Source organism: Nostoc sp. TCL26-01, assembly GCF_013393945.1.
Classification (GTDB): Bacteria; Cyanobacteriota; Cyanobacteriia; order Cyanobacteriales; family Nostocaceae; genus Trichormus.
This window is the reverse complement of the sequence record NZ_CP040297.1, coordinates 3,437,672-3,553,014: the sequence shown is the minus strand read 5'-3', so window position 1 is coordinate 3,553,014 and position 115,343 is coordinate 3,437,672. Positions and strand designations below refer to the sequence as shown.

At 41.1% G+C, this 115,343-nt stretch carries 106 protein-coding genes and 2 pseudogenes (1 of these 108 cut by a window edge); 38 read left to right on the top strand and 70 right to left on the bottom strand.

The annotated features are described in order from the left end of the window. The 4 genes in view from FD725_RS15355 to FD725_RS15340 are tightly spaced (at most 20 nt apart) and all read left to right on the top strand, a layout consistent with a single transcriptional unit that may run on beyond the window. Positions 1-72 carry the final stretch of an ATP-binding cassette domain-containing protein gene (locus tag FD725_RS15355; RefSeq protein WP_179048921.1) on the top strand. 669 nt of this gene lie to the left of the window's left edge, so only the last 72 of its 741 coding nucleotides appear in the window; its start codon lies off the left edge, out of view; it ends in the stop codon at positions 70-72. After that, on the top strand, positions 69-701 hold the full coding sequence (locus FD725_RS15350) for an ABC transporter permease (RefSeq protein WP_179048920.1): 633 nt from the start codon (positions 69-71) through the stop codon (positions 699-701). The genes FD725_RS15355 and FD725_RS15350 overlap by 4 nt, the downstream gene beginning before the upstream one ends. Further along, positions 698-1,606, top strand: coding sequence for a glycine betaine ABC transporter substrate-binding protein (locus FD725_RS15345; protein WP_179048919.1), 909 nt, complete (start codon positions 698-700; stop codon positions 1,604-1,606). The genes FD725_RS15350 and FD725_RS15345 overlap by 4 nt, the downstream gene beginning before the upstream one ends. 20 nt (positions 1,607-1,626) lie before the next feature. Then, the gene (locus FD725_RS15340) at positions 1,627-2,349 is read left to right on the top strand and encodes a phytochelatin synthase family protein (RefSeq protein ID WP_179048918.1); all 723 of its coding nucleotides are present in this window, start codon (positions 1,627-1,629) and stop codon (positions 2,347-2,349) included. Between the two features lie 422 nt (positions 2,350-2,771). Here FD725_RS15340 and FD725_RS15335 read toward each other — a convergent pair whose 3' ends face one another. Then, on the bottom strand, positions 2,772-3,557 hold the full coding sequence (locus tag FD725_RS15335) for a TMF family protein (protein WP_179048917.1): 786 nt from the start codon (positions 3,555-3,557) through the stop codon (positions 2,772-2,774). Positions 3,558-4,333: 776 nt separating this feature from the next. Here FD725_RS15335 and uvrA point away from each other — a divergent pair. Both uvrA and FD725_RS15325 read left to right on the top strand, forming a co-directional pair. After that, a complete protein-coding gene (gene uvrA / locus FD725_RS15330; protein WP_179048916.1) occupies positions 4,334-7,216 on the top strand; it encodes an excinuclease ABC subunit UvrA in 2,883 nt (960 codons plus the stop codon). Positions 7,217-7,422: 206 nt separating this feature from the next. Further along, entirely contained in the window at positions 7,423-7,980 is a 558-nt protein-coding gene (locus FD725_RS15325; RefSeq protein WP_179048915.1) for a hypothetical protein, read from the top strand. A gap of 203 nt (positions 7,981-8,183) precedes the next feature. On the opposite strand, the gene FD725_RS15320 is transcribed toward FD725_RS15325, so the two are convergent. Together FD725_RS15320 and FD725_RS32505 are read right to left on the bottom strand one after the other, a co-directional pair. Further along, positions 8,184-10,076 (bottom strand): transketolase, encoded by a 1,893-nt coding sequence (locus tag FD725_RS15320; protein WP_179048914.1) that lies wholly within the window; start codon positions 10,074-10,076, stop codon positions 8,184-8,186. Positions 10,077-10,693: 617 nt separating this feature from the next. Further along, positions 10,694-11,784, bottom strand: a pseudogene (locus FD725_RS32505) (ISAs1 family transposase). Positions 11,785-12,153: 369 nt separating this feature from the next. Here FD725_RS32505 and FD725_RS15305 point away from each other — a divergent pair. The 3 genes from FD725_RS15305 to FD725_RS15295 all read left to right on the top strand — a co-directional run bounded on the left by FD725_RS15305 (position 12,154) and on the right by FD725_RS15295 (position 14,247). Further along, positions 12,154-13,089: a bestrophin family protein gene (locus FD725_RS15305; protein ID WP_179048913.1), complete on the top strand. Its 936-nt coding sequence runs from the start codon at positions 12,154-12,156 to the stop codon at positions 13,087-13,089. 40 nt (positions 13,090-13,129) lie between these two features. Further along, positions 13,130-13,696 (top strand): Uma2 family endonuclease, encoded by a 567-nt coding sequence (locus FD725_RS15300; RefSeq protein ID WP_179048912.1) that lies wholly within the window; start codon positions 13,130-13,132, stop codon positions 13,694-13,696. 74 nt (positions 13,697-13,770) lie between these two features. Further along, positions 13,771-14,247: a hypothetical protein gene (locus FD725_RS15295; protein ID WP_179048911.1), complete on the top strand. Its 477-nt coding sequence runs from the start codon at positions 13,771-13,773 to the stop codon at positions 14,245-14,247. A 43-nt stretch (positions 14,248-14,290) separates the two neighbouring features. Here FD725_RS15295 and FD725_RS15290 read toward each other — a convergent pair whose 3' ends face one another. Both FD725_RS15290 and FD725_RS15285 read right to left on the bottom strand, forming a co-directional pair. After that, positions 14,291-15,031, bottom strand: coding sequence for a dienelactone hydrolase family protein (locus FD725_RS15290; protein ID WP_179048910.1), 741 nt, complete (start codon positions 15,029-15,031; stop codon positions 14,291-14,293). Positions 15,032-15,122: 91 nt separating this feature from the next. Next, the gene (locus FD725_RS15285) at positions 15,123-15,704 is read right to left on the bottom strand and encodes a Uma2 family endonuclease (RefSeq protein ID WP_179048909.1); all 582 of its coding nucleotides are present in this window, start codon (positions 15,702-15,704) and stop codon (positions 15,123-15,125) included. A 182-nt stretch (positions 15,705-15,886) separates the two neighbouring features. On the opposite strand from FD725_RS15285, the gene FD725_RS15280 reads away from it, so the two are divergent. Beyond that, on the top strand, positions 15,887-16,159 hold the full coding sequence (locus tag FD725_RS15280) for a hypothetical protein (protein WP_179048908.1): 273 nt from the start codon (positions 15,887-15,889) through the stop codon (positions 16,157-16,159). Positions 16,160-16,284: 125 nt separating this feature from the next. Here FD725_RS15280 and hpnH read toward each other — a convergent pair whose 3' ends face one another. The 3 genes from hpnH to FD725_RS15265 form a co-directional block, all read right to left on the bottom strand. Next, on the bottom strand, positions 16,285-17,301 hold the full coding sequence (gene hpnH, locus FD725_RS15275; RefSeq protein WP_179048907.1) for an adenosyl-hopene transferase HpnH: 1,017 nt from the start codon (positions 17,299-17,301) through the stop codon (positions 16,285-16,287). Between the two features lie 93 nt (positions 17,302-17,394). Next, positions 17,395-18,378 carry a hopanoid-associated sugar epimerase gene (hpnA, locus tag FD725_RS15270; protein ID WP_179048906.1) on the bottom strand — a complete coding sequence of 328 codons (984 nt, stop codon included), beginning with the start codon at positions 18,376-18,378 and terminating at the stop codon, positions 17,395-17,397. Further along, complete coding sequence (locus FD725_RS15265; RefSeq protein WP_179048905.1) at positions 18,378-21,110, bottom strand: efflux RND transporter permease subunit; 2,733 nt, start codon at positions 21,108-21,110, stop codon at positions 18,378-18,380. The genes hpnA and FD725_RS15265 overlap by 1 nt, the downstream gene beginning before the upstream one ends. A 216-nt stretch (positions 21,111-21,326) precedes the next feature. On the opposite strand from FD725_RS15265, the gene FD725_RS15260 reads away from it, so the two are divergent. Both FD725_RS15260 and FD725_RS15255 read left to right on the top strand, forming a co-directional pair. Further along, on the top strand, positions 21,327-22,016 hold the full coding sequence (locus FD725_RS15260; protein ID WP_179048904.1) for a phosphorylase: 690 nt from the start codon (positions 21,327-21,329) through the stop codon (positions 22,014-22,016). A 70-nt stretch (positions 22,017-22,086) separates the two neighbouring features. After that, entirely contained in the window at positions 22,087-22,542 is a 456-nt protein-coding gene (locus FD725_RS15255) for a DMT family transporter (protein ID WP_179048903.1), read from the top strand. An 18-nt stretch (positions 22,543-22,560) separates the two neighbouring features. Here FD725_RS15255 and FD725_RS15250 read toward each other — a convergent pair whose 3' ends face one another. The 7 genes and pseudogenes from FD725_RS15250 to FD725_RS15220 form a co-directional block, all read right to left on the bottom strand. Beyond that, positions 22,561-28,374 carry a DUF4347 domain-containing protein gene (locus FD725_RS15250; RefSeq protein ID WP_179048902.1) on the bottom strand — a complete coding sequence of 1,938 codons (5,814 nt, stop codon included), beginning with the start codon at positions 28,372-28,374 and terminating at the stop codon, positions 22,561-22,563. A gap of 1,138 nt (positions 28,375-29,512) precedes the next feature. After that, complete coding sequence (locus FD725_RS15245; protein ID WP_179048901.1) at positions 29,513-30,706, bottom strand: AbrB family transcriptional regulator; 1,194 nt, start codon at positions 30,704-30,706, stop codon at positions 29,513-29,515. Between the two features lie 487 nt (positions 30,707-31,193). Next, the gene (locus FD725_RS15240; protein ID WP_179048900.1) at positions 31,194-31,532 is read right to left on the bottom strand and encodes a hypothetical protein; all 339 of its coding nucleotides are present in this window, start codon (positions 31,530-31,532) and stop codon (positions 31,194-31,196) included. A gap of 775 nt (positions 31,533-32,307) precedes the next feature. Next, the gene (locus tag FD725_RS15235) at positions 32,308-33,339 is read right to left on the bottom strand and encodes a VOC family protein (RefSeq protein ID WP_179048899.1); all 1,032 of its coding nucleotides are present in this window, start codon (positions 33,337-33,339) and stop codon (positions 32,308-32,310) included. Positions 33,340-33,421: 82 nt separating this feature from the next. Further along, positions 33,422-34,287: pseudogene (locus FD725_RS15230) on the bottom strand (DUF4351 domain-containing protein). Between the two features lie 30 nt (positions 34,288-34,317). Beyond that, positions 34,318-36,582: a CHASE2 domain-containing serine/threonine-protein kinase gene (locus FD725_RS15225; protein WP_179048898.1), complete on the bottom strand. Its 2,265-nt coding sequence runs from the start codon at positions 36,580-36,582 to the stop codon at positions 34,318-34,320. Positions 36,583-36,759: 177 nt separating this feature from the next. Next, positions 36,760-37,035, bottom strand: a complete 276-nt coding sequence (locus tag FD725_RS15220; protein WP_179048897.1) for a hypothetical protein — start codon at positions 37,033-37,035, stop codon at positions 36,760-36,762. Positions 37,036-37,256: 221 nt separating this feature from the next. Between FD725_RS15220 and FD725_RS15215 the strand changes: the two genes are divergently transcribed. Then, a complete protein-coding gene (locus FD725_RS15215; protein ID WP_179048896.1) occupies positions 37,257-37,862 on the top strand; it encodes a YdcF family protein in 606 nt (201 codons plus the stop codon). On the opposite strand, the gene FD725_RS15210 is transcribed toward FD725_RS15215, so the two are convergent. The 7 genes from FD725_RS15210 to FD725_RS15180 form a co-directional block, all read right to left on the bottom strand. After that, on the bottom strand, positions 37,852-38,241 hold the full coding sequence (locus FD725_RS15210; RefSeq protein ID WP_256871624.1) for a hypothetical protein: 390 nt from the start codon (positions 38,239-38,241) through the stop codon (positions 37,852-37,854). The two genes, FD725_RS15215 and FD725_RS15210, sit on opposite strands and share 11 nt — an antisense overlap. Before the next feature lie 522 nt (positions 38,242-38,763). Further along, positions 38,764-39,567, bottom strand: coding sequence for an aminoglycoside N(3)-acetyltransferase (locus tag FD725_RS15205; RefSeq protein ID WP_179048895.1), 804 nt, complete (start codon positions 39,565-39,567; stop codon positions 38,764-38,766). An 85-nt stretch (positions 39,568-39,652) separates the two neighbouring features. Then, positions 39,653-39,982: a ribulose bisphosphate carboxylase small subunit gene (locus FD725_RS15200; RefSeq protein ID WP_179048894.1), complete on the bottom strand. Its 330-nt coding sequence runs from the start codon at positions 39,980-39,982 to the stop codon at positions 39,653-39,655. 55 nt (positions 39,983-40,037) lie between these two features. Next, positions 40,038-40,445: a chaperonin family protein RbcX gene (locus tag FD725_RS15195; protein WP_179048893.1), complete on the bottom strand. Its 408-nt coding sequence runs from the start codon at positions 40,443-40,445 to the stop codon at positions 40,038-40,040. Positions 40,446-40,542: 97 nt separating this feature from the next. Then, the gene (locus FD725_RS15190; RefSeq protein WP_179048892.1) at positions 40,543-41,973 is read right to left on the bottom strand and encodes a form I ribulose bisphosphate carboxylase large subunit; all 1,431 of its coding nucleotides are present in this window, start codon (positions 41,971-41,973) and stop codon (positions 40,543-40,545) included. 935 nt (positions 41,974-42,908) lie between these two features. Beyond that, a complete protein-coding gene (locus FD725_RS15185) occupies positions 42,909-43,928 on the bottom strand; it encodes a hypothetical protein (protein WP_179048891.1) in 1,020 nt (339 codons plus the stop codon). A 741-nt stretch (positions 43,929-44,669) separates the two neighbouring features. After that, the gene (locus tag FD725_RS15180) at positions 44,670-45,419 is read right to left on the bottom strand and encodes a hypothetical protein (RefSeq protein WP_179048890.1); all 750 of its coding nucleotides are present in this window, start codon (positions 45,417-45,419) and stop codon (positions 44,670-44,672) included. A 692-nt stretch (positions 45,420-46,111) separates the two neighbouring features. Here FD725_RS15180 and FD725_RS15175 point away from each other — a divergent pair. Beyond that, positions 46,112-46,441, top strand: a complete 330-nt coding sequence (locus FD725_RS15175; RefSeq protein WP_372726678.1) for a hypothetical protein — start codon at positions 46,112-46,114, stop codon at positions 46,439-46,441. 83 nt (positions 46,442-46,524) lie between these two features. Here FD725_RS15175 and FD725_RS15170 read toward each other — a convergent pair whose 3' ends face one another. From FD725_RS15170 to FD725_RS15125, 10 genes are all read right to left on the bottom strand, one after another. Continuing rightward, positions 46,525-46,848, bottom strand: a complete 324-nt coding sequence (locus FD725_RS15170) for a DUF2103 domain-containing protein (RefSeq protein ID WP_179048888.1) — start codon at positions 46,846-46,848, stop codon at positions 46,525-46,527. Between the two features lie 5 nt (positions 46,849-46,853). Next, a complete protein-coding gene (gene clpS, locus FD725_RS15165) occupies positions 46,854-47,180 on the bottom strand; it encodes an ATP-dependent Clp protease adapter ClpS (protein ID WP_179048887.1) in 327 nt (108 codons plus the stop codon). Positions 47,181-47,337: 157 nt separating this feature from the next. Beyond that, the gene (locus FD725_RS15160; protein ID WP_179048886.1) at positions 47,338-49,362 is read right to left on the bottom strand and encodes an FAD-dependent oxidoreductase; all 2,025 of its coding nucleotides are present in this window, start codon (positions 49,360-49,362) and stop codon (positions 47,338-47,340) included. Positions 49,363-49,796: 434 nt separating this feature from the next. Beyond that, positions 49,797-50,822: a glucokinase gene (locus tag FD725_RS15155; RefSeq protein ID WP_179051553.1), complete on the bottom strand. Its 1,026-nt coding sequence runs from the start codon at positions 50,820-50,822 to the stop codon at positions 49,797-49,799. Between the two features lie 178 nt (positions 50,823-51,000). Beyond that, positions 51,001-51,648, bottom strand: coding sequence for a histidine phosphatase family protein (locus FD725_RS15150; RefSeq protein WP_179048885.1), 648 nt, complete (start codon positions 51,646-51,648; stop codon positions 51,001-51,003). Positions 51,649-51,991: 343 nt separating this feature from the next. After that, entirely contained in the window at positions 51,992-53,050 is a 1,059-nt protein-coding gene (locus FD725_RS15145) for a sensor histidine kinase (protein WP_179048884.1), read from the bottom strand. A gap of 7 nt (positions 53,051-53,057) precedes the next feature. Continuing rightward, positions 53,058-54,215 carry an FIST signal transduction protein gene (locus FD725_RS15140; RefSeq protein WP_179048883.1) on the bottom strand — a complete coding sequence of 386 codons (1,158 nt, stop codon included), beginning with the start codon at positions 54,213-54,215 and terminating at the stop codon, positions 53,058-53,060. 202 nt (positions 54,216-54,417) lie between these two features. Then, complete coding sequence (msrB, locus tag FD725_RS15135; protein WP_179048882.1) at positions 54,418-54,912, bottom strand: peptide-methionine (R)-S-oxide reductase MsrB; 495 nt, start codon at positions 54,910-54,912, stop codon at positions 54,418-54,420. Between the two features lie 29 nt (positions 54,913-54,941). Beyond that, positions 54,942-55,127 (bottom strand): hypothetical protein, encoded by a 186-nt coding sequence (locus FD725_RS15130; RefSeq protein WP_179048881.1) that lies wholly within the window; start codon positions 55,125-55,127, stop codon positions 54,942-54,944. An 80-nt stretch (positions 55,128-55,207) separates the two neighbouring features. Continuing rightward, positions 55,208-55,846, bottom strand: coding sequence for a histidine phosphatase family protein (locus FD725_RS15125; RefSeq protein WP_179048880.1), 639 nt, complete (start codon positions 55,844-55,846; stop codon positions 55,208-55,210). A gap of 149 nt (positions 55,847-55,995) precedes the next feature. On the opposite strand from FD725_RS15125, the gene FD725_RS15120 reads away from it, so the two are divergent. Beyond that, on the top strand, positions 55,996-57,399 hold the full coding sequence (locus tag FD725_RS15120; RefSeq protein ID WP_179048879.1) for a carotenoid oxygenase family protein: 1,404 nt from the start codon (positions 55,996-55,998) through the stop codon (positions 57,397-57,399). Between the two features lie 38 nt (positions 57,400-57,437). Then, entirely contained in the window at positions 57,438-58,085 is a 648-nt protein-coding gene (locus FD725_RS15115; protein WP_179048878.1) for a Uma2 family endonuclease, read from the top strand. Between the two features lie 86 nt (positions 58,086-58,171). Here FD725_RS15115 and FD725_RS32500 read toward each other — a convergent pair whose 3' ends face one another. After that, entirely contained in the window at positions 58,172-58,384 is a 213-nt protein-coding gene (locus tag FD725_RS32500; protein WP_256871623.1) for a hypothetical protein, read from the bottom strand. Between FD725_RS32500 and FD725_RS15105 the strand changes: the two genes are divergently transcribed. Beyond that, the gene (locus FD725_RS15105) at positions 58,367-59,284 is read left to right on the top strand and encodes a DUF4351 domain-containing protein (protein WP_179048877.1); all 918 of its coding nucleotides are present in this window, start codon (positions 58,367-58,369) and stop codon (positions 59,282-59,284) included. The two genes, FD725_RS32500 and FD725_RS15105, sit on opposite strands and share 18 nt — an antisense overlap. On the opposite strand, the gene FD725_RS15100 is transcribed toward FD725_RS15105, so the two are convergent. The 12 genes from FD725_RS15100 to FD725_RS32495 form a co-directional block, all read right to left on the bottom strand. Further along, on the bottom strand, positions 59,256-59,441 hold the full coding sequence (locus FD725_RS15100) for a hypothetical protein (RefSeq protein WP_179048876.1): 186 nt from the start codon (positions 59,439-59,441) through the stop codon (positions 59,256-59,258). The two genes, FD725_RS15105 and FD725_RS15100, sit on opposite strands and share 29 nt — an antisense overlap. A 119-nt stretch (positions 59,442-59,560) precedes the next feature. Then, positions 59,561-59,956 (bottom strand): arsenate reductase, glutathione/glutaredoxin type, encoded by a 396-nt coding sequence (gene arsC, locus FD725_RS15095; RefSeq protein ID WP_179048875.1) that lies wholly within the window; start codon positions 59,954-59,956, stop codon positions 59,561-59,563. After that, positions 59,953-60,645: an arsenical resistance protein ArsH gene (gene arsH, locus FD725_RS15090; protein WP_179048874.1), complete on the bottom strand. Its 693-nt coding sequence runs from the start codon at positions 60,643-60,645 to the stop codon at positions 59,953-59,955. The genes arsC and arsH overlap by 4 nt, the downstream gene beginning before the upstream one ends. A 9-nt stretch (positions 60,646-60,654) precedes the next feature. Beyond that, on the bottom strand, positions 60,655-61,350 hold the full coding sequence (locus FD725_RS15085; protein ID WP_179048873.1) for an MIP/aquaporin family protein: 696 nt from the start codon (positions 61,348-61,350) through the stop codon (positions 60,655-60,657). Positions 61,351-61,354: 4 nt separating this feature from the next. Further along, a complete protein-coding gene (locus FD725_RS15080) occupies positions 61,355-62,413 on the bottom strand; it encodes a PstS family phosphate ABC transporter substrate-binding protein (protein WP_179048872.1) in 1,059 nt (352 codons plus the stop codon). A 117-nt stretch (positions 62,414-62,530) separates the two neighbouring features. Further along, positions 62,531-62,860 carry a helix-turn-helix transcriptional regulator gene (locus FD725_RS15075; RefSeq protein ID WP_179048871.1) on the bottom strand — a complete coding sequence of 110 codons (330 nt, stop codon included), beginning with the start codon at positions 62,858-62,860 and terminating at the stop codon, positions 62,531-62,533. Positions 62,861-62,960: 100 nt separating this feature from the next. After that, the gene (locus FD725_RS15070) at positions 62,961-63,323 is read right to left on the bottom strand and encodes an aspartyl protease (protein ID WP_179048870.1); all 363 of its coding nucleotides are present in this window, start codon (positions 63,321-63,323) and stop codon (positions 62,961-62,963) included. After that, positions 63,320-63,637, bottom strand: a complete 318-nt coding sequence (locus FD725_RS15065) for a hypothetical protein (RefSeq protein ID WP_179048869.1) — start codon at positions 63,635-63,637, stop codon at positions 63,320-63,322. Before FD725_RS15065 ends, FD725_RS15070 begins: the two co-directional genes overlap by 4 nt. Before the next feature lie 197 nt (positions 63,638-63,834). Further along, complete coding sequence (locus FD725_RS15060; RefSeq protein ID WP_179048868.1) at positions 63,835-64,620, bottom strand: DUF4058 family protein; 786 nt, start codon at positions 64,618-64,620, stop codon at positions 63,835-63,837. 3 nt (positions 64,621-64,623) lie between these two features. Further along, complete coding sequence (locus FD725_RS15055) at positions 64,624-65,844, bottom strand: aspartate aminotransferase (protein WP_179048867.1); 1,221 nt, start codon at positions 65,842-65,844, stop codon at positions 64,624-64,626. Then, positions 65,841-67,031 carry an iron-containing alcohol dehydrogenase family protein gene (locus tag FD725_RS15050; protein ID WP_179048866.1) on the bottom strand — a complete coding sequence of 397 codons (1,191 nt, stop codon included), beginning with the start codon at positions 67,029-67,031 and terminating at the stop codon, positions 65,841-65,843. The genes FD725_RS15055 and FD725_RS15050 overlap by 4 nt, the downstream gene beginning before the upstream one ends. 93 nt (positions 67,032-67,124) lie before the next feature. Continuing rightward, on the bottom strand, positions 67,125-67,256 hold the full coding sequence (locus FD725_RS32495) for a hypothetical protein (protein WP_256871622.1): 132 nt from the start codon (positions 67,254-67,256) through the stop codon (positions 67,125-67,127). A 511-nt stretch (positions 67,257-67,767) separates the two neighbouring features. Between FD725_RS32495 and FD725_RS32980 the strand changes: the two genes are divergently transcribed. From FD725_RS32980 to FD725_RS15040, 3 genes are all read left to right on the top strand, one after another. Beyond that, positions 67,768-67,893: a hypothetical protein gene (locus tag FD725_RS32980; protein ID WP_306296871.1), complete on the top strand. Its 126-nt coding sequence runs from the start codon at positions 67,768-67,770 to the stop codon at positions 67,891-67,893. A 131-nt stretch (positions 67,894-68,024) separates the two neighbouring features. After that, positions 68,025-68,192, top strand: coding sequence for a DUF4258 domain-containing protein (locus FD725_RS32485; protein ID WP_256871621.1), 168 nt, complete (start codon positions 68,025-68,027; stop codon positions 68,190-68,192). 89 nt (positions 68,193-68,281) lie between these two features. After that, positions 68,282-68,476 carry a DUF2283 domain-containing protein gene (locus FD725_RS15040; protein ID WP_179048865.1) on the top strand — a complete coding sequence of 65 codons (195 nt, stop codon included), beginning with the start codon at positions 68,282-68,284 and terminating at the stop codon, positions 68,474-68,476. A 248-nt stretch (positions 68,477-68,724) separates the two neighbouring features. Here the strand turns inward: FD725_RS15040 and FD725_RS15035 are convergent, their stop codons facing one another. Next, positions 68,725-69,246: a Ycf51 family protein gene (locus FD725_RS15035; RefSeq protein WP_179048864.1), complete on the bottom strand. Its 522-nt coding sequence runs from the start codon at positions 69,244-69,246 to the stop codon at positions 68,725-68,727. A gap of 192 nt (positions 69,247-69,438) precedes the next feature. Here FD725_RS15035 and FD725_RS15030 point away from each other — a divergent pair, with 192 nt between their 5' ends. Further along, positions 69,439-70,461 carry a 1-acyl-sn-glycerol-3-phosphate acyltransferase gene (locus FD725_RS15030; RefSeq protein ID WP_179048863.1) on the top strand — a complete coding sequence of 341 codons (1,023 nt, stop codon included), beginning with the start codon at positions 69,439-69,441 and terminating at the stop codon, positions 70,459-70,461. Position 70,462: 1 nt separating this feature from the next. Next, complete coding sequence (gene folB / locus FD725_RS15025; RefSeq protein ID WP_179048862.1) at positions 70,463-70,831, top strand: dihydroneopterin aldolase; 369 nt, start codon at positions 70,463-70,465, stop codon at positions 70,829-70,831. Between the two features lie 15 nt (positions 70,832-70,846). Here the strand turns inward: folB and FD725_RS15020 are convergent, their stop codons facing one another. Both FD725_RS15020 and FD725_RS15015 read right to left on the bottom strand, forming a co-directional pair. Beyond that, positions 70,847-71,338, bottom strand: coding sequence for a hypothetical protein (locus FD725_RS15020; RefSeq protein WP_179048861.1), 492 nt, complete (start codon positions 71,336-71,338; stop codon positions 70,847-70,849). Further along, positions 71,335-72,444, bottom strand: coding sequence for an AAA family ATPase (locus FD725_RS15015; RefSeq protein ID WP_179048860.1), 1,110 nt, complete (start codon positions 72,442-72,444; stop codon positions 71,335-71,337). The genes FD725_RS15020 and FD725_RS15015 overlap by 4 nt, the downstream gene beginning before the upstream one ends. Positions 72,445-72,732: 288 nt before the next feature. Here FD725_RS15015 and FD725_RS15010 point away from each other — a divergent pair, with 288 nt between their 5' ends. From FD725_RS15010 to FD725_RS15000, 3 genes are all read left to right on the top strand, one after another. Next, positions 72,733-73,062, top strand: coding sequence for a YnfA family protein (locus tag FD725_RS15010; RefSeq protein WP_179048859.1), 330 nt, complete (start codon positions 72,733-72,735; stop codon positions 73,060-73,062). A gap of 399 nt (positions 73,063-73,461) precedes the next feature. Next, positions 73,462-74,760: a diguanylate cyclase domain-containing protein gene (locus FD725_RS15005; protein ID WP_179048858.1), complete on the top strand. Its 1,299-nt coding sequence runs from the start codon at positions 73,462-73,464 to the stop codon at positions 74,758-74,760. A 169-nt stretch (positions 74,761-74,929) separates the two neighbouring features. After that, positions 74,930-75,496: a sugar O-acetyltransferase gene (locus FD725_RS15000; RefSeq protein WP_179048857.1), complete on the top strand. Its 567-nt coding sequence runs from the start codon at positions 74,930-74,932 to the stop codon at positions 75,494-75,496. Here FD725_RS15000 and FD725_RS14995 read toward each other — a convergent pair. Both FD725_RS14995 and FD725_RS14990 read right to left on the bottom strand, forming a co-directional pair. After that, the gene (locus FD725_RS14995) at positions 75,493-75,873 is read right to left on the bottom strand and encodes a calcium-binding protein (protein WP_179048856.1); all 381 of its coding nucleotides are present in this window, start codon (positions 75,871-75,873) and stop codon (positions 75,493-75,495) included. The genes FD725_RS15000 and FD725_RS14995 overlap by 4 nt on opposite strands. Positions 75,874-76,109: 236 nt before the next feature. Continuing rightward, positions 76,110-76,757: a Uma2 family endonuclease gene (locus FD725_RS14990; protein ID WP_179048855.1), complete on the bottom strand. Its 648-nt coding sequence runs from the start codon at positions 76,755-76,757 to the stop codon at positions 76,110-76,112. A 234-nt stretch (positions 76,758-76,991) separates the two neighbouring features. Here FD725_RS14990 and FD725_RS14985 point away from each other — a divergent pair, with 234 nt between their 5' ends. Next, positions 76,992-77,669 carry a bifunctional 2-polyprenyl-6-hydroxyphenol methylase/3-demethylubiquinol 3-O-methyltransferase UbiG gene (locus FD725_RS14985; RefSeq protein WP_179048854.1) on the top strand — a complete coding sequence of 226 codons (678 nt, stop codon included), beginning with the start codon at positions 76,992-76,994 and terminating at the stop codon, positions 77,667-77,669. Between the two features lie 347 nt (positions 77,670-78,016). On the opposite strand, the gene FD725_RS14980 is transcribed toward FD725_RS14985, so the two are convergent. The 3 genes from FD725_RS14980 to FD725_RS14970 form a co-directional block, all read right to left on the bottom strand. Next, positions 78,017-79,618 (bottom strand): NAD(P)/FAD-dependent oxidoreductase, encoded by a 1,602-nt coding sequence (locus FD725_RS14980; RefSeq protein ID WP_179048853.1) that lies wholly within the window; start codon positions 79,616-79,618, stop codon positions 78,017-78,019. 193 nt (positions 79,619-79,811) lie between these two features. After that, positions 79,812-81,026 (bottom strand): HetZ-related protein, encoded by a 1,215-nt coding sequence (locus tag FD725_RS14975; protein WP_179048852.1) that lies wholly within the window; start codon positions 81,024-81,026, stop codon positions 79,812-79,814. 371 nt (positions 81,027-81,397) lie between these two features. After that, a complete protein-coding gene (locus FD725_RS14970) occupies positions 81,398-82,057 on the bottom strand; it encodes an L-threonylcarbamoyladenylate synthase (protein ID WP_179048851.1) in 660 nt (219 codons plus the stop codon). A 243-nt stretch (positions 82,058-82,300) separates the two neighbouring features. Between FD725_RS14970 and larC the strand changes: the two genes are divergently transcribed. Next, positions 82,301-83,593 (top strand): nickel pincer cofactor biosynthesis protein LarC, encoded by a 1,293-nt coding sequence (larC, locus tag FD725_RS14965; protein WP_179048850.1) that lies wholly within the window; start codon positions 82,301-82,303, stop codon positions 83,591-83,593. Positions 83,594-83,650: 57 nt separating this feature from the next. On the opposite strand, the gene FD725_RS14960 is transcribed toward larC, so the two are convergent. Both FD725_RS14960 and FD725_RS14955 read right to left on the bottom strand, forming a co-directional pair. Further along, positions 83,651-84,247: a hypothetical protein gene (locus tag FD725_RS14960; protein ID WP_179048849.1), complete on the bottom strand. Its 597-nt coding sequence runs from the start codon at positions 84,245-84,247 to the stop codon at positions 83,651-83,653. 80 nt (positions 84,248-84,327) lie between these two features. Then, positions 84,328-84,735, bottom strand: coding sequence for a DUF6658 family protein (locus FD725_RS14955; RefSeq protein ID WP_179048848.1), 408 nt, complete (start codon positions 84,733-84,735; stop codon positions 84,328-84,330). A 313-nt stretch (positions 84,736-85,048) separates the two neighbouring features. On the opposite strand from FD725_RS14955, the gene FD725_RS14950 reads away from it, so the two are divergent. Then, a complete protein-coding gene (locus tag FD725_RS14950; protein ID WP_179048847.1) occupies positions 85,049-85,975 on the top strand; it encodes a YbhN family protein in 927 nt (308 codons plus the stop codon). 76 nt (positions 85,976-86,051) lie between these two features. Here FD725_RS14950 and FD725_RS14945 read toward each other — a convergent pair whose 3' ends face one another. Then, the gene (locus FD725_RS14945) at positions 86,052-87,455 is read right to left on the bottom strand and encodes a hypothetical protein (protein WP_179048846.1); all 1,404 of its coding nucleotides are present in this window, start codon (positions 87,453-87,455) and stop codon (positions 86,052-86,054) included. Positions 87,456-88,101: 646 nt separating this feature from the next. On the opposite strand from FD725_RS14945, the gene FD725_RS14940 reads away from it, so the two are divergent. From FD725_RS14940 to FD725_RS14930, 3 genes are all read left to right on the top strand, one after another. Continuing rightward, on the top strand, positions 88,102-90,687 hold the full coding sequence (locus tag FD725_RS14940; protein WP_179048845.1) for a GAF domain-containing protein: 2,586 nt from the start codon (positions 88,102-88,104) through the stop codon (positions 90,685-90,687). Positions 90,688-91,040: 353 nt separating this feature from the next. Beyond that, positions 91,041-91,451: a hypothetical protein gene (locus FD725_RS14935; RefSeq protein WP_179048844.1), complete on the top strand. Its 411-nt coding sequence runs from the start codon at positions 91,041-91,043 to the stop codon at positions 91,449-91,451. A 314-nt stretch (positions 91,452-91,765) separates the two neighbouring features. Next, the gene (locus tag FD725_RS14930; RefSeq protein WP_179048843.1) at positions 91,766-92,833 is read left to right on the top strand and encodes an aromatic ring-hydroxylating dioxygenase subunit alpha; all 1,068 of its coding nucleotides are present in this window, start codon (positions 91,766-91,768) and stop codon (positions 92,831-92,833) included. A 223-nt stretch (positions 92,834-93,056) separates the two neighbouring features. Here FD725_RS14930 and FD725_RS14925 read toward each other — a convergent pair whose 3' ends face one another. Continuing rightward, the gene (locus FD725_RS14925; protein WP_179048842.1) at positions 93,057-93,341 is read right to left on the bottom strand and encodes a type II toxin-antitoxin system RelE/ParE family toxin; all 285 of its coding nucleotides are present in this window, start codon (positions 93,339-93,341) and stop codon (positions 93,057-93,059) included. A gap of 4 nt (positions 93,342-93,345) precedes the next feature. Further along, positions 93,346-93,612, bottom strand: coding sequence for a type II toxin-antitoxin system ParD family antitoxin (locus FD725_RS14920; RefSeq protein ID WP_179048841.1), 267 nt, complete (start codon positions 93,610-93,612; stop codon positions 93,346-93,348). A 223-nt stretch (positions 93,613-93,835) separates the two neighbouring features. Between FD725_RS14920 and moaA the strand changes: the two genes are divergently transcribed. Next, the gene (moaA, locus tag FD725_RS14915) at positions 93,836-94,822 is read left to right on the top strand and encodes a GTP 3',8-cyclase MoaA (protein ID WP_179048840.1); all 987 of its coding nucleotides are present in this window, start codon (positions 93,836-93,838) and stop codon (positions 94,820-94,822) included. A 164-nt stretch (positions 94,823-94,986) separates the two neighbouring features. On the opposite strand, the gene rpsD is transcribed toward moaA, so the two are convergent. Next, positions 94,987-95,595 carry a 30S ribosomal protein S4 gene (rpsD, locus tag FD725_RS14910; protein ID WP_179048839.1) on the bottom strand — a complete coding sequence of 203 codons (609 nt, stop codon included), beginning with the start codon at positions 95,593-95,595 and terminating at the stop codon, positions 94,987-94,989. Between the two features lie 448 nt (positions 95,596-96,043). Next, positions 96,044-96,205 (bottom strand): hypothetical protein, encoded by a 162-nt coding sequence (locus tag FD725_RS14905; RefSeq protein ID WP_179048838.1) that lies wholly within the window; start codon positions 96,203-96,205, stop codon positions 96,044-96,046. Positions 96,206-96,455: 250 nt separating this feature from the next. Between FD725_RS14905 and FD725_RS14900 the strand changes: the two genes are divergently transcribed. Further along, positions 96,456-97,076, top strand: a complete 621-nt coding sequence (locus FD725_RS14900; protein WP_179048837.1) for a hypothetical protein — start codon at positions 96,456-96,458, stop codon at positions 97,074-97,076. Positions 97,077-97,578: 502 nt separating this feature from the next. On the opposite strand, the gene hetR is transcribed toward FD725_RS14900, so the two are convergent. The 6 genes from hetR to FD725_RS14870 all read right to left on the bottom strand — a co-directional run bounded on the left by hetR (position 97,579) and on the right by FD725_RS14870 (position 106,405). Then, positions 97,579-98,478: a heterocyst differentiation master regulator HetR gene (gene hetR, locus FD725_RS14895; protein WP_179048836.1), complete on the bottom strand. Its 900-nt coding sequence runs from the start codon at positions 98,476-98,478 to the stop codon at positions 97,579-97,581. Positions 98,479-99,627: 1,149 nt separating this feature from the next. Then, positions 99,628-101,937: a DMT family transporter gene (locus FD725_RS14890; protein WP_179048835.1), complete on the bottom strand. Its 2,310-nt coding sequence runs from the start codon at positions 101,935-101,937 to the stop codon at positions 99,628-99,630. Positions 101,938-102,717: 780 nt separating this feature from the next. Continuing rightward, entirely contained in the window at positions 102,718-104,037 is a 1,320-nt protein-coding gene (locus tag FD725_RS14885) for an inorganic phosphate transporter (RefSeq protein ID WP_179048834.1), read from the bottom strand. Positions 104,038-104,178: 141 nt separating this feature from the next. Further along, a complete protein-coding gene (locus FD725_RS14880) occupies positions 104,179-105,225 on the bottom strand; it encodes a zinc-dependent dehydrogenase (RefSeq protein WP_179048833.1) in 1,047 nt (348 codons plus the stop codon). A gap of 64 nt (positions 105,226-105,289) precedes the next feature. Then, positions 105,290-105,847, bottom strand: coding sequence for a PIN domain-containing protein (locus FD725_RS14875; protein ID WP_179048832.1), 558 nt, complete (start codon positions 105,845-105,847; stop codon positions 105,290-105,292). 102 nt (positions 105,848-105,949) lie between these two features. Beyond that, positions 105,950-106,405, bottom strand: coding sequence for a helix-turn-helix domain-containing protein (locus tag FD725_RS14870; protein ID WP_179048831.1), 456 nt, complete (start codon positions 106,403-106,405; stop codon positions 105,950-105,952). A gap of 259 nt (positions 106,406-106,664) precedes the next feature. Between FD725_RS14870 and FD725_RS14865 the strand changes: the two genes are divergently transcribed. Together FD725_RS14865 and FD725_RS14860 are read left to right on the top strand one after the other, a co-directional pair. Continuing rightward, positions 106,665-106,805 carry a hypothetical protein gene (locus FD725_RS14865; protein ID WP_179048830.1) on the top strand — a complete coding sequence of 47 codons (141 nt, stop codon included), beginning with the start codon at positions 106,665-106,667 and terminating at the stop codon, positions 106,803-106,805. A gap of 9 nt (positions 106,806-106,814) precedes the next feature. Then, on the top strand, positions 106,815-109,400 hold the full coding sequence (locus tag FD725_RS14860; protein WP_179048829.1) for a tetratricopeptide repeat protein: 2,586 nt from the start codon (positions 106,815-106,817) through the stop codon (positions 109,398-109,400). Positions 109,401-109,485: 85 nt separating this feature from the next. On the opposite strand, the gene FD725_RS14855 is transcribed toward FD725_RS14860, so the two are convergent. The 3 genes from FD725_RS14855 to FD725_RS14845 form a co-directional block, all read right to left on the bottom strand. Then, positions 109,486-109,845 carry a DUF5615 family PIN-like protein gene (locus tag FD725_RS14855; protein ID WP_179048828.1) on the bottom strand — a complete coding sequence of 120 codons (360 nt, stop codon included), beginning with the start codon at positions 109,843-109,845 and terminating at the stop codon, positions 109,486-109,488. A gap of 102 nt (positions 109,846-109,947) precedes the next feature. Further along, positions 109,948-110,241 carry a DUF433 domain-containing protein gene (locus tag FD725_RS14850; protein ID WP_179048827.1) on the bottom strand — a complete coding sequence of 98 codons (294 nt, stop codon included), beginning with the start codon at positions 110,239-110,241 and terminating at the stop codon, positions 109,948-109,950. 105 nt (positions 110,242-110,346) lie between these two features. Further along, a complete protein-coding gene (locus FD725_RS14845; RefSeq protein ID WP_179048826.1) occupies positions 110,347-110,790 on the bottom strand; it encodes a DUF29 domain-containing protein in 444 nt (147 codons plus the stop codon). 95 nt (positions 110,791-110,885) lie between these two features. On the opposite strand from FD725_RS14845, the gene FD725_RS14840 reads away from it, so the two are divergent. From FD725_RS14840 to patX, 3 genes are all read left to right on the top strand, one after another. Further along, complete coding sequence (locus FD725_RS14840) at positions 110,886-111,464, top strand: Uma2 family endonuclease (RefSeq protein WP_179048825.1); 579 nt, start codon at positions 110,886-110,888, stop codon at positions 111,462-111,464. Between the two features lie 314 nt (positions 111,465-111,778). After that, positions 111,779-113,551, top strand: a complete 1,773-nt coding sequence (locus FD725_RS14835) for an FAD-dependent oxidoreductase (protein WP_179048824.1) — start codon at positions 111,779-111,781, stop codon at positions 113,549-113,551. A 98-nt stretch (positions 113,552-113,649) separates the two neighbouring features. Continuing rightward, positions 113,650-113,883, top strand: a complete 234-nt coding sequence (gene patX / locus FD725_RS14830) for a heterocyst-inhibiting protein PatX (protein WP_179048823.1) — start codon at positions 113,650-113,652, stop codon at positions 113,881-113,883. A gap of 298 nt (positions 113,884-114,181) precedes the next feature. Here patX and FD725_RS14825 read toward each other — a convergent pair whose 3' ends face one another. Beyond that, the gene (locus FD725_RS14825; RefSeq protein ID WP_179048822.1) at positions 114,182-115,066 is read right to left on the bottom strand and encodes a ferritin-like domain-containing protein; all 885 of its coding nucleotides are present in this window, start codon (positions 115,064-115,066) and stop codon (positions 114,182-114,184) included. Positions 115,067-115,343: the final 277 nt, after the last annotated feature.

Genomic DNA, 115,343 nt, shown 5'->3' with positions numbered 1-115,343 from the left:
TTTATGAATTCTCAACATCCAGAAAGTCTTGCCTTTATGCAATGTCTGCGTTCATTGCCAGGCAATTTATGAAAAATTTCTTTTTGATTAAGTATGCACCAGAAATTCTCCAGCACACACTAGAACATTTATTTTTGGTAGGTGTAGCTATTGGTGTTGCCATCGTGATTGGTATTCCTTTAGGAATTTTGATCACCCGCCAAACACAATTACGTCAACCAATTTTGGGCATAGCAAATGTGTTGCAAACTATTCCTAGTTTGGCATTATTTGGTTTACTAATTCCTGTACCTGTGATTGGGGGAATTGGGGTTGTCCCGGCGATTGTGGCATTAACTTTGTATTCTTTGTTGCCGATAATTCGGAATACTTATACAGGGATTACAGGGGTAGATCCAGCAATTCGAGAAGCTGGGCGCGGTATGGGAATGACGGATAGAGAATTATTATTGCAAGTAGAAATCCCTTTGGCGATGGGAGTTATTTTAGCAGGGGTGAGAGTGGCAACAGTGATTGCCATTGGTATTGCCACTATTGCGGCTGCTATTGGGGCTGGGGGTTTGGGTGTGTTTATTTTTCGCGGGATTGCGGTAGTCAATAATCAATTAATATTAGCTGGGGCTGTACCGGCGGCAGTAATTGCTTTGTTGGCTGATTTATTCATTGGCTTATTAGAGAAAAGATTGAATGTGAAAACATGAAAAGATTTTTGCTCTTGTGTTTATTAGTTTGTAGTTTGGTGATGGCGATCGCTAGTTGCACAGCCAAGACAACTAGTAGTAATGGTGATGTGATTATCGCTTCTAAAGATTTTACTGAGCAAGATATTTTAGGCGAGTTTTTAGCGCAACAAATTGAAGAGACAACGAATTTAAAAGTAACTCGTCGTCCCCGTTTGGGGGGTTCTTTTGTTTGCCACAGTGCCATTACTGCTGGCAAGATTGATGCTTATATTGAATATACAGGTACAGCTTATACGGGGATTTTGAAGGAGAAAACAATTAACGATCCTCAAGTGCTTTATGAAAAACTCAAACAAGCATATGCGGAAAAATTTCAATTAGAAGTAATGCCTAGTTTGGGTTTTGAAAATACCTTCGCCATTATTGTGCGTGGGGATGATGCCCGGCGTTATAATATTCAGACTCTGACACAAGCAGCCCAATATACGCCCCAATGGCGTGGCGGTTTTGGCTATGAGTTTTTAGAACGAGATGATGGTTTTCCGGGATTAGCTAAGACTTATAATTTACAGTTTGTTAAACCACCGCAAATTATGGACTTGGGTTTAATCTATCGAGCCTTGCTCCAAAAACAAGTGGATATGGTAGCAGGTAATTCCACAGATGGACAAATTGCTCGTTTAGGTTTGGTGGTGCTAAAAGATGATAAACAATATTTTCCTCCCTATGAAGCTACACCAATTGTGAGGCAAGCAACTTTAAAAAAATACCCTGAATTAAAACAAGCGATCGCTCAAATTACTGGCAAGATTTCGGCTGACGAAATGCGCCAACTTAACTATTTAGTGGAAGGTGAATTACAAGATATTAAAGACGTAGTTAAAGAGTTTCGTAAATCTAAAGGTTTAGCATCTGTAAGATAATTTATCATTCCACGGAAACCATGAATAATATTTTTAAAAAATCTATCAAAACGGCAATTCTAGGATTCTTCCTTACTAGTAGTAGCGTTCTAGCTCAAACTCTCCCACTGACATCTAATTTGATTGGATTTAACTCTACAGAGGGAGAAAAATTACTACTCACAAGTCGTTCCAGAGAAGATTTTTTTCCCTTAAGTATGCAATTTGTCACCCAAAATAATCAAGCTTTTTGTGGCGTGGCTAGTATGATCATGGTGCTAAATAGCTTGGGCATTCCTGCACCAGAAACACCACAATATTCTCCTTATCGGGTGTTCACTCAAGACAACTTTTTTAGTAACGACAAAACTAAAGCTGTACTAACTGCTGATGAAGTTTCTCGGCAAGGAATGACTTTAGCAGAATTGGGCAGATTAACCGCTAGTTATGGTGTTAGCACAAAAGTTTATCATGCTGGTGATACCAATTTAGCAACGTTTCGCCAACAAGCAGCAGAGAATTTAAAACAAAAGGGAAATTTTGTCATCATTAATTATTTACGCAAAGAAATCGGGCAAGAAAAAGGCGGTCACATTTCACCGCTAGCCGCATACAATGAGCAGACAGATAGATTCTTAATTATGGATGTTTCCCGTTATAAATATCCACCCGTTTGGGTGAAGACAGCAGACTTATGGCAGGCTATGAATACAGTAGATTCTGTCTCTAGGAAGACTCGCGGTTTTGTATTTGTGAGTAAGTAGGGCTTGCTGAAAAAGTCCTTTCGTGGCAGTAGGGAACAGGTAACAGGTAACAGGTAACAGTTTTTTCCGATTGAGTCCAATTTTTTAGAACCCAAAAAAATTGACCATGCAAAGTTTTTCAGCCTGATAACTCTATGTTCTTGCACTTTTCTTTAACAAAAAAGGGTGAACAGTTTTTTATATAAGAGGATGTTTGAAAAGTGATTGGCTGTGATTTTAAGCACTGGATGATCCCCCCTATCCGCCCTTAAAAATGGGGGAAAACTATTAAAGTCCCCTTTTTAAGGAGAGCCAGTCGCTTGCCGGGGTTTCCCTCGTTGTGCGAACTGGCGTGGATTTAGGGGGATCTAAAAGTATTTGATACATTGCTAGAGACTTTTCAAACAACCTCTTACTCATCAATCAACAACGACGCGCTATCCTCAATTTTCGTCCTCATACCACAAGCTATGTACATTTATTCTTTCTGTCATATTTCCATCTTCTTCAACAAGAAACCCTTGTGGAAATTTACCCCTTTTCCTTAATACTATTCCTCTCTTTCCATCAATATGATTACCTTCCTTGTCTAGGTATGTCTCTAATATGAAATGATATCCATTCCCTCCTATTATTACTTTTTTGGCACTAAGCGTTGTTACATCTAAGTTTTTGAAGTCTATACTATTAAGCTTCGATTCGAGGTTATTAATCTTCGATTCGAGGTCATGATTCTTCGATTCGAGATTATTAATCTTCGCTTCGAGGTTATTAATCTTCGCTTCGAGGTTATTAATCTTATTATCGACATAAGTTGTCACTGCTTTTTGGGTTGGCACGTGAGTATCGCTGTAGCCAAGGTTTTCATTATTGGAAAACTCATTTACTGCCACACCGGATTTCAGCTTGAGATTAGCGTTGACTTCTACGTCGCTATCTAAAATGATTTTCCCACCAGTATTGGACTTAATTTGTAACCCGTTCTCATCCCCGTTAGACTGTATATGTCCGTGAGTTCCATCAGACCAAATCTGTATATTGTCCCAAGTAGCGTTTGAGGTATCTTTATTGTAAGTTCGGATAATCCCTTGAACATCTAGTTTCGCCTCTGGAGAAGTCGTGCCAATGCCTACGTTGCCATTGACACTCAAATTACCAGTAAGGCTCAAACTACCATTCAGTTCGGCTCCAACATTAGTTACGAGGGGTTCATTATTAGAAGTTGTCATAGTTGTTCGTTAGTGATGTAAAGGGTGAACAAACAGTGAACACAAACAGTCTACATTTACATTATCCAGTAACGAAGAAACTTCAGAAATATATACACTTACTTCGATCAAAAGACCAGCCTTTACCATCCAATCTATCTTTAGAGGTAGGGCTAATTCATGTTCCGCAGAGAAAAATCAGACTCTTATTTATGCGTTAGCTAATTAGAGAAAAAATAACCGAGGAACGAAATTATCAAGGTCTTGAATTTTCTCTTGCCACAAAGAATCAGCCCTACCTTTAGAGAGTCTAAGAACTGGCGGACTTGCTCTACATATCTAATAGTCTACCGAAGATGATAAGCTTGTTCATAATAAGGAAATCGGGGTGGTAAGTAGTTGAACACAATTAAATTCTTATGTAGAGATAGGGGACAGGTTACAGGTTACAGGTTACAGGAAATAACTTGTGTAATTAATTCTGTCTGATTACTTATCGTGGCAAAAAAGTACATTGTGGATTTCAAATCGGAGGAGCGATCGCATCTATAATCAGTAACAAAAACAGGTAAACACAAGGCTCTGGAAATTTGAAATTATTACTTGGGAGAAAAATCGTAACCAAGCAAGAGCAAGTGTAAATTGGTGCTGTAAAACTACTGATGTACGTAATAAAATGGGAATAAAGTTTCTCCTTGCTTGCCATAAAACAGTACTATTGTTCTAGTATAAAGACAATAAAGAGATAGTATTATTAAGGACTGTTTCGCGGGAAACTCCCCTTTTAGTCGGTCAATATGTCAGAAAAACAGCTCGTATCCCTGAATGGAAATCTGCCGCACTCCCACAACATCAGTCAGAACACGATTCGGATTCGGGGTGCAAGACAGCATAATCTGAAGAATATTGACTTGGAATTGCCACGCGATCGCCTGATCGTGTTTACTGGTGTGTCAGGTTCAGGTAAGTCTTCCCTGGCGTTCGATACCATCTTCGCTGAGGGACAACGGCGTTATGTCGAATCGCTGAGTGCCTACGCTAGGCAATTTTTAGGACAATTAAATAAACCGGATGTGGAAGCCATTGAAGGCTTAAGTCCAGCCATTTCCATTGATCAAAAATCCACCTCTCATAACCCCCGTTCTACGGTGGGGACGGTGACGGAAATTTACGACTATTTGCGGTTATTGTTTGGTCGAGCTGGTGAACCCCATTGTCCCATATGCGATCGCTGTATTGCACCGCAAACCATTGATGAAATGGTAGACAGGATTATGGAACTACCAGAACGTACCCGCTTCCAAATTCTCGCCCCTGTGGTGCGTGGGAAAAAGGGGACTCACCGCAAGTTATTATCAAGTTTGGCTGCTCAAGGTTTTGTCAGGGTGCGTGTGGATGGTGAAGTCCGTGAACTGTCAGATTCGATTGAATTAGATAAAAATTTTACTCACACTATTGAGGTAGTCATCGACCGACTAGTGAAAAAAGACGGTATCCAAGAGCGTTTGGTCGATTCTCTATCTACGTGCTTAAAACAATCTGGTGGTATAGCTAACATTCTGGTGAGTTTGCCTGATGACAACGCACCAGAAGAAGAATTAGTCTTTTCCGAAAACTTTGCCTGTCCTGAACATGGTGCGGTGATGGAAGAATTATCACCGCGCTTATTTTCCTTTAACTCTCCCTACGGCGCTTGTCCCCATTGTCATGGGATTGGCACTTTAAGAAGATTTGCCCCAGAGTTAGTTGTACCCGATCCTGAAGCACCAGTATACGCGGCGATCGCCCCCTGGTCAGAGAAGGAAAATTCTTATTACTTGGAATTGCTTTATAGTTTGGGACAAACTCACGGATTTGAATTACAAATCAATTGGCATCGGCTAACAGCAGAACAACAGGAAATTATTCTCTATGGTGAGAAAGCAGACAACAGTAAAGGTAATCAAAAAACACCCAACTATAAAGGGGTGATTCCCATTTTACAACGACAATATGAGGGGGGAACGGAATTAGTTAAACAAAAACTAGAGCAGTATTTAATTGATCAACCTTGTGAAGTTTGCCAGGGGAAAAGATTAAAACCAGAAGCCTTGTCTGTGAGGTTGGGACAATTTCAGATTTTAGATTTTACTGGAGTCGCAATTCGAGATTGTCAGCAGAGAATTGAGCAGTTAAAATTGAGCGATCGCCAACTCCAAATTGCTGATTTAGCCCTACGAGAAGTGAAAGCTAGATTACAATTTTTATTAGATGTTGGCTTAGATTATCTCACCCTTGATCGTGCAGCCATGACCCTTTCTGGTGGTGAAGCCCAACGCATTCGTCTAGCCACACAGATTGGTTCTGGTTTAACAGGAGTACTCTACGTTTTAGATGAACCCAGTATAGGTTTACATCAAAGAGATAACGGCAGATTACTCAAAACTTTAACCAAATTACGCGATTTAGGTAATACTTTAATCGTCGTTGAACATGACGAAGAAACCATCCGTACTGCCGATTACATAGTCGATATTGGCCCTGGTGCAGGCATTCATGGCGGTAGTATTATTGCCCAAGGTGATTTAGAAACTTTACTTACAGCCGAAACATCATTAACGGGTGCGTATCTATCAGGAAGACTGGTAATTAATACACCAGCCGAACGTCGAGAAGGGAATGGACGTAGCCTGATCATTAAAAATGCCCATCGCAACAACTTAAGAAATATTGATGTAGAGATTCCTTTAGGTAAACTAGTCGCTGTCACTGGTGTTTCTGGTTCAGGCAAATCTACCTTAATTAATGAACTACTCTACCCATCACTACAACATCATTTAACTAAGAAAGTTCCCTTACCCAAAGATTTAGAAAAAATCCAGGGCTTAAATGCGGTTGATAAAGCGATCGTTATCGACCAGTCTCCCATTGGCCGCACACCCCGTTCTAACCCCGCCACTTACACAGGGGTTTTTGATGTGATTCGGGATGTGTTTTCGCAAACAGTAGAAGCTAAAGCGAGAGGATATAAACCTGGGCAATTTTCTTTTAATGTCAAAGGTGGACGTTGCGAAGCTTGTAGCGGCCAAGGTGTCAATGTCATTGAAATGAACTTTCTTCCAGATGTTTATGTACAGTGTGAAATTTGCAAAGGTGCGCGATATAATCGGGAAACTTTGCAAGTGAAATATAAAGATAAATCTATTTCTGATGTTCTCAGCATGACTGTTGAGGAGAGTTTAGATTTCTTCCAAAACATTCCTAAAGCCTTTACAAGATTACAAACTTTAGTTGATGTGGGTTTAGGTTATATTCAACTAGGACAACCCGCCACAACTCTATCTGGTGGTGAAGCCCAACGAGTAAAATTAGCCACAGAATTATCGCGCCGTGCCACAGGAAAAACACTTTATTTAATCGATGAACCAACCACAGGTTTATCTTTTTATGATGTGCATAAATTGTTAGATGTGTTGCAAAGATTAGTAGATAAAGGTAATTCAATTTTAGTGATTGAACACAACTTAGATGTGATTCGTTGTGCCGACTGGGTAATAGATTTAGGGCCGGAAGGCGGCGATAAAGGGGGAGAAGTAATTGCTGTCGGCACACCGGAGGAAGTAGCAAAAAATGCTCAGTCTTACACTGGACAATATTTGCAGCAAGTTTTACAACAATATCCCGTGCTGAATCAAGTATGAGTAGAGACGTTGCAATGCAACGTCTCCACATAATTTATGTGTATCATGATTAACGTGAAATGGGATCAGATCAATGAGATACTGAAATAAAATACTTACTGCTAATTCATACTCCCAACTCTAGATTTTGCATCAAGCATCAGTCATACCGGAGAGAAGGAAAAATTAGCTGAATATGTACCAGTAACTGACCAAAAATTTTGCCAATGAGAATTTGGGCTGCGACAGTTGTCATCTCTTCTTCTTTGCTGATATCTGGGGTAGTTCATGCCCCGGCTCTAGCCGATAATATGAAAATCCTCTCCCAGTCTCAGCCAAATAACACTCAACAGATTAATGTCAGTAAAGCTGAGTTTGGGGTAGTAAATGTTGATGCTGAGGGAAAATTTACCTTTGCCCCGACAATTAAAGTGCCATTAGAACAGGGTAATAGATACGGTTGGCGGATTCAACTGCAAGACATCAAAGGTGAGGTGACATGGCGAGAAGTTTTACGCTTGCCAAAACCGCCAGAAACTTGGGCTACAGATAACGGTGAAAACTTCACCTTATCACCTGATGGGACGGAAGCTGTCACCAAACGGACACAGGTAGCTAAAGATGGTGTAATTGAAAACTTTTGGACGATCGCCCCCGGTGATCCTCCTGGCAAACACATAATATATGTATATGTTAATGACCGTCTCGTGGGCAATTTTGAGTTTGAACTCGTTCCCAAGGAGAGACAGCAGTCAGAAATTAGTGGAAAAAAGGCGAGAATATAAAGATTTTACCTGGCAATTGGGAAAAATCTTGAGTTGATGGTAGACAGTGTCTGTGTGGTTGAAAATTATTTATTTAACCACAAAGACACTAAGTCATACCATTTCACGTTAATCATGATACACATGAATTATGTAGAGACGTTGCAATGCAACGTCTCCACTGTTTCACATTTAAAGGAAATTGGTATCACAGAGGGAATGCTTTAGGTTTTTGCGCCAATGGGTTGTTTGACTTGGGATTTCACGGCTTCTACAATGGCATCAGCGTCAATTTTCGCCCAATGCAGCAATTCTTCTGGTGTCCCGGAACCAGGCATATCGGAGACGGCTAGCTTGATGATTTGCAGTTGTGAACCGTCGTAGGTGGGCAAATCGCCAATCCCGGCAAAGGCATCTAGGACGGCTGCACCCAATCCCCCTTCAGACCAGTGGTCTTCTACAACGACTAAATTGCCCTCTGTATCGTGAGCTGCTTGGTGTATAGTTTGGACATCAATGGGTTTAACTGAATAGGCATCGATAATTCGGACTGCGATCGCTTCGTTTTTCAGTCGCTCATATGCTTTTAGGGCTTCGTGTAATGTGATACCTGCACCAATCACAGTAGCTTGGTCTTGATCGGAACTACGAATGACTTTACTACCACCAATAGGAAACTCTTCGTCCGCACCGTAAATCACGGGTGTGCTTTCGCGTGTGGTGCGGAGGTAAACAACACCCTGGCGATCGCTCATTTGGGCTACTAGCTGCGCTGTTTGATTGGCATCGCAGGGATACAGAACTGTACTGTGCCACACTGCCCGGAATGCGGCTAAGTCTTCTAGTCCCATCTGTGAGGGGCCATCCTGACCAATGGATACACCAGCATGGGAACCAACTAATTTAATATTGGCACGAGATACAGCCGCCATTCGCACAAAATCGTAGGCGCGAGTCAAGAAGGCAGCGAAGGTGGAAGCAAAGGGTTTGTAATTTCGTACTTGTAAGCCAATAGCCGCCGCTACCATCTGCTGTTCGGCGATGTACATTTCAAAGTAACGTTCTGGATAGGCTTCGGCAAAGTCTTCGGTGTAAGTGGAATTGCTGACTTCGGCATCTAGAACTACAACATCAGGTTGAGCTGTTCCCAAGGCTATGAGGGCATCACCATAGGCGCGACGAGTTGCTACCTTTGTACCCTTCTCATAGGTAGGTAGTTGCAATGGTTGGGGATTGGCTATGATATTTAGCTGTTGTTCTTCAGGTTGACTAACTTGAATCTGGATGTGGCGTTCCCCACCCAATTCAGTGATCGCCTGTTTCTCTGCATCAGGTTTGAGGGCTTTACCATGCCAACCACCCAAATCTTCTAGAGAATTGACACCTTTACCTTTTTTAGTCCGGGCAATAATAACAGTGGGGCGATCGTTGATACTGACAGCAGCGCTAAAGGCTTGATCAATCTCTGTCAAATCGTGACCATCAATTTCCATCGCTTGCCAACCAAAAGCTTTAGCACGATGAGCATAAGCTTGAGTATTCCAACCCAATTCTGTTTGACCCCGTTGACCAAGGCGATTCACGTCAATAATGGCAATTAAATTGTCTAAAGTATAGTGTGCTGCATGATCGAAGGCTTCCCAAATCGAACCTTCCGCAGTTTCGCTATCACCCAGTAGTACCCAGACATTATAAGGTAATTGGTCTAAATATTTGCCAGCTAGAGCTAACCCTACACCAATGGGTAATCCTTGTCCTAATGAGCCTGTAGCCACATCAACCCAAGGTATAACTGGTGTGGGATGACCCTCTAGCCTACTTCCCTTGTGCCTGAGTGAGAGTAATTCCCCATCACTAATCACCCCCGCAGCTTTATACATGGCATAAAGTAACGGTGCTGCGTGTCCTTTGGAGAAAACAAGGCGATCGTTATTGGGATTGTGGGGATGAGTAAAATCGTAGCGGAGATATTTTGTGATTAAAACTGCCATCAAATCGGCAGGAGACATAGAAGAAGTGGGATGACCTGAACCAGCGACAGTTGTGGCGCGAATACTATCTATTCGCAGTTGTTGCGCTAGTTCATGCCATTGGTGTAGTTGCGCTTGGTTAGTCATAATTTATAATCCTGATTGAGAAATATGACAAGTTTTTGCTAATAAAATAATTTTGAAAAAATGCAGATTTTTGATCAGTCAAAATTACGATTTTTGGACTCTTAACTGTTGATAAATAGGATGAAAAATTTGTAATAACCTGTAAGAGGGTGTTGGAAAAGTTTCAGTAGGTATAAAAATGTCATTCTGACTGGAGCGGAGCGTAAGGAAGAATCTAGGTTTTGTGGCACATACCGAGATGTTTCATTCCGCTACGCTGCATTCAACATGACAAAGAAACATACTTTTCAAACGTCCTCTAAGTCCTAAAAACCATATTTTTTATACACCTAACTCTAGAGAGTTAGTCATAGAATTACTTCTTTCTCATGGCATAATCAGTATTTACCTCTTAAGGAATAGTCTTTTGCCATTGCACACATCCTGCACTAGCCCGAATTTCTCATGATGGAGGCTTTGGGTAACCCCATAACAATACTGGATTGATTTTAAGATTTATGTTGGGTGGTGCTGCTACACTACTCCTGCATTTCTTAGAGGTTGTTTTAAAAGTGGTTAGTTGTATTTTTAAGCAACGAGTGATCCCCCCTAACCCCCCTTAAAAAGGCAGGGCTGTTTCATTCCACAAGGTGAAGGAGTTTGTCAATATCATGAGAGATAAATCTTTGGGCAATTGTGATGGAAGTATGACCATTTCGGCGAAGTATATTGAGAGCGATTGCTCTCAATATGGAGAGATTTGCGGGAGCATTGCCCATACGGATCGTCGAATTATCTTCTTTGAAAACAACATCTTTCACCCAATGGAGGCAATTTTCGATACCCCAATGACCGCGAATACCGATGGCAAATTCCTTCGCTGTACAAATCAAGCTGCTAATATAACAAACAATCTCATGATATTTCTTATCCTTTCTTGTGCCAATTCTTTCGACCCTAATTAAAGATTGTATTCCCGTCCATTCTGGGTCAATTCCATTGACATCATGGAAAACTTCGACAGTACGAGTTGTTAATCTATCTCTAGTCTTTTCTGTCTCAATTATCCGAGAAGTTGGTTTTCTGGTAGCGGCAATCTGTTGAATATGTCGATGTAGTTTTGGTTGATTATCTTTCACAGCAATAACGTAATCGTTACCACCTTCAATAATTATTTTGCAAGTTTTTTTTGGCAATGTAAGGAATCAAAGCTCAAGATAACATCTTCTATATCCAATGCTGTGACTAGCTCCTGGACAACTTGTATTTCGCTTTTGAGTTGGTTATCAAATTTCTTCATCCCCACAACTAGCCCTTTCTTGCCAGCAAATACTGATACTATGCTCACAAAATTCTGATGAGATGAACTATAGTTCTCCACTGTACCCTTAATACTTTTACCATCTACTGCACACCATTCTGATACTTCTAAATCCACATAATTTTTCGCCCATTCATTAAATTTTTCTGTCAGTTTATCAAAATTCACTCCCATGACTACACGTCGAATTGTTGAATATGAGGGAACCCCATGTTTTTGAATGCCAAATTTTTCTATTAATACCCGTCTATGCCTTTTAACAAAATCTCCCCACTCACGATACCCAACATATCCATTCATTGTTCCCATTATGACAAACAGCAACACTAGCCACAGTGGATGTCTTCGTCCATCAGTCGTTCTAAAATCTTCCACTTGCTTTAATTGTTCTATCAGCTCTGCACCCATATTTTTTCCCCACAACTCTTGCTATTTTACCTGTTTTAGGGAATGAAACAGCCCTGCCTTAAAAAGGGGGGAACCGGAATTAAAGTCCCCCTTTTTAAGGGGGATTTAGGGGGATCGAAAAATATTTGATACATCATCAAGGACTTTTAAAACATCCTTTTACAAAACGGTAGGGGCGGGTTCACAAATATGCTTCAATCATTCACGAATATCTGGTTAACCCGCCCCTACAGTCTCTGGACTTCAGTTTGATAAATTTCGTGAGAAATTCGGGTACTACGTGTATTGGAAAAATTAAGTATAAATCCTACATCTAGAGTTATGATTTTTAAATCACCAGATACTTGCTGAAGTAATTAGGTTATGAAAATGACTTGGGAAAAAAAACAATGGTTTCGACAAGCTTTGCAACTTAAAGGTTCAGTTATTGTCTCAATTTATCAGCGCGTGATTTGTTGTGGCTTGTTTGGGGTGTTAATTTCTCTGTTGTATTATTTGAAAATACCTGTTTCTCAACCCATTTTAGGCACTGTCATCCCTAGTATTGTGTTGGGTTTATTATTAGTTTTTCGCACAAACACAGCTTATGAACGTTTTTGGGAAGGAAGAAAATGCTGGGGTTCCATCGTCAATCATACTCGTAATCTAGCTAGACAGATTTGGGTGTCTGTGGATGAAAATTCATCGACAGATAGAAATGACAAAATAGCTGTTTTAAAATTGCTAGTAGCCTTTGCTGTGGCGACAAAGTTACATTTGCGTTGTGAAAATGTCAACAGCGAGTTAGAAGAATTAATGTCATCTTCCAGATATTTTAAACTTCAGGGCATGAATAACCCACCCTTAGAAATAGCTTTTTGGATTGGGGATTATCTCCAACATCAGTATACTCGCAATCGCTTAAATAGCTATCAGTTAACATCTATACAAGAATTACTCAATAATTTAGTAGATAATTTAGGGGCTTGCGAAAGAATTTTAAAAACACCGATGCCTCTGGCATATTCTATTCACCTCAAACAATTGTTGTTGCTGTATTGTGTTCTCTTACCTTTTCAGATGGTGGAGAGTTTAAGCTGGTGGACAGGTTTAATTACAGCTTTGGTGAGCTTTACTTTATTTGGAATTGAAGCCATTGGTTTAGAGATAGAAAATCCCTTTGGTTACGATGCTAATGATTTACCCTTAGATGCCATTTGTAAAACGATGAAACGCAATATTGACGATTTAATTAGTTTATCTCCAGATGTGCGATCGCCTACAAGAGGAGCAACACCATCCCCAACTTTAGACACAACACCGTGAAATCTAGATAATAGAATCATCGCCTAAACCAACAATTCCTATGCAAACAACTAGCAAACCCCTAACTCTAGCTGAATTTTTAGCCCTTCCAGAAACAAAACCGACTAAAGAATTTATTAATGGTTATATATATTTAAAACCTATGCCTCAAGGAAAACACAGTACTCTGCAAATTCGTCTTGCCGATGGAATTAATCAGGTAGGATTGCCAAGTAAAACTGCTTATGCTTTTCCCGAATTGAGATGTACATTTTCTGGACGTTCAATTGTTCCAGATATTGCAGTATTTCGTTGGGAAAACATTCCATTTGATGCAGATGGTGAGGTAGCTAATACTTTTGCAATTCCTCCCGACTGGACAATTGAAATTCTCTCACCTGAGCAATCGCAAACACGGGTGACAGACAATATACTGTTTTGCTTACGCCATCAAACCCGTTTAGGATGGTTAATTGATCCAGAAGAAAAAGCAGTAATTTGTTTTTTACCAAATCAATTACCGGAAGTTAAACGGCAATTTGATGATATTTTACCTGTCCCAGATTTTTTAGATTTGCAGTTATCTGTTGGGGAATTATTTGGGTGGCTGAAATTGGGATTAATATAAAGAATCATTACGGGTAGATTTTTCCGGGGAACAATGTATACATTAGTTCGATAGTTGTATGGATAAATAAAAAAATGGCTGAAAGTACGGAAATTGGTCAACACCTCACACAACAGTGGTTAGCAGAAATTCAAACACTGAAGCAACAGCTAGTAGAACAGCAGCAAGAACGGGATACAGCCTGGGAAAGTGCCGAAAAATGGCGCAAACTCTACAATACAGAAGCACAACAACGCCGTACTGACGCGGATTTGTTTCGGCAAACAATTACCTCCCTCAAAGCAGAAATCCAAAAGCTCAAAGGAATTGATGGCGAAATCTTACCTGAGTCTCAAGATCCCACAGTTATCCAGCAAGAAGTAGCCCAACTCCAATCGGTAGAGGAATTGCAAGCTAAATTGACTGCTTTAATCCCAGAATGCGATCGCTTACGCCAATCCTTAAAAACAGAGCAAGAAAACCACGCCCAAACCCGTAAAAGCTTAACCACTGCGTTGGGTGATGCCATAGATAGCCTAGCACGGGAACGAGCTGGGGGTGTGGGAAAGTAGGGTTAGCGCGTACTCTTGACTATCATTTCGACCTAGAGAAGAACTAATGACTGATGGCTAATGCTAAAAAATCAATAATTTCTGCCCAGGCGGCTGTAGCTGCAACAGAATCATAACGATAACCGTCATCACGCATGAAGGTATGTTCAGCTGAGTATAAAACTACTTTGTGAACAATACCAGCATCTTCAATGGCTTTAATTAAAACTTGTCGGTCGTGTTCGGGGATATGCGGATCAAGTGTACCCAGGACAAGTAACATTTTGCCTTTGATTTCACTTACCCTCTGGATAGTATCAGCTACCCCTTTACCCAACTTACCACTGGGAATACCTGTAGGATAGCAGCAAACCGAGGCTTTAATTTCCTGGGCAAAGCCTGCCCGAAAGGCTAAATGTCCGCCAATACAAAAGCCCAGAGTACCAATTTTATCGGGGTTAACAGAACTCTCAGCTTTTAAAAACTCAATTACAGCTTGACAATCAGCATCATATTCAGCGATCGCTGTTCGTCGTGCATCGTCGTTACCCCGCATTCTACCTAAATCATCTGGTGTAATTGCTAAACCAATCGGCTCAAGACGATGAAAAATTTCTGGTGCGGCTACTACATAACCATACCCTGCCAAGTAGTTGGCTAAACGAATGATTGGATCACCCAATTGATATATATCACTGTAAAATAAAATACCTGGGTAAACTCCAGCTGGCTTGGGAGAAGCGACATACACACGCATCAAGCTGTCATCTACTCTCAACTCGACATTGCGCTTAGTGATTTGCACTGGCTTTAGTTCCTCTCATGCTTGCTTTCATTAGCTTTTACAAAAATTAGTGCAGAAATCGGGATAGCGATCCGTCTATTAGCCAAAGCGATTATAATTGCCCTTGTCCAGCCGTCAACACCTCGACTGCTGTCATATCCAACATGGGAAAAGTTGCTGACTTAATCATGTCTGTTCCCTGAAACACAACTTCTTCATACAATCCATCTACCAAAGTCAGCAAGGTAATTCGACCTTTCTCGGCATCAACAATCCAATATTCAGGGATACCCCGTGCTGCATACTCAGAACGCTTATAGCGGTAGTCTCTATCTTCATTCACCTTTCCCGGCGAGACAACCTCAACCACCATTGCCGGAGAAGGCATATCTGGCGTAATTGTTGCTCGCCCTCCAGAGAGGGCTGCTAATAATTCTCGTAATATCATCAAATCCGGTAGTCGTACACGAGTCCGATTACCTATTACTACGAGTTCTGTATCTTTATGACGGATGAGTTGAATCGGCACAAACTTGAGAAACTTTGACAGCAGATAGAGAGAAATTAAGTTATTGCGATCGCTTTCTGGTGGCATTTCGACTAACTCTCCATCCACAAGTTCATAACGAACATCCGTGCCATCATCATAAGCAAGATACTCATCTAGGGTGAATTTTTTGACAGATATGGTCATAGGCTTTTCACTTGATCATCTATCTCTACCCAAATTTTACTTTAATACCGAATGCACAGAAAATTTTATTTGTCAATTACTTTTAATTATTTGTTTAACAAAAAATAATGTTTGCTATTCTTCATCAGGAAAATTAAATTTGATTTAAAGACATTTATTTAGTCATAAAATATCTAAAAATCATGGAAAACATTTATTTATCACCAGAACTGATTGGTGAAACGAAAGACGTAGAGATTTGGTTAAGTAGAGCTGGATTAAAATTTGCAGACTTAGGTAACGATGCTGCCAGTAAAGCCATACGTCAGCAATGGCGAGAATACCAAGCCGCAGTGCAAAGATGCTGTATCAGCCTACGCCAACCACCAGAACAGATTCAACTTAGTGGTGTTTATGCCCATTTACGCATACCTGGCCATACAGCATCAACAACTAATGATCAACTTGTAGGGTAAGCATTGCTTTTTCACAGTGACTTTAACATCCCACTTCCAGCAACCAATTCCTCTGTGTCTCCGTGCCTTTGTGGTTAAATAAAATATTTTTCACCACAGAGACACAAAGACACAAAGCTGAAAACTTACCTACCAAACACCGTCCCTAGAGAACGGGCAATATTTTGCGGCTGCATTGCATCCACTGCGGCTGTGGGTTCATAACCACAGTGAACCATACAATCAGCGCACTTAGGATTACCACTAGCACGACCATATTGACTCCAGTCGGTTTGTTCTAGTAATTCTTTAAAAGTGGCATAATGACCTTCATTCATCAGATAACAAGGTTTTTGCCAACCGAGAACACTATAACTAGGACTACCCCAAGGTGTACACTCATAATCCTTCTCACCGATGAGAAAATCGAGAAATAAGGGATTGTGATTGAAATTCCAGTTTTTCTTACCAGCCGTATGGGGTGCAAGAATTTCTCTGAATAAGGCGCGGGTTTGTTCTAGTTTGAGGAAATGATCTTGATCTGGGGCCCACTCGTAACTGTAACCGGGGGAAATCATCATCCCATCAGTATTGAGGGTTTCCAAGAAGTCGAAAAACTCCTGCATTTCCTGAGTATCGCAACCATCAAAAATCGTGGTGTTGGTGGTGACTCTAAATCCTCTAGCTTTAGCGGCTTTGATAGCTTTCACTGCGATATCAAACACCCCTTGACGATCCACACATTTATCATGCCATTCCCGCAGACCATCTAGATGGACGCTAAAAGTCAGGTAAGGGGAAGGTTGAAACTTATCGAGGCTTTTTTCTAGTAACAAACCATTGGTACATAAATAAATATACTTTTTGCGTTCTATCAATCCCTTGACAATCTCATCAATCTGAGGATGCAGCAACGGTTCACCCCCAGGAATGGAAACCACCGGCGCACCACACTCTTCTACGGCGGCAAAACACTGTGCTGGTGTGAGATTTTGCTTCAAGATTTCTGCGGGATGCTGAATCTTACCGCAACCAGAACACGCCAAATTACAGCGAAACAGTGGTTCTAGCATCAATACTAAAGGAAACTTTTTGCGTCCCAAAACACGCTGAGTTACCAGATACTTACCGATGTCTATAGCTTGTTGTAGATTAATGGCCATTTTTTGTATCACTCCTCTTTATATAGATCAAACCACAGTTTGTCTGAAGGAATTTAGTTCTTATTGTGATCATGTAACATCTTCACGACAAACTTAATTGACATATCCATTGGCTACAAACCAATCTACAGCGTCTTTGAGGGCGCTATTTATGGGGGATTGGGGTAAGCCTAATTCTCTGATGGCTTTGTCAGGATTGTAATACATTGCCTGTTGTGCCATCCGCACACCATCTAAAGGGACTGAGGGAGTTTTGCCTAAAGGTGCGAGAATCTTTTCGTCAATCCAGGCGACAGTTAGGGGTAGCCAGTTAGGGACTGTTGTTTGGGGTGCGGGGATACCTGTGATATCTGCGAGTTGTTCTAGCAATTGTTTGAGGGTGAGGTTTTGATGACCTAAAATATAGCGATCGCCTATTTTCCCTCGTTCTAAAGCTAGTAAATGTCCCCAAGCCACATCTCGCACATCGATTAAATTGAGTCCGGTGTTTACATAGGCGGGCATTTGTCGCCGCAAGAAGCGTAAAATAATGTCGCCTGTGGGTGTGGGTTTAATATCAAAAGGGCCGATAGGGGTGCTGGGATTAACGATCACAATGTCTTGTCCTTTAGCAACGGCTTGGATAGCTTCTTGTTCGGCCAGAAATTTAGATTTTTTGTAATCTCCCACCAGCTTGTCTACTGGACTTTGATGAGTTTCATCGACAACCACACCAGACGCACCCACCCCAATCGCCGCCACAGAACTGGTGTAAACAGTGCGTTCAATTCCGGCTTTTTGGGCTGCATCTAGGACATGACAAGTACCTAAAACATTGTTGTGATAGAGTGAATCACGGTCTTTTTGCCATAGAGAATACTGGGCGGCGACATGAAACAGGTAGCGACAACCAGACATTTGTCGCCACAAATGTTGATCATGAAAATCGCCTTGGACAATTTCTACATCTAACCTGTGTAAATTACCCAGATTGCTGTTGGGGCGGACTAAGGTTTTGACTGTATATCCTTGTTGCAATAACAATCGCACCAAATTAGCCCCAATAAAACCAGTACTCCCGGTGACAAATACACGCATCAGCTTTTTGCCTTCTGGGAAAAACGAGGAAACCAATCGTCCAAAATGGCGTAGACTACTGGGACAACAATCAAACTGAGAATTGTCGATGTGACTAACCCGCCTGCGATCGCTACTGCCATTGGCGATCGCAATTCTGAACCTGCACCTAAACCGAGAGCGATCGGTAGCATCCCTAAAATGGTGGAAGCTGTTGTCATCATAATTGGCCGCAAGCGCACTGGCCCGGCTTTGAGAATTGCTTCTGTGCGTTCTAACCCAGCGTTACGTAGCTGGTTAATGTAATCTACCAGCAAGATGGCATTTTTGTTAGCTAATCCCAACAAAAATACAAAACCAATCAGTGAGATCATCCCGAAGTCACTTTTGGTAAACAGTAATGCTAACATTGCTCCCACCACAGCTAAGGGTAAGGAAACACCAATTACCACCGGGTCTACCCAACTTTTGAAGAGTAAAATCAGTACTACAACAATGCAAAGTGCTGATAGCAGCAAAGTTGTACCAAAACTGCCAAACACTTCGTTTTGACGGGCAGAATCTCCTCCTAAGTCTAAAGTAACATCACTAGGTAACACTTTTTTGGCTTCAGCCACGATTTTGTCTGTAGCACTACCTAGAGTGAAATCTTTACTTAAGTTAGCGCTGATATATGCTACCCGTTGATTGTTCAAGCGTTCAATTTGTAAAATCTTGCCTGGAGTATTGGCTGCACCTGTGACTGTCACGTCAACAAATCCAGAAATTTTCGAGATCCGGTCTTTAATTGCCTGGGTAGCTTGACCGAGGGTTTCTAAGTTATTACCTCTTAGTGCTACTTGTAAAGGTTTTTGTTCACCTGTATCGATAAATTGAATATCTGCCACACTGGTAGTGACACCAGGAAGACTAGGTAACTCGGAGCGTAATTGGTCTTGTAATGCTGGTGTCTTGAGTTTGCGCTTCTCCTTTAGCTTGACATATAGCGTTCCTTTGTTTGGTTCACCTTCACGAGTACCCACGACAGTAAACACTGTTTCCACATCCGGCGATTTTCTCACGACTGCCTCTAGTTTCTTCGCCACTTCAAGAGAGTCGTTGAGGGGGTTGGGGAGAGTGGGGGATTGGGAGATGGGGGGAGTGGGGGATTGGGAGAAAGAATTCTCTCCTTGTCCCCTTGTCTCCCTTTCCCCTTGTCCCCTCGTCTCTCTTTCCCCTTGTCCTCTTGTCAACTGCAACAACTCATTAGGAATCTTTGGTAAAGGTGCAGTATAGGTGATGTTAAACTCACCGCGATCGAGTTTAGGGATAAAGCCTTTGGGAATTAGGGGAATTAGGGCAATACCAGCGATGAAACTGAGTATTGCTAAAGCTACTACTATTTTCCGGTGGCTTAATGACCAGTGGAGTAAGTTGCGATAGCCTTGGGTAAAGTTGAGCCAAAATTGCCCTTCTCGACGGCGGGAGGTGCTTGTAGCTGGTTTGAGCCAGTAAATAGCGAGAACTGGCGATAAAGTCCGGGCAACTAGCATCGAAGCTAGCATAGCGGCGGAAACAGTGATGCCAAATGGCTTGAAAAATTGACCAATTACTCCACCCATTAAACCGATGGGTAAGAAAACAGCTACGGCTGTTAAGGTAGCTGCTGTAACTGTTAAACCGATTTCATTGGTAGCTAAGAGTGCGGCTTGCTTGGGACTTTCCCCATCTTCGATATGCCGCATGATGTTTTCCACATCCACGATCGCATCGTCAATAATACTGCCAATTACCAGGGCTAAAGCCAGCAATGTAATTGTCTCTAGGTTAAAGCCGTAAATCGCCATGACGATAAACGTCGCTAACAATGACGTAGGAATTGCCAAGGCGGAAATAAATGTCGCGCGCCAATTCCACAAAAAGGGAAAAATTACCACCACAGACAACAAAATAGCTTCGATTAAAGCATCGATGGTTGACTGGGTAGCATGGCGGATATATTCGGCTTGAGTCGCCGCTAGAGTGAGATTAATATCTTTAAAGGTAGTCCGCAGTTTCTTGACGGTTTTTTCCACCTCATCGACTACTTCTAAGGTATTGGCATCACCACGTTTAATCACTTGAAATGCCAGAGCATCTTGACCATTGAACCTAACTAGTGTAACGCCTGAAGCTAGAGTAGCAGTTGGTGCAGGTGATGTCGTCGGCGCGCCCAAAAGTGAGACTTTGAGAACGCCTGGTAATTTAGCGATCGCTGGTGTAATCTGGTCTTGAGCTAACTTAGTTAAGTCTGGCAAACTGCGAGTAGAACTCTCAATGGCATAACTCACAGCTGCCGACTCATTCAAATTCAAGGGAATAATTTTGTAGCTTGCCCCTGGGGGGAGAGTCAGCTGTTTGAGGGCAGTTTCCACATTACGAGCCGATGTTTCCAGATTCGTCCCCACACTAAAAGACAGACTAACAGCAGCTTGTCCCGGATAGCTAGCCGATCGCAAATCCTCTAAGCCCTTAATAGATTGTAGGCGCTTTTCTATGGGTATGGTGAGCTTTGCTTCTGTATCCACAGCAGTTTCCAGAGGAACCGTAGCATTTACCACCACTACCGGAAAGGTAATATCTGGAAACAAAGCATACTTCAGGGAACTGAAAGCCAAAATTCCAGCCACCGCTACGGCAATCCAAAAACTCACCGTCAACCACGAAAACTCAATCGCCAATCGGGAAAGATTGAAACGCTCTCGTGCGGATTTTGCGCCATTAAGCTTTACCATCTTAGAAAGTTATTACACACAAGACATAATTATTTGTCATGCTACAGTAATCTTCACTACTTTGCTAATTAGTCAATAGTCAATAGTCATTAGTCAATGGTCAATAGTCAATAGTCAATAGTCATTGGTCATTAGTTCAGAGTTATCCTCTCCTTGTCCCCTTGTCCCCTTGTCCCCTTGTCCTCCAATCCCCAATCCCCAATCCCCAATCCCCAAATGATAGACACAATTCTTGTGCCGCAGGGTGCTGAATATGCGGCGGTGCGTCGTGGTTTAAGTCGCGTGGTTGTTGGTGAAATGCCAGATGTTGTGCCTATACCAGTGGGGATAAAACCATTAACAAACTACTTGCAACAATTACTAGGAAAAAAAATCTGGGGAAATGAGCCACAACCAAAAGTGCTGGTTATGGGGTTATGTGGTAGTTTAAGTCAAAAATATGCTGTTGGGGATATTGTGCTATACGACAATTGCAGGTATTGTGAACAACTGCAAGTATGCGATCGCTCCCTAACTGCACAACTAAACTCAGTACTCAGCACTCAGCACTCAGCACTCCCTTTTGTCAAATCATTGACAAGCGATCGCGTGATTTCCTCCGCAACAGAAAAACGTCATCTGGGTGAAACTTTGGGGGTTGATGTGGTGGATATGGAAGGATTTGCTGCCCTAGAACTTTTACATCAAGCTGGAGTGGCTGTAGCGATGCTCAGAGTTGTTAGTGATGATTGCCATCATGATATCCCTGATATCAGTGCAGCCATTAATCCTGATGGTTCTCTACAGCCTCTGATTCTGGCGCAAAGATTTCTCCGTCAACCTGTGGCGGCTACTCACCTGATTCGTGGTTCTTTGCGGGGGTTAAAGGTGTTAGAACAAATGATGCGATCGCTTTTTTCTGTTTAATTGCTGAAGACTTACACAACTGGCACAATAAACCCTAGTAAAGATGATCAGCGAAACAGGAGGTTTAGAGATGAACGGGCGCACGATTTATCTATTAGCAGCACTTGTTGGTGGCGCTATTCTCCCTGTTCAAGTTGCCCTGAACACACTACTGCGACGCTATGTCGGTGAACCGATGCAAGTCACCTTCATTTCCTATCTTGCCGGTACGTTAGCATCACTGGTTATTTGCTTCTTGGCACGATATCCACTGCCGGCGGCAACTTCACTAGGGCAAACTTCTTGGTGGATGTGGATTGGCGGTTGTTTAGGTACTTTGTATGTGTGGTCAACAATTTTTGCTACACCCAAAATTGGAGCATCTCTGGCACTAGCATTGACAATCGCTGGTCAGATGATTGCAGCACTTCTCCTCGATCATTACGGTGCGCTGGGACTCACTAAATATGTAGCAAGTCCTACACGCATTGCCGGAGTTGTATTTGTAGTTTTGGGCGTTTCCTTAGTTGCCTATGCAAAGCGTTAATTACCCTTAACCGTATATTTACACAACAGTAAAATTAGTATTAGATAAAACCACATAATTAGAGAACAAAGCAATCTGCACCTGTGCAGTCGCACCACTACCATCAGCATCAAAAGACAAAGCACCAGTAGCCTGATTGTAGATGAAGCGTTGAGTAGAATTATCAGCCGCAGTCCCCAAATGGAACAAACTAGCATTCAGTGTCCCAGCTTGACTTAAGCCAAACTCAGAACCCAACAACAGCACCGTCTCACCCACTTGGAAATCCAAGATAGTATCAAAAGCACTCCTACTTCCCGTCAAATCAAAAGTATCCATACCACTACCACCAACAAGGGTGTCATTCCCCAAACCACCAACAAGGGTGTCATTTCCCCCCTCACCGGAGAGATAGTCATTGCCAATCAAGCCAGTCAGGGTATTATTACCAGCATTGCCAACTAAACGATTACTGACATCATTCCCAGTACCATTAATATTGCCACTGCCCACCAAAGTTAAATTCTCCAAGTTGGTAGCCAGAGTTAATTCCACACTAGAGATGATAGTATCTGTACCCCCATTGTCTGCTTCCGTAATCACCTCAGTTGCACTATCTACCTCATAGATATCATTGCCAGCACCACCATTAAGGTTATTACTACCACTACCACCATTAAGGCGATCGTTGCCAGCACCACCAATCAGGGTATCATCACCACCTTGTCCAATTAACCAGTCATCACCGTCGCCACCATTTAAAATATTGTTGGCATTATTGCCGAGGATTTGGTTATTGAGGCTATTACCAGTACCGTTGATAGCAGCGTTACCAATTAAGGTGAGGTTTTCTAGGTTATCTCCCAGTGTCCAAGTGATAGAAGAGTTGACTTTATCTCTAGTGCCACCTTCAGCAGTTTCGGTAATCTTATCCTTCAAGCTATCGACAGTGTAAGTGTCGTTGCCATTGCCACCGATGAGGGTGTCATCACCTATACCACCATCGAGGTTGTCGTTACCTTCACCACCGATGAGGGTATCGTTACCTTCATTACCGTAGAGTAAATCATTGCCATCTTCACCGTTGATGGTGTCATCTCCTGCACCACCAAATCCGTAGTCGTTGCCTGTGCCGCAGTTGAGGGTGTCATTGCCGGCATTGCCGATGAGGTAGTCGTTACCTTCTAAGCCATTGATGGTGTCATCTCCGGCTGTGCCATAAAGAATGTCTTTTCCTGGTGTACCTGTGTTGGGAGGAGTAGCAGGATCATTGTCAGTAATATTGGCAGTAACATTATCAATAGCAATGCTGTTGTAATTGGCATCGTTGCTGGTGGCTGTGTGAGTGATAGTGCTTGTGTGATTGCCTTCAAATACAGCATCATCAACTGCGGCGACTGTCACAATTTGGGCAGTATTCCAATTTGCGGCTGTGAAAGCTAGGGTTATTGGGTTAGCTGTGGTTTGTGTGCCGGGGTTGATACTGATGTTGACATTGCTTGTGGGTTGGCTGGTGAGGACAACTGTGTAGGTGTCCGTTGCACCACCTTCGATGACATTTGTGCTACCGCCGCTTTGGGTGATGGTTACGCCTGCGGTATCGTTGTCAGTGATATTGGCGGTGACGCTGTCAATAGTGATGTTGTTGTAATTGGTATCGCTGCTGGTGGCTGTATGAGTGATAGTGCTTGTGTGATTGCCTTCAAATACAGCATCATCAACTGCGGCGACTGTCACAATTTGGGCAGTATTCCAATTTGCGGCTGTGAAAGCTAGGGTTATTGGGTTAGCTGTGGTTTGTGTGCCGGGGTTGATACTGATGTTGACATTGCTTGTGGGTTGGCTGGTGAGGACAACTGTGTAGGTGTCCGTTGCACCACCTTCGATGACATTTGTGCTACCGCCGCTTTGGGTGATGGTTACGCCTGCGGTGTCGTTGTCAGTGATATTGGCGGTGACGCTGTCAATAGTGATGCCGTTGTAATTGCTATCGCTGCTGGTGGCTGTATGAGTGATAGTGCTTGTGTGATTGCCTTCAAATACAGCATCATCAACTGCGGCGACTGTCACAATTTGGGCAGTATTCCAATTTGCGGCAGTAAAGGTGAGTGTGTTGGTATTGGCTGTGGTTTGTGTGCCGGGGTTGATACTGATGTTGACATTGCTTGTGGGTTGGCTAGTAAGGACGACGGTGTAAGTGTCTGTTGTACCACCTTCAGTGACATTTGTGCTACCGCCGCTTTGGGTGATGGTTACGCCTGCGGTGTCGTTGTCAGTAATATTGGCAGTGACGCTGTCAATAGTGATGCCGTTGTAATTGGTATCGCTACTGGTGGCTGTGTGAGTGATAGTGCTTGTATGATTACCTTCTACTACAGAGTCATTGACGGCAGTGACTGTCACAGTTTGGGCAGTGTTCCAGTTGCTACTTGTAAAAGTGAGTGTGTTGGTACTGGCTGTGGCTTGTGTGCCGGGGTTGATACTGATGGTGACATCACTTGTGGGTTGGCTGGTGAGGACGACTGAGTAAGTATCGTTTGCACCACCTTCAGTGACATTTGTGCTACCGCCGCTTTGGGTGATGGTTAAGCCTGCGGTGTCGTTGTCGGTGATATTGGCAGTAACGCTGTTAATGGTGATGTTGTTGTAATTGGCATCGCTGCTGGTGGCTGTATGAGTGATAGTGCTTGTGTGTACGCCTTCTACTACAGCATCATTAACGGCGGTGACTGTCACAGTTTGGGCAGTATTCCAGTTTGCGGCTGTGAAAGCTAGGGTTATTGGGTTGGCTGTGGTTTGTGTGCCGGGGTTGATACTGATGTTGACATCACTTGTCGGTTGGCTTCTGAGGACGACGGTGTAAGTGTCCGTTGCACCACCTTCGGTGACATTTGTGTTACCGCCGCTTTGGGTGATGGTTACGCCTGCGGTGTCGTTGTCAGTAATATTGGCAGTGACGCTGTCAATAGTGATGCCGTTGTAATTGGTATCGCTACTGGTGGCTGTGTGAGTGATAGTGCTTGTATGATTACCTTCTACTACAGAGTCATTGACGGCAGTGACTGTCACAGTTTGGGCAGTGTTCCAGTTGCTACTTGTAAAAGTGAGTGTGTTGGTACTGGCTGTGGCTTGTGTGCCGGGGTTGATACTGATGGTGACATCACTTGTGGGTTGGCTGGTGAGGACGACTGAGTAAGTATCGTTTGCACCACCTTCAGTGACATTTGTGCTACCGCCGCTTTGGGTGATGGTTAAGCCTGCGGTGTCGTTGTCGGTGATATTGGCAGTAACGCTGTTAATGGTGATGTTGTTGTAATTGGCATCGCTGCTGGTGGCTGTATGAGTGATAGTGCTTGTGTGTACGCCTTCTACTACAGCATCATTAACGGCGGTGACTGTCACAGTTTGGGCAGTATTCCAGTTTGCGGCTGTGAAAGCTAGGGTTATTGGGTTGGCTGTGGTTTGTGTGCCGGGGTTGATACTGATGTTGACATCACTTGTCGGTTGGCTTCTGAGGACGACGGTGTAAGTGTCCGTTGCACCACCTTCGGTGACATTTGTGTTACCGCCGCTTTGGGTGATGGTTACGCCTGCGGTGTCGTTGTCAGTAATATTGGCAGTGACGCTGTCAATAGTGATGCCGTTGTAATTGGTATCGCTGCTGGTGGCTGTGTGAGTGATAGTGCTTGTGTGATTGCCTTCTACTACAGAGTCATTGACAGCAGTGACTGTCACAGTTTGGGCAGTATTCCAATTTGCGGCAGTGAAGGTGAGTGTGTTGGCACTGGTTGTGGTTTGTGTGCCAGGGTTGACACTGATGGTGACATTGCTTGTGGGTTGGCTGGTGAGGACGACTGTGTAAGTGTCAGTTGCACCACCTTCGGTGACATTTGTGTTACCACCGCTTTGGGTGATGGTGACACCTGGGGTAGCAACAGCACCTAATTTGACAATAAATATGTCATCACTACCAGCGCTGGAGAGGTTAGTTGTGCCACTACCTGGGTCAAAATCGGCTGTGCCTCGGAAATAGCCAGTAGTGTAGATATTGCCTGCACTATCTACTGCTATGCTATAGCCTATGTCAGTACTACTCCCCCCTAAGTTTTTCGCCCAAGCAAAGCTGCCATCGCTGTTGAGTTTGGAGATGAATATGTCAAAACTACTATTAGCACTGGAGAGGTTAGTTGTGCCACTGCCTGGGTCAAAATCGGCTGTGCCAGAGAAATAGCCAGTAGTGTAGATATTGCCTGCACTATCTACTGCTATGCTATAGCCTATGTCAGTACTACTCGCCCCGAAGTTTTTCGCCCAAGCAAAGCTGCCATCGCTATTGAGTTTGGAGATGAATATGTCATTACTACCAGCGCTGGTGAGGTTAGTTGTGCCACTGCCTGGGTCAAAATCGGCTGTGCCAGCGAAATAGCCAGTAGTGTAGATATTGCCTGCACTATCTACTGCTATGCTATAGCCTATGTCAGTACTACTCCCCCCTAAGTTTTTCGCCCAAGCAAAGCTGCCATCGCTATTGAGTTTGGAGATGAATATGTCTTGAGTACCAACAGCGCTGGTGAGGTTAGTTGTGCCACTGCCTGGGTCAAAATCGGCTGTGCCTCGGAAATAGCCAGTAGTGTAGATATTGCCTGCACTATCCACTGCTATGCTATAGCCTATGTCAGTACTACTCCCCCCTAAGTTTTTCGCCCAAGCAAAGCTGCCATCGCTATTGAGTTTGGAGATGAATATGTCTTGAGTACCAACAGCGCTGGTGAGGTTAGTTGTGCCACTGCCTGGGTCAAAATCGGCTGTGCCAGCGAAATAGCCAGTAGTGTAGATATTGCCTGTACTATCCACTGCTATGCTAAAGCCTTCGTCAGTACTACTCCCCCCTAAGTTTTTCGCCCAAGCAAAGCTGCCATCGCTATTGAGTTTGGAGATGAATATGTCTTGAGTACTACCACCACCAGTGCTTGTGAGGTTAGTTGTGCCACTGCCTGGGTCAAAATCGGCTGTGCCAGCGAAATAGCCAGTAGTGTAGATATTGCCTGCACTATCCACTGCTATGCTATAGCCTATGTCAGTACTACTCCCCCCTAAGTTTTTCGCCCAAGCAAAGCTGCCATCGCTATTGAGTTTGGAGATGAATATGTCCAAACTACCACCAGTGCTTGTGAGGTTAGTTGTGCCACTGCCTGGGTCAAAATCGGCTGTGCCTTGGAAATGGCCAGTAGTGTAGATATTGCCTGCACTATCCACTTCTATGCTTAAGCCTAGGTCACTACTACTCGCCCCTAAGTTTTTCGCCCAGATTAAACCAGGGTCAGTTAATACATGGGGATAGTGCTTTTTGACTATCGATTCAATTGCCAAGGTAGATGATATCTCACCTATTTTTACTTCTAATTCCCAACTTCCTCCTTGTTGGCTATTGCCGACTTTATTTGTGGAGGCGGCAATATTTGCTCTTGTGAGTTGGTGTAGTTGGTTGATGAAAGCTTGTCCTGTTTCACCTTGGGCTAGTTCACAACTATAAATGAGTAGGTCTGTGATTTGCCATTGTTGTAGTTGCTGTTGGTAGTGGTACAGGTTATCTAGGTTGAGTTGGGTGTTGCCTAGTTGTAAGTTGCCTGGACTACCGTGAGCGATGATTTGCAGACTGTGGATTTGTTGCTGGCTAATCAGGGCGGTAATTTGCTCGATGCCATCTTGCTGGGGATGGAGGATGAGTACTGGTGTTGTCGGTGTGATGCCTGTTAGTAGCAGTTGATAGTCTTGCACTCCTGCGTCGATGACAACCAGTGTTGTGTTTTGGAGTGAGGTTGCAATATTTGTGGGTGTTTTTGTGAGTGTCATGTTTGTTGTTTTCAAGATTTAGTATAAGTGAGATATTCATGAGAAATTAGATCCCCGACTTCTTCAAGAAGTCGGGGATCTGAGTGTTGTGTGAGCAAGAGTCAGAATGTCTTGATGATTACTCTATGTGCTAGTGGTAATACTCAAATAAATATATACGTGTATCCTTGATAGTTGGTTATAACTTAGATACATTGCAGCGTCAATTGAAAATACATAGGACTTACGCACTGAACCAAAAAACTTTGCTGAGGGTGGTCAATAGTCCATATTGGCAATGTTAATCAAACGTGAGTTCGATAAATCTTTTTTGACCTCTCCCCCAACCCCTCTCCGACGCGGAGAGGGCAGGGTGGTTTCATACGAAAAAAGAAAAATACATACATCTTGATTTGTCGCTTTGTAGCAGAAGTTTTGACCCCTCTCCAAACCTCTCCCCCACGGGGGGAGAGGCTTTGAAACAAAGTTTTGTTTTTTCTCTGTTTGTATGAAACCACCCTGCTCTCCGACGCGGAGAGGGGAGTAAAGACCATAATATATCAACGAAAAATGAGGGTTTTAAAGCCTCTCTCCTTGCAGGGGAGAGGTTTGAGAGGGGTTTTTCCAGTCGTCGAACTCACGTTAATCAATACATTGGCAATGTCAGTCAATACATTAGCAATGTTAGCCAGTACATTCACAATGTCGGTCAATACATTCACAATGCTGTAGTGCAATAGTAGGGTGCGTTGTTGCGTTCGCGTAGCGTTCCCGCAGGGTAGCGGAACGCACCGCCAATGAGATTAAGAGGACGTTGGAAAAGTCTGTTTCTTTGTCATGTTGAATGCAGCGTAGCGGAATGAAACATCTCGGTATGTGCCACAAAACCTAGATTCTTCCTTACGCGGAGCGTAAGGAAGAATGACATTTTTATACCTACTGAAACTTTTCCAACACCCTCTAAGACCAATTCACTAAAAATCTGATACAGATCCAAACACGGAAACCCTTGTAGAACAAGGCTTTCTTAATTTTGAATTTTGAATTTTGAATTTTGAATTTTGAATTGGTATAAGACGGTGCGTTACTTCGTTAACGCACCCTACAAAAATAAAAATCTATCGCCACGTTTAAAGCTTGCCACGCCAGTAGGTAAGTTTTATTGCCTATTTTCTACGCCCCATCTCCTATCAAGACGACGGAACAAAAATAACCACAGAGGTAAAGAACTGTTAATGGCGATGAGTCGGACTAAGTGACCGGCTGTAACGATTTCTACATTATGGTTGAGGGCGAGGGAAACTAAAATCATCTCGGCTGAACCACCAGGCGCTGTGACTAATAGACAAGTTAGCCAGTCCCAGGAGGTTAACTGCATAGCTAGAATAGCAGCGATCGCACCTGCAACCAAGGTCATAACGACGGACATCAAAGCATAACCGACGGTTTTTGTGCCGAAGTTGGGTTTTTCTCCCCAATATTCCCCAATGGTAATTCCCAGTAAAATTTGACCGATGATGTTGACCAATAGTGGCGCATGAAAGTGAACATCATTGACAAAAGGTAAGCTATTTAGCCAAAAATTAAATGTTGCTCCCAAGATTAATGCACCAAAAAAATCGCCAGCCGGAATATTCAAGATGATGGCAAGAAATATGATGATGCCAGTCAGTAGCAGTGCTATTGCTAATAAAGTTAGTTGTGCTGGATCAAAATCGATTAAAGCACCTCTAAGTGGTAGTGTGGGCAAATTCCAATAATCATTCACCGATGTTCTAGCGATAAAAGGTATGAGCAAGACGACGGAAGTTACACGTATTGCTTGTACTAAGGCTACCAAAGTGACATTGCGATCGTAATCGGCGGCGATAGATGACATCACCCCTACGCCACCGGGAACTGTAGCCAACATCGCTGTCAATATATTGGTTTTACTCAAGCGGGAGTAAATATAGCCAATACCGCTACCACATAATAGTAAAAATAAAGTCAGAAAAATAAATATGGGAATTCTAGAAGCAAGACTGGCTAAATCACTGTTAGCATTTGAAGCACCCACTGTAAGTCCAACTAGTCCCATGCCTACTTTTCTCGCAATACGGTTAGGCTTAGGAGCGTAATTGTAAAAAATCCGACATCCTTGGAGAATGGCTGTCCCCGCAGCAATTCCCCCAAATATCCAGGAAATACCGCCTATGTGGAACTTTGTTAAAGTCCAACCCAAAGGCAATGCTAGTAGCATTTCTAAACAGAGGATGATAAGTTGCTTGACAATTAGCTGTGATTTAGCAACAACAGGACTCTTGTTAGTTGGTTCCTCCTGGATAGAAGCAACACCCACACTTTGATTCATTGACACACGGTTCTTAAATTAATTTAACTATATACTTTAACTAATGTGATGGTCTGTAAATAACTAGAGATAATTGCCTAAAACCTCTTGCTGTTCAGACTCCTAACTTTTAAAATCTCTTTGTCAAAAATTCCTCCCCTGCCAAATCAGTTACCAGTTAACAGTTATCAGTTACCAGTTAATCAACGTTCACTGTTCACTGTTCACACCCCTGCTTCCCCTGCTTGCCTAAATTCATCCCCCTGTTCTGCAACGCCTCATTTTCTATAACCCTATTGCCTATTGCCTGACTACGCAAATCAGTTTGGTCATCAAATATGAGTCCTCTAGAGGACTCACATTTGATTTTTGTTGGCGTAGCCTGTGCTTACACAAAAAAGTCAGTACACCTCTAATTTCCTTCTTTTCTGTCACCTGTTACCTGTCGCCTGTTACCTACCTAAACAAATCAGTTTGGTCATCAAAGCGGATTCCTCTACATGGGTTGCTAATCTTCATCTAAGGCAGGAAACGCTTCCTCGAATTTCCATAATTCATCTTTATTGTTGATAAACCAGATCCGCGTTTTCGCATCTAATTGACACCAAATAATATCACTAGAAATATCAGGTGATGAGTAGCGATATTTTTTGCCAAGTGATTTGAGGTTCTGCTCTACATCTTCAGGAATACCAAACTCTTGCCAGTCAACTTTGATATATCTACCTGAGACTCCCGATGCAGGGTCGAATATCAATTGTGCGGCTCTAATTAAATCGGCAAAGTGTGTAGGTTTAAGACTGGCTAGCTGTTGAATCTGAAGTGATTCGTCATGCTCTTGAGACATGGTTAATTTAGTGGTGAAAAGTATTTGACTATTGAACTTACTGTCAGAGACTTTTATGCCAATAATGCTATTTTAGCGCAGATTTACGGCGATCGCTCACAATAACTCTGATAATCTTTAACTATCGATTATGAGAAGTCATCAGCTCGTTTTTCACAAGCGATCGCCAAACTAAATTTAACACCGAACTCAGCAATAATAATATGAATCCAAAGTTGGTAAGCCCCATCACAATTTAATCTCAACGTAACTGTTCCTTTCGATGGATGAGATAAATTTAGTACAAGCGCTAGATTTATATGTACTAGTCCACAATTAAATGTCTTTGCTAATCTCCTCTGAGGCGTACACCCAGAGGTTATTTTTTGGGATAATTTATATTAAGTAGCTAGAGAGAAAATCCTAGTAGTTACGCCTGTTGAGATTGTTGGTAAAAATATATGAAAAACAAGCATTTTCTTAATTAATCCATCATAAACAAACACATATCATGCGATATGACACAATATCTTGATTTGAGAAAATATTGATTTCTGTTAACAGTAACCAGGCGATATGCTATCCTATCAATAAGCTATGCCCACAACGAACTGAGAGAAAAAACTATTTCTGTAAGGTAATTGTTGTTTGGCATATTTCTCACGGAAATAGCAGAATATTCTCTCAAATTAGAGAGGATATTCTTTGATTGGCTATCAAATTCACATTGTTTATAACTAACAAACCAATAGTACGACAGCGCTAGTTTTATTCCGCTTTCACTGGCGCTTTTTTATCAATACCCTTCTACCAAATTCCAAAAATAACCATCAGGTGCAACGAAAGAGAAACTTTTCTCTCGGAACTCGTTCTCGATGATACTAGTAAATTTTGATGCAGAACTGGACTGAATGCGATCGCTATATGTCTCTATTCCCCGCACCCGGTAAGTGTAAAGAGACATTCCCAAACTACCAGGCTGTGATGCTTCTAGCTTTGACTCTAAGTTCATCTCATTGGGAAAGCGAATAACGTAAAGTCTACCACTCCGCGCCGCCATCAAATCAGACTGAGAAGAACGAGGATCATCAAAGGTAGTGACAATAAATTTTTCCCCTGGTAGCAAGTCAAAAATATCTCGTCCGGCTGGTGAAGACTCATAACTAGTTTCTACATCATCACGCACCCGCAACAAACCTAAAACATCTTCGTAAAATTTCAAGCTTTCCTTGCTGTCATCCTGAACAACAATACCCATGTGGGTAAACTGACTGGTTTGAAAAGCACAAGTCCGATTAATTTCTCCGTAGTGAGGTAAGGTATAACCAAACCTTTGAAATAAAACCTGTCGAGTTAAGGGTTGCAACAACAACATCTCTCGCACCCCTACCGCCTCGTGAACAAATGGACGGCTTTTTCTTTCTTTGTGATAAATAACTTCCCAGTAAGGATAACCATACCTGATAGACCAACCTGCAGCTTTAGCATCTTCTGCATGATTTAAGATGGTCAATAGGTCAGCAGTTAAGCTAGTGGCCCAACGATTACCCTTAACTTTCATCGACACTAACCCCAACCCCGGATTTGTGGAGTTTTGCCAAACCATCAACCGAATTAAACCATGATCTGCATTTTGGTGATAGAGACGAATTGAACGTAAAGCAGAATTTACCCCATATAGTTGACTAGCTGCGGCTGGGGATAATTCACCTACTTGACCAATACGATAACCAAATTGCTCCCAATACTGAATCGCAAAAATGGGGTCTGGGACACCAATACACACTTCATAGATGCCTGCAATAGCAGTTTCTTGCCCCTGAGTCATGGTCAATCCAACTTGATACTGGACTAGACTAGTTTACAAGAATAGTCAATATTATTCAGGTTAATTTACAGCCAATTTGTCGTTATTGTTGGTCTAACCAAGCTTCTAAATCAGAAATAGTGGAAAAATCTAATAAAGCCTCGCCCAAATTTTCTAATTTCTCAATGGATAGTTCTTTAACTCGCTCAATGTTTAAGACATCAATTTCCCCAATCCGGCGATTGAGTAAACGTATAATTAAACGCTGTTCCCTTTCTTGGATAGCTTGTTCATAAAGTGGAGCTAATCGCATAACTAATTCCCTATCATCTGTTTCTTGAGTTGGAGAAATTACCAAGTTTTGCTGCAAGTTATACAGTAATTGTAACGTTGTTCGCCGAAATGGGTGATTTGATGGCAATGCTTCTAATTCATCAATTGCCCTTCTTTGTACGGTTCCGCGACCCAGAATTCTTAACCATAGTGTTTCTTGAGTACATGGTAACTGATGAATTGCCACGATTGCTGTTCTTAAAAAATCAGCCATAAAATGTATTCCTGGTGTCCAACTTACGGCTTGAGTTGCACCGAAACCTAATAGTATTGTTGGAGATGCTGTTGGAGTAAGAATCCATAATTTAGGAACATCTAATTCTTGTACAGAAGTTTTATTACGATTAGCTTCCCGTTGTAATGCTCCTCTTACTTCTAATAATTTTAACAGGCAATCACAAATTTCTTCTTTGGAAGCAGCGTTACGAAATGGTTCAAAAATAGCAGGTGTCGCTGCTAGATTACCTAATAATCCTAGTGTTTCTAAATTAGTACTTTGTTTTGATAAAGGAGAAAACAAAACATCTATTTCTCTAACTTCCCCAGCAACACGGCTAGGTGCTTCAACTTTTCCTAAGGTTTGAGTAATTCCTCAAGATAATCTTTAGCAAATTGGTCATGAATAAATCGTGTCATTTAGTTTTTGAAAATAAAGTTAGTCATAGTTTATCTACTCGTTTTATGAGAAACTCGCGCTGCTGATGATGTGTGGATGAAATCAGCGATTTGGTTTAAGTCTTGTAAAACTGCGGCAACTGATTGATAGCGATCGCTAAAATGATAACGCACCATTTTATCTAAAATCTGTGCTAATTCTTCACTTACTTGTGTTGTCTGTCGCCACATCACATTACCCGTTTGTGGGTCTGGCTGGAGTTCTTGAGGTAATATACCAGTCAAGGCTTGAATCCCCATCATGCCCACAGCATAGATATCACTAGCCAAGCGGGGATGACCTGCAAATTGTTCTGGTGGAGAATAGCCCCGTGTGCCGATAGCTACTGTTGCTAATTCTGTTTTTTCATCGGTTGGTGGTTGCATTAATTTGACTGCACCAAAGTCAATTAATACTAATCGCTGATCTGCTGCCGACCTAATAATATTAGCTGGTTTCACATCCCGATGAATTACGCGATGTTCATGGACAAATGCTAAAATCTCTAAAATTCCTTTGATCATCTCAACCACAAAAACTTCACTCTGGACATTTTTCATCGGTGGTAACTCTTCACTTAAAGTATGTCCAGGAATATATTCTTCAACTAAATAAAACTCGTCATTTATTTCAAAATAAGCCAACAGTCCAGGAATTTGCGGATGTTTACCCAACGCTTCTAAAATCTCTGCTTCCGTAATAAATAACCTCCGTGCCACTTGCAGAAATTTTGTATCCCTGCGTGCCGGCATTAATTTTTTCACCACACAAGTAGGATTCCCCGGCCTTTGAGTATCCTGAGCTAAATAGGTACGACCAAACCCACCAGCAGCCAAGACTTTGGAGATATCATAACGACCCGCCAACAACAATTCACCAGTATTTTGGGCTGGTGTGACTGTGGCAGAGGTAGTATGAGAATGTTGGTCATAGAGGGCTGTGGTACTGTCAGGGGCTTGAGTATCCTGCAAGAGGATATTTAACTGCTCAATTACCTCTTGTTGTTTTTCTACTTGCAGCATAATGACTTTGGTTTGCTGCTGTGTGCGATATGTAGTGTAAGTCATTACACTCACACCACTCATCACTAAGGCTAAAGCTGGGGGAATCAAGGGTATCCATCCGGCTTGGAGGAAGACACCAGCACAGATTCCCACCAAAACAGTCAGGGCTATACTCCCGACTATGGCGAGTAATAACGGATGTCGCCACCGCCATCCTAAAAGACTACCAACTAATGACCAACCCCACACCCAGATCAATTCTGCCCAGTCAGGCCAGTACCAAATGAGAGTTCTTCCATCCAAGACCGTACTGAGTAACTGACTGGCTATCTGTGCGTGGATAAAAATCGGCGGCGTTCTCACTGGTTGCCCTGGTGCAGCACTGTAAGGTGTATATAAGCCAGGATGAACACTAGGGGCAGTTGTGCCAATCATCACTAAACGGTCTTTAACCAAATTAGGGTCAACTTGATTATTTAAAACTTGCGTGAGTGTGACTGTTTGAGCTAAGTAATTAGGATGGCGGTAATTTAATAATATTTGATAACCTTTAGCATCCACACCTTCATAGCTACCAGAATTAGATGTGAGGATGGGAAAGACTTTTTTACCCAAACGAAAATTATGTTTGGCAAAATCTACGTGAATATCTGTTTGTTCTAAATAGCTAATGGCTGCTAAAGCCGCAGATGAAAATTGCGTCGCACATTTACTATCCGTAGGTTCAAAAAATAGCAAAGCACGACGGACAATTTGATCTTCCTCTGTGTCAGGCATCAAATCGTTATAGCCGACATTTTCTATAGGAAAATTAGGTGGTGGGGGAATTTCTGCCCTACCCATGCTACTAGATAAGCAAGTGCTAAGAATAACCCTGTGATGTTCTAGCCAAACACCTAAATCTTTTTGATTTGGTCGGTAAATATTCAGAGCAATGACACGTGGTTGATAAGATTCTAATCTAGCTAGCAGTTTGTCAATAATCTCATCCGACAGAGGCCATTTGGTTTTTGCTAAATCCTCTTCCGTTACCGTCACCAGCAAAATTCGTGAGTCTGGTGCTTCTGTGGGACGAGAACGCAGCATTTGATCGTAAGCTTTCAACTCCCAAGACTGCAACCATTTTAATTCCCTCACGCCCCATACCAAAGCCGTGACTCCCAGACTAGTGACTAAAACTATTTGCCACCAGTGCTTACTAGTAGTCGTATCACGATAACTATGATCTTTGACAAACGCAGTTCGGAGTTTATGAGAGATTGCACTAATCACGACACAGGGGCAGTTGCCTAAATTGGATTAAAAGCTAATTAATTGCAGCTTTATTTAATTTAGCAAGTTAATGGCTGGAGGCGATACCTACGGTAAGCTACCGCTAACGCAGTTTTTAACCAGAACCCAAAAGCTAAAGACTAAAGAAGATACTCAGCACTCAGCACTCATCACTCATTACTCCCCACCCTCTAATTCCTTTTGTGCAACTTGACTAGACGCAGCCAGAGGAATGGAATTGACAGACGAGGAATCTAACTGGGATTGTTCTAGTGATGCGTCAAGGGTTGTGTCAGTGAAATAATAGCCAATAATTTTGTCATAGTTAGAAGCAACAGCCAAAAAAGCTCCCCCTAAAATATAGATGGGTAATGGCAGTGTAAACCCTTGCAACCAGTCAAATAATTCCGCCAAAGCAAACAACAGCAAAAAACAAGCAATCCATACCTTCATTTTGTCATCCTCTGTGTGTAAACAAATCTATTTATTAAGATATCGGAATGGGGAGTGAGAGAGTGCTGAGTGCTGAGTGAGGGAGTGAGAGAGTGCTGAGTGCTGAGTGAAGGAGTGAGGGATAAGAAGAGAATCTGTTGACGAATGACCAATAACTATTGACTATTGACTATTGACCAATGACTAATGACTAATGACCATTGACTATTAACCATTTAATCATGCACAAAAAAAATCGAATTCCTCATCGTAAACTAATTTTTATTACTGTCACATCTGCACTGTTATTTGCTATTGTCTCTACCGCAACTAGTATTTATGTGTATGGTAATAATAGTCAAAATATCAAAGCTGATGCCGCCATTGTTCTTGGCGCAGCCGTCTGGGGAGAACAACCTTCACCAGTGTTTCGAGAAAGAATTAATCATGCCATTAATTTGTATAAAAATGGCAATGTGAATAAAATCATTTTTACTGGCGGAGTTGGAGACAGTAATGAACTTGCCGAAGCTGTTGTTGGTCAACGCTATGCCATAGATAAAGGAATAAAATCGAGCGATATATTGACAGAAACGCAGTCTCGTACAACTCACCAAAACCTAAAAAATGCTCTAGAAGTCATCCGCAATCATCAACAATTAACTAAATTTTTGATTGTCAGCGATCCGTTACATTTAAAACGAGCAGTATTAATGGCAAAAAACTTAGGAATAGATGCTTATCCTGCACCTACTCCTACAACTCGCTATCGCAGTTTACAAAGTCAAATGGAATTTTTAGGGCGAGAAACTTATTTTTATCTTGTCTACTTGGTATTTAAAATTTAGTCACTGTTACTCTTAAACCTGAATCGAGGCGAGGGACTTTAAAATATTCCACTGGTTCGACACGTTGCGCTGATCTATTATCTCTTGGTTTGGCGCATTCTTTTAAGAGCGTATCGGCATTATTCAGTAAATCTAGAGGGTTAAGATTTTCACAATTGCGTTCTTGGATTAAAGAAACAGAGTTATTTGTCAGATTATTAGTTTCGTTGTTGACATTAGTCCACTTACTATTTAGGGTTGCGGGTTCTGTTGTCAACGCTGCTGCTTGCTGCTGTTGGATGATTGGTTCAGAAAGGGTTGCTGGGTTAGCGTAGGCACTTTGATTGAGTGCGATCGCACTTATGACAATAACTACAGCTACAGGTAAGGATTTCATCATGGCAACACTCAAAAATAAATTTTAGCCTAAAAATCAATCAGTATAGTTCTAGCAAAAACAGCCGCAGAAATAATGTTTATTCACTAAAGTAAACAAATTTTCTGAATATAAAAAAGCTAATACCAATTTAAGTAATCTTTACGACACATGAAGACTTTAAGGATGTACGCAGTACACCCCTACCAAGGCAATTATAATTAGCCGTAACGCATCATATTACATGGCAGTGCGTTAGAGGACGTTTGAAAAGTCTGTTTCTTTGTCATGTTGAATGCAGCGTAGCGGAATGAAACATCTCGGTATGTGCCACAAAACCTAGATTCTTCCTTATGCTCCGCTCCAGTCAGAATGACATTTTTATACCTACTAAAACTTTTCAAACACCCTCTTAGACGCTAGTGGCGTGTCTACACTAGAATAGTGCATCATCATCCGCGTCTACCTGCGTCCATTTGCGGTTAATTTTAAATCTATTGCCACATTTTAATCTGCTCACTCCACTACCGTAATTTTATTTATACTTTATAAATAATCTCTCAACCAAGTAACCGCAAAATCAACAGCATTTCTCATATTAAATAGTTTGCTTTGTGCAGAACCAACGGTAGAAATTTTCACTTCACCAGTTTTTTCCCAAGCTTCGCCTATTTCCACAAAACAGCTACTATCAAAATCAATATCTGAGAACCATTGCCAAATTGGTTGTCCAGCTTCTAGAATAGGCGCGCCCCTTTTAACTGGCTTTCCTCGACCAACTCTATACTCAGCTAAATGAAAACTCGTACAATTTTCATATCCAACTCCCAATAACAATACCCAGGCATTCAGATCATAGAGACGTGCTAACGGTGAATTTTCACCTAAAGAGTAGTCCAGAGAATGATCTAAAACTATCTTTTCAGCATCTTTTCCCCAAGCAGCAAAAGAAACCTGTGGATGAGAACTGCGCAACACATTTTCCGAAGTTCGGAAGGTTTCAACAATTTTTCCCATCCCTCGCGTTGGAGTTACTTTCGGGTCGAAAGCTGGCATAGTTTCACGAATAATAGACCACCACTCTTGAGGAACTGGTGGTTTTTGCCAGCTAACAGGATCAGACAAATCACCAGAATGGGTAGGCATTACCAAATTTCCGGCTGGCGTAATTACATCCATCAATGCTTGAACTACTGCAACTGAACCGCCACAAACCCAACCAAGTGAACTAAGAGATGAATGGACTATTACGGTCATATTTGAGTTTAGGCCTGCATTGAATAAGTCCGTGGCTAGACTATGGCGAGTGCGAGGTGATGGTGTGCTGGCAATTACTTGCGATTCACTCATATAAAAAATCTTCCAAGACAAGAAAAGAGAGGTAAAACTGTTTACCTCTCTTTATATAGATGAATTATTTAAACCAAATCAGTTTTTAGTATCTGCTGGGTTTGTGAACAATGAAGCTGAGAATTTGACACTGCTTGATGTTGTCAAAACCTACAACACGGATGTAGTGGGTAGGATATTGAGAACGGCAAGATTGAACTTCTGCCAATACTTCGCGGGAAGTTTTTGCACCAAATAAAGGCAATTTCCACATTGTCCAATACAGTTCGGTAGGCTCAGAAGTTTCGTTGAACTCAACTGCTGGAATATAGCCTTGGCTCAAAATGTATTGAACTTGCTTTTCGATTTGAACGTCGGTGAGGGGAGGTAAATAAGAAAGGGTTTCGTAACGACGCTCTTTTGGTAGGGTTTGCATGGCTGGTAATAATGGATTGGTATATTTTTGACGACTTGAAAACAGGTATGGATACTTAACTGGATAAATTATCCAAGTTAGGATCAGAACTTGCTTGTTCCCCTAATTCCAGGCTGACGTTAGATAAACTCAGTTGCGTCATGCGTTCTAGATGCTGACGGCGTTGTTCCATGTTGGCTTGTTGAATACCAGCACGAACCATTTCCGGTAAAAAGTCGGCAACTTCCTCAACTATGTGTTCTCTGACTGTCATAATCCGTAACGCCAAGTCAGGCTTTTCCCGGAATAACTGTTCGAGATATACTTCTCCGTCTTGAACTTTTCCGGCAGAAAAGTTGTGCAGCCAGATAGACAAGGGAGGATTAGTTTCGCTTAACTGTGCCATCACAGTCCGCAGTGCCTGATATGTCAGGTAACTTTGGAGAGTTCTCGCTGTATCTTTCGCAATTTGCTTGAGGTTCATGCTTGATCCAGCCCAGAATTTAAGTAGAAAGTAAAAAGTAAAAAGTGGAAATAAAAATTTTCTTTTACCTTTTAACTTTTTACCTTTTACTTGAGGATCAGACGGTATCTACGGCCTCAAACTCGAATTTGATTTCTTTCCACAGTTCGCAAGCCACAGCTAACTCAGGAGACCACTTAGCAGCTTCGCGGATAATGTCATTACCTTCACGGGCCAAGTTGCGACCTTCGTTACGAGCTTGAACGCAAGCTTCTAAAGCTACGCGGTTAGCTGTAGCACCAGGAGCGTTACCCCAGGGGTGTCCCAGAGTACCACCACCGAATTGTAGTACGGAGTCATCTCCAAAGATTTCTACTAGAGCAGGCATATGCCAGATATGGATACCACCGGAAGCAACTGCCATTACGCCAGGTAGAGAAGCCCAGTCTTGAGTAAAGTAAATACCACGAGACTTGTCTTGCTCGATATAGTTTTCACGCAATAGGTCAACGAAGCCCATTGTGATGCCACGTTCACCTTCCAATTTACCAACCACTGTACCGGTGTGGATGTGGTCACCACCAGATAGACGTAGGGCTTTAGCTAATACACGGAAGTGAATACCGTGGTTCTTTTGACGGTCGATAACTGCGTGCATCGCGCGGTGGATGTGCAGTAGAATACCGTTGTCACGACACCAACGAGCCAAGGTGGTGTTAGCGGTGAAACCTGCGGTTAGGTAGTCGTGCATGATGATGGGCTGCTTGAGTTCTTTGGCAAACTCAGCCCGCTTGAGCATTTCTTCGCAAGTAGGTGCAGTTACGTTCAGGTAGTGACCTTTGATTTCACCAGTTTCGGCTTGGGCTTTGCTGATGGCTTCAGCTACAAACAAGAAGCGATCGCGCCATCTTTGGAATGGTGCAGAGTTGATGTTTTCGTCGTCTTTAGTGAAGTCCAAACCACCGCGCAAACACTCGTATACAGCGCGTCCATAGTTCTTCGCAGACAGACCTAATTTAGGTTTGATGGTACAACCCAACAAAGGACGACCATATTTGTTGATTTTGTCACGCTCAACTTGGATACCGTGAGGAGGCCCTTGGAAGGTCTTGATGTAAGCTACAGGAAAGCGTAGGTCTTCCAAACGCAATGCTCGCAGAGCTTTAAAACCAAATACGTTACCGACAATTGAGGTTAAAACGTTGGTGATAGAGCCTTCTTCAAACAGATCCAGGGGATAGGCAATGTAAGCAATAAATTGGTTGTCTTCGCCGGGAACAGGTTCGATGTCATAACAACGACCTTTGTAACGATCTAGGTCGGTCAACAAGTCAGTCCATACAGTCGTCCAAGTACCAGTAGAAGACTCAGCCGCTACCGCCGCAGCCGCTTCCTCAAAAGGAACTCCGGGCTGGGGTGTAACACGGAACGCCGCCAGAATATCTGTATCTTTTGGTGTGTAATCAGGTGTGTAATAAGTTAGTCTGTAATCTTGAACCCCGGCTTTATACCCAGCTTTTGCTTGAGTCTTCGTTTGAGCGTAAGACATATCTATCCTTCCAAGATGTCACTCTTTTTACTTATCAAACCACGTTTGGGTGCAATTTCCTCTCACACTCGTCTTGCATCCCCGTTAACCAGGAGAAAAACAGGAACAATTTTTTGCTAGAGGTTGTCTCTGGTAGAGGTTGGCTATGTTGTGCCACTAACCCTTGACTATAGCTGTCAGCCTTTTTATCAGTGCTTTGCCGATCCAAGGTTACTTAAAAGTTAGAGCTGTGCTTTTCCTCTTGCCATAGTTAAAAAAATTCTCTTTTATCTGTTCCTCTTACCCCACAAAACTGCTTTCATCCCACCACAACTTCCTTTTTTACGGAAATTATGAGGTCATACGCCTATATTTCTGGTTTTTTCCGGAAATCGGGCTGCTTTATCCACATTTCCGCTTCCGCACTCTCGCTGACTTCCTTCACATACAGGAAACTAGCTACGAGTCAATTTGCTTAACGGATGTTTAGCAAAGCCACAAGCGAAAGATCAAAAAATTGCCTGCCACGTAATTTGTAACTTGTCTCACAATATATCAAGAAATTGCATAAGTTATTCTTTGAAAGTTCTTAACTTATTTATTTGAATTTGTTATTACATAAAGTTTTAAACATTTTGTTAAGAGTAATTTACAAAAGTAAACTTTGGCTGTAACGGTCAAGATAAATACCGTAAAATAGCCACACAAAAGTTTAAAAATATACATAATATCCCAAAAAAAGTTATAAGTACTTGAACAAACTCACATTTCATGGTCACTGCTCACTTAACAAAAGTTAAAGTTGAGATGTGATGCGTGATTAAATTTGCACAAGTACTTATTAGTTACGTCAAACCTACATCAATCCTTGTATCTGCTTAAATTTTGGCAGATAAGGATCGATGTAGGATTTATTGTTAGTTGGGATTAAATTCCCTTAGCACATTTCCCAGGAATTAACCATTAATACCTTCGTTAACAATTGTGAAACCTTCATAATCAGTGCTGCCACTAAGAGCATTTGGTAAGTTTACTACACCAATTAACGTTGCAGTGGCAAAGCCAGCACCGTTGGTTCCTGTAGCACTACCTAAACTCAAACCTGATGCGTTGAGTTCGTCTTCGTAGCCTGTGATTTCGTAGAGGAATCCGTTCTCTAACAAAGCTATCAGTCTTTGAGGGCTAGTATCTGTGTTACCAGGGAAAGGAACTCTGGTAAACGCTAGTCCAGAATCTTTGTTAGCTGCAAGAAGTTGGTTTGTTTCGGAATCTCTCAACTGAATTGGTGCAGACAACTGACCAGTCAGCAAATCAACTTTGTGAAGTTGCGCTCCATCTCCATCTACATTGCTGAAATCGCTGCCAAATGCACGAGTGCGCCCTGGAGTTAGATTATCAACAGCTAATCCATCAGCATATATTCCAGGATTGGTGGGTGTAGTTCCTGCTGTTTCAGCAGCAGTGGGTGTGGCATCTATAATCTGAATAGTATTGGCACTGGTTCCACTCAAACCAAGTTTGTAAAGTGATGTGCCGACTGGGCCATCACTAGCGTCAGCGTTTGCTCCCAGGTTGTATAGAACTGCTGGTGGGTTTGTAGCTACAGAAAAATCACGCCCAAAGTCAGCACCAGTTTCGCTACCAAAGCGATTTAGTGTGGCTGGTACTCTGTTTTGTGTAACAGCAACAGGAGCTGGAGAAGGGAAAGGTCTATCAATACTGCTAACCCGAACAGTTGTTCCGCCGAAATTTGGTTCATTAACAGCACTAACTCTGCCGTTGGTATAGTTAGTTCCTAAACCTTCTAAATCTGGGTTACCAGTAACATTAACAGTCACTGTGCCGACTAGCTCAGGACTAATAATTCTTGCACTTACAGGAGGTACAGGAATCAGGAAGCGATAAACCTGGAATTGTTCTCCCGCGAGGGTAGAATTGACATCAACATCGCCGATTGTATAACCGTAAAGAGCCATTGATAATTCTCCTTGTTTATACTCGTCAGATTTAGGAAACAACTCAATCTAGAATCGGCCTTGTAACAGCAAGTTTGTCTCTTGTGGTAATTACTAATTAGTAATTGAATGAAAACCACGAGTAAGGTTTTTCTAATTACCAATTATCAAATTGATAAGTAGTAAACTACCTTATTCAACTTATGACTGTTAAAAGGCTATAAGAACTCGAACTCAATGCTGTTATCGCTACTAATTGGTCAACAACACTTCTGCGTCTAGTAGTAAATCTTCCTAGAATCAAAAGAGTTATTATCTCAATAGTCATATCAAGTTAGTGAATTTCACGTTGAAACGTACTTGGAAGATGCCAAAGACGTTAAAAGAATTTCACCAGAGTGATTTAACGATTGGTGTAGTATTATAGATCCTCTTTAATTTGTGTTTATCAAAACATTTTTGAGAGGATATTGCTTGTTTTTTTCACTCTAAGTGAACTCTATTTGAGGAGTATTAAGAATAGCTTTTCTAGTTTTTAAGGTTTAAAAAATTTCTGGTTAAGAGCGATTTTTTATTCTTTATTAAAGAAATAAATACTTATGTTATCTTTGTAATAAGCGATGTCAAAAAATAATCAGATATAAAGTATATTTAGAGATAATTAGTCACAGAAAATATAATTGATATCATGACGCACTGTCAGATAAATTAGTGCGTCACACTAGGAGATAAAAAACTCTAATTAAGGTTGACTTTTCGCGTTTAGTTCTGCTTAAATAGACCTTTCTGATTTTTGAGTTTGTAAGCTGAAGCTAGCCCTAAGCTGGTATACATTAATAACGCACTAATACTGGAATATTCAGGAATTTCTTGAGTTGTTTGTCGTATTGGGGTGACGTTGATTGTGAGAGAAAAAGTATCAATACCGTTACCAATAGCTCCTAAATCACCGCTTCTCAGTCCTATTTCAAATTGTCCTGCCAGTTGAGTGGGATTACTACCATCATTTAATTGTGCTAGATAACTGGTTTGAAATACTAAAAAGCCATCATCATACCAGCTTCCCAAAGCCGAATTATAAGTCACAGGAGTGAGGAAATCTATACCATTATTACTACCAGAAAAAAAGTCACTAATATCCAATCTCCATTCTCTGACTGGTGCTAATCCAATGGTAGTACCTGGAGGAATAAATCCAGAATTAGATCCTGTCGTTAGCAGAAAATTTATGTCGTAGCTATTCGAGGGCGATCGCTGAAGATTGGTAGTTAATTTTAGATCATCAAAAAAATCAAAATTAGAATTGAAGGAAGCATCTGTTTGTCCAAATTCCAAGCTGGAAACTTGGTGACTAGCTACTGTGTCTACTGACGAGAGAATCAAAAAAGCTGCGTCAAACTCATCGTCTATCACTAAGTTTTGAGTCTGTGCGTTAGCTATGTGACTAGTTAGGAGAGTCAAGCTTAAGGATAAACAGGTAGCTGCCAAAGTTGTACAGTTCAGGATAGACATATTTTTGAAGATGAATTGTTGAGATGAATGGGACGAATTTTCAGCAGAAAAATAGTCAAGATTGGCAAAGCAAGTTGCTTGTTTGTGCAAGTTTCTACGAAAATTCAACAAGCGTGTTGTCAAAAGCCTGTGAAATTAATAATGTGACAACTCATAGATGTTTGAGTTGCTATATTCCTTAGCTATTGATAATTGCAATCAAAGATTAGCAATCATACTTAAAAAATCAATTAAGACTCTATTAAGCTTTAGCGGCTAAAAAATTGGAGATCAAAAAGTTTTTGCCAAAGTGCAAACTACCGAAATTCAGAGAATACAGAAACTAATACCGCTACACTCAACCTACAATTTTTTAGAAACAATAGAGACGTTGCATTGCAACGTCTCTATTGGAATCATATTTAATTTTTGTTGGCGTAGCCTGTGCTTACACAAAAAAACTCAGTACACCTCTATTACTTCTTTTTCTGTTACCTGTTACCTGTTACCTGTTCCCTACCTACGCAAGAAATTTCAATAATCAAGTCAGATCCCTATAGCTACGCTATAGTTATTACCATTGTAAAAAATATATATTCATCGTTGCATTTTTTTACAAAAGTATTGGTGTTATATTGCAGTTTGTTACTATTTTGTGTAGTCAAGAGGAATATTCCTTTAGACTGAATCTCAATTACAAAAAATTGGGATAAATGCAGATGCACACAATTAATTTCTTGTGCCACGGATTTGTAGTTGCTGTATCTTTTGTGGCTTGTATTATTGGTTTAGTGCTGCTGTGGGATAGCAAGGATACAAAAAATGATGACCGGGACGAAACCGAGAAAATTCTGTTTAGAATGAGCTTTAGTTATTGGTTAGTTTATTGTGTAGCTTTTGGTTTGGAAAAGCTGGTGTTTCCTAACTATGAACCGATGATGATGACATTGAAAATCACTACAGCTTTGTCATATTTTTTAACTTTTTCTTGTATCTTGAGTTTGCCACTACATAAATTTGCAGTACATCAAGTTGAGGAGTAGTTATTTAGTCATTGGTCATTAGTCATTAGTCATTAGTTACTCAGTGAAATGCTGGCTTTAGACTTTGAACTATTGAGCAAATTTTATAGTTTCATGGCGATCGCAATCGTTTCTACCAGTTTATCCTGATCAAGCGTCGTCAGAATAAACACCTCTTGTACTGTTTTACCATGCCGGGCAATAATTTTATAGCCCCCCAGAATCGGTACAGACACACGCAATTGCATTTTCGGGGCATGACCTTTTGCTCTAGCAATAACTCCTGGTGTCACAGTTTGAATGCCATGCTGCTGACATAAACGCTCTAAAATGGGTATGAGTCCAGGAATATGGGTCGAATGATTCCAAACTAGTCTACCATCTTTGTGAGTATTAGCTTTTTGGTGGTCGGGTGTCGATTTGCCCATGATAATTAAGCAGCCTCTAGAGGAGCCATAGTTAATCCGGCTCGACGCAGTTGTTGGTGGTACAATTCTGCTGGCTCCTGGGGGCCTACCCAAACGATCGCTTGTCCTTCATAATGAACTTGGTTAGTCAAATCCCAAGCCAAATCTCCAGTCATCCCCGGAATATACTTCATCAAACACTCAGCGACGTGTTGAAAAGTATTAAAGTCATCATTCAAAACGATCACTTTATAATTCGGGTAATGCTTACGGACTGTTTGACTAGACTTTTCTGGAGTGACAGTTGGTGCTGTACTCATGGCATAAATATCTGTTGAAAGTTTTGTAAACATATAAGAGTAAATCACAAGGATTTTACAAAACTACACTACAAATAAATAGTTTAGTCTATAAGTCGGCAGAGAGAAGGACAAGAGAAAAAGAGGGCAAGAGAAAAGTAATTAGTCTCTCATGCCCCATATCCACGAGTTTTTACATTTTGAATTGTTATTACCGCCAGTCTTCCCAATTTTCGTTAAAGATGGAAGTATCAGGGAAAGCTGTTGGGTTGCCGTTTTTTTCTAATAGACGTTTGAGGGCTTGTAGTTGGGGTTCTGGTTTGGGTAAATTGTCTACTAATTGGTAAGGTGCAACTCCATTTTTCAAGGAGAAGGCAGCAATAGTTCCCGCAGCTGCGCCAGATGACCATTCAAAGGAGTGGACGCGATAAGCAGCAGCAGCTATATGACTAGTAGCAATGCTTTTACCACCTACTAATAAGTTATCAATTTTTTGGGGAATCATTGCTCTCAGGGCAATTTGGAAAGGATAGGCTTGTCCACCACCGCGCCTTTCTCCTGGACGTTCTTTGTTACCGGGGGCTTCTGGTGGGCTATTTACCATGCAGGGATGAAAGTCAATCGCGTAGTGACCAATACCCACCGCATCGGGGAAGATGGTAGAACGAGTCCGTCTGAGGGCTTTATCGGGGGAAACTTGCCCAGAAATAACTGATACTGCTTCTAAACCTGCCAATGCCGCTTTTAGTTGCCGATACATATCTGCTGGCAAGGTTTGGCGATAGTACTCATCATTGTAATCTCGACGAGAAATATCAATTTCCCAAATGCTAAACCCTCCGGGTTGTCCCCAACTAGGACGGCCGATAATGCGTCTGCCTTCCCGCATATAGGGATATTTTGATAAACCGTGGGCTGTTCCCATTGGGGAATTTAGTCCGGTTAATAAACGGTTATTTGTTTGTTGCTGCTTCACACCTTGCCCTAATTGGGAATCTGTGGTTCCTGCTACTAACCAGTAGTAGTAAGCCAGGGCGTTTTCTTCACCTTTACGCAGGGTTTGGGTTCGTAGCCCACCCATCCAACCACCGGGTTTTAATTGTCCTGTACTTTGTAACTGCTGACGAGTGTAAACTAGGTTATCTTTAGCTGTACCGGGGCGATAGTCGTTACCCCAAGTCCAGTTTTGCATGGAGATGTCCCCTGGTGTGGGGGCAGAAAAATTTACGCCGTTAAATGTTACGGGTTGTCCTTTGGTGGGACTCCAGATGCGACGATAGGTAAAAACTAAGCCAAAATTTGCTAGCCGTTGTAATTCGTAGCTGAAGTAGGGTGAGTATTGGAGATAAAAGGGTGGCATTTGCTGCGGTTGGGGTTCCTTAGTAGCCTCCATTGCAAAGGTGTAAGTAAAACCTTGGGTGCAGTAGGGGTCATTTTTGGTACTAGAAGAAGAAGGTTCTAGGTAGGAACGGGCATCAATACCTAAACGGTAAGGAACATCAGCTAAAGCAATAATTTCTCCAGTTTCGGTAGCATCAACGACATACCAATGAGGGCTACTTCCTTTGCTGGGTTGGGGGACTAGACGAATAATGGTTTTAGTGAACCGAGAGGAATTGCTGTAGCGATAAGCATCATCAATAGTTTGCGATAAAGGTAAGGTGTTGAGGGGGGGTGCGCCTTTTACGGGTTGATGTTGGATGGCGATCGCGCTATTAATTAATTTACCTTGAGTAATATCTAAATCTTTAATTACTGTGTTAGGGAACCACTCTAACTTGCCTTTGCCCTTTTTCTCAGCATCTTTGAGCATCTGTGCCAGAATTGTGTGAGCATCACGAGGCAGAAAACAGGAGTCACTGACCCAGCAATCACCAGGGTTAAGTTTACCGTACTTTTTCTGAATGCGATTTCGCAATTCCAAATAGCCACGAGAATAAAATTGTCGTCGGCGTTGAGTTGGACGTTCATCTAAGGCAGAGGTTCCTTGAGAGGAAATTTGTCCCCCCAACCAGTCTGTAATTTCCGTCAGACAAACCCTTCTCCCAGCCAATAACCCTTCATAAGCTGTGGCTACACCAGAAAGTCCACCACCTACGACTAAAATTTCACAGTTGACGGTTTTGTCTGGGGTTCTCGGTGGTGCAGCGACAATACCAGAATCAAAGATAGGTAAGAGGTAGCCAGAGATTAAGCTGAGACTGATGAGTGAGGCTACTTTATGTCTGCGCTTCATGATTTGAGAACTCTTTCTACTTTTGTGCCAACTTGTAGACGTTAGCATTCTCTAAAGGTTCACTACAAGCTGCTTGTGTATACACAGTAGACTTTTTAACAGTGAACAGTTATCAGTCAAGATAATTGAATCAGCGTTAACTGATAACTGATAACTGATTTAGATCCCCCACCATACGCCGTTAGGACTCTTCACTGATAACTGATAACTGATTTAATGGGAGTGAAGGGGATCTAAAAATGCCTAAAGTTACAGCGAAATACTTCTCCCACAACCTCTCATACCATTTTACGTTAATCATGATACACATGAATTATGTAGAGACGTTGCAATGCAACGTCTCTACTGTTTCACATTTAAAGAAAATTGGTATCAGATCCCCAGTCATTTGATGCCAAAAAATACAAGTAACTCGCGCAGGGATTCCCTGGGGATTATAACCTAGCAGCACACAAAGCAGCACCAATTAGCCCTACTTGCGGGTTAAGAATAATATGTATAGGAATTTCTTCTAGTAGAGGACGCATTCTGCCTTTTTGGCTGAAATTTAACAAGAAGTTGCCGTTTTGTAGTAAGGGCAAGATTTTTGAGGCAATACCACCAGCAAGATATAAACCGCCATAGGGTAGGAGTTTAAGCGCTAAATTTCCCGCTTCTGCACCGTAAGCATCGATAAATATTTGCAAAGCTTGTTCAGAAAGGCGATCGCTTCCTTGGACTGCGGCTTTACCAATAGCTGCACCAGGATCGACGCTTTTTTCTGCTTGTCCGGCTTCTTGTTCCCAAGTACGGACGATGTGAGCAATTTCTGGTGATTCGGTAGCGAGTTTGCGATCGCGTAAAAATTGGTAAATTGCGACAATTCCCTGTCCGGAAACTACCCGTTCCACAGATACACGCTGGATGTCATGTTTATCCAACAGATATTTTAATAGCTGAAACTCTAACTCGTTGCGGGGGGCAAAATCAGCGTGTCCACCTTCCGAGGGAAAAACTTGATAGTGATTTCCTTGTTTAATTAACAATCCTTGTCCTAAACCAGTACCAGCGCCAATAATCGCAATCGGTGCTTCTAGTTTATGTTTACCAACCTGCAAAGTCAGTAAGTCTTTCTTGCTTAAACCAAAGATGCCATATCCTACCGCCGCAAAGTCATTAATTAGGGAAATTAAAGGAATCCCCAATTCTTGCGCCAAACGCTCAGTATCCAAAAACCAAGCTAAATTTGTCAACTTAGCTGTATTATCCACCACCGGGCCAGCGATCGCAAAACAAGCCTTCTGAGGCGTTGGTGTATCAGCTTTGACTAAAAACTGCTGTACCATCGGGACTAAATCAGGAAAATCCCCACTATGGTACGTCTCCTCAAAAATAGTGTGTAATACCTGTGAATCAGATATTTCCACCAATCGCAAAATAGTCTTAGTCCCGCCAATGTCTCCTGCTAATAACAAAGTCATAATTTCTCGGTAAATTAGTGAGTAATTGGTCAATGGTCAATGGTCAATGGTCATTAGTCATTAGTCAATGGTCATTAGTCAATGGTCATTAGTCAATGGTCATTAGTTATTATTACTCACTCAGCACTCAGCACTCTCTCACTCCCTCAATCCCTCACTCCCTCACTCAGCACTCATATTATGCAAATCTGATGACTTCTTCTATTTCACTTAAGTGAGAAGTATCTCCTTTTAGTTCTAGCAACCATTCGGGGTTGTGGCGTACTACCTTGACTAGGGAGCATAAAGAAGCTTTAACTTCTGTTTTGGCAATTTCTCCGACTAAACCCATTGCTGCCCCTAGTACAGAAGCGCCATGTGCCACTAACAGAATATGATCTGGAAAGAAATCTGCTGCCAAGCATCTGGCTGTTTGTCCAGAACGCGCTCTTACTTGTTCATGAGTTTCGGGATATTTGGCAGCAATTTGTGCTGTATAACTGGTATCAATTCTGGGGAATAATTCTTTTAAGGCTGGGGTAGAGAGTCTTTCTGGTTCTTCTGTCATCCAAGCAGGGTTCAACCATTCACTCAAACCTGTTTCTAGTTTAATAGGCAAATCCAATACCTCAGCGACTGCATTAGCTGTTTGTACGGTTCGCAGGAAAGGAGAAGCAAAAATGTGAGCAATTTTTTCTCCTTGTAAACGTCGTGCTAGTTGTTTTGTTTGAACGATCCCATCATCAGATAAGGGTGGATCGTAACGTCGTTGTGCGGTGAGAAACCAATCGGGATTAACAAAGTCGAGGCGGTTGGCGTGTCTTGCGATCCAGACTATTTGACTCATGGGTTTGGTGATTCAGTCGCATTCAATTTGCATCTATACGCAAGATAGACAGCAAAAAAAATAAGTAGCAAACCCAATATATTACGAAACTTGTACTAACTTATAGGAGGGGATAGGGGATAGGGGATAGGTGACAGGTGACAGGGGATAGGGGATAGGCTTGAAAGTTGTTTGGTGTATGGGTTGTATTAACTATGTTCGGTTTATGTCCTAATACCAATTCTCAAAAACTTGGCAACAGATTAAAACTCGGAAAACTATACACAATCTGGATTTATTAATTACGTAGCTTGCTTCTCGCCTTTGGCGAGTATTACGTAGGCGCAAGCCTTCCCGTAGGGTATTACGAATTTTGCTTGATAGGAATTTGGATGACAAACTCCGTTCCTTCTGTTGGCGTTGAGGAAAACTCGAATTTACCACTGTGTTTTTCGGTGATGATTTGATAGCTGATAGCCATTCCCATACCTGTCCCCTTACCAACGGGTTTGGTGGTAAAAAATGGGTCGAAAATCTGTTTTTGAATTGATTCGGGGATACCAGTTCCATTGTCAGCGATCGCAATTTTCACCCACTGGGAATCAACAGTAGACGTATAAATGCGAATTTGTGGATTAATCAAAAGTGGCAAATTCTGAACTATTGCCTCTTCTAAAGCATCAATTGCATTGGCGAGAATATTCATAAACACTTGGTTCATCTGTCCGGCATAACATTCGACAGAGGGTAAATGACCATAATCTTTGATTACCTGAATCCCTGGACTTTTGTCAGTAGGTTTGAGACGATGCTGCAAAATCAACAAAGTATTATCAATCCCTTCATGTATATCTACCGCTTTAAATTCGCTTTCATCTAGGCGGGAAAAATTTCGCAGTGACAAGACAATATCTCGAATACGTTCTGTGCCTATATTCATTGAGTCTAATACCTTGACTGCATCTTGTGCCAAAAACTCTAAATCGATGGTTTGGTGTTCTACATCAATTTCGGCAGGTGGGTTGGGGAAATAATGCTGATATAAATGAATGAGTCGCAGCAAGTCATCGGTATATTGCCGAACATGACTGAGATTGCCGTGAATAAAATTGACAGGATTGTTGATTTCGTGAGCAATACCAGCTACCATTTGACCCAAAGCTGACATTTTCTCACTTTGAATGATCTGAGCTTGCATTGTATGCAAACTATTTAACGTATTTTCTAATTCTTGGCTGCGCTGTTCCAAGTTTTTCTGCGAGTCTTCCAATTCAAAAATTACTTGCTTGAGTAAAAATTCCTTAGTTGTCATGTCTGTCTCTAGCTGACGGCGTTCATTTTCGCAGCGTTCTAGTTTTTTCCGCAAGATGCGGTTGATTTTTTCTAAATCTTGAGTCTGTATGCCATTGTCTTGCTTATCCATGGAATAATCAGGTTGTTCCCAATAACAGTGTGACAAACGTCTTGTTATGAAATTGTGTTTGCCCTCTGTCTACTAAAGGCGCAATTTCACCGTAAGCATAGAACCCACAACAAGGCAATGCTTTGGGTAAATGAGTTTGGACAAGCCGATACTCTTGTTTGGCAAAAGTTCCTAAAATTCGCCGTCGGGCTGCACAGGAAATTAATATGGCGGCTGTTGGTTCCACACCCGGATAATGGGCGAAAGCATTTTTTAGGGATACTTCTGATGCTGCTAAAATATTGTCACGAGTCGCATCAGTAATCTGGACAACTGCTTGTTCAGGAATATCTGAGAAAAATGTCACACTCCCAGAAATTTGATCGTAGGCGTTGGGCGCACGCATATAGAAATGGTCTTCATCTTCAAAAACTGCGAGAGCATGAATAGCATAGTTTGCCGCAAAACCTTCTACACCGAGATAGTGTTGGTAGAAATCTAACGCACGCTGTCCATCAATTTCATAGACTATGTTGCCATCGACTTTTGTGACACGGCTACGTTGACTGATGGGACTCCAACCACTAGCTACACCGGAGGAGAATAGTAGTTTACCAGAGAACAGTAACACTGGTACTGCATCGCTTAATACTTCATTCTGGAAAAATTGGTAAGTTTTTGCAAAAGTATAGTCATCGGCAGCCATGCCCCCAATAATAGGAACATGATCTCCCAAACTTTGTTTTAAACCCTCTAAAATCAATACTCCATTACTAGTCAGACTATCAGGAAATGTGAGACATAGTTGTGGTGGGGATGTACTCTTGGCAGTGGCTTGGGCGATCGCTTGTTGGGCTGCTAGGGCTGGATCTTTCGATGCTTCTCGGCCTACACCTGAGTAAATTTCCACCTCATCCGCAGCAAATAGCATTAAAGCTACAGAATCTTGCTGAAACTCCATAATTGAAGAGATTTCCCCATTTGTCGTCCCGCCAATTAACTCAATTCCCGGATAAGTATCTTGGATAGTTTGCAAAATTAACTTGTGATCAAAGTCTATGGCGGTAAACAAGAGTCCAGCTTGCGGAATTGTGCCAGCAAGGGAATCACTACATTGCTGAAGCACTTCAGCGATCGCATTTTCAGAATCGGGATCGTCACTATGACCAACAACAACTCGCAGCACAGCCACCTCATTGTAAGTTTAAGCATCAGTGTGCTAATTCTTCCGAAAGCACTCTACAACCTACAATTAGATTTCCCAATTCTTTGAGCTAAATCTCATTTCCCGCAAATGTTGTGCTAATTAGTCATAGCTTACCATCAGTACTTGCTTTAATCTGGGGGGTGGGGAATGACAATTTTCCACTCCCTACTCCCCAGATCATTTATGCAGGCACAAAGTTTAACGATACACCATTCATACAGTAGCGCTTACCTGTGGGTGCAGGGCCATCATCAAAAACATGACCGAGATGTCCGCCACAACGGCTGCAATGTACTTCAATTCTGGTCATGAAAAAAGACTTATCTACAGTAGTACCAATTGCACCCTCAATGGGAGTGAAAAAACTAGGCCAGCCAGTACCACTGTTAAATTTGGTGTCTGATGTAAACAAAGGCTGTCCGCAAGCAGCACAGACATAAGTACCCTCAGCATACTGTTTATCCAGTGGACTAGTAAAAGCCCTTTCCGTTCCATGTTGCCGCAATACACGAAACTGTTCTGGGGTTAAAATTGTTTGCCATTCTTTCTCAGGCTTGGTAATTTCAAATTTAGTATTAGAAGCTGCCATGATGCTTGACCTTTGTAAAATATGGGGTGCGAACAAAACTGTGCCAACCAATGCAGCACCAGTTTGTAAAAAATAGCGCTTGTTCATATATCTATTATTTTCTATTTTTTACTTAACTATCCCATCAGCTGTTGTTGGGATTCCTCTACCTCAACTCCCAGAGTCACCCATTTTTCTGAACCAACTGTGATGAACTGATGAAAATCAGCTAAGAATTGGATAAAACCAAAGCCGAATTTCTCACGAAATTGATCAAACCGTAGTCCAGAGGCTGTAGGGGCAAGTTCAAAAATATACTGCAATCATTCACGAATATCTCGTGAACCTGTCTCTACCGTTTTGTGAGAAATGCCGGAAAAGCCTACTGTGAATTTTGCATTGTTCAAGTACCTGGCAAATTTCGCAAACGTTCATCTAAATGAGTCCGTTCAGCTAAAGTTTTTAAAATTGGGCCATGAGTAGTAAATTCTACCAAACTCACGGAACCAACAGGACATCCCAAACGATAACGAAAACGTCCTACATCAATTCCTAACAAACTACACAGGATAATTCTAATAGTAGCTTTATGGGCAACCACTAAAACATTACCACTACTATAAAGATGTTTAATTTCTTCAATCACATTCATAGCACGAGAAGCAATTGTAATTGCCATTTCGCCATCAGTGGGAGCATACCAAGCTGGATCAGCAGACCAGCGAATATAATCATCATGGTATTCCACATTGACTTGTTCTGGAGTTTTTCCTTCCCATTTACCGTAATTAATTTCTTTTAAACCATCTCGTAGTTCTGGTTGCATTCCTATTGCTTCACACAAAGGTTTAGCTGTGTCGATAGTGCGCTGCATGGGACTACAAAAAATTGCTGTCCAAGGAATAGAACTATAGGCAGATGCAAAGGCTTTTGCCATTTCTAAGCCTTCTAGAGTCAGTTGAGAATCAATGGAACCACAAAATGAATTTTTCCGACTACAATCTGTCTGTCCGTGACGCAGCAAATAAAGATTTAGACTCACAGTTAATCCTCATTGATTTTCAAGAATATCCATACTCAGAGGTAAATCAAAATAGTCGATATCTGTGGTGTTTTACTGGCGGATAGGGAATTACAATTTAAGCGATCGCTAATATCATAAATGAATCACTCGCTTCTCGACTCGATACCATGACGACCACAGCAGTCAATCCCTATCTGGATGGTAATTTTGCCCCTGTTAAGGCAGAAATCACTACCGAGACTCTCAAAGTTATCGGGGAAATCCCACCTACATTATCAGGTATGTTTGTCCGTAATGGCCCCAATCCCCATTGGCAACCCATTGGTCAATATCATTGGTTTGATGGGGATGGAATGTTGCATGGTGTCAGAATCGGTCATAATCAAGCCAGCTATCGCAATCGCTACGTCCGTACTCAAAGATGGCAAAGAGAAAATCAGGCTGGTAAAGCTATCTGGACTGGTTTGATGGAACCACCGCAGCCAGAACTCCCTAGTCACAACACTGGTAATACAGCTTTAATCTGGCACGCGGGACAATTATTCGCACTGTGGGAAGGTGGCGCACCTCATGCAATTAAAGTACCTGAGTTAGACACTATAGGGGAGTATATCTACAACGGTAAACTAGCTTCTGCCTTTACTGCTCATCCTAAAGTAGATCCCATCACAGGCGAAATGATGTTTTTTGGTTACTCATTCGCGCCACCATACTTACATTACAGCGTAGTTTCTGTCACTGGGGAATTAGTCAGCACAGTACCGATTGATTTACCGATGAGTGTGATGATGCACGACTTTGCCATCACTGAGAACTATACAATTTTTATGGATTTGCCCCTAACTTTTAATCCAGAACGGATACAAACAGGGAAACCCATGTTGATGTTTGAGAGCGATCGCTCTAGTCGCTTCGGTATTTTACCCCGTCATGGTAACAACAGTAATATTCGCTGGTTTGAAACTCCCTCTTGTTATATCTTTCATACCCTCAACGCCTATGAAGATCAAGACGAGGTAGTATTAATTGCTTGTCGCATGAGTTCCACTACTGTTTTAGGTTCTCCAGATGCCAAACTAGACTCACAAGCAGATACCCCCCGCTTACATCGCTGGCGGTTTAATTTAACCACTGGGAAAGTTGCGGAAGAAATGCTGGATGATGTCGCTTCAGAATTTCCCCGCATTAATGAGAACTTTTTAGGACAACCAAACCAATATGGTTACACTGGCAAAATGGCAAAAAGTTCTCTACCTTTGTTCGATGGCATCATTAAATATGACTTCCGCAATGGTAAATCTCAAACTCATGAATACGGAAGAGAACGCTACGGTGGCGAACCTGTATTTGTGCCAAATCCTAGTAGCACAGCAGAGGATGATGGCTGGTTGGTTACTTATGTTTATGATACTGCTGAAGATTGTTCAGAATTAGTGATAATTAATGCTCAAGATGTGACTAGTGAAGCGATCGCACGAATCTTAATTCCTCAGCGCATACCCTATGGTTTTCATGGTGCTTGGATCTCTGAAGAACAGTTAAATTTTCGCAGCCTATCAACTGATTTGTAGTAACCTAAATTTATCCTAAATTTTTTGGAATAGCAGCGATGTTATTAGAATTAAATCGCATCTATGTTCCACCTGGGCAAACAGTATTGTTGCGGGATGTCACTTGGCAGGAATTGGAAACAATTCTCGAAGAATTAGGAGAACATCGCGCAGCACGTATTGCTTATGACAAGGGAATACTAGAAATTATGGCTCCATTGCCAGAACATGAAGATGATAAAGAAATTATTGGGGATTTAGTTAAAGCATTTTTGGAAGAATTAGATATTGAATTTAGATGCTTAGGTTCTACTACTTTCAAAAATCAAGCAATGGCGCAAGGGATCGAGCCTGATCAGTGTTTTTATATTAAAAATGAATCTAAAATTCGCGGTAAAAACAGACTGGATTTAACAGTAGATCCTCCGCCAGATTTAGCTTTAGAGATTGATATTACTTCTCGTACTCATCCTCATATTTACCAAGCGCTAAAAGTGCCGGAACTTTGGCAATTTGCCAGAGGTAAACTAAAAATTAATATTTTACAAGATGGTGTATACGTGGAGTCTCCAGAAAGTTTAAATTTTCCTGGATTAACTTTGATTGATATCATTCCCCAGTATCTTGAGCAAAGTAAAATTATCGGTAGAAATGCAACTTTGAGAGCTTTTCGTCTGTGGGTAAGACAGCAAATACAACAGTTATGAATTAATGTTGGCTATTTGAGATAAAAATTAGAATTTCCGTGCAATAGAACAATTAGAAGCGCTGGGGGAAGCATTGTTGGATTTGGCTACAATGATGGATTTAGAAGCTTGGTTAAGTCAACAACAAACAAAAAATCAGTAAATTTATTCCCGACTAATCCGAAGAACTCCAATTCAATTGATGAGCGTAGGCTTTGCTCGTTGTACATATCGCCTACTATTTGGTTGTAGGCGATCGCTTTGGTAAAATAACAGATAATCTCTCTGACTAAACCAAATGAATGACAAGATTCATCCATGATCAATTCTCCAAAGACTACTTAGAAGAACTTCTAAAACCCTATGGCAAAATCCAAGCACCAAGTCGAGTAGCAGCAGAAGTCAAAGAAATCGACGTATTATTCACCCCAATTCCCACACAAACAGCTAATTTAGCCACATTGGGAATATTGGGAAAAATGGCGACAACACCAGCCATATTTGAACCATTCCGCAACCCCGCATCCATAGATGAAATCAACGATTGTATCTCCAAACTCTCAGAAGTAAAAAGCGCAATGCAGCGAGAAGCCAAGCGCAATAAAATTAAAATCCCAGAAACAGAAATACCTCAACTATGGATACTCACACCCACCGCCTCCAAAAATATAATTTCTGGGTTTAGTGCAGTGATAAAATTAGACTGGATAGAGGGAGTGTACTTTTTACCGAAGCATTTACGCACAGCCATAGTAGCAATTCATCAGCTACCTCGTACTTCCCAAACCCTGTGGCTGAGATTGCTAGGGCGTGGTAGAGTACAGCGACAAGCGATCGATGAATTAACCGCACTACCAGCCGATCATCCCTTTGTCCGAGTGACGCTAGAATTACTTTATAGCCTGCAACAAAATTTGCGAATCAATCAAAATATCGAAATAGAGGATCGGGAGTTAGTGATGAGATTAGCGCCACTGTATCAGCAAGACAGAGAAAAAGCTAGACAGGAAGGTTTAGAGCAAGGTTTACAGCAAGGAGAACAACAGCTAATTCTGCGGTTGTTAAATCGACGATTGGGAAACATAGATGTATCTCTCATCGAACAAATTCAAAAATTATCAATCGAACAATTAGAAGCGCTGGGAGAAGCATTGTTGGATTTTGCTACAATCATGGATTTAGAAGCTTGGTTCAGTCAACAACAAACAAAAAATCAGTAAATTTATTCCCGACTAATCCGAAGAACTTCAATTCAATTGATGAGCGTAAGCTTTGCCTGTAGTAGAGATCGCCTACTATTTGGATATAGGCGATCGCTTTGGGAGAATAATCAATAATATCCCTATCCGAATCCAATGAATAACAAGATTCATCCATGCTCAATAGTTAGGAAATGCAGATGTTTCTGATGATTTAATTGGTGCTGTTGCCCATAAATCTGGGTGGAATTCAACAGCAACCTTTGATAAAAACTCAGAGGTGAAAAGAGATTGAATTTACTGGAGTAAAGCAATTAATTTCACCACTCTTTCTTTTACTTCATCACGAACACGGCGAAAAGTTTCGATAGAGTGTCCTTCGGGATCATCTAGTTGCCAATCTTCAAACACTTCTCTTAACACCCAAGGTTCTGGTAAATTCACACCACAACCACACAAAGAAATCACCGCATCATAATCTTCAGAATTAAACTCACTCAAGGCTTTGGAAGTTTGGTTACTAATATCAATACCAATTTCTGACATAACTTGTACAGTAATGGGATCGACTTCACTCGATGCTAAACCAGAACTAGAAACAGCAACTTTACCTGCTCCTAAGACTTTGGTAAATCCCTCTGCCATTTGGGAACGGCGAGAATTTTTCTTGCAGACAAACATGATTTTTTTCATGATTTTTGGTTGTTAATAATTGGCAAACTTTGAACTACATTCACTTCCAAAGCCCGATTTGCTACCTCAGCAGTGGCTTTTGCTGCTTTTTCTTTACGTTCACTGTAGCGGTCGGTTAAATAATCAACTTGGTCACGCAACAGCAGGGTAAACTTATAGAGTTCTTCCATGACATCCACTACGCGATCGCGGTAAGATGAATCCTTCATCGTTCCGTCTTCGTTAAACTCTTGATATGCTTTTGCCACGGAAGACTGATTGGGAATGGTAAACATTCGCATCCATCGTCCCAAAATCCGCAACGTGTTTACAGCATTAAAAGACTGAGAACCACCACTGACTTGCATCACTGCTAAAGTTCTCCCTTGAGTCGGTCTAACTGCACCTAAACTCAAAGGAATCCAGTCAATTTGGTTTTTCATAATCCCAGTAATAGTACCGTGCATCTCAGGTGAAGACCATACTTGACCCTCAGACCACATACTCAATTCCCTCAATTCTTGTACCTTGGGATGGCTATCTGGCACACTTCCATGTATCGGTAATTCACGGGGGTCAAAAAACTTCACTTCAGCACCAAATTCGGTGATAATTCTGGCAGCTTCTTCTGCTAATAAGCGGCTATAGGAACGTTCTCGCAAAGAACCATATAAAAATAAAATTCTGGGTGGATGATCAAAAGAAGTCATGGAAATCTCTTATTCCTTAAAATCCCGAAAACCGTTGGAAAGTTGCCGATAAACGATGACGGCTAATTGCGCGCCGATAATTGGTGCAAGCCAGTAAACCCAGTGATGTTGCCAAATTCCGCCGATAAAAGCGGGACCAAAGGAACGGGCGGGATTCATACTTGCACCTGTAATTGGCCCCATAAATGCGGCTTCTACTCCTACTGTTAAACCAATTGCTAACCCAGCAAAACCTATGGGTGCGCGTCTATCTAATCCAGAACCTAAAATCACAAACATCAAAATGAAGGTGAGAACAGTTTCTAAGACGAAAGATTGCCACCAGTTATTATTTAGTGGCAAAGTTGCGCCTAAATTGGCAACTCGTCCTAGACTAATTAGGAGTAGTGCAGAAGCAGCGATCGCCCCGACTAATTGTGCCAATATATACGGTATAACTCGTCGCCTGGGGAAAAAGCCCGCCGTCCAAAATGCCATTGTCACTGATGGGTTGAAGTGTGCGCCGCTAATATGACCGAGACTGTAAATTAACGCAGCCACAATAGCACCAAATACTAAACTGATACCCAGATGGGTGATAGCACCGTTACTTATTTTGTTCACCATGACTGCACCAGTCCCAGCAAACACTAAAATAAATGTGCCGATCGCTTCTGCTAGCATCTCTCGTCGATATTGGGCAACTTCTTTAATCAATGACTTCATTAATTTAAAACTGCTTTTGTTTGCGTAATAATTCCCCAATTGTTAAATCAAACTGGGCTTTGCCAGCAAATACTGTTCCGGCTTTACCCTGGTTTAAATGCACATAATCAATGTGGTAAGCTTCTGCGGGTAAAGGCACATAGCCGACAGAACTCACAGTTTTTGGTGCTTGTTTCACGTAGAAATCGACAAACTGATATACTGCACTTTTATGTTGTGCTGACCAGGGATTGACGTAGATAAATAAAGGTCGAGAAAGTGGCTGATATTGAGATTTTTCTACAGTTGCTCGTGATGGTAAGATTGCACCTTTACCACTATCTACTGGTAGCGCTTTTAATTTACCTTGGTTTTCTTCATAATAAGCATAGCCAAAGTAACCCAAAGCATTGGGGTCTTTGCTGATACTTGCAACTAAGACATCATCATCTTCACTCGCTGTATAGTCGTTACGGCTAGCTTTGGCTTTACCTGTAACCGCTTCTGTAAAATAGTCGAATGTCCCAGATTGTTTACCCGCACCATATAAGTTTAGTGGCCGATCTGGCCATGAGGCTCTTACTTGGTTCCACCGGGTAATTTTTCCTTCTGCTCCAGGCTCCCATATTTTTTTCAATTCTGCAACTGTAATGTCTTTTGCCCAATTGTTTTCTGGGTTTACCGCAATAGTCAGGGCATCAAAAGCTACAGGCAACTCTATATACCTGATGCCATTACGATTACAATCTGCCATCTCTGCTTGAGAAATTGGGCGAGAAGCATTGTTGATGTCTATTTTCCCAGTACAAAATTTAGTAAAACCGCCACCAGTACCGGAAAAATTCACTTCAACTTGGGTATTATTCTTAGAGTTGGCTTGGAAGTCTTTAGCGATCGCCTGGGAAATCGGGTAGACTGTACTTGAGCCATCAATCGTTACTTTTGTTACTTGGTTTTTATTCGCCGCTTCGGCTGCTTTTGGTGATTGCTGAGTTTGAGTTGAGGTATTAGCTGTAGAGGTACAACCAGTTACCACAGCGAAAATCCCCAGCGCTAGAGCCAATTTTTCTGCTATTGCTTTCATTGACTGCACCTTGAGGGGGTGATATTAAAAGTATACCTCTATCATTTCAAAAAAAATTGATATGTCAATTACTAGAAAGTTAATATACACAAAAATTCATCAAAAAAAGTTGATGTATTAGGAAACCTGATTGCAAGAAGGTGCAGACAATATTTGTCCTAAGTGCTGGTAATCTGTCAAATACTTTTCCAATACAGCAAATTGCGGCAAATTCAGGCTGTAATAAATCCAACGCCCTTCTTGGCGGGAGTTAACTAAGTTGGCTTCCTTGAGAGTTTTCAGGTGAAAAGACAGTTTAGACTGACTTACCCCCAAAGCGTCGCATAAGTCGCAGACACATAATTCTCGCTGGCGCAGTAATTCAAGTACATTAATTCTGATGGGATCAGAAAGAGCATGGAAACCAGCAGCAATCGACTGGGAAGTAGTAATATAAGGAGTGAGCATTAACTTAACCTTATTTCAGCAACGCTATAAATCTTGCTGTATTCACAGATTAACTCATACTAGCGATCGCTTGTCGTCAGAAATGCCAGATATTTTATATCTAATCTAATGTAACTCTATTTTGACTATAATCAGCAACTAAAATAAACGATTTCAACCATCGAGAACCTAATAAAAATTCCTGTATTTCATCTCCAGCAAATACAGGAATTTCCAATTCTTGATTATCTATGATGACTCTACCGCTATAAACATCAAATTCAGTTTCTCCTTGAGCAGTTCTTAATTTATCTTGATTTAAAAACTGCCAATCAAGACTCTCTACATCTTGTTTATTCATAGCTAGAAACTCAGTAAATCCTGTATCTAACATTGTTTCTACAGGAAAACCCAAACCATCACCGCCAATTAAATCTATCTCAAAATAAATTTGTCCATATTCTCCAAATCTTCCCTCAATCATATTCTGCCACTTACACCTGTTTCATTAATGCCAAAAATATGATGAATCACATGAGGGTGTTTTTCTCTAGCCATTTTACTGGCTACTTCTTTATCTTGATCAATAAAATAATCGCCGCTATTAGGTTCAATGGCAATATACCAACCATAATATTTATTTAGTATTTCTGGTTTTAACCTCTCAAAAATCGCCCAACAACGCTCATAAAATGCTTGTCTTCTGGCTCTATCTTCAGCTTTTTGGGCTTGAGTCCATTGAATTTCCGGGAATAATCTTCCACGTCTCACAATTCTTTCTGGTGAAGAATGTGTCATAATTTTTTACTAATGGAAATTTATTTTTCATATTCTATTGTAAAGCGATCGCCTCGAAGCTAGTGCGATAATTCTATATAATCTTCTCATGAAGGGTAGTTATGGTAGAGTCAATAGAGTATAAAAATTGGCATTATATACTAAAATCAACGAAGTGTTAGGCAAGGTGTAAGCACGGTAACGCATCTGCAAATATCCTATCTTAACCCTTGTTCTCGCAACAATGTATCCGCCCAAGCGGCATCAGCTTCTGACAATGCGGGAACTGGTTGATGACTATAATCTACAATCAAATCATAGTCATAAATATCATATACCTGAGTAAACAAAGCTTGTAAATCTATGACTAGTTCGTTGTCACCAGAACGTAAAGGTAGAGGAAAAGCTGGAATTTTATCTGGTAAATTGAAAGCGTATAAATCAGCCACAGGACGACGATTTCCAGGGCAAACCAAAATTCGATAATTGCTCTGAATCTTATTACCAAACATCGGCATCGGTTTACCTTGACGTAATAAATCAATTTCCACTAAATTTGTTTGACTACCTAAAACTTGTTCCCGTTTTTTTTCATAAACTTTCCTACCTTTACCGGGACGTTTATTAGTAGGAGAAAGAATTTCTATTGTAGTAATTAACTGTTCTGTCCCAACTTCTTTGACTTCTAAATATCCTTCTTTAATAGTTATAGGGATTGGTACTGTAACTTTTACAGGTGCAACTGATGGGGCGGCAACTGCTACATTTGTAGTGTTGGCATCACTGACATTTTGGCGAGTTTTTACCATGACATCAGGAATGCCAACAATTAGGGAACTATCATCTGCGGTTTCATACATCCGCACTTCCACCGCGACGCGATATTTAGGACGCAATTGTGGAGACAAAAACCTCGCAATCTCACTAATTAATAAGTGATGTAATCCAGGAAATAACTCAGGGTGTTCTAAATATGGGTTCATTCCTGGAAATATCGAAGGCATGGTTTAGACTCCTAATTCGGAACCAACAATAGCAGTTTCGGGTTGATAACGGATACCAGCTTGCTTCATCCGATGCAAAGCTTCACCTAAGCGATCGCAATCTGCGATTAAACTGATTCTGACATATCCTTCACCTGCCACACCAAAGGCATTACCAGGAGTGACAACAACGCCTGTATTTTGCAACAAATCCAGAGCAAAATCTGTCGAACCTGTACCCAGAGGACATTTTATCCACAAATACATTGTCGCTTTGGTTTTGGGGATATCCCAACCCAACTGTCCTAAACCTTGAATCAGAAAATCACGGCGGGTGCGGTAGCGTTGCTGTACCTCATGTAGATAAATATCGGGTAGTTGCAAGGCTGTCTCGGCGGCTGTTTGCAAAGCGGCAAAAATGCCGTAATCTAAGTTGGTTTTCAGTGTCCGTAAGCCTTGAATCACATGGCTATTGCCCACAACGAAACCGACACGCCAGCCAGCCATATTGTAAGTTTTCGATAAGGTGTGGAACTCCACGCCAATATCTTTTGCCCCAGGAATTTCTAGTAAGCTGGTGGGTTGATAACCATCAAAAGCTAACTCGGCATAACATAAGTCATGCACCAAAAGAATTTCGTACTTTCTGGCAAAGGCGACGATTTCCTCAAAAAATTCTCTAGGTGCGGTGGCGGCGGTGGGGTTGCTGGGATAGTTGAAATAGAGTATCTTGGCTTGTCTAGCTACCTCGTCGGGAATGGCGGCTAAATCAATTAACCAATCATTCTCTGGTTTGAGAATCAAGCTGTGGACTTTCCCCCCAGCAATTACAGGGCCACGAAAATGGGCAGGGTAGGCGGGAGAAGGAACCAGTACCACATCACCGGGGTTGATGTAGGCGATCGCTAAATGGGATAATCCTTCTTTAGAACCCAATAGGGGTAAAGCTTCACTGTCAGGATCTAGCACCACTCCATAGCGACGCTTATACCAATTGGTAATGGCACGACGGAAGCTAGCTGTACCCTCAAACGGGGGATAACCGTGATTGGCGGGATCTTGCAATGCTTTGATAGCTGCTTCCACCACTGGTTGTGGTGTTGCCCCATCAGGGTTTCCCATCCCTAAATCAATTAAATCAATTCCTTGCTCCCTGGCCTTAGCTTTTAATTCGTCGAGACGGGCAAATACATAAGGTGGTAGTTGCTGTATTCTACTTGCTGGGGTAATCCAATCCAAACTCATTCCTCAACCTCGTCACTTATTCCCCTGGTGGAGACACGATTAACCAAGTCTCTACTATCTGTTGGTGCAGTAGTAGAAACCATCGCCGCCATCAATTGTTCTAATGCAACTTTGAATGGTAGTCGATGAATGTCAGATTGAGGTGCTAAAGCGATTTCGGCGGCTGTTTGTAACTCGCCCAGGGTAATATTACCCAACCCCAAATCTCCTAATTTTTGTGGCAGTCCAATCTCTGCGTAAAACTTTAATAATTGTTGCCGGGCTGTGAGTGCAAGTTGATTTCCCTGTACCATTTCTTCTAAACGCAGTTGCACTAAAATCCCGTAGGCGACTTTTTCGCCGTGGATGCTATTGTGTCCAGCGATATGAGTTAAACCATTGTGGACTGCATGGGCTGCCACAGTCCGACATTGTGCGCCACCCAAGCCACCAATTACTCCAGCTAGTAAGACAGTAGCATCCACAACTTCTTGCCAAACTTCACTGCCTGGTTGCTGTATGGCGGCAGTTGACTTTTGGAATAAAATATCGCGTAATATCCTGGCTTGTTGGACTGCGGCAATAATTAAAGTCTGCGGCAAATGTCCGCTACTAACTGAGGCTTCGTACCATTTAGCGATCGCATCCCCAATTCCTGCTACTAATGTATGTGGTGGTGCAGTTTGAATTAAATTGTAGTCAAGGATGAGTAAATCGGGACAGCGAGACAAAGCCACATCATAGAGAAAAGCACCTGCCTCAGAATACACATTCGATAAAGCAGTCCATGCTGCACAAGTAGCCGCCGAGGTGGGAATTGTCACTACAGGTAACTGCGACTGATGAGCAACTAATTTAGCTGTATCCAAGGCTTTACCACCACCCAAGCCAATAATCACATCAGCTTTATGTTCCTTAGCTAACTTCCTCAGAGATTTTAAACCAGTCTCAGCACAATCTGCACCATAGGCAGCCTGAGCAAAATGCAAATTTTGGTTAGCTAAAATTGGCTGAAGAATTTCTTGACTAATGGTCATGGTACTATTACCTGCCACAATCAAAGGACGATCGCCCAATTTGGCAATTTCTCCTACTGCCGCCTGTAAGATATCAGAACCACGGATAACTTTAGCTGGGGCAACAGCGAGAGTAAGTAATGAGTTAGGAGTTTGAGTAGACAAGGTTTGATTAGATAGTTGATTAGACATATACTCTAGTGTGCCAAACCCTTGATGTTTCTTAATAAAATTAAACTTAAAGTAATTGTAAATTGTATAGGCATAGCCCGACGCAGGGATCGCTTACGAACCTGACCAATCATACACACCACGTCTAGTATTGAGTGTGGGGATAATTTGCTGGTATTGCTCTTTCTCCATATATTCCGAACTATCAAAGTTTTGAATAACCGTATAGTTTATTAACAATACCACTGTCAGAATGCTCAGTAAACTTAAATATGAGACAGTCTCATCCATCAACTAAGCTAATGAATGACACCGTAATTAAATTAATGTACATGATATCTTAATCTAAAATTAATAAATATTGTATATCTAAATACAAAAAATCACGTTTTCTTGATTTTCAGAGATGACTACGGGAAAAATCAGTATTCATCGTTTGTTTGATTCTCTCAGACTCAAGGCGATAGTCTTAGCGTAGAATGACTGTATTGAATCAGGATTGCGATCGCTATAGCGGTATTCACTTGAATGAGATACAGAATTGACCACAAAACTCATACACTAATAGACTTTCAAGCCTGTTCTCTGTTTCCTGTTTCCTGCTATATGACTGCAACCACCAAGAAATAAATTATCCCAAATTAACTTGTGGGTAGGGTGCGTCAGTGCGCGAAAACCTCGCTAGATCGAGAAATTATTCATACTGACGCACCCTAAATTTCTGTTTATTGAGAAAATATCTATTAAGCTGAAGATTTTGGCAATTGGGCAAACTTTTCGGGATAGATTTCCACGGCTAACTGGTTATCTTGACGATTGGCTAGCGATCGCCTCACCTCTCCCAGGTAAACTGGTATGGAAAGCCCTGGTTGTGGATGTATGAGAGTCCGTACTAAAATTCTATGATTGTATCTTGCTTTTTATAGCTTGACCGTAATAAATCATTCACGAAAAGCCATCGTGACAAATTCTGACAAAACCGTAAACTTACTGAACATAAGCGATGGTTTTTAAATGGAATACAAAATTTCTCGTCACGCACAAACTGAAATAGCAAGAAGAAAGATTCCTCTTTCTCTCGTTGAATCTGTTTTGGATAATCCTCAACAAGTTTTACTCGAAAGAGAATCCCAGAAAGTATATCAATCAAAAGTTGACTTTGGTAACGGTAAAATATTCTGACTGCGTGTTATTGTCGCAGATGATGTTGAACCTAAAGTTGTCATAACTGTTTATAGAACTAGCAAAATTGAAAAATACTGGAGCGAATTATGAAGATTACTTATGACCCAGAAGTTGATGTTTTAAGAATTATTTTTAGTAATGTGCAAATTGAAGAAAGTGATGAAGAAAAACCAGGAATAATTTTAGACTATGACGGAGATGGAAATATTATAGGACTAGAAATAATAGATGCCTCTAAACGTGTAGACAATCCTTGTTCAGTTGAATATTCAGTTAGTTGATTCAGTTAGTCGGTTAAATGGATACTGCGTTGAGATAGATAGATTAATCATTGAGTGTATCTGAAATACTATCTCAAAAAGAATGAAGAAAATAGGGATCAGCTTTATTTGATGTAGCTAATTTAGAAGCATAGTTAAATTATCAATCAAAAAATTAAACTGTTAGCAACAAGTGGATTGTGCTTCAGACTTATCCGAGAATTAGGTTTTGATATTAATGACGGATAAGTCTATTGAGAAAATATTTATTAAGCTGAAGATTTTGGCAATTGAGCAAACTTTTCGGGATAGATTTCCACGACTAACTGGTTATCTTGACGATTGGCTAGCGATCGCCTCACCTCTCCCAGGTAAACTGGTATGGATAGCCCTGGTTGTGGATGTATCAAAGTCCGCGCCCGAACAGTTAACTTATCGTCTCCCCCTCTCCCCGAACGCCCGAAAGAATAGAGATTACTAGCCGCTTGGCGTAGCGTTGCTTCCACTTGTGTTGGGGAAATTTGCGGTGATGTGGCAATGACGGCTTGGTTAGCACCATCATCGTAAACTAGAGTATACTTCACAGCCCCCGGAATGACAGTGCGACTCAAAGGAACTATTGATAGGGCAAATAAACCACCAGTCAGCACCAACATAAAGCCAGTTGTACCCACTAGCCGAAAGCGAATGCCCCATTTGAACAGAAATGCTAGTATTGCCAAAGCAGCAAACACTAAAGTTGCAATACCAGACCATTGAGTATATTTGAAAAATTCAGCCGTTGTGAGCATACAAATTGGCTACTTGGGTGTTTTTACTTTAATACTGACATCATCATTTTACCTGGGAGTAGGGCATTAGGCTGAGGACAGAGAAAAATCATCATAATGTAGTAATTTTTACGTCTTCAGTCAGATACCAATGATAAATTAATCAAGCTATGATGCCTGATTGATATAACTCATACTATTTATTTAGTAGTTGTGATTCCTCAATATTCTGAAAACTTGATACATCCCCAAGGAGAAAAACCACTAAGCCAAGCATATAAATTTAGTTGGTTTGATTGGTTTTGTTTGTGGTATCCGCCCGGCTGGCTGATTTTATTTAACCGCCACTGGCAACATTACCATAAAGATCCCGACGGTTGGCACTGGCTAGAATACTTCCTATTTTTAATTCCTGGGGGGTTTTATCTAGCATTTTTTTGCCGATGGTTGCGTCTAGGTTGTCGTGCGCCGAGAACCGAAGTTGAGGAATTTAACCCCAACTATCAACAAGCATTTAGGGAAGAAATTTTAGCACCCATTGTCAAATATTATTTTCGTGGGGAATTACAACAAGTTGAAAATTTACCATCCACAACCCCTGTGATGATAGTGATGAATCATGCGGGGATGTGTTTTCCTTGGGACTTTATTAGTTTGGGCTATTTATTGGGTGAAGCACGAGATTGGGTGGTGCAACCCCTAGCAGGTGTATCATTATTTGAACATCCTTGGATGGTTTGGTGGTTACCACCTAAATGGTCGCAGGTTTTAGGTGCTGTGAGGGCAGAATTAAGCGATTTTGAAGCAGCCGTAGCTCAGGGTAAAATCCTGTTGTATGCACCGGAAGGTTTACGAGGCCCTCTCAAGGGATGGCAAAAACGTTATCAGTTGCAAAAATTTGATCTCAGCTTTTTGCAGTTGAGCGATCGCTATCATATCCCGATTCTGCCGGTTGTTTGCCTTGGTAGTGAGTCTTTACATCCGTGGACAATTAACCTGCAAAAATTACAAAGGTTTTTTCAGTTACCCTTTTTACCCATCTCACCTTTAATCTTTCTACTCATACTATTTCCCTCAATGGGAGTTTGGGCAATGAGAACGCGCTTGCATTATTTTATTGGGCCTGTGGAAAATGAGATAAATCTCAGTCAAGAACGCGCTGCCATTTATCGGCAAGCACAACAATTTCGAGATAAAATGCAAAGCCGAATTACTCAATTGTTGCTGCAAAAATAAGATGGACTGCATTCATTTAACAGGAATTCGCTGCTATGGCTATACTGGTTTTTTACCAGAGGAGCAGATACTAGGACAATGGTTTGAGGTGGATGTAACCTTATGGTTGGATCTGTCTACAGCTGCCAAGACTGATGCGATCGCTGATACTCTTGATTATCGCAGTGTTATTAACTTGATACAAGACTTGGTGAAGACGGCTAAGTTTGCTTTGATTGAACGTTTAGCGGGTGCGATCGCTGATGCCATTATCCAACAAAGCACTCAAGTCACACAAGTCAAAGTCATTGTCACCAAACCAGCCGCACCCATTCCCGATTTTGGCGGGAAAATTAGCATTGAATTGACTAGAGATAAATCTGAACTTTAAAATTCCCCAAAATTATCACAAATTAAACAGAAATGGTTTGACACAGACAACCATACGCTCTAATTCTGTTTTGTTGTGTTTGAGAAGATTATGTCCCCATAATTCATTTGTATTATCGGCGCAATCTTTTGCTAAAGATTCTCCAATATTTTCAAAACTCTTGTTAATATCTCCCTTTAAACGTTCTGGTTCAGATAGCACTCCAATCACGAACACTCTATCAATTAAATCTGTGGGAATCTTACTCTGTACATAACTCAATCGCTGACCCTGCTGATCATCAAAATCAATCAGCAAAACCATCATCCTTTTTGTATATAGTCGCATTTCAGGAATATGATCTTCCGTAAATTTCTCTACAACTTTTACCCAACCACGAGCAGGTGGCAGAACTTGAATAGCACGGCCGTTAAGGTTTAAATTAAGGATAAATCCATTGGCAATCTGGCGATTAGCATCGTCTTCTGGCAATACAAAAACGCAGGGTTGATACCTATTCACGCTCATATTTCTATATCGTCACGAATTAAGGTATCTACAAGATCACCTGGAACAGATATATCACTGAGCAGTCTAACTAAAGTTGGTTCTAAATGGTTTGCTCGATGAAGAACTAAGGTATTTTCATCTGAAAATTTTCGGATTGCTTCAGGATTATGAGAGGTTACTAAAATTTGACCACTATGCCTAAATGAGCGTCGGAGTGATGTAACAAAATGACCAATTTCCGATAGGGAAAGATAGTTATCTGGCTCATCCCAGAAGCAAAAAAGTGGCCCATAGAATTTGTTAGCAGCTAATACGACAGCGCAGAGAAAAAAGCATTTTTCGCCATCAGATAAATCTTTAAAATCAATACTCAGATTTGCATTATTTGCTTCAAACCGAACAATCATGCTTTTAGCGTCTTTGCCGATTTGTTCATTCAGAAAATCCTGAATGTCAGGCATAACTTCTCGAAGATATTTGTCAACCTGTGTGTAAGCAGCAGGATAACGACTAAGTAACCCAGAAATCCATTCTCCGAAGTTTGAACCATCTCGTTTTGGTTCCAATGTTTCCCCATTGGATTCTCCAGTCATTAAGCTGGGAATTGGGGCTAAAATGATCATCCGAGCCAGCCAAGTTTTAAAAATCCGTAGTGGATCAGTTTCTGATTGCTCCTGTATGACTGGTAAAGCAACAAGATGCCAATCCACAAGAAATTGAGCTTCACGGTTTTGTGGACTGTTGTGAAGAGTGACTTGAGCTTCTCTTCTAGAGTAGATTGGATCTCCCGAAACTAGGAGTTGCTCTTCAAAAACTCGTAGCTCTTTAAATTTTTCTGGTAACTCAAAGGCAAGAATATATTTGTATAAGTTATTGTTCAATAATACTTCTATTTCTAAGCGGATCGGCACATTAGACCTACCACAAACGAAATCTTTTGATTGAACAAGTTGTCCAACTCTATTAATCCCTCTACCAACAGACTGAAGTACCTCTAATACAATGGCAATAGTTGATTTACCTGCACCGTTTTTCCCAATTAACAGAGCAGATGACATCCCCTTTATTGTCAATTCAAAGTTTTCTAGGCATCTAAAGTTGTTTACATATAGTCTTTGGAGCATAGGAAAACAATTCCTAAGAATGGAAAGTAAACGAGCTTAAGTTTTTCAATGTTCAGACTTTGCTGTGAATACTCACGGCGGAAGCCTAAATTTATTGATAGGGATTTCCCTGTTTCCTGTTATTTTGACACCTTATCTCTGGTGGTTTGTCATCCAGAGTTTTTGGTTTGTGGGGTTAGATTATCCCTCAGTATTGTAATACAATATATGCATGAATATTTAAGTTGTACAGATTTTAAGATACATATAGTAGATAATGCTCATCATACGTATTTTTTAAAAATTAAAATGTCCATCATCAAGTCTTTGGGTTACTTCTGTTTAGCGGGTTTGTGTGAAATTGGCGGAGGCTATCTAATTTGGTTATGGTTGCGAGAAGGTAAAAGCATCTGGCTAGGGTTAGTTGGTTCATTACTGCTAACTGTTTATGGGTTTGTCGCCACACAACAGCCAAGTAACTTTGGTCGCACTTATGCAGCTTATGGTGGTATTTTTATTATTCTCTCGCTGCTGTGGGGTTGGAAGATCGATGGATTAGCTCCTGACAAATTTGATCAATTAGGCTCATTGATCGTGCTGTTAGGGGTATTGATCATGATTTATTCATCTAGAGGTTAAAGTTTATCATTAATTTTCCAAACCTATGAGAAAAATACCTCAGATGATCAATGTTTTGTTATCTAAATAACAGTATTTTTATACTTTTATTTTATGTATATACCACATTAAAAAAATGTTCATTACTGAACAAAATCTTAAAATAAAGAGATTTTAAAACTTCGATATTCATAGTAAAAGCCTGATTTTAACAGCATCAGCCAATTATGTTGATTTTTAAATATTAATCAAAAATATATATTCTGACTAGTAATTTATGGAGTTATTTAAATTTAACAAGTAGTTTAATCAAGCGACTATACCGATATTTTAGAGATTGACTATCATAGAGTTATTAACTTTCAGATTGAGTTGACGCTAACAACAATATCTGAACCTTAGCAAACAGGTGATTTTAACATGATCTCCCACAAAATCCTAGTTGTTGAGGATGAAATAGACCTAGCGTTAAATCTTAAAAACAGTTTACAAACATTAGGATACAATGTTCTGGAGATTACAAATTCTGCGGAAGAAGCGATAAAAAAGATAGTAGATAATCACCCAAATCTAGTATTATTTGATATCTGCTTAGATAAAACAATTGATGGAGTACAGGTAGCAGATATTATTCAAAATAATTTTCATATTCCCGTATTGTATTTAACTGAGTATACGGAATATTTACAGTTAAACAAAATCCGATTAGGTCATGCTTTTAGCTGTATTTTAAAACCCATTGATGAAAAAAACTTACATCTGGCTGTGGAGATGGCCTTACAGCAATATCAAAGCCACAGAAGATTGCAGGAAGAAAAAGCCAGAATGTCGGCAATTATTAACAGTATGGGTTGTGCTGTAATTGTCACCTTTACTGATGGTTGTATTCAGATGATGAATCCCATCGCCGAAAAATTAACTGGTTGGCAAGAACATGAAGCTTTGGGCAGAAATTTAACAGAGGTTGTCAGTTTAGTTGATCAAGATATGGATGAAGCAATTGATAATTTAGCTACACAAGCTATGCAAACTGGTGAGGTGTTGAATTTACCAGAAAACTGTACACTGATTTCTAAGGATGGTAAAGCAATACCAATTGGTGATAGCGTTGCACCGATTTGTGATCACCAAGGCAACATCACTGGCGCAGTTTTGGTGCTACAAGATATTACTCACCGTAAGCAAGCGGAGATCCAATTACTTCGTAATGCCTTTTATGATGGATTGACAGCACTACCCAATCGAGTTTTATTCTTAGATCGTCTCAAACAAGCTGTTGAAAGAAGTAAACGGCGCATCGATTATCGATTTGCGGTGTTGTTTCTGGATTTAGATGGTTTTAAGGGGATTAACGATCGCTTTGGACACGGCATGGGAGATGATTTTTTAGTAGCGATCGCTCGCAGGTTAGAATCATGTGTACGTAGTGGAGATACAGTAGGGCGATTTGGTGGCGATGAATTTGCCGTCTTGTTAGAAGAAATTCGAGATGTTAACGATGCTATTAACGTCGCCAAACGCATTCAAGATACCTTGGGATTACCTCTAAACTTGAATGGGCAACAAATTTTTACTACAGCTAGCATTGGGATTACCCTCAATAGCAATAGTCATGATGAACCAGAAAACCTATTGCGAGATGCTGATCATGCCATGTACCGAGCTAAACAGCAAGGAAAAGCGCGTTATGGTGTGTTTAATAAAGCTACTAATTGTTAATGCGCTACATATCTAATATTCTCATTTTGGGTGTGTCTACCAGATTTCAAATTATCCGCAAAATATGATTAAAATCTGCATATTTATCAGAATTTTATTAAAATTAGATTTTCTTCATGATTAATTCCAGATATTGTAAGTACTTGCCTCCTGTGCGTGAGACAAACTCATGGAAAAAACAGAAAAACAAAAAATGCTCTCAGGTGAATTATATCTGTCTGATGATCCAGAATTAATTGCCCAGAGCAAACGAGCTGCTCGTCTATTGCGGATGTATAATGCCACAACCGAAGAACAGCCAGAACAACGCCAGCAAATTTTACAAGAACTATTTGCCCAGGTAGGTGAGAAAATTAACATAGTGCCGCCATTGCATTGTGATTATGGCAGCAATATCTATGTAGGCAATGGCTTATTTGCCAATTATGGTTGTGTAATTTTAGACTGCAACAAAGTAGAAATTGGTGACAACGTCTTGCTAGCTCCCTACGTGCAGATTTATACTGCTTACCATCCTACAGAACCAGAAGTTCGTCTATCTGGGAGAGAACTCGCCTCACCAATTAAAATTGGTAATAACGTTTGGATTGGTGGCGGTGCTATTATTTGTCCGGGAGTTACCATTGGGGATAATACGACAATTGGTGCTGGTAGTGTGGTTATCAAAGATATACCAGCCAATGTTGTCGCAGCTGGGAACCCTTGCCGGATTATTCGCCATTTATCTGCCAATTAGAATTTATATCCTCTAGCTAACCAGTATAGCCAATCAGCGATCGCCTCTTGAGTCTCTTCATCGACATCAATAGCTTCTATTTCCGAAAGCTTGACAGAATAGACATCCTCGTCCTTACCGCCAATGAGAGCAACTTCCACATACATATCTTTCAAACACTCATCATCTGAAGCCATACCCAAGACTTGGACTTCTTTTTCCCCAACAGTCGCAGATTTCCGCGACTTCTTCTTCCACTTAGCGAAAAAAGGGAAATTTAAAGTCTCCTCAAGATAATAGTACCAACCCATCGCTCGGTCTTCTTTATCGTCAGCATCAACTATAATCTCTGTTTCAATTCGCTGCTCTCTGGTTTCGTCGCGTTCTACACTAGGCATAAGACAAAGACTCACTTAATGATACACAGTTTGATATGTTAATCGTTTTAGCAATATCTGTCGATAAGTTGTCAGATGTCTAAGAAGGTGTTGGAAAAGTTTCAGTAGGTAGAAAAATGCCATTCTGACTGGAGCGGAGCGTCAGGAAGAATCTAGGTTTTGTGGCACATACCGAGATGTTTCATTCCGCTACGCTGCATTCAACATGACAAAGAAACAGGCTTTTCAAACGTCCTCTAAGGATGAGAATTGGCTATCTGCTGGCTTACCCAATCACGAAATAATCTCACCATAGAAACCTCCCCAATTTTCAGACTTTGTTCCAGAAACCAGGGAAGTTCAGTTGCTAAGGGAAGGTTGGCAAAAGTTGGTGACACATCACAAGGAATATAAACTCCTCCCCGTAACTGATAAATTTGCATAATGGGTTCGTCATATCGCCAAACTTCTGGAACACCCAAAGCCTGATAAATAGGAAATCTGTCTACAGAAGCGCCAGTGTAGTCTACCTCAATAACTAAATCTGGTGGTGGATCTTGTGTCAAATCGATCTGCTGCTTTTGCCGCATCACCAACTCATTTTGAATATAAAAAGCTGAATCTGGTTCTACTCCCCGCAATAAGTCTGCACGTTTACAAGTTGTCGAACCAATGCTTTTTAAATTTAGGTTGAGTACCTCAGCTAGAGCAAAAATCAAATGTTCTAGTAATCTATTGTTATGCTCATGAGGCATTAAAGGAGTCATAATTTCCAGCATTCCCTGATCGTAAGCCAGTCGCACAGCACGATCATCTCCCATTTCTGCCAGGATAGTTTCAAAGGTTTGCCAAGTAATATTTGGCAGTAAAACCCTTTGAGAATTAGTTAATGCTGTCGTCACCATAGGATTTAATCTCAGGCTTTCTCCTAAAATATCAAGAAATATAAAAGTTAAGCTTTGATAAAAATTTACAAAATATCACATTTATATATATTTTGCTAAACTCAGATATGCCAAAGCTTGAGCATTTCATCATGGCATTACTGACTCCTCATGCACTCTATCTAATTGATTAATCATAATAGATTTTGTAATAATGCTTTGATAACTTTCAGTAGAGAAAATTAAATAAAAACCATGACACAAACTGCAAAGATTATAGCTAAGGAGCTTGTACCACCTATTGTACTTAGGTTATTCAAGTCTTTTCGTAATTCTCAAACTGTTAGCTACAACAATGGTTCTGAGCAAACCTCTGAGTATTACGATCAGAAAGCATCTGCATCTGATGGTTTCCGCATTCACTACTCAAAAACTGAATATTACCCTTTTTGGTCAGTTATAGCCGATCGCATCCAGTGTGTAGAAACAAAATCCTTGCTAGAAATTGGTTGTGGTGGTGGGCAGTTTGCTGCTTTAATCCGAGATAAAGGCATAACTAAATATCTCGGTTTTGATTTTAGTTCTAGCCTAATTGCTCTAGCAAAAAAAGCTTGTCCTGACTTAGATTTTGTGATAGCTGATGCGTTAAAAACGGATCTGTTCTACACCCATGATTATGATACAGTGGTAACTACAGAATTTCTAGAACATATAGAGCGTGATCTTGAGGTAATTCAAAAGATTCGCAAGGGTACACGTTTCTATGGTAGCGTACCAAATTTTCCCTGGATATCTCATGTCCGCCATTTTAATAGTGTCCAGGAAGTTTATGACAGATATTCTGAATATTTTCATTCATTTAGAGTGGATACATTTTTTAGCAATCACGACAATGCCAAAGTGTTTTACCTATTAGAGGGTGTAAAACTTTAGGATACTCATATAGATGTTTATAGCGTTTCCCAGTTAAGTGAGGTACAGAATCAATATTTTTAAACGCAGAGGGTCGCAGAGGGAAACGCAGAGGGGTATGGAGATTGCCCAATTTTATTCACGGTGTACTCAGTACTTCAGCAGATTAGGAAAAGTTATATCATTCCTCGCTCACTAAAAACAACAGTCGAAATTACATTTTATTTTGATTGCATAAGTAAATAAGGTTTATAAATTATCTTAACCTTGAAAAAGCTGCTATTTTCAACTACTGAATTATTAGTTATGAGGCATCTATGCGAGGTTAAGATAACTGCACTGAAGTTGTGAAAGTTGTGGTGTCGGGACTATTTAAATTTCCGCACAATTTGCTTGGCCGCATTGATTCCGGAAACTGCTGCACCTTCCATAAAACCTTGCCATTCATAAAATGAACTGGTGTGTTCTCCAGCAAAGTAGAGATTATCGATCGCTTTACCTTCATTGCCAGCTATGGTGGTAAAGTATCCGGGTTGGTTACAGGTGTAACTGCCTTTAGTTAACGGGTTCAATAACCAATTTTCCAGATGTGCTAAAAATTCACTATTCTTAATTCTGACTGCCGAAATATCTGCACCAGGGAAAATAAATTTGAGATAGCTGAGAAAATTACCAGTCTCTCGTTGTAAATATTTGGGGTCAAGTCCCGCACCTAAATTACCACCAGCGTAATTTGTTAATACTGCCCGGTTGTAAGCAGCCTGACTGGGGTTAGTTTCCCAAGTATTTTGAATAAATGACAGATCAGCATAGCTACTACCATTACTACCAAGAGTAGCCCAAGGACGATGATTAAAGCCTACCATCAATTTTGCATTAGTGCCGTAGACTAAGTTATTAATGGCATCACGTTTCCACTGAGGAAGCTGGAGTCCTCGCAAGTCTACTTCTCTGAGAGTGGAGAAAGGAATCGCAAAGACGACAGCATCAAATTTTTCACTCAAGCTATGATTAAAAGTTAATTCAATTTTACCGGCACTATCTTTTCTCGCAGCTATGAGTTTTTGAGCATATTTAATTTGCCCAGATAATCGCGTTTTTAAGCCTTCTACAATCTGCTGATTACCACCAATCACATGATAACGTTCATCACTAAACACACCAAAAGGACGAAACTTTGAGCGTTTATCTGCATGGATAAATTGTAGAAAACTCAGACAACTTTGCTGGTCAATTTCTCGCCCATATTCCCCAATATATGCGGCTTTAATCACATTTTTAATTAAATTTCCTGCTCCACGCTGATCTAAATAATCTTGGAGATTAGTCAAGTCAAGGATTCTTTCTGCCTCAGTAAAATTATCCGCAGTTGGTTCGGCAAGAGTGCGTAAATCCTGTCTCATGACATCAACAAAATTTCGCAACTCATCAACTACAGCCGACTCACCATAACGTTGACCATTAAAGTAATAAAAGACTTCCCCCGGTTCTTTTGATAAATCTTCTAATTCCAGCTTAAATTCATTGACATATCCCAACATTGTCTTATGTAAGTTGTCAATAAACTCGCCGCCTCTCTCAGCTACTTGTCCGGGAAATACACCATTAAGGGAATAGCAACGTCCTCCTGTGCGTTCACTAGCTTCGTAGATAGTAGCTTTAATTCCTAAACGCTGGAGTTCGTAGCCACAAGCGAGTCCGGCTAAACCTGCTCCCACAATTGCTACTTTGGCATCGATCGCTGGAGGTGCTGCTAAAGTACGATGAAAATAGCCAGAACCAACACCAATTGTTCCCCCAAGCAGGGTGAGTTTACCTAAATCTGCTAAAAACTCTCGCCGCTTAGTTTTGCGGACTGACAGCGCAGAAATCCGTTCCATACCTTCGCCAGTGGAAATATTCTGCTTTTGACAATACTGAGCAGTGCGAATTGTCTGGGCTAATTGTCTAAAAATTGGTGAATGACTCATGAGTATTGATAGCTTGCTAGAAAAGCCAGGTTTTGTAGTCTGATATCATGTGCGATTAAATACACATAACTAATGTAGCCACTGTTGAGTGTGACTTAAGTAAAATAGACATGATTTTTGGATGAAGCACAGCTTCACCCAATAAATAAGAAATAGCAAAAATACTGATTAAATTAATTAATTTTGCTTAAATTCAACCTGTTTGGGTTTCTGGATTACCGTTGCGGATAGCCCATGCAGTATCTAGCATTTGTGTCCAGCGCTTTTGTAATTGTTTAGGAGTACATTTTAAAGCTTTAGCGATCGCCTGATCACTATGTCTTGCTAATTTCAACTGGAGAATTTGCTGTTCCGGTACAGAAAGGGTATTGACAAAAGCATCCCATTGCTGTCCAGATAAGCCCAACTTTTGTTCTAAACCTGCACCTAGCCATTGATGGACTAATTGCCAATGATGCTGTTTGGCAAACTTCTGCACATGATATTTAAAACGCTGTTGCAGATAGTCGCGCTGACGGCTGGTAAGACCGAGAATTTGGTCAATTTCTGGTGCAGACAAGTCTTGTAGCTTGAGAGTCAGGTAGTCTATACAGTCAGATTGTCCTTGAGACTCTAAATATTTGACTAATTCGGAGATAATGCGATCGCGTTCTGATTCTTCTGAAGGGTCAAAATTAGCTTGAGCAATCATCTGCGATCTAATTTGTTGTACTGCCGAGTTACGCTGGTAAGATTCTGCATCCTCACTTTTGGCAGATTCCACAGCCATTTCAATATCGACAGTTGTTTCCTGGGGCTGACGACGGGCAAAACCTTGAGCGCGTAAGATAATTAATTGTTGGTTATTGCCACCAGGTAAATTAATCCGGCGTTTAGCATACTGTTCAGTAAAAGCCATATACTCCGCTAGTTGCAACTGAGTGCGGGGTGTATAGTCTTCCGGTAATTCTGTTTCTCGACGGAAAGCTTTGATAGCTTCAATGTAAAATGCTTGGAGAAAATCTTCAATCAGAGTGTAGCGCGCATCAAAACCCAAATCTGAACCAGCGATCGTCACATGACGGTAAACCATAGCACCCAAGCTACTATGTAATTCTACCCGTCCCCGTTGAGAACCTAGTTGATAATAATGCAGGCATTTTTGTAGACGATGGCGAGAGAGAGTAACTTGCCAAGACTGAACCTGACCTGATGTTTGAATGCGAGAACTTTTATCGCAAATCCGGTTGACTTCTTTGGCAATGCGTTGAGCGACAGCTTGGATACACTTGGGTGATCCTTTGACTTGAGCTTGCATTTCTTGACACAACAATTGCATCAAAGCATCTGTGGGAGGTAAGTCTGTAGTCACAGTGTCGCCGACAAAAGCAGATGTAGAGATTGGTAGATTTGCAAGGTTTACTTTCATATCTTTTCCTGGGTTCGGTGTTGCACCTTATATAAAATGCCCAAATATTGCCTGAAAATAGAGTTTGACGAAGAATGTTGAAATATTCATCCCTCAACACCTACTGCAAGCACTGCTCATATATATGAATTTAATCAATCAAGAAGAGTTACAGAGAAAGCCGTGTGTCGCTTTTTCCACTCGCAACCTAATAGACGTTAACACAGGTAAATTCGCTTTGCCTGCCAAATTGCTAAAAAGCTTAATGTGTCAAGTATTACTGTAATTACCTGCTGATTAATCCTAGAACTTGTACGCATGACAATCATGAAACTGGAGCTTTTTGATCACATTATTCCGAAATACACGGGGAAGCCGATGAAGCCCAGTTCTTATACCCACGTAGCTACAGCTTCCCAACCTAAACCCTGCCTTGTAATCATTGGTTCATCTCCCGTTAAATCTAAAATGGTCGAAACGTCGTATGTTGGTTCTTGACCAGTATCGACAATCACATCGACCAATTTATCCAAACGATCAAACAGTTCCACTTGTGACAGTCTCAGTTCCTCATCTGGTAAGACTTTTCCGTTATCCGCTTCATCTGGTGGCAGATGTGCCGAAGTGGAAATAATCGGATTTTCTAAAGATTCGAGCAACGCCAAGCATACGGTATGATTGGGTACACGAATACCAGTGGTTTTGCGCTTGGGATTTTGTACCAATTTGGGTACTAACTTGGTTGCAGGCAGCAAAAATGTATAAGTCCCTGGTATTAATCGCTTCATGAGGCGATAAGCTGTATCACTGACATAGGCATATGTCGCTACGTTTGACAATGAAGGACATAAAAATGTTAGTGGTTTATCATTTGCTAGCTGCTTGATTTGCCGCACTCTCTCCACCGCAGACTTGACATTTAAATCACAACCGATCGCATATACTGTATCAGTCGGATAGAGCATCACTGCGCCACTAGATAGTGCTGAACTTATTTCCTCTATTCTGCGACTTTGGGGATTGTCAGGATGGACAGGAATAATTTTTGCCATAAAAAATTTAGGTTACGGAATATTGGGGGCTAGAGGTTAGAGAGTAGAGGTGAGAGAATTTTTCTTTGGTGCTGTGATGACTATATGTAAAATTAAGCGTTGCACATATTTACACGCAGAAGTAATTAGTTAACCTATAGACACATACTTTGACAGACGAGTTTTCTGAGCAGGATGCCACAATAAATACGCAATACCGATTTTCACATTCACAATAATTGTGTAGCGCAAAAATTTACCTGTATGAGCAAAATTGCTTATCTTCAATGTCCGACGGGGATTTCTGGTGATATGTGCCTGGGTGCGTTAGTTAGTCTGGGTGTGCCGGTGGAGTATCTGAGGGAAAAACTAGATAATCTAGGACTTGCTCAGGAGTATAAATTATGGGCAGAACTGGTACAAAGGAATGGCCAGCAAGCAACTAAGGTTCATGTGGATTTAATCGAGCATCACCATCACCATCATGAGCATGATCACGAACACCATCATCAGCACACCCGTCACCTACCGGAAATTGAGCAGATGATTTTGCAGGCGGGATTGCCACCACGAGCTGAGGCTTGGAGTTTGGCTGTATTTCGCCAATTAGCGGTTGCTGAAGGGGCTGTACATGGAATTTCGCCGGAAAAGGTGCATTTTCATGAAGTGGGTGCGGTGGATGCGATTGTGGATATTGTTGGCACTTGCTTAGGATTAGATTGGTTAGGCATTGCTAATGATCAGGCAGGATTCCCACTGCTTTATTGTTCACCATTTCCCACTGGTGGGGGAACTGTACGAGCTGCTCATGGACAGATGGCTGTCCCTGTACCGGCTGTTTTGAAGTTATGGGAAATGCGGGGTTGTCCGGTTTACAGTAATGGCATTGATCGAGAATTAGTCACACCAACCGGAGCTGCGATCGCCACCACTTTAGTGAGAGAATTTGGCGATACACCACCCATGACACTCCAACAAGTAGGATTGGGAGCCGGTACAATCAACCTACCTATTCCTAATATACTACGGCTGTGGCTGGGTGAAAGCGCTAGTCTCCAGGCAAAGGTCAGCAATTTTCAGGAAAATAGCCCAAATCTGGAAACTATTTCCGTATTAGAAACACAAATTGATGATTTAAATCCGCAAGCGATCGGTTATATCTTTGAAGCATTGTTTGCTGTGGGTGCAGTCGATGTCTTTACTCAATCCATAGGCATGAAAAAATCCCGTCCGGGGATTTTACTAACTGTAATTTGCCATCCAGAAAATTTACTCGATTGTGAAGCAGTGATTTTCCGCGAAACCACAACTTTAGGAATTCGCCGCACGACTCAACAGCGTTCTATTTTAGAACGAGAAATGCAACAAGTAGCCACTAAATATGGCACAGTGAGAATTAAAGTAGCATGGCAAGGAAAATCTGCCCAAAAATCTCTTGCTAATGTCCAACCAGAATACGAAGATTGTGCCGAATTAGCTCGCAAATACAATATTCCCTGGCGAGAAGTTCACCAGGTAGTTTTGCATAATTGGTATTTAGAAAATCAAAATTTCTAGCATATCCATTACCCAAAAACCTGTAGAGACGTTGCATTGCAACGTCTCTACATGATCCTAATTATTCAATGTGCGATTGACGCTATTACCCACATCTTCAACTCGTCGCTGAAGATTTTTCCCTGTATCTTCAGCCCCACGTTGAACATTTTTTGTCAAGTTTTCACCAGCATTTTGGGTGTTGTCTTTGATATTTTCTAAGCCGCGCTGAGTTCCTTTCACAACCCCTTCTCTCACTTCTTCGGCAGAACTACCAATATCTTCACCTAAGTTTTTCACTCTTTGCCCAAAAGGTGTACCTTGTTGATAGTTACGAGTATATTGCTCTGTACTGTCAACACCTTTTTGCTCAACATTTTTTCTGGCTTGATTACTTAATGCCTTAGCTCTAGCTTCTGCTGTTTTCTCACCTGCTGTGGCTCTAGGATCTACATCACTAAAGTTATTCATCCCACCTTTAGGTGCGTTGAGTGGATAACTTTTTGTGGGATCATATCTTTCCATATTTGGTGGTTGAGAACCTGGCTGTGGTGGCTGTGCAGCTACAGTGGGACGATTACAAGCTTGTGCCAAGAGTAAAAAAACACCTGCTAAAAACACAGTCAATATTTTCAATGGACGCAGATTTTGTAGCCAATTAATCACTCTTTTCATGATATTTTTCCTTGTTGTTTGGTAACTCTAATTAGTTGAATTTGCCGTGATTTATGCTGTCTTGTTTTTGCTCACGAGCATTATTTACGAACTGCCTGATTTGGTTGTAATTCTGGTCTAGAAGTAGCTTCATCTGCTGAGTTTTGTAAAAACTTAGAAGCTTCTTGTACTGATTCCTTGACAGTTTCTAGGCGTTCTTGAATGCGAGTACCTACATTTGGTTCATTCTGAATTAAATTTCCTGGTTCAGGGCGTTGAAAATCTTCTTGAGTGATGATAGGCAATTCTCTTTCTTTCTCGATTCTGCCTGCTGGTGTTTCTGCACCGGGATAAAGAAGTTCTGATTCTGTATTTGTGGTAATCAATAATTTGGAGTTGTCTAATAGACTGGCTTGGTTTGTATTAGCTATTAACAATATACCAGCCAAAAATACGGTAACTATTTGGCGTAGTTGCAGTTTTTTCCATACATTCATTAAACTATTCACACTTCCTCCTTTTACTTATAGATAAATCCTGGCTTAACGTCTTTGGCATTAAGCGAAAGTTTACTGATTTCTGAACCAACAGTTTTTAATAGTAAGGTGAAAAAATTAGTTATATATCTGGCGTAAGTCACATTATTTTCCAAAAAAGCTGGTTGTGTTTCTCTAACTAGAGAGAGAACAATTAATCAACCGCAATATAGCAATCCTGAATCGTTTAGTTATGGTTGGAGATTTTTTTGTCAAAATTTAGTGTGTAGCTGATGTAGCATAAGATTTGAGATATTCAGCTTTGAGTGTTTTAGCTGTTTGTTCAATGAGTATAAAATTGAAGCAAGTTTTACGCTGGGTAATTTTAGGGGCGACGCTGATTTTTTTAGCTAAAGCCTTGCAGGATCATTGGTTAGAGGTGACGGCTACCCGGATTGATGAAGTTGGGTGGGCAATTTTAGCGATCGCTACAGGTATAACTTTACTAGCTCATACTTGGGCAGGTTGGGTTTGGACTTGGGTTTTGCAAGATTTAAATCAATCTGTACCGATTTCTCAATTTATCCAAACGTACCTGAAAACCAATATTGCCAAGTATTTACCAGGAAACGTGTGGCATCATTATGGGCGAATTGTGGCAGCGAAAAATGCCAATGTTGTGGCTGGTGCAGCTACCTTGAGTGTTTTACTAGAACCCTTATTGATGGCGGCGGCGGCTTTAATTATTGTTGTCTTATTTGGAAGTGAATTTGCTGTGAGGAATTACAGCTTGACGCTGCAAATTTTACAGTCATTGAGTTTAGTTATGATCCTCTGTGCGATACATCCCCGATTTTTAAATCTATTGATCAGTCTGGCATACAAACTCAAGACAAAAAAATCTTCTCATCCAGCAAGTACAGCTTTTAAGGTAAAACGCTATCCCTGGAAACCACTGTTAGGGGAGTTGGGATTTTTAGCTTTGCGGGGTACGGGGTTTATTTTAACTATATTTGCTCTCATGCCCTTAGATATGAGTCAAATTCCCTTGTTATTGGGTGCTTTTAGTTGTGCTTGGGTGCTGGGGTTGGTGGTTCCCGGTGCGCCTGGGGGTTTGGGTGTATTTGAAGCGACAGCTCTTGCACTTTTGCAAAACCGCTTTCCCTCGGCGGTGGTGATTAGTGCGATCGCCCTATATCGTTTAATTAGTATTATTGCGGAAACATCTGGTGCTGGTTTGGCTTGGCTAGATGAACGCCTTGCTAAATCCTAGATTTACACTCACAAGTTAACAAACTCGCTGGGCTTCAGTTTCTGTTACAAAACTATACTTGCAACTTGCAACTTCTTTAATCAGGTTTTGCTTGCTCTGCTTTTACTTGAGAAAATACACGATAAGTATCTAAATTTGCTGGTGTATGACTAGCTGATTCTACTTCTACTACTTGTAACAAGTTATATTCTACGTTTTCTGCATAAATGGCAAAAGTAATATTATAAAACTCAATAAAGTGTATTACCCATTGGCATTCATCCTCTGGTTTATCTTTATAATAACTAATTAAATCAGCAAGGCGACTTTCTAAATGACTCCGGGAACTGTTACAAATACAGATAATCTTAAGCAGGATAATTACTAAAGTTAAAGGGTGTCCGTGAGACAGCAATAAGATAAATATTTCTGAAGGTTCCTGGCGATTTTCTAGAGTCAGGGAATCAATGAGTTTATTGCAAATTCTTAATAATAAATCTTTGTTGATAATTTCTGCATTTTTCTCCGCTTTCCAAGATGATAATTTTATAGTCAATAGTTGTTGAAGATTTTCGACTATATACTGATTACTTACCTGATTTTTTTGGTCAGAAGATTTGCTAAGATGAACATAGGGTTTTTCTAAATCTTTTAAAAACCCAGGATATACAGAAAAAAATAAATATTTTTGAATATTTGTCTTAAATTCTTTTAAGGTTTGATTTTGCGTTTGCTTGAGAAAGATATTAGCGAGATTTTCATAGCTAAATTTACCTTTTTTGACGACAATCATTTTAATTAAACGCAAAACTTCGTCCCCAAAAATACTAGGGTTGTTGTAGCGTGTGGGACTAGAAGTTGCCGACTGCGAACGAGCAATATACATAGCTAGCTCAAATTTATACTTGTCCTTCATTTGTCGAGATAGTTTGCTGGCTGCTTCTTGTTGCTCTTTGGGTTTATTAGTATCTAAAGATTGGGAAACTAGCAAATAGTGAGCATAGCGATCGCTCCAATGAGTTTTACTTTTTCCATCATATTTATAGTTAAAGATTTTCAGTTCTTGATAATCTGGACTATGAACAAAATTTTCTAGCCATATTTGATAGGTAGCTAGTTCATGACCAATTCGTTTTGTGCGAACAACAGGTAATTGAGTAAATAGATTAATTAAGTCTTGAATATACTTATATTGTCTTTTGGCTGCCCAATTATTAATTAAAATATAGCAAGAACGTTTGAGTGTATAGTGAAACTCCTGTTCATCATCACACAGCACTATTTTGTGTATGATTGGCACATTATTTAAACTGCCTGACTCTAGACAATTGATAAATAATTGCTTAAACTCTTGCAGAGCATCTTCTGGTATATATATATTGACAAGTTGCAGCAAGAAGCCATAAAGGCTTTCTTGTAAAGCTGGTAAATTTAACTCTTCAGTGTTGAATTTTGCAGATGCTTGATTGATTAAATTATTCGGTAATTTATGGGTGGTCATGGAATTTCTCAAGACCAAAAAATGTTTTAACTCTATTGTTATCAGCTTACCCTCGATTCTAGGCAGTATCAATCACTTTATTCAAAGCTAGCTTAATTTTTTACAGAGTTTTAGTAAATTTACGGTGTACCTGATTAACTGTTCAAGATTCATCAACCAATACTCAGTAAAATTACGGTATTCATTCCCACAGCTGCACCTCCGTTGGAGACTCACGTTAATTTAGGGGTTTTTGATTCAGGCTATTTTTGCTCTCTGGCTTGTCATTGCAATGACGGAACAATCTCTTAAAAAGGCACAGAGTCAACAGCCTAGAGTGAGGGAGTGAGAGAGTGAGGAAGAATAAGAATTTCTACTCACTACTCAGCACGGGCTGCATCGCCCTGCTTCCGCTCTAAGCGCAGCCATACCCGTTCGCGTAGCGTCTCCTTGAGGAGAAGGGCTTTACAGCACTCAGCACTCATGACAACTCAATATATTCGGTGTTGATTGAGTAGCAGAAGAGATTGAGTCATACCGAGAATAGAGCAGGATGACGCTAGCTGAACAAAAGATTACACTGTGGGTAATGTCAAATGTTTGTTGCTTTTGGCGACACTTAGATAAATTTCTACAATTCGCAATCCTGCTATATCAAAAATTACTTATGTCAGTGCAACAGCGTAATTTGGGGGAGAATGCTGATTTGATGATTGTTACTCAGAACCCAGAAAATCACAACTTGCCAACAAATTCTTCTCCCGTAGGCGCACTAGCCCGCAGAAAAGGGACTATTTCTACGTTTCTGGCTCCTCTGACTCAGGATACTTTTAAACAAGTCGTTACAGAAGTAGAGCAAAAGCTGCAAATTGTCCATCAAACCCTGTCAATGTTAGATTCTCATGGGTTTGAAACGATTTTGCAAGAAATGTTGCACTCAATTACCTTGAAAACTGGGGAATTGCTGGGAGCAGACAGGACAACTATATTTTTATTAGATGAAGAAAAGCAAGAACTGTGGTCAATTGTCGCCGAAGGGGAAGGCAATCGCTCCTTAGAAATTCGTATCCCCGCCGACAAAGGGATTGCAGGTGAGGTTGCTACTTTCAAAAAAGTAATTAATATTCCCTTTGATTTTTATCACGATCCTCGGTCTATATTTGCTCAAGAACAAGAAAAAAGAACTGGCTATCGTACTTATACTATGTTGGCGTTGCCATTGTTGAATGAGCAAGGACGATTAGTTGCTGTAGTACAATTACTCAATAAATTAAAATCTTTCTCTAGTGCTGATGCACCTCTGGCAGAACGCATCGATACTATCGGTTTTACTGGTGCAGATGAGCAATTATTTCAAGAATTTGCCCCCTCAATTCGCTTGATTTTAGAGTCGTCGCGTTCTTTTTACATGGCTACTCAAAAACAACGAGCTGCGGCGGCGATGATGAAGGCTGTTAAATCTCTGAGTCAAAGTAGCCTGGATTTAGAAGATACTCTCAAACGGGTGATGGATGAAGCTAAGGAACTGATGAACGCCGATCGCAGTACCTTGTGGCTAATCGACCGGGAAAAACAGGAATTATGGACAAAAATCACTCAAGATGATGGTTCGACAAAGGAGTTGCGCGTACCAGTAGGTAGAGGTTTTGCGGGTAAAGTAGCTGTATCTGGGCAAAAACTCAATATACCTTTTGATTTGTATGATCAACCTGACTCTGAGACAGCCAAACAACTCGATCAACAAAATGGCTACCGTACCTGTAGTTTATTGTGTATGCCAGTGTTTAATGGCGATCAAGAATTGATTGGGGTGACGCAACTAGTAAATAAAAAGAAAACAGGAGATTTCCCTCCCTATCATCCCCATACTTGGCCGAAAGCACCAGAATATTTTCAAGCCAGTTTTGACCGCAATGACGAAGAGTTCATGGAAGCTTTTAATATCCAAGCTGGGGTAGCGCTACAAAATGCTCAGTTATTTGCCAGAGTCAAGCAACAAGAACAACTACAACGGGATATTTTGCGGAGTCTGTCGAATGGCGTGATTTCTACAGATAAATCTGGATCAATTATTGCTGCGAATGAAAGTGCTAAACGTTTGTTGGGGTTAGATGCAGAAGATCGTTTAGAAGGTAGATTGATTAATGAAGCGATCGCTATCAAGGAAGGTAATTTTAGCAACTGGTGTGGAGATGCTTTACAAGGAACAGATATCAAACTTCGCCAGCAATATTACCCTGATCGCACACTGATCAATGGTGACGCAGAACAACATAGTATTAACTTATCAATCAATACCATTGCTGATGCTAGCGATCCGCAACAAGTTTGTGGCGCGTTGGTGGTGATGGAAGATATTAGTGATGAGAAACGCCTCAAGAGTACCATGTACCGCTATATGACCCAGGAATTAGCGGAAGAATTATTGAAATTGGATGATGCTAAACTGGGAGGCGATCGCAAAGAGGTTTCGATTTTATTCTCTGATATTCGGGGCTACACCACTTTAACTGAAAATCTGGAAGCAGAAGAAGTGGTGAGTATGCTTAATGAATATTTTGAGTCAATGGTAGAGGCTGTTTTTAAACACAAAGGCACTCTTGATAAATATATCGGTGATGCCATCATGGCTGTATTTGGTTCTCCTTTACCATTAGAAGAACACGCTTGGATGGCAGTACAAACATCGATAGAAATGCGTCATCGGTTGCACGAATTTAATCAACGTCGTCATGCGGCAAATAAACCGAGAATTAACATTGGCATCGGCATTAATTCTGACACAGTAATTAGCGGTAATATTGGTTCTAGTAAACGCATGGAATTTACAGCCATTGGTGATGGTGTAAATCTTGGTTCCCGCTTAGAAAGTGTTAGTAAACAGTATGGCTGTGACATTATTCTCAGCGAGAATACATTTAAACCATGCCAAGAACATATTTGGGCCAGAGAATTAGATTATATTCGTGTTAAAGGTAAAAATGTACCTGTATCTATATACGAATTAATCGGTGTTCGTTCTGAACCCATCAATAGTGAAAAATTGCAAGTAATTGAACATTATCACAAAGGTCGTGAGTACTATCTCCAGCAAGAGTTTCCCTTAGCAAGAGCAGAGTTTGCCAAAGTTTTAGCCGTCGATAAACATGATAAGGCTGCTATGTTGCATCTGCTACGTTGTCAGCATTGGTTACAATCACCCCCAACAACTTCAGAATGGGATGAGGGTGTGTGGACGTTTCAGGAAAAGTAATATATATCTCAATTCATTTGGGGAAAATCAGATCCCCGACTGCTTTGAGAAGTCGGGGATCTATATTAAGAACATAACGTAACATTTTACAAGTCATTGAATTTGTAAGTTATTGGCAAAAAAAGTCTGATGCTTACTCATGCAGATAGATACTTAGCTTGTTCTTCAATTTAATAGGCTAGTTGCTAATTTAATAATTTCCCATCACTTGATAAACTACTGCGATAACTTTGGATTGATATTGAATTCCAAACTAAGTAAGTTTGGGCAATAAAATCAACCTATCTCAAGAAAAATGAACTAGGCGACAACCTTATTACTCTTGCCTATTGCCTTTGATTTTGGAGTTTTCTATGAAAACCTTGCTTTTATCTGCCGTACTTTCTCTTTTCGTTGTTGACATCTCATCTGTAAAAGCTGCTGAAAATTCCCCAAATTCTCAGAATTTTAGCCGTCAGAATTCTCCTGTAGTTGTTGCCGGACTATTTGATGGCATCATTAAAGGTGTAGAAGACTTAAATAATACAATTCGGGGCGTTCGTAGTACTATCGATCAAATTAATCGGCTACAAGATGATGTCAATGGTAAGCCACCTAAACCAATTTCTCCAGAATTTCAGCCCAATAATACTCCTCCAACTACAGAGGAAATAAATCCTCAACCTAACAATAACCAACCACAAACAGGCAATCCAGAAAACGTGATCACAAATCCCCAAACGTCTCCTAATCAACCAACAAATCCAGCAGGAGAGGTGCGTTGAATCTGTACCCGGATTTCTCACGAAATTTATCAAACCTAAGTCCAGAGGCTGTAGGGGTGGGGTTACAAATATGCTTCAATCATTCATGAATATCTCGTGAACCTACCCCTACCATTTTGTGAGAAATGCAGGATCTGGGCTAGCTGACTTTGAAATGCTGTTTTTTCCTCTTGATTTTTTATTTCTTTACTTCCTGTGTGCTGACAAAATTAAGCTTTTATCCGTAAGTTCTAGTAAGATATTTTTGACTGCATCTAAAACTAATTTCAGATGTAGCAAATTTACCTCTGAATCCGCAAAGGATAGATTAATTTATGTCCACTTTCTTCCAGAGTGTGCAGAGTTGTGATGTTCGTCAGTTAGGGATTAACCCTGAACATTGGTATGTAGTTGCACGTAGTAGTGAAGTCACAAATAAGCCCTTGGGAGTGGAAATTTGGCATCAGGCGATCGCTCTTTATCGAGATAGCAACGGCAAGGTTCACGCCCTAGAAGACCGTTGTCCCCATCGTCAAGTTAAACTCAGTCATGGGTTAGTCATAGGCGATGAATTGGAATGTGCTTATCACGGTTGGCGCTTCCATTCTCAAGGTGAATGTGCAGCAGTTCCATATCTAGCAGCAAATCAAAAATTACCTAATTGCAAAATCCGTTCTTTTCCAGTCAAAGAACAAGACGGTTTTATTTGGTTATTTCCTGGAGATCAAAAACCATCTGTAGAACCTCTGGCTTTACCAGAATGGGATCATTTAAATTATATTGCTACAGTTTCAGTTATTAACTGTCAGGCTCATTATTCTTATTTAATTGAAAATCTGATGGATATGTATCACGGACATTTACATCAGGATTTACAAGCTTGGGCAGCAGCAGAACTACAAGATATTGATGAAGATGATCATCATGTAGACGCTCATTATCAAGCCCAAAGTTATTATAAAATCGATAAAATTTGGTCTATCTCCCAGCTATTTTTCCCAGCCTTACGACGCTTACATCCAGAACCCTTAGATGTGAGTTATGTTTATCCTCATTGGATGTCTACTTTAGGCAAAGACTTTAAGATTTATTGTTTATTATGTCCAGTGAGTGAGACGCAAACCAAAGCCTACTTAATCCATTTCACATCATTAAACGCTTTTTGGCGATTACATAAATTACCAATATGGTTTCGACGGTTGATTAAAAATAGTTTGTTTGGTGCAGCCCAAAAGTTGCTAGATGGCTTAGTTGTTCAAGATGTGCAGATGATTGAAGAAGAACAGCAAGCTTATCTACAAGCACCACAAAGACGCAATTATGAGTTAAATCGAGCCTTGGTAAGTGTGCAAAAGTTGATGAGAAATCAGGTAGAAAATTGGAGAATGAGAAAGAGAGAGTAGAAAATAAAGAGGCAATAGTTAACAAGTTCCTCGACTGGCAATACAGTTCGGTTAAATAGACAAACAAAGCTTTTAATTAGATGAGCAAAAATATTTACAGTTATTGCGAGCAAAGTCTATTGCCTGACTACGTAAATCAGTTCATTAATTAAAGCCGATTCCTACATATATCGTTGATATAAAAGGACTCATATTCTGGAATTAATGTAATTAAAGCAATTATTTACTCAGCAAATAAAGATTTAAAATCTCGATATCCACTGACAATGTGCATAATTTCAATACCATTATTTATTAATCTATAAAAAATAATATACCTGTCTAAAGGAATACCTCTTAAATAATCTTTAATATGTTTATAACTACGCCCCATATGGGGGAAATCTACTAAATATTTACACTTTTTATCAAACTCCTTCAAAAAATCCTCCCCAGCTTCAATATTGATATTAGAAAAATAATCAATAATTTCTTCTAAATCTTGGCTTGCTTCTGGAGAAATAACCAATGTTTCATCCTTGCGCCTCTTTGGCTTGACGTAATTTCTCTTGCAGTCTGGCAATTACAACTTCTGCATCTATTCCTTCACCTCTATCTAATTGTTCAGCAGCAATTTCAATTTTTTTTCTAGCTTCTTCTTCCCATTGCCTATAGCCTTCCTCCCATTCTGCCAGTAAATTTAATGCTCTAATTATCACATCATCTGCATCAGCATAGATACCAGTAGCAATGTGAGACTTGATCATTTGTTGTGTTTCTGGTTTAAGTTCAATACTCATAAATTTATTTTCCATTTGATTTGCGTTTTGAAAAATATTGTACGAATAGAATTCGCTAATACACAAGCAAAGTTTATGAAAAAAGTAAAGGTTCAAAACCTCGCCCCTCAATCCATACAACATCTGAAGCGAAAATTAAACAGTCGTAATCTTCAGATAGTCTAGAATACTGAGTAAAAGTACATCTATTCGTGCATCATGCACAATAGAAATAAACACAAAAATGAATCAGGTAGACTACCTCCGCATTAGTTTAATTGATCGCTGCAATTTTCGTTGTCAGTATTGTATGCCAGAGGGATCGGAATTAGACTATATCCTTAAGCAGCAATTGTTGACTGATGCGGAATTGCTCACTTTAATCAAAGAAGTATTTATTCCTGTAGGTTTTACTCGGTTTCGCTTAACAGGGGGTGAGCCTTTGCTGCGTCCCCGTGTGGTGGAGTTGGTAGAAGCGATCACTTCTCTACCTGCAACCCAAGACATCTCCATGACAACAAACGGCTTTTTACTCGCACCCATCGCCCAAAATCTCTATGATGCTGGTTTGCAACGCATCAATATCAGCCTAGATTCCCTTGATCCCCACATATTTGACCAAATTATTGGTAGTCGTGGGCGATCGCGTTGGCAACAAGTTTGGGATGGAATTCAAGCTGCTTATCATGTAGGCTTTGACCCGTTAAAGCTGAATGTAGTGGTAATTCCTGGAGTCAATGACCACGAAATTTTGGATTTAGCCGCCTTAACCATTGATAAACAATGGCACGTCAGATTTATTGAATTTATGCCCATTGGTAATAGCGAATTATTTGGCGATCGCGGTTGGATATCTTCATCCGAGTTACGCCAACAAATTAGCGATCACTGGGGCTTGACAGAATCACAAGTTTGTGGGGCTGGCCCCGCCGATGTCTGCCAAATTCCTGGTGCGAAGGGGACGCTAGGATTTATCAGTCAAATGTCAGAATGTTTTTGCGATCGCTGTAACCGAATGCGCCTGAGTGCTGATGGTTGGCTCAGACCATGTTTATTAAACGAAACTGGTCAACTTGACTTAAAAACAGCCCTACGTCATGGCGTGAGTACTATTCACCTACAAGAAAAAGTCAAACACCTGCTGGCAATTAAGCCAGAAATTAACTTTAAAGGGCGCGACTCTGGTACTACAGGCGCTTACAGCCGTACCATGTCGCAAATTGGCGGTTAAAGCACCTACCCCTAGCGATTAGAAATCGCGGCTATACAAACAAAGTCCGCCTACGCGGACTAACATAAAATCAAGCTTTTAACCCGCGTAGGCGGGTTTTGCCTGTTTAGCCGCGACTTTCAGTCGCCCGGTGCTAGACTGGCTTCTCAGCACTCAGCACTCTCTTACGCTTGTCGTGAGTAGTATTCCACAACCAGCAGTTCATTAACTTGTAGCGCCACCCATTCTCGCTCAATGACACTGTTGACTTTTCCCACCAATTTGTTTTTGTCAAATTCCAAATGGCTGGGAAGATTAGCTAAACCGGGATATTGCAAATTAGTTTCTACTAACTTCCGAGAAGGCGCTCTGTCGCGGACAGCAATTTCTTCGCCTGGACGACACTGATAGCTAGCAATATTGACTACACGACCGTTAACTGTAACATGACCGTGGTTGACTAGCTGACGCGCAGCTGGAATCGTCGGAGCCATTCCTAAACGAAAAACTGTATTATCCAAGCGCATTTCTAGCAGTTGTAGCAGCACTTGTCCAGTGGAACCTGTGACTCGTCTAGCTTTACGAATGTAACGTAACAGTTGCTTTTCGGTCAAACCGTAGTTGAAACGCAGTTTTTGCTTTTCTTCTAGACGAACAGCATATTCAGAGCGCTTCTTGCGGTTCTGTCCATGCTGTCCTGGTGGATAAGCGCGTCTAGCGCTTTTACGTGTTAATCCTGGCAATTCGCCTAAGCGACGTGCAATTCTCAGGCGTGGCCCTCGATATCGGGACATGAGTTTCCTTAATTTAATCCTGTTTAAAATTTACCCAGACATACTATTATAAGTACTCTCTATTCAGAAATGCAAAAATCATTCATTATAATCCGCAAAATTTTTATCTTAGAAGCGCAAGCAATAGCCGTAGAGCTACCTGGCTCTAGTTACTCAACTTTTATTTTTCAGGAGAAAGTATGGTTTTAAGAGTTAAAGTTGCGCGTGAAGACTTCTCTGAAGCCGAAACTAACGGATGGATCGATTGACAACCAGACGGTAAAAGCGGAATCTGGGTGTATGTAGAGCTTGGTAAAGAAATTGAGTATATACTCCAAGACAACGACAACCCTAAAACAGACTATAGGCGTTTTATCAGATGTGACGTTTTTTATGCTAAAAGCCAAGAAATGCTAGAAGAAGAAAAATGGCTACTTAGTGACAATAATATTACGGTGATCATTTACTGCTAGACGGCAATATTTTTGGAATCAGCAGCTTTTTTTCTGGGTTTTCCACGTCGTTTGACCTGCTGAACTACTATGTTTTCTTCGTTTTCCTGTATAAACTGTTCCAAGTCCTCAAACGCAACCTCGACAGTTTGACCATTCTTTAAGAGTGCGGTAGGCATAGGTAATTATGCTCAAAGTTTAATTTTAAGATATTTACTTCTTTAACTAAGCATTCATCTTACGATTAAATTTTAAATCGTTTGCTGACAATTATCATCCTTCCTGTGAGCAAAAAGATAAAAATTTAAACTCTAAACTCTAGCCTCCAGCCCCTAGCCGCAAATTTAGATTTACTGTTTTGCCTGATTTGGCGAAGATTCGCTGCACAATTGAGTTAGCATAACTTTGGGTGTTTGGAGAATGGCAACTATGTGCAGAAAACAGGTTTTTCAGAGGGAAAATCAGCAAGTGACACCGAAAACGCGCTTAATTCGTTTAGCAGCACCAGTTTTAGCTGTGGCAGGGCTTTTAGGTATGAGTGTCCCCAGTGCGGCTGTGACGACCACCTACGACAATGATTATCGTGCTTGTGCGGGTAGGCTGTTGAGCGTGGGGGTGACGGCTGATGCAGCATCACAGGCTTGTGCTACGGCGTTGCGTCCCAGAGATTTATCTTTGTGCGTGGCTGATATTAATAAGAAAACACAAATTAATGCTGTAGATGCTCTGACTGTTTGTAGACAGGCTAGACGACCAAAAGAGTTAGCTACTTGTGTAGTGGCGATTAGCAAAAATACTCAGGGGGCAGATAATCTTGCTGTTTTAAACTACTGCGGCCGTAGTTTATTACCAGTCAGGTTTGCTCAATGTGTGGTTGGCTTACGTAAAGAAATTGACTTAGCGCCTACTCAGGCTCTGGATACTTGTATTGATGGCAGCGATCGCATCAGTGGTCTAACACCTGCATCAACCTCACCAACTCAACCTTCTGGCGGATTTAGTCCGACTTTTGAGACTCAACCAGTGCCGACAACTCCTAACAGCAAGTAGATGATCTAGGATTTACGCCAGTGTCAGAGATTTCTAGTTAATGGTCAATGGTCAATAGTCAATAGTCAATAGTCAATAGTCAATAGTCAATAGTCAATAGTTCAACTTAGCGTTTGGGGTAGGTGACTTACCTGACCTGCTCCAGACATTAACCATGAGATAATTCGTAATTAGCTAATATTTCTAACTACACTCTGCCCATCTACGTGTCTTTAAAGATTAGTACAAGAGTATTTAACAGTTATCCTTACTTGGGAAACAAATCAAGGATGAAAACAGACTAAGCTAATAAACCTCGTCGCTGAATCAGTTCCAATCCCACAAACTAAAAATCTTTTTCCAGTCACAACAGACATCTGCACGCGATAGGCTGCTTTTAACCACTAGTTTCTTCACCGTGGATATGAGTAACAAAAGCTGCCCATCGCTGCTTTGTCGGCTGCCATGTCAATATTCGTTCTTGCCTCGTTGTGTTGGTTGATTGAGTTTTTTACTGTGGATCTTAGTCTTCTTTTCTCCCAAACACCATTTGTAAAATCATCGGTATACCACCTACTTGATGATACTTGTCAGCCCAAGCGCGGATGATTTCATCCAGTTCTTCCATTGCTTGATCCCAACGTTCTGGTGGTACATCCAGTTCTTCTAGTGCGCGCATGGCGTTTGGTCGTCTTTCTGCCCAATCTTTCATCATCCGGAAATACCTAGCTGTATCTTCCACCATGATGTAAGTACGCTCTTGGTCATCTTCTGGAGCGTAGAAGGGGCGAGTCAGGGCGTAGAAGGGCATTCCCCAAGGGGAATCTATGCGAGTCACCGTTCCAGAGTAGAGCAAACGACGCTTGATATGCTCTGCTAAGGCCTCACTTAACTCCATCCGGTGTTCTGGTGGTAAGTCCTCTTGCGATCGCTTGTGGAGAAATTCGATTAACTCCAGGAACTCGAAGGAGGTGACTAACTGAGCATCGGGAAGATTGCTGGGAAGTTTCTGCTCTAGTTGCCTTTTCTCTTCACTTGTGAGACTAGTACCGGGAATGCGCGATCTTCCTGGTTGCCAAGGATATTTTTCCATCCAGACATAAGGAAACTGAATCAGATAGCGGGGTTCTTGTGAACCCAAGGTCTTCAACAGTTTGCCCTCCATCAGGGCTTGTCTGACTTCCTCAACAATGATTTTTACCCGTTTCGGTTCTAGATGGTGCAAATGCCCAGTCATTCTGAGGTTTTGCCCTTGCTCTAGATAGGTCATGTAAATCGCACACTTAGCCGCCGTTGCTGCTGCATCTAAGAATGCCCCATGCCTATGCCCACTCGTCCTCATGGCGCTAAAAGCCAGATATAGCATGATCTGATCCATTGCACTGGGGCCGAGACGTTTGATCAGATCGATGTCTTTACTCATATTACAAATAGTTCTATAGCACGCTTATTAGTCTAAAAAAGTTAAGTTGCATACACCTTGTAGAAGGTGATGTTGTTGCTCCAAAATGCCTATTGTGTGTTGATTAAAAATTGATTAGTGGTCAAGATGCTTATTCCTCCGTAATTTATGGCATACAACTAGCAAAAGTGTTGTTACTAGATGTGCTTGTATCTTACCGAAAAATCACAAAATAATTGCCAGAATCTTCCAATAATAGTTTTGTTAATCACTAGCAAAATTTGTGGTTCTCATAAGTAACCTACAAGGACTTTCTACAATATCCGGATCGTCTCTGCTCTTTCCTAATAGTAAGAACTTGGGTGTTTACACAAGATTTTGTCCGTCTAGCAAGGGTTTGCAGACAGGACAATCATAGCTTACTACTAGAGCCTCTCATCAGAGGGAATTTCTCTTTCAGGCGATTCTCTCGCTCTGGAAAATTTCTAAGATATTTATATTTTTCCAGGTAGTAAAGAGTCATGTCTGACCGAGCCATCTGCCGACTTTACCAACTTGATTAACGCTCATCTAAATATTAGAACGTTTTTTGCCACAAGAATACTAACAAGTAGGCTGGAGGAAAGTCGTACACCCTAAATGAGGCAGATAATTCCCACTCTGAAATACCTTTTATTTATTCACAATATAATATTCCATATTCATACGTTGTTTTATTAAACTTGCATGAATTAATTTATTTTTAATTTTTTTGTTTTCAACATTATAAAGACTTTCCTGGATAGCACCTAGTTTTTTTCAAGGAAAAAATCAAGGAATGCTGACATTAGCAACCAGATAATACCAATTCAAAATTCAAAATGACGCGACGCTCCTGCGTCGCTAACGCTGCGCTATCGCGGACTCGCTCTAAGCGTTCGCGTAGCGTCTCGTAGAGAAGCTATGCCGTTCGCGTTAGCGTCTCTGAAAGAGAAGGCTTTACGCTGCGCTAACAAAATTCAAAATTAAGAATCCAGACAGGACAGTGTTTTGGGGATGTGTATCTGTCGCATTCTTTATTCAAATTGGTATAAATATGGAACTTTCACTTTCATTCCATAGCAGTTATGTAAGAGTTTTCTGACTTGTGACTGTGTTTTTTTGGCGAGTGAAAAGAATTTTAGAGTGTATTTAACTTTCCGCACTCGATGGTTTGTGGGAATTTTGGACTTTGCCGACGCTGAAAGCAGCTACACCAAAAGTTATAAATAGAACTCCCATAATCTGCACAATGTTGAGGGTTTCTTGGAGAAGCAACCCGGCGAAAATTACTGTCAAAATGGGTACACCAGCGCCAATAATTGCCGATCGCAGTGCGCCTAATTTACCGATACCAATGTGGTTAAACACATAGCTCAACAAGGTTAAAACACCCAAAATAAAGGCGCTTAAAACGATTTCCAGTAACTTAGAAGGGTCTACTGCCAAGCTCCAATTTTCTGGTAAAGGCAACATCAAAAAGACAAAACTCAACGCCAACATGGTGACGAAGTTGATCAAAGTTAAAGACACTGGATGGACTTTTGTCGCACATACCCGTGTCAACATTATGTAGCAAGCAAAGGCAACCCCTGCTAAAATTGCCGTGGCTGCTCCGATAGGGTTGTTTACCCCAATACTTGTAGCGTCGGTAAACACCAACAATTCCCCACAGAAAATCGACCCGATCGCACTCGCACGGAATGCACCAGGGCGATCGCGGAACAGTAGCCAAGATAACAATCCGCTAATAACTGGGTAGACAAAAAATAAAGCGATCGCTGTGCCTGTGGCCATTTGACCAAGCGCCAAGTAAATCAGTACTTGTGATAAAAACAACAAGCAACCACTAGCCAACATTAACTGTAAAACTCGCAAAGGACTGGGACTAGTAGCTGGTTGATTTCTCCCGAATGAGTTCTTGAAGTTTTGCAGGTCTTCCCACACTTGGGGATACATAATCGGAGCCAAAAGGATCATCAATGGCACAACCACCATCAACCGCAGAGTGAGAATTAACATAATGTTTCCCAGACTCGGTGAGATTAAACCCGCAACTTCCGATACTGTAGACAATTGAGAAGTTTTATAAAACATTCCTTTGATCGCCACGTTGTAAAGTGATGACATCACTGCTGACAACACGACTAATAAAAAACCAATTTGAATTGGGGATAAACTTGTCGATCTGCGTGATCTTGATGAAGAAGATGTTGATCCCTGCCTAGATATTGGCGTTGGTGGTGGTGCAGGATTTTTAGTTTCTAATAAATCTTTGCTGATTACAGAAATTGGTTCAGTAGCTTTAGCCGGTGGAGATGAAGTCTTATTAGTAGCCACCACTTCTGTTGTTTTTTCCTGAATTGGTGGAGATTTGGCTGCCTCTGTGGCTAAGTCCTGGTTGAGTACAGAAATTGGTTCGCCAGCTTTTACCGGAGGTGGGGGTAATTTGGTGTCACTAGCTTTTACCGGAGGTGGGGGTAATTTGGTGTCACTAGCTTTTACCGGAGGTGGGGGTAATTTGGTGTCACTAGCTTTTACTGGAGATGGAGGCAATTTGGTATCACTTTCTGAGGTGAATTTCGGGATACCTGTCTTGAGTTCCGTTTTGCTTTCCTGAATTGGTGGGACTACTGGTGGTAGTTGAGTATTGCTGCTAGGAGATTTTTCCGGCAGGATAGTTGTTGATTGCTTGCTAGTTGTAGTTTCTGCTACAGGTGGGGGAGTTGGTACAACTTCGGCTGGCTTGTCAGGTAATTGCAAGACTGTAGGTGGTGATACATTCACCGCACTTGTCGTGATTTGTGGCGCTGGCTCTGACGGTTGCAATACGGTAGGTGGTGATGACTTAACTGCCGATGGAGATGTTTGGGCGATCGCTTTTGTCAATTCTCGACGTAGATGATCAATTAACTCTTCAACAATGGTTTCCCCTTGCCGTTGTTGACTGTACATCCGCGACATCTGCTGAGAAAGATCACTCTGATAGTTCTTCAGTTCTTGTTGCAGAGAATTAAAAGCAACGGTTAAATTATCATCCAGAGTACCCAGCATTCTTTCGACTTGCTGATTGTTCTCACTGGCTGGGATCATATTTTGGGCTGATTTGAGAGCAGATATTTGACTCTCTGTTTGGCTAGATATTTTTGCCAGGGATGCTTGCAGTTGAGAACATATGTGTTTGGCTAAGGCTTCTGATAATTGACGGATTAAAACTTGTTGCTCAGTAATGCGCCTAACTTCTTGTAAGTGTTCTTTTTCGTCAATCAGTTGCCGAACTTCATCAGTTAAACGCTCTTTCTCCGTTTGTAACTTTTTAATTTCATCTTGCAAGGATCTGAGGACATTCTGTTGTAGATTTTCTAAATCCTCTACAACAGCCCATAGAGCTGTTTCTGCTGCCCTGGATAGTTCGCCTCGGACTCGCGGTTCATTGTCTGGTCGCTTCTCAAATCGCCCCATTAGCTTCTAACCTCTAAACACCTTGACGATACAGCTACTTCCTGTAAATTTGCGTGGCGCTCATTCTAATTTCCTGTATTTTGTCAGATAAACTCAAAAATATTTACAGGATTTACGGATATCAGAGTTATTTTGTCATGCTCTACCCAGTGTTGGCAAAGCATATAATCTAACTTATCGCCTACTCAAGGGCTTTTGCTTTAATTTCACAGGCTGCATTCCATCAGTCTGATTTCATACTTCTATATATAAATACTTGTAATTTTTGTACCAACAGCAACTAATATCATCTGCAGCTAAACACTTGTGATTAATGTATATAGGACTTACGCACTCAACCAATAAACCCTTCTGAGGGTGGTCCATAGTCCATAGTCCATAGTCAAAATCAAGTTTTTTTGGACTGTTGACTATTGACTATTGACAAAAAAGCCAGAAAATTTAGTGACACTCCGTAAGCCCTAGTATATTGATTTATGCTCTACCCAGACATGATGATGATCACCCTCTGCAAGTAAATGGCTGATATGGGAAAAACTGCTGGAGTGGCAATATTTATTTGTAAATTTATATAGAATGTAGCTTTGATAACAGTTTATATTTTTATGTAGGAATTTTTGCTTTGTTTTCGCAGATTTTTCAACCATTCCATATACATTATTTTAAAGAATTAACTGCCATTTTGCCAAAAAATATTCTAATTTTGGCTCAACCAAAAGATACATATAGGGAAAAATACGATAAACCTTAGTTATTTCTATTGCATAAATAAAATTGATATTAGAAAAAGAAAATCCGCACAACACTAAAGATAGCAGCGCTAAGGACTGCACTGATTGGTACGGTAACTAGCCAGGCGGTAGCAATACCCTTGAGAGTTTGCAATTTCACAGAATTGGGATTCTGCACAAGTCCGATACCTACTACACCACCGACAAGCGCATGAGAGGTGGAGACTGGTAAACCCAAACGGGAAGCAATGAGGATTGTAGTAGCAGTGGCAAGTTCTGCACAAAACCCACTGCTTGGTTGCAACGCAATGATATTTTCGCCAATCGTTGCAATCACTTTTTTACCCCAAACAGCTAGTCCACCCACAATCCCCGCCGCACCCAAGATTAAAATCCATAAAGGAACAGTGATCCCATTCATGGGTACTTGACCAGTTTGATGAATATAAACGATCGCCGCCAAAGGAGCGATCGCATTACCCACGTCATTAGAACCATGTGCAAACGCGACAAAGCAAGCACTTAAGACTTGAAAGCGGGCGAATAGAGGTTCTATGGGAGTAGTGAGTGGTGAGTGCTGTTCGCCCTTGGCGTTCCCGAAGGGTGTGCTGAGTTTTCTGATCTCACTTTGCTTCTCTGCTCCCCTCTCGACTTGTCGCCAACTAATCATCGTCAGTGCAACTGCGGCGAATGCACCGATTAACAGGGGGATATCGTGAGAGGGGATGTTTACACCTAGTTTGTCAATCAAGAAATTGGTGAGGGGTTGAGTTAGGGAGGGTAGAACAATCACACCAAAAACCCCTAATAAGACTGTACTTAACCAGGGAATCCACTCTGTTAATTGTTTGACTTGATTGGGCTGTGCCAAAATCCAATGTTTGATTTGACTATAAAATAAAGCGGCGATCGCTCCACTAATCACTGGCGTTAAAATCCAACCAATAGTGATTAAACCAATTGATGACCAATCGATCGCACCTACTCCTAAAGCTACCCAACTAAATCCAGCGATCGCACCGACAACTGCATGAGAAGAGGATACTGGCAAACCACGAGATGTGGCAATTTGTAACCATACTCCACAAGAAATTAGTACTGTGATCATCCCAGTCACTAAAATTTGGGGTGTAGCCGCAAATAATTCGGGGTTGGCAACTTTAGTAGCTAAGGTTTCTGTTACCCCATGTCCAAACAAGACAGCACCAGTAAACTCTAAAAACCCAGCAATAATCAAAGCCTGCCTCAATGTAATCGCTTTGGAACCTACAGAAGTTCCCATCGCATTCGCAACGTCATTAGCTCCCAGATTCCAAGCTACATAGAAGGCTAGTAAGGCGACTATCAGTAATGTAATCGGTATTTCCATCTGAGGGATGAGGGGAAAAGGGGATAGGGGGACAAGGGGACCAGGGGACCAGGGGACCAGGGGACCAGGGGACCAGGGGACAAACTTATATAGCTTCTTTCCCCCCATCTCCCCATCCCCCCCTCTCCCTATCTCCCCAATTTACGGATAAATCAAGATTTTATAAGTCTCTGGCGTAGGAGCGATCGCTTGGTCTACGGCTGCTGATAAATTTTCTAAGGGATAGCGATCGCTGATTAAGGCTTGCACATCTATGCGACGATTGAAGACAATATCGGCAGAGAGATTTTGCAGGCGATAGGATGAGCTGTAACTACCCATCAAATCTATTTCTCGACGGTAAAGAATATTCGGGTTGATGGGAATTTCTAATTCGTCGGGAAATTCAGCGAAAAACAGGATTTTTCCACCTTTACGAGTACATTCCAAGGCTTGAAAGAAAGCTTTTTCACTAGGGACGGCGAGTAGGGTGACATCTACACCTAGTCCATCGGTGAGGGCGTGAATTTTGGCTGGTAAGTCGGGATCACGAGCATCAAAGGCCGCTTCTGCACCGACACTCATAGCTTTGTCTATTCTTGAGGGTAGCAGATCGGTGGCGATCGCTTTGCCGCCAAAATACTTCACCAACATGATAAACATCAATCCAATTGGCCCTGCACCAGTGACTAAAACCGTTTTTCCAGGAGCAATCTGCGCTTTTTTAACTGCCTTTAAGCAACAATTAGTCGGTTCAACAAAACTCGCTTCTTCAAAACTGATATCATCGGGGATTGGTATTAGCCCTCCATTCTCTACAATATGACCTGGGACTTTCACATACTCAGCAAAACCGCCACCACTGGCGTTAAATCCGGCTGTCGTAGAGATATTTTTATAGACATTGCACATAGAAAAATTATCATTCAAGCAGTAAGCGCAACGCATACACGGAATGTGGTGCATCACCGCCACCCGTTGTCCCACCTGCCAACCTTGAACTTGAGAACCAACTGCGGCAACATTTCCGGCTGTTTCATGACCAAAAATCCGTGGTGGTTCATAGAGAGGATAACGAATTTTTTTAATATCTGATTGACATAAACCGACGACTCGCACCTGTACCAGAACTTCATCGGGTTCCAGAGTCGGGACGGGGATATCTTCGTAAGAGAGTTGATTTACACCTCGAAATACCTGTGCTTTCACGCTGATTTTCCCTACTCAACGATATTAGATGTAACACTATTAGTCTACGTTGAACTATGTATTTTCAGATTTTCGAGTCATATGATAGAACCTTGCTGGTAAATGTTGGTATCTGTTTACTAAGTCGTTCCAGCAACTGTACGCAAGTCTGGGGACTTCTTTTATAATTTTGAGCCTGTTTTTGGATTACTTGAACTATTTTGTCAGGATATTCATCAAATAAGTCACTAAGAAAACTATCTGGAGACTGTGCTTTGATTTTATAAAGATTCAAAGCTTCATCACTAAAGTCTCTAAGATTATGGGTAACTATTGTATCAGCATTAGTTATAATCCCAGTTGCCAGAACATGACGGTCTTTAGGGTTATTTGTCATGCTTGTCTCCAATTCCCAAGGTACGGCTGCAATCATTGCTTCAGGAAAAGCTGTTTTAATTACCAACTCTAAATTACTAGCACCTTCAACAGAAATTTTCCCTCTCAGAACTAGGTTTCTCATCGCTTCATCTAAAATTCTCTGTGACCAATATGGTAAATATAGTCCAGCTTCAGCCGTAGACAACAAAGTGTCTCGTAGGTACATAGGAAACAAAACACAGGCATCTAATACAACTCTGGACATACTGCTTTGATTAAGTAAAAATAACATTTTAGGTTGTGTAGATAAAGCTACTAAAAGCTTACTTACTCAATAACCTTTCATCATCTCAAATCCAAAATGCTATTACTCATCGTCTTCGTATAAACCTGCTTCTTCCGTCATTTCGATTAATTCTTGTAAAAGTTTTCTACGCAGAGTATCGCGCTGTTGTTTATACTTCATTACCTCATCAATATGCACACGGCGATGTGTGCCGACGGTAATGAAAGGAATTTCGCCTTGCTCTAGTAACTTAATGAGATAAGGACGTGATACGTTGAGAATATCTGCTGCTTGTTGTGTTGTTAGTTCTTGGTCTTGGGGAATAATGGATACCGATTTGCCTGATGCGATCGCCTGAACGATTTGCCGCAACGCTTGATCAATCGAATCAGGAATTGTCACTGCTTCCCCGTTGGCATCTACTAACTTTAGCTGAGAGCCTTCACGTTGTAGTATACGCACTACTTCTTGCATCGATGCAGCTTCTTGTTCCTGAACTGTAATTAAATGTGATAGCTTATTTTGTCCAGATATCATTGATTTCAGGGTTTTATCTCAATAAACGTGATATCTATACATTGTATTTCATAAACGCAATATCCGAAACGTACTGGAATGGTAGGTAATGGTGAATGATCAGCGATCGCTTGATTGGATACAGTTTTTAACTGTGCTGGAATTAAACAGCGTTGCCGGCATTAAGCTATAAATGTTAATTCAGCCATGAAGTGTTTACTGATATAACTAGAATAATTGACAGTATATAAAAACTGAGTAAACCCTAATTAGTGACAGTATGAGGGCAAATATCATTAAATTTACCATCACCTTCAACGACCCTGACTTAGACGTGGAAGAAAAAGACAAGCAGATGCAACGGCTAGTGGAAGGACTGGAAGTAGCCATCAAAGCAGATCAAGATTTTATCTCAGCATAGGTAAGCAAAATGGTAAAGGTCGCATTGCTAATTGGAGTCAGTGAATATGAGTCAGGGTTCAAGGAATTACCTGCGGCTGTGAAAGATATCGAAGCAATGCAAAGGGTTTTAAAAGATCCAGAAATGGGGGAATTTGATGAGGTAAAAACCCTTCCAAATCCCGACAAACAGACAATGGAATCTGAGATTGAAACCTGGTTTTCCGGTCGTGATAGAGAAGATTTGGTATTGCTATTTTTCTCTGGACACGGTGTTAAAGATGGTGGTAACAATTTGTATTTTGCTACTCGGAACACTCGGAAGAATGTCAAAGGCGAGTTGATTCGGTCAACTGCTGTACCTGCAAACTTTGTCCACCAAATTATGAACATTAGCCGTGTCAAACGGCAAGCAATTATCTTAGACTGTTGCTTTAGCGGAGCCTTCGATCCCGCATTACAAGCTAAAGATGATGGTTCGGTTGACGTGCAGAACTTAGGTGCTGAAGGGCGGGTGGTACTCACTTCCTCTAGTTCAACTCAGTATTCCTTTGAGCAGAAGGGATCAGACTTATCGATTTACACCCGATATCTAGTTGAAGGGATTGAAACGGGAGCAGGCGATCGCAATGAAGATGGCTTTGTGTCCGTACTAGAATTGCACGAGTATGCTACGAGCAAAGTGCAAGAAACTGCACCCGACATGACCCCAAAAATTATCACTCTTAAAGATAAGGGGTTTGAAATTGTTCTCTCTAAGGCTAAACTGGCTGACCCTAAACTGAGATATCGGAAAATTGCTTCACTTTATGCAACTACAGGAAAAATTCGTCCAGCATATCGGGCTATTCTGAATGACCACAAGCAGAAGTTAGGCTTAAGCCCTGAAGATGTTGCTGAAATTGAGGCTGAGTTATTACGCCCTTATCAGGAGCGATTAGCAAATTTAAAAGAGTATCGAGAAATTTTAATTGCAGAAGCAGAAGAGGAATATCCTCTAAGTGAGAAAACCTCTGAAGCAATGAATGAGCTTCAGAGATTGAAAGGATTAAGAGATGAGGATGTTTTGTTAATTAAGCAAGAAGTTGAAGCACAGTTTGCCCAGAAGTCAGAGTCATACCAACAAAATTTAGCTCAATACAAGCAGGTATTCACAGAAGCAATTCAACGAGAATTTCCCTTAAACCAGCAATCTCGTCAACAATTAGATAATTTACAGAAGTCTTTAGAACTAAAAAATGAAGATATTTCAAGTGTTGAACAACCCCTGCTTCAGCAAGCAGAAATCAGATATCAGGAAAATCTAAAACAGCAAGAACAAAACGAACTACAGCGACAAGCAGTAATCAACCATCAAGCGGAACTGAAGCAAAAAGATCAACCTAAACAGCAACAGCAAGAAAAGAGTAGAGAACAAAATGCGATCGCTCACAATGACTTAGGTGTTGATTTATATAATCAAAATAAACTGAATGAGGCGATCGCAGAATATCGCAAAGCTATTGAACTCGACCCCAACTTTGCACTTGCTCACGTCAACTTAGGGGTTGCTCTCAAGGCTCAAGGAAAATTGGATGAGGCGATCACTGCTTACCGTCAAGCTATTAAAATTGACCCTAACTCTCGAAATGCTCACTACAACTTAGGGATTAGTCTCAAGGCTCAAGGAAAATTGGATGAGGCGATCGCTGCTTACCGTCAAGCTATTAAAATTGACCCTAACTATGTAAATGCTCACCACAACTTAGGGATTACTCTCAAGGCTCAAGGAAGATTGGATGAGGCGATCGCTGCTTACCGTCAAGCTATTAAAATTGACCCTAACTTTGCACTTGCTCATAACGGCTTGGGAGATGCTCTTGATGATCAAGGAAAATTGGATGAGGCGATCGCTGCTTACCGTCAAGCTATTGAAATTGACCCTAACTATCTAGATGCTCACTACAACTTAGGGATTAGTCTCAAGGCTCAAGGAAAATTGGATGGGGCGATCGCTGCTTACCGTCAAGCTATTGAAATTGACCCTAACTATGTAAATGCTCACCACAACTTAGGGATTAGTCTCAAGGCTCAAGGAAAATTAGATGAGGCGATCGCTGCTTACCGTCAAGCTATTAAAATTAACCCTAACGTTGCAATAGCTCATAACGGCTTGGGAGATGCTCTTGATGATCAAGGAAAATTGGATGAAGCGATCGCTGCTTACCGTCAAGCTATTCAACTTGACCCTAACCTTGCAAATGCTCACTACAACTTAGGGATTAGTCTCAAGGCTCAAGGAAAATTAGATGAGGCGATCACTGCTTACCGTCAAGCTATTCAACTCGACCCTAACTTTGCAAATGCTCATAACAACTTGGGGGTTGCTCTCAAGGCTCAAGGAAAATTGGATGAGGCGATCGCTGCTTACCGTCAAGCTATTAAAATTGACCCTAACTTTGCGATCGCTCATAACGGCTTGGGGGCTACTCTAGCCGATCAAGGAAAGTGGGATGAGGCGATCACTGCTTACCGTCAAGCTATTAAAATTGACCCTAACTATGCAACTGCTCATAACAACTTGAAGGTTGCTTTGAAGGCTCAAGGAGAAAAGAAAAAGTTCTTAGGGCTTTTCTAGTGACAACGACATAGTTCAGACGTAGGGGGAGCATCGTTGTAGACATCGCTAGCCAGCAGGGATTATTACAGAAAGCGATCGCCCTTTAAAAATTATCAATATATTTTCTTAGAAACACTAATTGATTTGCCATATCCTCAGCTTCCATACTTTCTACTAACTTCAACAAGCCTCGCAACTGTTCTCCAATTGCATAGCTCTGCTTGGCAGCAAGTATAATACCTGAATGCTTTTGGTGCTGTTCGAGATAAGCTTTATGCAATCGACAAAAATCACCAACATTGAAACTGTAAATAACTCGTCTCTGTTCCGTTGCCCAAATTAATTGGCTATCATCTGATGATCCTAATCTATCTGCTTCAGCCGTTGTCATTACATCAATTCCTGTATTGCGTAAGCCATTATACCAATTTCCTTTAAATGTGAAACAGTAGAGACGTTGCATTGCAACGTCTCTACATAATTCATGTGTATCATGATTAACGTGAAATGGTATTAGCTAAAGATTTTTTTCCAGCATCTTCATCTAAATAGAAACGAATTTGACTCATGCAAAATCACCTGACATCCACTTCGTTTCTAGTGCATTACATTCTGCTTGATACAAAGCAATTTCTCTATCCATTGCTTCCTGATTAGCATAGTAATAAGCAAGCGCCGCATAAACTTGAGCTAGAGATAAATGTGGATATTCTGTCACAATATCTTGAGGAGATAACCCTGCTTGAAAATCCATCACAAGGTTTTGAACAGTCATGCGCGTACCAGCAATGCAAGGGCGACCTCCAGCAACTTGAGGTTTTCTCACAATTAGGGTTCCAATATCAACTATTGCTACCATGTTTTTCCCACTCTAACTGAATCAATGAATCTTCCACGTCTATATCTATAAGTTTCTCTTGAAAATGCGAAGAATGATTTTGCTTTTGCTGTACGGCTAATACATCTAAGGTAAATAATTGTCATCTAATAATTGTGCAAGAGTGTAAGAACATTTTTCTGGGAAAATATTCAAATTGGTTTTGATTTGAGCAAAATCAACTGCACTTTGATAAATATTCTGTAAATCATCCTGTAACTTATTCATTAAATTTGTCGTTAAATAATTATTTAAGTCATATCTAAAGGTTTTGATTTCTCCAATCCAATGACGATGGTTTCTTTGATATTCTACTTGCCAGTATTGGAGTAATAATATATGAATAATAATTTGCCTTAAAAGACTTTTGGCTTTAGCTAAATCTCTTTTTCCCAAATTGATTAATTCCTCAATTAAGTTTTCTAAATCAAGTTGGTTAAACTGCTGTTGTTTTAATAGTTCAATAGTTTTTTCTAACCATAAATTCTCATCAGTTTCATAGAGTTGTTTTAAGTTGGTAGTAATTGTCATATTTTTACTTTCTACCTACATTCCATAATTTAATCATATACAATAATTATCAATTTCATGTACAATTCAGGCAGGGATTGCTAGAGGTAAACGCGATGCCCCCACTACTTGACCGAACTACCGACCAACGTATTGTCCATTATGGGACTTGGGAACAGTTCAAGTTCATCCAAAAGGGTTTTGATGGTTCTCCTGGTGTGCGACTATTTTACTATGACGATACAATCGAGATTCTCATGCCGGGACGTGAACATGAAATTTTTGCTAGTATCATTGGTTATTTAGTGACAACTTTTCTCGTCGAAAAAGGCATTTTCTTTCAACCAACCCGTTCAATGACTCAAGAAAAAGAAGGGGTTGTTTCGGTTCAAGCGGATGATTCCTACTGTATTGGTAGTGCTAAACCGATTCCAGATTTGTCCATCGAAGTTGTTTTTACCAGTAGTAGTATCAACAAGTTAGAGCGCTATAAAGCTCTGGGAGTAACAGAAGTCTGGTTTTGGGAAGATGGGCTGTTAACGGTCTATCATCTGCATAACGGTAGCTATGAACGCATTGAGCGCAGTCAACTACCTGGACTTAATGAACTCAATTTGGATTTACTCAGACGCTACATTTTGATGGCTGAGACTGATGCTGGAGAAGCTATTAGAGCGTTTCGTCGAGAGATTTAGGTTAAGGATTTATCACCAGCTCTAAAAACTTGGTGTTATTAGCGGAATTTTATAGCGTTTCTCGCTTTAGTGAAGTACATTTTGTTGAGTTTAGAGGCTAGAGGCTAGAGATTAGAGAGTAGACTGTACCTCATCTGACCCTTAACTGCTATATCTAAAAAATAAGGCTTTTAAAGAATATTCTAAGATACTAATTTGCTCAATACTATCATTATTTACCTATTAGTTAATACAGATATAGCCGCATCATCAAACGTTTGCATAACAGGATCAATTTGTCTGTATCCTGGTTAAAAATACATAAATTGGTACTGATGGTAAATCAAACTTATATAACTGATGTCTTAGTCGTTGGTGGCGGAACTGGAGGAACTGCGGCGGCTATCCAAGCGGCGCGACGAGGTGCTAAAACTATTCTGGTGAGTGAGTTTTCTTGGCTAGGGGGAATGTTAACTGCGGCTGGTGTTTCTGCACCTGATGGTAATGAATTACTAGCGTTTCAAACAGGATTATGGGGTGCGTTTTTGCAAGAATTGCGACAGCGACAGCCAGGGGGATTAAATCATAGTTGGGTGAGCTTTTTTAGTTATGATCCTCGGATTGGGGCTGAGATTTTTGCTGATTGGGTGAAGGTATTACCAAATCTGCATTGGATTTCTGGACAAGTACCACTGGAAGTTTTGCGCCAGGGAAGTTGCATTACTGGTGTACGGTTTGCTGACTTTACCGTCCAAGCAAAAATTATTCTTGATGGTACAGAGTTAGGAGATTTATTAGCTTTAGCAGAGATACCTTATCGTTGGGGTTGGGAGTTGCAGTCTGAGTGGGGAGAAGCTAGCGCCCCATCTGAGTTTAATCAATTCACAGAAAAATATCCTGTGCAAGCGCCTACTTGGGTTGTGGTGATGCAAGATTTTGGGGAAGCTATCGCCCCAGAGGTTCCACCTGCACCTAATTATGATGCGGGGTTGTTTGCTGGTGCTTGGGAAAAGTACGGTGCAGAGCAATTCTTGAATTATGGACGCTTGCCGGGTAATCTATTCATGATTAACTGGCCTATCTGTGGTAACGATTATGGTGAAGGTGTGGGACGTTTGCTAGAGTCGGCAGATGCTAAAAACGATTTTTTCCAAGAATCTCGTCACCATAGCCAAAATTTCGCCCATTTTATCCAAAGTCACGTTGGACGGCGTTACGGTTTAGCCGAGTCCGTTTTTCCGCACAAATCGACAGCTTTTGCACTGCATCCATATTATCGGGAAAGTCGCCGCCTGATAGGGCTAACGACGGTTACGGAACATGATATTTTACCAGTTGCAGATGGTCAGGTTGCATCTTTGTTTGCAGATGCGATCGCTATTGGTAATTATGCCAATGATCATCATTATCCCAGCTTCGATTTACCACTACAACCTAAATCTATCCGTTGGGGTGGACGTTGGACAGGAACCCCCTTCACAATTCCCTATCGTTGTTTGGTTCCAGCTAGCACAGATGGTTTATTGGTTTGTGACAAGAATATTTCTGTGTCTCATATTGCTAATGGGGCTACTAGATTGCAACCTGTGGTGTTGGGTATCGGTCAAGCCGCAGGGATGGCGGCGGCTTTGTGTGTAGAGTTAAACTGTCAGCCGCGAGATTTATCTGTACAAGCTTTGCAAACGGCTTTACTACAAGATAATTATGCTCCTGCTGCTGTTGTTCCTTTGTTTAATTTATTACCTGATCATCCGGAATGGCTGGAGTGGCAATTGTATTATCTAAAGGAGCCTCAAACCTATCCACATAGCGGCTATTGTCCTGATTCTGTGGATACGTATTATCACTCAGAAGCAAATCAAGTAGTAACACAGAGGGCTGACTGCTTCACAGGCATTTTTCATCATTTAAATCCGCAGGATTACAGATTCACGATCGCCTCTCCCACTGCTAATCTGGGGCAATCGTGGCAGTTGGTAACGGTGCGATCGCACATAGAGCAACAGCTAAAATCATTGCCAGACAAGCAAAAGCTTACCATCTGGGGTCATCTCAATCACTCTGGTCACTGGTTATTAGTAGAAAACCTCCACATAACCCCAATGTGATTTAGTTTCAGTAAAAAGCACTACTTTTTTAAAAATTTTCCGGACTCGTTCCCTAAAATACAGTAGCAGTAGATAAGAGAGTTCAGAAAGAGACTTCTATGATGCGTGCTGCTATTCCAGTTTTAATTTCGAGTCTGGTATTTGGTTCCCTAATTTCTGATGGCCTGGGAATGGCTAATCGCAATCTCACAATTTCTGCTTTGAGTTCACAAAATATGCTTTCACTCAAATCTAAACCCAAACGTAATGAACCAGAAGAGGCTACACCCCATCGTGGTACTGGGCGTAGAAGTCTCATGGAATCTTTCAGCAATGCTCATGTAATTGCTTAAAAATCAAGGTTTCATACCTCCTGTCATCCTTACCACAACAAATACAAAAGCCATTCAACTCTTTTAATAGCTTCGTCTAAACCCAGATTTTCAAATAGTGACTGCAACACTTTTGAACAATCCAAATGTCGTTTTGGTGTAATTAATTAGCCTGAATCAACAGCATTACCAATATTGACTCCGTTAACAGGGTGTCATTCAGGTTTAAAGTATTTCTAACAGTCGGAAAATTATTCACAAAGAACGAGATCCCCAAGTTTTAAAAACGTTGGGGATCTAAATCCTTTGACTAGTGGGACTAGTTTTTATTTTCCTGCTTCTTCACGCCATTAAAAAACATTGGCACGAACTTATCAAAAAATGCTTGTGGGTCACGTTGCCAAGCTCTTTGTGCAGCCTGAATTCTGGTAGACTGCAATTGAGGTGCTAGGAGAGTTTGTGGTAAACGTTCCATGAAATATTGAGGACGTTCCCATACTGGCATAGTGTTTACTACTTCTAGCAGGTTAGCAACTCGTCGCAGTTCTGCACCCAAAGTAATATCCATTCCCGATTCAAAAGCAGCTTGTTCAATGGCTGCATACTTGCGCTTGGCTTGCTCGACTTTTTGGCGATGTTCGGGACTTTTGTCTGCCATTTGTGCTAACCAGCGATTCCCCCAACGCACGTGTCCGGCTTCTTCTGGGAGAATTTTTGCAATAGTTTCGCGGATTTTGATATTTTCTGCTGTTTGGGGTGCTTGTTTGAGGGCATAAATGTGGGCAGAGAAATACTCACAACCCCGTTTTTCGGTGACGTTAATTGCTGCTAAGGCGGCGATTAAACCTGATTCTAAGTTGTCTTGAGAACTGTATGAGTCTTGGTCTAGCAGTCTTTCAAATTCATCGATATAGGAATTACCAGGGGGTGTACCTACATTGGCTCCCAAGTCCACTAATAAATCAGTCAACCACATGGCATGGCGTGCTTCATCAGCAATGTGATGTGATAAATCTTTAATTAGTTCTGGGGGTTTGCCATTTAGGCGTTCAATTAAGTCAGTCAGGTCTTTACAACTGCGCTGCTCACTATAACGATAGCGGTTCAGGGTGATGAAGTGGATTTCGCGATCGCGTACCACCTGTTTGAGAACATCCCTTGCACTCAATGTATTTTGAAATTTCCGTGGATAAACAACTGTCATATAAGAATCCGATTTGATTATTGAAATTACTTGCGTAGGTAGGCAATAGGCAATCAACTTCTTGCACGAATGCAACACTTGCCCTCATCTCCCAACTCCTTCTCACAATTGTGGGAGAAGGTGGGTAAATTTACCAGTCCCTTTCCCAGAATTGGGAGAACAGGATGGTTTCAGACAATCAGAGAAAAAACTAGATCGAGTTGATTAGACAAAGCACGTTGTAACTTGGAGGTTGTCCCAATCTCCTTCAATGTACTACCTACCCATACTTATAAGT

Coding starts and splice junctions, on each gene's coding strand:
- FD725_RS15350 (WP_179048920.1), top strand. CDS start 69: ATGAAAAATTTCTTTTTGATTAAGTATGCACCAGAAATTCTCCAGCAC.
- FD725_RS15345 (WP_179048919.1), top strand. CDS start 698: ATGAAAAGATTTTTGCTCTTGTGTTTATTAGTTTGTAGTTTGGTGATG.
- FD725_RS15340 (WP_179048918.1), top strand. CDS start 1,627: ATGAATAATATTTTTAAAAAATCTATCAAAACGGCAATTCTAGGATTC.
- FD725_RS15335 (WP_179048917.1), bottom strand. CDS start 3,557: ATGACAACTTCTAATAATGAACCCCTCGTAACTAATGTTGGAGCCGAA.
- uvrA (WP_179048916.1), top strand. CDS start 4,334: ATGTCAGAAAAACAGCTCGTATCCCTGAATGGAAATCTGCCGCACTCC.
- FD725_RS15325 (WP_179048915.1), top strand. CDS start 7,423: ATGAGAATTTGGGCTGCGACAGTTGTCATCTCTTCTTCTTTGCTGATA.
- FD725_RS15320 (WP_179048914.1), bottom strand. CDS start 10,076: ATGACTAACCAAGCGCAACTACACCAATGGCATGAACTAGCGCAACAA.
- FD725_RS15305 (WP_179048913.1), top strand. CDS start 12,154: ATGACTTGGGAAAAAAAACAATGGTTTCGACAAGCTTTGCAACTTAAA.
- FD725_RS15300 (WP_179048912.1), top strand. CDS start 13,130: ATGCAAACAACTAGCAAACCCCTAACTCTAGCTGAATTTTTAGCCCTT.
- FD725_RS15295 (WP_179048911.1), top strand. CDS start 13,771: ATGGCTGAAAGTACGGAAATTGGTCAACACCTCACACAACAGTGGTTA.
- FD725_RS15285 (WP_179048909.1), bottom strand. CDS start 15,704: ATGACCATATCTGTCAAAAAATTCACCCTAGATGAGTATCTTGCTTAT.
- FD725_RS15280 (WP_179048908.1), top strand. CDS start 15,887: ATGGAAAACATTTATTTATCACCAGAACTGATTGGTGAAACGAAAGAC.
- hpnH (WP_179048907.1), bottom strand. CDS start 17,301: ATGGCCATTAATCTACAACAAGCTATAGACATCGGTAAGTATCTGGTA.
- hpnA (WP_179048906.1), bottom strand. CDS start 18,378: ATGCGTGTATTTGTCACCGGGAGTACTGGTTTTATTGGGGCTAATTTG.
- FD725_RS15265 (WP_179048905.1), bottom strand. CDS start 21,110: ATGGTAAAGCTTAATGGCGCAAAATCCGCACGAGAGCGTTTCAATCTT.
- FD725_RS15260 (WP_179048904.1), top strand. CDS start 21,327: ATGATAGACACAATTCTTGTGCCGCAGGGTGCTGAATATGCGGCGGTG.
- FD725_RS15255 (WP_179048903.1), top strand. CDS start 22,087: ATGAACGGGCGCACGATTTATCTATTAGCAGCACTTGTTGGTGGCGCT.
- FD725_RS15250 (WP_179048902.1), bottom strand. CDS start 28,374: ATGACACTCACAAAAACACCCACAAATATTGCAACCTCACTCCAAAAC.
- FD725_RS15245 (WP_179048901.1), bottom strand. CDS start 30,706: ATGAATCAAAGTGTGGGTGTTGCTTCTATCCAGGAGGAACCAACTAAC.
- FD725_RS15240 (WP_179048900.1), bottom strand. CDS start 31,532: ATGTCTCAAGAGCATGACGAATCACTTCAGATTCAACAGCTAGCCAGT.
- FD725_RS15235 (WP_179048899.1), bottom strand. CDS start 33,339: ATGACTCAGGGGCAAGAAACTGCTATTGCAGGCATCTATGAAGTGTGT.
- FD725_RS15220 (WP_179048897.1), bottom strand. CDS start 37,035: ATGAAGGTATGGATTGCTTGTTTTTTGCTGTTGTTTGCTTTGGCGGAA.
- FD725_RS15215 (WP_179048896.1), top strand. CDS start 37,257: ATGCACAAAAAAAATCGAATTCCTCATCGTAAACTAATTTTTATTACT.
- FD725_RS15210 (WP_256871624.1), bottom strand. CDS start 38,241: ATGATGAAATCCTTACCTGTAGCTGTAGTTATTGTCATAAGTGCGATC.
- FD725_RS15205 (WP_179048895.1), bottom strand. CDS start 39,567: ATGAGTGAATCGCAAGTAATTGCCAGCACACCATCACCTCGCACTCGC.
- FD725_RS15200 (WP_179048894.1), bottom strand. CDS start 39,982: ATGCAAACCCTACCAAAAGAGCGTCGTTACGAAACCCTTTCTTATTTA.
- FD725_RS15195 (WP_179048893.1), bottom strand. CDS start 40,445: ATGAACCTCAAGCAAATTGCGAAAGATACAGCGAGAACTCTCCAAAGT.
- FD725_RS15190 (WP_179048892.1), bottom strand. CDS start 41,973: ATGTCTTACGCTCAAACGAAGACTCAAGCAAAAGCTGGGTATAAAGCC.
- FD725_RS15185 (WP_179048891.1), bottom strand. CDS start 43,928: ATGGCTCTTTACGGTTATACAATCGGCGATGTTGATGTCAATTCTACC.
- FD725_RS15180 (WP_179048890.1), bottom strand. CDS start 45,419: ATGTCTATCCTGAACTGTACAACTTTGGCAGCTACCTGTTTATCCTTA.
- FD725_RS15175 (WP_372726678.1), top strand. CDS start 46,112: ATGCAGATGCACACAATTAATTTCTTGTGCCACGGATTTGTAGTTGCT.
- FD725_RS15170 (WP_179048888.1), bottom strand. CDS start 46,848: ATGGGCAAATCGACACCCGACCACCAAAAAGCTAATACTCACAAAGAT.
- clpS (WP_179048887.1), bottom strand. CDS start 47,180: ATGTTTACAAAACTTTCAACAGATATTTATGCCATGAGTACAGCACCA.
- FD725_RS15160 (WP_179048886.1), bottom strand. CDS start 49,362: ATGAAGCGCAGACATAAAGTAGCCTCACTCATCAGTCTCAGCTTAATC.
- FD725_RS15155 (WP_179051553.1), bottom strand. CDS start 50,822: ATGACTTTGTTATTAGCAGGAGACATTGGCGGGACTAAGACTATTTTG.
- FD725_RS15150 (WP_179048885.1), bottom strand. CDS start 51,648: ATGAGTCAAATAGTCTGGATCGCAAGACACGCCAACCGCCTCGACTTT.
- FD725_RS15145 (WP_179048884.1), bottom strand. CDS start 53,050: ATGGATAAGCAAGACAATGGCATACAGACTCAAGATTTAGAAAAAATC.
- msrB (WP_179048882.1), bottom strand. CDS start 54,912: ATGAACAAGCGCTATTTTTTACAAACTGGTGCTGCATTGGTTGGCACA.
- FD725_RS15120 (WP_179048879.1), top strand. CDS start 55,996: ATGACGACCACAGCAGTCAATCCCTATCTGGATGGTAATTTTGCCCCT.
- FD725_RS15115 (WP_179048878.1), top strand. CDS start 57,438: ATGTTATTAGAATTAAATCGCATCTATGTTCCACCTGGGCAAACAGTA.
- FD725_RS15105 (WP_179048877.1), top strand. CDS start 58,367: ATGACAAGATTCATCCATGATCAATTCTCCAAAGACTACTTAGAAGAA.
- FD725_RS32500 (WP_256871623.1), bottom strand. CDS start 58,384: ATGGATGAATCTTGTCATTCATTTGGTTTAGTCAGAGAGATTATCTGT.
- FD725_RS15100 (WP_179048876.1), bottom strand. CDS start 59,441: ATGGATGAATCTTGTTATTCATTGGATTCGGATAGGGATATTATTGAT.
- arsC (WP_179048875.1), bottom strand. CDS start 59,956: ATGAAAAAAATCATGTTTGTCTGCAAGAAAAATTCTCGCCGTTCCCAA.
- arsH (WP_179048874.1), bottom strand. CDS start 60,645: ATGACTTCTTTTGATCATCCACCCAGAATTTTATTTTTATATGGTTCT.
- FD725_RS15085 (WP_179048873.1), bottom strand. CDS start 61,350: ATGAAGTCATTGATTAAAGAAGTTGCCCAATATCGACGAGAGATGCTA.
- FD725_RS15080 (WP_179048872.1), bottom strand. CDS start 62,413: ATGAAAGCAATAGCAGAAAAATTGGCTCTAGCGCTGGGGATTTTCGCT.
- FD725_RS15075 (WP_179048871.1), bottom strand. CDS start 62,860: ATGCTCACTCCTTATATTACTACTTCCCAGTCGATTGCTGCTGGTTTC.
- FD725_RS15070 (WP_179048870.1), bottom strand. CDS start 63,323: ATGATTGAGGGAAGATTTGGAGAATATGGACAAATTTATTTTGAGATA.
- FD725_RS15065 (WP_179048869.1), bottom strand. CDS start 63,637: ATGACACATTCTTCACCAGAAAGAATTGTGAGACGTGGAAGATTATTC.
- FD725_RS15060 (WP_179048868.1), bottom strand. CDS start 64,620: ATGCCTTCGATATTTCCAGGAATGAACCCATATTTAGAACACCCTGAG.
- FD725_RS15055 (WP_179048867.1), bottom strand. CDS start 65,844: ATGAGTTTGGATTGGATTACCCCAGCAAGTAGAATACAGCAACTACCA.
- FD725_RS15050 (WP_179048866.1), bottom strand. CDS start 67,031: ATGTCTAATCAACTATCTAATCAAACCTTGTCTACTCAAACTCCTAAC.
- FD725_RS32485 (WP_256871621.1), top strand. CDS start 68,025: ATGGAATACAAAATTTCTCGTCACGCACAAACTGAAATAGCAAGAAGA.
- FD725_RS15040 (WP_179048865.1), top strand. CDS start 68,282: ATGAAGATTACTTATGACCCAGAAGTTGATGTTTTAAGAATTATTTTT.
- FD725_RS15035 (WP_179048864.1), bottom strand. CDS start 69,246: ATGCTCACAACGGCTGAATTTTTCAAATATACTCAATGGTCTGGTATT.
- folB (WP_179048862.1), top strand. CDS start 70,463: ATGGACTGCATTCATTTAACAGGAATTCGCTGCTATGGCTATACTGGT.
- FD725_RS15020 (WP_179048861.1), bottom strand. CDS start 71,338: ATGAGCGTGAATAGGTATCAACCCTGCGTTTTTGTATTGCCAGAAGAC.
- FD725_RS15015 (WP_179048860.1), bottom strand. CDS start 72,444: ATGCTCCAAAGACTATATGTAAACAACTTTAGATGCCTAGAAAACTTT.
- FD725_RS15010 (WP_179048859.1), top strand. CDS start 72,733: ATGTCCATCATCAAGTCTTTGGGTTACTTCTGTTTAGCGGGTTTGTGT.
- FD725_RS15005 (WP_179048858.1), top strand. CDS start 73,462: ATGATCTCCCACAAAATCCTAGTTGTTGAGGATGAAATAGACCTAGCG.
- FD725_RS15000 (WP_179048857.1), top strand. CDS start 74,930: ATGGAAAAAACAGAAAAACAAAAAATGCTCTCAGGTGAATTATATCTG.
- FD725_RS14995 (WP_179048856.1), bottom strand. CDS start 75,873: ATGCCTAGTGTAGAACGCGACGAAACCAGAGAGCAGCGAATTGAAACA.
- FD725_RS14990 (WP_179048855.1), bottom strand. CDS start 76,757: ATGGTGACGACAGCATTAACTAATTCTCAAAGGGTTTTACTGCCAAAT.
- FD725_RS14985 (WP_179048854.1), top strand. CDS start 76,992: ATGACACAAACTGCAAAGATTATAGCTAAGGAGCTTGTACCACCTATT.
- FD725_RS14980 (WP_179048853.1), bottom strand. CDS start 79,618: ATGAGTCATTCACCAATTTTTAGACAATTAGCCCAGACAATTCGCACT.
- FD725_RS14975 (WP_179048852.1), bottom strand. CDS start 81,026: ATGAAAGTAAACCTTGCAAATCTACCAATCTCTACATCTGCTTTTGTC.
- FD725_RS14970 (WP_179048851.1), bottom strand. CDS start 82,057: ATGGCAAAAATTATTCCTGTCCATCCTGACAATCCCCAAAGTCGCAGA.
- larC (WP_179048850.1), top strand. CDS start 82,301: ATGAGCAAAATTGCTTATCTTCAATGTCCGACGGGGATTTCTGGTGAT.
- FD725_RS14960 (WP_179048849.1), bottom strand. CDS start 84,247: ATGAAAAGAGTGATTAATTGGCTACAAAATCTGCGTCCATTGAAAATA.
- FD725_RS14950 (WP_179048847.1), top strand. CDS start 85,049: ATGAGTATAAAATTGAAGCAAGTTTTACGCTGGGTAATTTTAGGGGCG.
- FD725_RS14945 (WP_179048846.1), bottom strand. CDS start 87,455: ATGACCACCCATAAATTACCGAATAATTTAATCAATCAAGCATCTGCA.
- FD725_RS14940 (WP_179048845.1), top strand. CDS start 88,102: ATGTCAGTGCAACAGCGTAATTTGGGGGAGAATGCTGATTTGATGATT.
- FD725_RS14935 (WP_179048844.1), top strand. CDS start 91,041: ATGAAAACCTTGCTTTTATCTGCCGTACTTTCTCTTTTCGTTGTTGAC.
- FD725_RS14930 (WP_179048843.1), top strand. CDS start 91,766: ATGTCCACTTTCTTCCAGAGTGTGCAGAGTTGTGATGTTCGTCAGTTA.
- FD725_RS14920 (WP_179048841.1), bottom strand. CDS start 93,612: ATGAGTATTGAACTTAAACCAGAAACACAACAAATGATCAAGTCTCAC.
- moaA (WP_179048840.1), top strand. CDS start 93,836: ATGAATCAGGTAGACTACCTCCGCATTAGTTTAATTGATCGCTGCAAT.
- rpsD (WP_179048839.1), bottom strand. CDS start 95,595: ATGTCCCGATATCGAGGGCCACGCCTGAGAATTGCACGTCGCTTAGGC.
- FD725_RS14905 (WP_179048838.1), bottom strand. CDS start 96,205: ATGCCTACCGCACTCTTAAAGAATGGTCAAACTGTCGAGGTTGCGTTT.
- FD725_RS14900 (WP_179048837.1), top strand. CDS start 96,456: ATGTGCAGAAAACAGGTTTTTCAGAGGGAAAATCAGCAAGTGACACCG.
- hetR (WP_179048836.1), bottom strand. CDS start 98,478: ATGAGTAAAGACATCGATCTGATCAAACGTCTCGGCCCCAGTGCAATG.
- FD725_RS14890 (WP_179048835.1), bottom strand. CDS start 101,937: ATGGGGCGATTTGAGAAGCGACCAGACAATGAACCGCGAGTCCGAGGC.
- FD725_RS14885 (WP_179048834.1), bottom strand. CDS start 104,037: ATGGAAATACCGATTACATTACTGATAGTCGCCTTACTAGCCTTCTAT.
- FD725_RS14875 (WP_179048832.1), bottom strand. CDS start 105,847: ATGTCCAGAGTTGTATTAGATGCCTGTGTTTTGTTTCCTATGTACCTA.
- FD725_RS14870 (WP_179048831.1), bottom strand. CDS start 106,405: ATGATATCTGGACAAAATAAGCTATCACATTTAATTACAGTTCAGGAA.
- FD725_RS14865 (WP_179048830.1), top strand. CDS start 106,665: ATGAGGGCAAATATCATTAAATTTACCATCACCTTCAACGACCCTGAC.
- FD725_RS14860 (WP_179048829.1), top strand. CDS start 106,815: ATGGTAAAGGTCGCATTGCTAATTGGAGTCAGTGAATATGAGTCAGGG.
- FD725_RS14855 (WP_179048828.1), bottom strand. CDS start 109,845: ATGCAACGTCTCTACTGTTTCACATTTAAAGGAAATTGGTATAATGGC.
- FD725_RS14850 (WP_179048827.1), bottom strand. CDS start 110,241: ATGGTAGCAATAGTTGATATTGGAACCCTAATTGTGAGAAAACCTCAA.
- FD725_RS14845 (WP_179048826.1), bottom strand. CDS start 110,790: ATGACAATTACTACCAACTTAAAACAACTCTATGAAACTGATGAGAAT.
- FD725_RS14840 (WP_179048825.1), top strand. CDS start 110,886: ATGCCCCCACTACTTGACCGAACTACCGACCAACGTATTGTCCATTAT.
- FD725_RS14835 (WP_179048824.1), top strand. CDS start 111,779: ATGGTAAATCAAACTTATATAACTGATGTCTTAGTCGTTGGTGGCGGA.
- patX (WP_179048823.1), top strand. CDS start 113,650: ATGATGCGTGCTGCTATTCCAGTTTTAATTTCGAGTCTGGTATTTGGT.
- FD725_RS14825 (WP_179048822.1), bottom strand. CDS start 115,066: ATGACAGTTGTTTATCCACGGAAATTTCAAAATACATTGAGTGCAAGG.